104 protein-coding genes, 1 tRNA gene and 2 pseudogenes (2 of these 107 running past the window's edge) are annotated in these 115343 nt (G+C 51.6%); 65 read left to right on the top strand and 42 right to left on the bottom strand.

Annotated elements, in window-relative coordinates:
- The 12 genes from rseP to G544_RS0108700 all read left to right on the top strand — a co-directional run.
- Positions 1-217 carry the 3' portion of a sigma E protease regulator RseP gene (rseP, locus tag G544_RS0108755; RefSeq protein ID WP_027274251.1) on the top strand. The gene continues 1145 nt to the left of window position 1, outside the view, so the window shows 217 of its 1362 coding nt (coding positions 1146-1362); its start codon lies beyond the left edge, outside the window; the stop codon is at positions 215-217.
- Between the two features lie 31 nt (positions 218-248).
- Positions 249-2657: an outer membrane protein assembly factor BamA gene (bamA, locus tag G544_RS0108750; RefSeq protein ID WP_027274250.1), complete on the top strand. Its 2409-nt coding sequence runs from the start codon at positions 249-251 to the stop codon at positions 2655-2657.
- 66 nt (positions 2658-2723) lie between these two features.
- Positions 2724-3209, top strand: a complete 486-nt coding sequence (locus tag G544_RS0108745; RefSeq protein ID WP_027274249.1) for an OmpH family outer membrane protein — start codon at positions 2724-2726, stop codon at positions 3207-3209.
- A 3-nt stretch (positions 3210-3212) separates the two neighbouring features.
- A complete protein-coding gene (lpxD, locus tag G544_RS0108740; RefSeq protein WP_027274248.1) occupies positions 3213-4238 on the top strand; it encodes a UDP-3-O-(3-hydroxymyristoyl)glucosamine N-acyltransferase in 1026 nt (341 codons plus the stop codon).
- 165 nt (positions 4239-4403) lie between these two features.
- Positions 4404-4859, top strand: a complete 456-nt coding sequence (fabZ, locus tag G544_RS0108735) for a 3-hydroxyacyl-ACP dehydratase FabZ (RefSeq protein ID WP_027274247.1) — start codon at positions 4404-4406, stop codon at positions 4857-4859.
- A 4-nt stretch (positions 4860-4863) separates the two neighbouring features.
- Complete coding sequence (gene lpxA / locus G544_RS0108730) at positions 4864-5652, top strand: acyl-ACP--UDP-N-acetylglucosamine O-acyltransferase (protein ID WP_027274246.1); 789 nt, start codon at positions 4864-4866, stop codon at positions 5650-5652.
- A gap of 3 nt (positions 5653-5655) precedes the next feature.
- Complete coding sequence (gene lpxB, locus G544_RS0108725) at positions 5656-6810, top strand: lipid-A-disaccharide synthase (protein WP_027274245.1); 1155 nt, start codon at positions 5656-5658, stop codon at positions 6808-6810.
- 22 nt (positions 6811-6832) lie between these two features.
- Positions 6833-7432, top strand: a complete 600-nt coding sequence (rnhB, locus tag G544_RS0108720) for a ribonuclease HII (protein ID WP_036023716.1) — start codon at positions 6833-6835, stop codon at positions 7430-7432.
- Between the two features lie 57 nt (positions 7433-7489).
- A complete protein-coding gene (gene dnaE, locus G544_RS0108715) occupies positions 7490-10972 on the top strand; it encodes a DNA polymerase III subunit alpha (protein ID WP_027274243.1) in 3483 nt (1160 codons plus the stop codon).
- A 12-nt stretch (positions 10973-10984) separates the two neighbouring features.
- Positions 10985-11944 (top strand): acetyl-CoA carboxylase carboxyl transferase subunit alpha, encoded by a 960-nt coding sequence (accA, locus tag G544_RS0108710; RefSeq protein ID WP_027274242.1) that lies wholly within the window; start codon positions 10985-10987, stop codon positions 11942-11944.
- Between the two features lie 151 nt (positions 11945-12095).
- Positions 12096-12476: a hypothetical protein gene (locus G544_RS0108705; RefSeq protein ID WP_027274241.1), complete on the top strand. Its 381-nt coding sequence runs from the start codon at positions 12096-12098 to the stop codon at positions 12474-12476.
- Between the two features lie 281 nt (positions 12477-12757).
- On the top strand, positions 12758-13585 hold the full coding sequence (locus tag G544_RS0108700) for a DUF4198 domain-containing protein (RefSeq protein ID WP_027274240.1): 828 nt from the start codon (positions 12758-12760) through the stop codon (positions 13583-13585).
- A gap of 70 nt (positions 13586-13655) precedes the next feature.
- Here G544_RS0108700 and G544_RS0108695 read toward each other — a convergent pair whose 3' ends face one another.
- The 3 genes from G544_RS0108695 to symE all read right to left on the bottom strand — a co-directional run bounded on the left by G544_RS0108695 (position 13656) and on the right by symE (position 15574).
- The gene (locus G544_RS0108695) at positions 13656-14030 is read right to left on the bottom strand and encodes a hypothetical protein (protein ID WP_051155651.1); all 375 of its coding nucleotides are present in this window, start codon (positions 14028-14030) and stop codon (positions 13656-13658) included.
- A 74-nt stretch (positions 14031-14104) separates the two neighbouring features.
- Entirely contained in the window at positions 14105-14851 is a 747-nt protein-coding gene (locus G544_RS0108690) for an FCD domain-containing protein (RefSeq protein WP_027274238.1), read from the bottom strand.
- A 393-nt stretch (positions 14852-15244) separates the two neighbouring features.
- Positions 15245-15574, bottom strand: a complete 330-nt coding sequence (gene symE, locus G544_RS0108685) for an endoribonuclease SymE (protein WP_027274237.1) — start codon at positions 15572-15574, stop codon at positions 15245-15247.
- Between the two features lie 506 nt (positions 15575-16080).
- Here symE and G544_RS0108680 point away from each other — a divergent pair.
- The 5 genes from G544_RS0108680 (at position 16081) to cspE (ending at position 19977) form a co-directional block, all read left to right on the top strand.
- Entirely contained in the window at positions 16081-17007 is a 927-nt protein-coding gene (locus tag G544_RS0108680) for a hypothetical protein (RefSeq protein WP_027274236.1), read from the top strand.
- Between the two features lie 639 nt (positions 17008-17646).
- Positions 17647-17916: a hypothetical protein gene (locus tag G544_RS0108675; protein WP_027274235.1), complete on the top strand. Its 270-nt coding sequence runs from the start codon at positions 17647-17649 to the stop codon at positions 17914-17916.
- Positions 17917-17996: 80 nt separating this feature from the next.
- Positions 17997-18455: a hypothetical protein gene (locus G544_RS0108670; protein WP_027274234.1), complete on the top strand. Its 459-nt coding sequence runs from the start codon at positions 17997-17999 to the stop codon at positions 18453-18455.
- Complete coding sequence (locus tag G544_RS22150; RefSeq protein ID WP_147654612.1) at positions 18452-19321, top strand: hypothetical protein; 870 nt, start codon at positions 18452-18454, stop codon at positions 19319-19321. The genes G544_RS0108670 and G544_RS22150 overlap by 4 nt, the downstream gene beginning before the upstream one ends.
- 443 nt (positions 19322-19764) lie before the next feature.
- Positions 19765-19977: a transcription antiterminator/RNA stability regulator CspE gene (cspE, locus tag G544_RS0108665; protein ID WP_027274233.1), complete on the top strand. Its 213-nt coding sequence runs from the start codon at positions 19765-19767 to the stop codon at positions 19975-19977.
- A gap of 113 nt (positions 19978-20090) precedes the next feature.
- On the opposite strand, the gene G544_RS0108660 is transcribed toward cspE, so the two are convergent.
- On the bottom strand, positions 20091-20630 hold the full coding sequence (locus tag G544_RS0108660; RefSeq protein ID WP_027274232.1) for a DUF2058 domain-containing protein: 540 nt from the start codon (positions 20628-20630) through the stop codon (positions 20091-20093).
- A gap of 344 nt (positions 20631-20974) precedes the next feature.
- Between G544_RS0108660 and G544_RS0108655 the strand changes: the two genes are divergently transcribed.
- Positions 20975-21556, top strand: coding sequence for a histidine phosphatase family protein (locus G544_RS0108655; RefSeq protein WP_245614556.1), 582 nt, complete (start codon positions 20975-20977; stop codon positions 21554-21556).
- A 95-nt stretch (positions 21557-21651) separates the two neighbouring features.
- On the opposite strand, the gene G544_RS0108650 is transcribed toward G544_RS0108655, so the two are convergent.
- The 13 genes from G544_RS0108650 to G544_RS0108590 all read right to left on the bottom strand — a co-directional run bounded on the left by G544_RS0108650 (position 21652) and on the right by G544_RS0108590 (position 36481).
- Complete coding sequence (locus tag G544_RS0108650; RefSeq protein WP_027274230.1) at positions 21652-22080, bottom strand: hypothetical protein; 429 nt, start codon at positions 22078-22080, stop codon at positions 21652-21654.
- Between the two features lie 59 nt (positions 22081-22139).
- Positions 22140-23738, bottom strand: coding sequence for an ABC-F family ATPase (locus tag G544_RS0108645; protein ID WP_027274229.1), 1599 nt, complete (start codon positions 23736-23738; stop codon positions 22140-22142).
- Between the two features lie 215 nt (positions 23739-23953).
- Positions 23954-24592 (bottom strand): bifunctional 4-hydroxy-2-oxoglutarate aldolase/2-dehydro-3-deoxy-phosphogluconate aldolase, encoded by a 639-nt coding sequence (locus G544_RS0108640; RefSeq protein ID WP_027274228.1) that lies wholly within the window; start codon positions 24590-24592, stop codon positions 23954-23956.
- An 88-nt stretch (positions 24593-24680) separates the two neighbouring features.
- Positions 24681-26000 (bottom strand): gluconate:H+ symporter, encoded by a 1320-nt coding sequence (locus G544_RS0108635; RefSeq protein WP_027274227.1) that lies wholly within the window; start codon positions 25998-26000, stop codon positions 24681-24683.
- A 143-nt stretch (positions 26001-26143) separates the two neighbouring features.
- Positions 26144-26902 carry a glucose 1-dehydrogenase gene (locus G544_RS0108630; RefSeq protein ID WP_027274226.1) on the bottom strand — a complete coding sequence of 253 codons (759 nt, stop codon included), beginning with the start codon at positions 26900-26902 and terminating at the stop codon, positions 26144-26146.
- A gap of 82 nt (positions 26903-26984) precedes the next feature.
- A complete protein-coding gene (locus tag G544_RS0108625; RefSeq protein ID WP_027274225.1) occupies positions 26985-27986 on the bottom strand; it encodes a zinc-dependent alcohol dehydrogenase in 1002 nt (333 codons plus the stop codon).
- Between the two features lie 110 nt (positions 27987-28096).
- Entirely contained in the window at positions 28097-29050 is a 954-nt protein-coding gene (locus tag G544_RS0108620) for a phosphoglycerate dehydrogenase (protein WP_027274224.1), read from the bottom strand.
- Between the two features lie 16 nt (positions 29051-29066).
- Entirely contained in the window at positions 29067-30614 is a 1548-nt protein-coding gene (locus G544_RS0108615; RefSeq protein ID WP_027274223.1) for a gluconokinase, read from the bottom strand.
- A 350-nt stretch (positions 30615-30964) separates the two neighbouring features.
- Positions 30965-31735 (bottom strand): class I SAM-dependent methyltransferase, encoded by a 771-nt coding sequence (locus G544_RS0108610; RefSeq protein WP_027274222.1) that lies wholly within the window; start codon positions 31733-31735, stop codon positions 30965-30967.
- A 147-nt stretch (positions 31736-31882) separates the two neighbouring features.
- Positions 31883-32587 carry a LutC/YkgG family protein gene (locus G544_RS0108605; RefSeq protein ID WP_051155650.1) on the bottom strand — a complete coding sequence of 235 codons (705 nt, stop codon included), beginning with the start codon at positions 32585-32587 and terminating at the stop codon, positions 31883-31885.
- A 15-nt stretch (positions 32588-32602) separates the two neighbouring features.
- A complete protein-coding gene (locus tag G544_RS0108600; RefSeq protein WP_027274220.1) occupies positions 32603-34024 on the bottom strand; it encodes a LutB/LldF family L-lactate oxidation iron-sulfur protein in 1422 nt (473 codons plus the stop codon).
- 13 nt (positions 34025-34037) lie between these two features.
- Positions 34038-34757: a (Fe-S)-binding protein gene (locus G544_RS0108595; RefSeq protein WP_027274219.1), complete on the bottom strand. Its 720-nt coding sequence runs from the start codon at positions 34755-34757 to the stop codon at positions 34038-34040.
- 179 nt (positions 34758-34936) lie between these two features.
- Positions 34937-36481 (bottom strand): L-lactate permease, encoded by a 1545-nt coding sequence (locus G544_RS0108590; RefSeq protein WP_027274218.1) that lies wholly within the window; start codon positions 36479-36481, stop codon positions 34937-34939.
- Positions 36482-36660: 179 nt separating this feature from the next.
- On the opposite strand from G544_RS0108590, the gene G544_RS0108585 reads away from it, so the two are divergent.
- The 3 genes from G544_RS0108585 to G544_RS0108575 all read left to right on the top strand — a co-directional run bounded on the left by G544_RS0108585 (position 36661) and on the right by G544_RS0108575 (position 39149).
- On the top strand, positions 36661-37056 hold the full coding sequence (locus tag G544_RS0108585) for a VOC family protein (RefSeq protein ID WP_027274217.1): 396 nt from the start codon (positions 36661-36663) through the stop codon (positions 37054-37056).
- A 70-nt stretch (positions 37057-37126) separates the two neighbouring features.
- Positions 37127-38494 carry a tRNA lysidine(34) synthetase TilS gene (gene tilS / locus G544_RS0108580; RefSeq protein ID WP_036023623.1) on the top strand — a complete coding sequence of 456 codons (1368 nt, stop codon included), beginning with the start codon at positions 37127-37129 and terminating at the stop codon, positions 38492-38494.
- A gap of 334 nt (positions 38495-38828) precedes the next feature.
- A complete protein-coding gene (locus G544_RS0108575) occupies positions 38829-39149 on the top strand; it encodes a c-type cytochrome (RefSeq protein ID WP_027274215.1) in 321 nt (106 codons plus the stop codon).
- Positions 39150-39210: 61 nt separating this feature from the next.
- On the opposite strand, the gene rof is transcribed toward G544_RS0108575, so the two are convergent.
- Positions 39211-39477, bottom strand: coding sequence for a Rho-binding antiterminator (gene rof / locus G544_RS21690; RefSeq protein WP_071783339.1), 267 nt, complete (start codon positions 39475-39477; stop codon positions 39211-39213).
- Positions 39464-39664, bottom strand: coding sequence for a YaeP family protein (locus G544_RS0108565; protein ID WP_027274213.1), 201 nt, complete (start codon positions 39662-39664; stop codon positions 39464-39466). The genes rof and G544_RS0108565 overlap by 14 nt, the downstream gene beginning before the upstream one ends.
- 249 nt (positions 39665-39913) lie before the next feature.
- On the opposite strand from G544_RS0108565, the gene G544_RS0108560 reads away from it, so the two are divergent.
- Complete coding sequence (locus G544_RS0108560; RefSeq protein WP_027274212.1) at positions 39914-40450, top strand: YaeQ family protein; 537 nt, start codon at positions 39914-39916, stop codon at positions 40448-40450.
- 4 nt (positions 40451-40454) lie between these two features.
- On the opposite strand, the gene G544_RS0108555 is transcribed toward G544_RS0108560, so the two are convergent.
- Positions 40455-41243 carry a DUF6896 domain-containing protein gene (locus tag G544_RS0108555; RefSeq protein ID WP_027274211.1) on the bottom strand — a complete coding sequence of 263 codons (789 nt, stop codon included), beginning with the start codon at positions 41241-41243 and terminating at the stop codon, positions 40455-40457.
- 221 nt (positions 41244-41464) lie between these two features.
- Here G544_RS0108555 and G544_RS0108550 point away from each other — a divergent pair, with 221 nt between their 5' ends.
- The 8 genes from G544_RS0108550 to G544_RS0108515 all read left to right on the top strand — a co-directional run bounded on the left by G544_RS0108550 (position 41465) and on the right by G544_RS0108515 (position 50016).
- Entirely contained in the window at positions 41465-43099 is a 1635-nt protein-coding gene (locus tag G544_RS0108550; RefSeq protein WP_027274210.1) for an ABC1 kinase family protein, read from the top strand.
- 209 nt (positions 43100-43308) lie between these two features.
- Positions 43309-44088 carry a class I SAM-dependent methyltransferase gene (locus G544_RS0108545; RefSeq protein WP_027274209.1) on the top strand — a complete coding sequence of 260 codons (780 nt, stop codon included), beginning with the start codon at positions 43309-43311 and terminating at the stop codon, positions 44086-44088.
- Positions 44089-44133: 45 nt separating this feature from the next.
- Positions 44134-45699: a nickel ABC transporter substrate-binding protein gene (nikA, locus tag G544_RS0108540; protein WP_027274208.1), complete on the top strand. Its 1566-nt coding sequence runs from the start codon at positions 44134-44136 to the stop codon at positions 45697-45699.
- Between the two features lie 37 nt (positions 45700-45736).
- Positions 45737-46675, top strand: coding sequence for a nickel/cobalt ABC transporter permease (gene opp1B / locus G544_RS0108535; RefSeq protein ID WP_027274207.1), 939 nt, complete (start codon positions 45737-45739; stop codon positions 46673-46675).
- Positions 46672-47517, top strand: coding sequence for a nickel/cobalt ABC transporter permease (gene opp1C, locus G544_RS0108530; protein WP_027274206.1), 846 nt, complete (start codon positions 46672-46674; stop codon positions 47515-47517). Before opp1B ends, opp1C begins: the two co-directional genes overlap by 4 nt.
- A gap of 4 nt (positions 47518-47521) precedes the next feature.
- Positions 47522-48349: an ABC transporter ATP-binding protein gene (locus G544_RS0108525; RefSeq protein WP_027274205.1), complete on the top strand. Its 828-nt coding sequence runs from the start codon at positions 47522-47524 to the stop codon at positions 48347-48349.
- Complete coding sequence (locus G544_RS0108520) at positions 48339-49100, top strand: ABC transporter ATP-binding protein (RefSeq protein ID WP_027274204.1); 762 nt, start codon at positions 48339-48341, stop codon at positions 49098-49100. Before G544_RS0108525 ends, G544_RS0108520 begins: the two co-directional genes overlap by 11 nt.
- A gap of 586 nt (positions 49101-49686) precedes the next feature.
- Positions 49687-50016: a transposase-like zinc-binding domain-containing protein gene (locus tag G544_RS0108515; RefSeq protein WP_051155649.1), complete on the top strand. Its 330-nt coding sequence runs from the start codon at positions 49687-49689 to the stop codon at positions 50014-50016.
- A gap of 287 nt (positions 50017-50303) precedes the next feature.
- On the opposite strand, the gene G544_RS0108510 is transcribed toward G544_RS0108515, so the two are convergent.
- Both G544_RS0108510 and G544_RS0108505 read right to left on the bottom strand, forming a co-directional pair.
- Positions 50304-51278 carry a patatin-like phospholipase family protein gene (locus G544_RS0108510; RefSeq protein WP_027274202.1) on the bottom strand — a complete coding sequence of 325 codons (975 nt, stop codon included), beginning with the start codon at positions 51276-51278 and terminating at the stop codon, positions 50304-50306.
- Between the two features lie 217 nt (positions 51279-51495).
- On the bottom strand, positions 51496-52458 hold the full coding sequence (locus G544_RS0108505) for a patatin-like phospholipase family protein (RefSeq protein WP_027274201.1): 963 nt from the start codon (positions 52456-52458) through the stop codon (positions 51496-51498).
- Between the two features lie 657 nt (positions 52459-53115).
- Between G544_RS0108505 and dcuS the strand changes: the two genes are divergently transcribed.
- From dcuS to G544_RS0108390, 23 genes are all read left to right on the top strand, one after another.
- Positions 53116-54741 (top strand): DcuS/MalK family sensor histidine kinase, encoded by a 1626-nt coding sequence (dcuS, locus tag G544_RS0108495; protein WP_027274200.1) that lies wholly within the window; start codon positions 53116-53118, stop codon positions 54739-54741.
- Entirely contained in the window at positions 54734-55402 is a 669-nt protein-coding gene (locus tag G544_RS0108490) for a response regulator (RefSeq protein ID WP_027274199.1), read from the top strand. The genes dcuS and G544_RS0108490 overlap by 8 nt, the downstream gene beginning before the upstream one ends.
- 235 nt (positions 55403-55637) lie before the next feature.
- A complete protein-coding gene (locus G544_RS0108485) occupies positions 55638-56945 on the top strand; it encodes a 2-hydroxycarboxylate transporter family protein (protein ID WP_211218898.1) in 1308 nt (435 codons plus the stop codon).
- Positions 56946-56964: 19 nt separating this feature from the next.
- A complete protein-coding gene (citD, locus tag G544_RS0108480; RefSeq protein ID WP_027274197.1) occupies positions 56965-57264 on the top strand; it encodes a citrate lyase acyl carrier protein in 300 nt (99 codons plus the stop codon).
- A gap of 2 nt (positions 57265-57266) precedes the next feature.
- Complete coding sequence (locus G544_RS0108475) at positions 57267-58142, top strand: HpcH/HpaI aldolase/citrate lyase family protein (RefSeq protein ID WP_027274196.1); 876 nt, start codon at positions 57267-57269, stop codon at positions 58140-58142.
- Positions 58139-59683: a citrate lyase subunit alpha gene (citF, locus tag G544_RS0108470; protein ID WP_027274195.1), complete on the top strand. Its 1545-nt coding sequence runs from the start codon at positions 58139-58141 to the stop codon at positions 59681-59683. Before G544_RS0108475 ends, citF begins: the two co-directional genes overlap by 4 nt.
- Positions 59684-59912: 229 nt before the next feature.
- Positions 59913-60941 (top strand): [citrate (pro-3S)-lyase] ligase, encoded by a 1029-nt coding sequence (citC, locus tag G544_RS20250; RefSeq protein WP_036023618.1) that lies wholly within the window; start codon positions 59913-59915, stop codon positions 60939-60941.
- Between the two features lie 3 nt (positions 60942-60944).
- The gene (gene citX, locus G544_RS0108460; RefSeq protein WP_027274194.1) at positions 60945-61481 is read left to right on the top strand and encodes a citrate lyase holo-[acyl-carrier protein] synthase; all 537 of its coding nucleotides are present in this window, start codon (positions 60945-60947) and stop codon (positions 61479-61481) included.
- Complete coding sequence (gene citG / locus G544_RS0108455) at positions 61447-62376, top strand: triphosphoribosyl-dephospho-CoA synthase CitG (RefSeq protein WP_245614557.1); 930 nt, start codon at positions 61447-61449, stop codon at positions 62374-62376. Before citX ends, citG begins: the two co-directional genes overlap by 35 nt.
- A gap of 860 nt (positions 62377-63236) precedes the next feature.
- Positions 63237-64331, top strand: a complete 1095-nt coding sequence (locus tag G544_RS0108450; protein ID WP_027274192.1) for a NapC/NirT family cytochrome c — start codon at positions 63237-63239, stop codon at positions 64329-64331.
- Positions 64332-64358: 27 nt separating this feature from the next.
- On the top strand, positions 64359-66812 hold the full coding sequence (locus tag G544_RS0108445; RefSeq protein WP_027274191.1) for a trimethylamine-N-oxide reductase 2: 2454 nt from the start codon (positions 64359-64361) through the stop codon (positions 66810-66812).
- An 827-nt stretch (positions 66813-67639) separates the two neighbouring features.
- Positions 67640-70564 carry an autotransporter outer membrane beta-barrel domain-containing protein gene (locus G544_RS20245; RefSeq protein WP_051155648.1) on the top strand — a complete coding sequence of 975 codons (2925 nt, stop codon included), beginning with the start codon at positions 67640-67642 and terminating at the stop codon, positions 70562-70564.
- A 522-nt stretch (positions 70565-71086) separates the two neighbouring features.
- Positions 71087-71944: a Rossmann-like and DUF2520 domain-containing protein gene (locus G544_RS0108435; RefSeq protein ID WP_027274190.1), complete on the top strand. Its 858-nt coding sequence runs from the start codon at positions 71087-71089 to the stop codon at positions 71942-71944.
- Positions 71941-72783 carry a 3-methyl-2-oxobutanoate hydroxymethyltransferase gene (panB, locus tag G544_RS0108430; protein WP_027274189.1) on the top strand — a complete coding sequence of 281 codons (843 nt, stop codon included), beginning with the start codon at positions 71941-71943 and terminating at the stop codon, positions 72781-72783. Before G544_RS0108435 ends, panB begins: the two co-directional genes overlap by 4 nt.
- 69 nt (positions 72784-72852) lie before the next feature.
- Positions 72853-73242 (top strand): aspartate 1-decarboxylase, encoded by a 390-nt coding sequence (panD, locus tag G544_RS0108425; RefSeq protein WP_027274188.1) that lies wholly within the window; start codon positions 72853-72855, stop codon positions 73240-73242.
- Positions 73243-73507: 265 nt separating this feature from the next.
- Positions 73508-73903, top strand: a complete 396-nt coding sequence (locus G544_RS22145) for a DUF6960 family protein (protein ID WP_134388978.1) — start codon at positions 73508-73510, stop codon at positions 73901-73903.
- Between the two features lie 42 nt (positions 73904-73945).
- Complete coding sequence (locus tag G544_RS0108420) at positions 73946-74281, top strand: hypothetical protein (RefSeq protein WP_027274187.1); 336 nt, start codon at positions 73946-73948, stop codon at positions 74279-74281.
- 547 nt (positions 74282-74828) lie between these two features.
- Positions 74829-75107: a YrhB domain-containing protein gene (locus G544_RS0108415; protein ID WP_027274186.1), complete on the top strand. Its 279-nt coding sequence runs from the start codon at positions 74829-74831 to the stop codon at positions 75105-75107.
- Positions 75104-76138, top strand: coding sequence for a hypothetical protein (locus G544_RS0108410; RefSeq protein ID WP_245614558.1), 1035 nt, complete (start codon positions 75104-75106; stop codon positions 76136-76138). The genes G544_RS0108415 and G544_RS0108410 overlap by 4 nt, the downstream gene beginning before the upstream one ends.
- A 960-nt stretch (positions 76139-77098) precedes the next feature.
- Entirely contained in the window at positions 77099-77707 is a 609-nt protein-coding gene (locus tag G544_RS0108405; RefSeq protein ID WP_027274184.1) for a DUF1062 domain-containing protein, read from the top strand.
- Between the two features lie 357 nt (positions 77708-78064).
- The gene (locus G544_RS0108400) at positions 78065-78523 is read left to right on the top strand and encodes a hypothetical protein (protein ID WP_027274183.1); all 459 of its coding nucleotides are present in this window, start codon (positions 78065-78067) and stop codon (positions 78521-78523) included.
- Complete coding sequence (locus tag G544_RS0108395; RefSeq protein WP_027274182.1) at positions 78523-78744, top strand: helix-turn-helix domain-containing protein; 222 nt, start codon at positions 78523-78525, stop codon at positions 78742-78744. The genes G544_RS0108400 and G544_RS0108395 overlap by 1 nt, the downstream gene beginning before the upstream one ends.
- Before the next feature lie 146 nt (positions 78745-78890).
- Positions 78891-79484 (top strand): hypothetical protein, encoded by a 594-nt coding sequence (locus tag G544_RS0108390; RefSeq protein ID WP_147654611.1) that lies wholly within the window; start codon positions 78891-78893, stop codon positions 79482-79484.
- Positions 79485-79580: 96 nt separating this feature from the next.
- Here G544_RS0108390 and G544_RS21300 read toward each other — a convergent pair whose 3' ends face one another.
- The gene (locus G544_RS21300; RefSeq protein ID WP_051155647.1) at positions 79581-80153 is read right to left on the bottom strand and encodes a periplasmic heavy metal sensor; all 573 of its coding nucleotides are present in this window, start codon (positions 80151-80153) and stop codon (positions 79581-79583) included.
- Positions 80154-80268: 115 nt separating this feature from the next.
- Positions 80269-81168: a LysR family transcriptional regulator gene (locus G544_RS0108380; protein ID WP_027274180.1), complete on the bottom strand. Its 900-nt coding sequence runs from the start codon at positions 81166-81168 to the stop codon at positions 80269-80271.
- 1342 nt (positions 81169-82510) lie between these two features.
- On the opposite strand from G544_RS0108380, the gene G544_RS22705 reads away from it, so the two are divergent.
- Positions 82511-82681: an IS1/IS1595 family N-terminal zinc-binding domain-containing protein gene (locus tag G544_RS22705; RefSeq protein WP_420864707.1), complete on the top strand. Its 171-nt coding sequence runs from the start codon at positions 82511-82513 to the stop codon at positions 82679-82681.
- A 25-nt stretch (positions 82682-82706) separates the two neighbouring features.
- Here the strand turns inward: G544_RS22705 and G544_RS0108375 are convergent, their stop codons facing one another.
- Positions 82707-83516, bottom strand: coding sequence for a winged helix-turn-helix domain-containing protein (locus G544_RS0108375; RefSeq protein ID WP_027274179.1), 810 nt, complete (start codon positions 83514-83516; stop codon positions 82707-82709).
- Between the two features lie 744 nt (positions 83517-84260).
- Here G544_RS0108375 and G544_RS0108370 point away from each other — a divergent pair.
- Positions 84261-84713 (top strand): hypothetical protein, encoded by a 453-nt coding sequence (locus G544_RS0108370; protein ID WP_027274178.1) that lies wholly within the window; start codon positions 84261-84263, stop codon positions 84711-84713.
- A gap of 173 nt (positions 84714-84886) precedes the next feature.
- Positions 84887-85591: a DJ-1/PfpI family protein gene (locus G544_RS0108365; protein ID WP_211218897.1), complete on the top strand. Its 705-nt coding sequence runs from the start codon at positions 84887-84889 to the stop codon at positions 85589-85591.
- Between the two features lie 83 nt (positions 85592-85674).
- Here the strand turns inward: G544_RS0108365 and G544_RS0108360 are convergent, their stop codons facing one another.
- The 9 genes from G544_RS0108360 to G544_RS0108325 form a co-directional block, all read right to left on the bottom strand.
- The gene (locus tag G544_RS0108360) at positions 85675-86274 is read right to left on the bottom strand and encodes an START domain-containing protein (protein ID WP_036023613.1); all 600 of its coding nucleotides are present in this window, start codon (positions 86272-86274) and stop codon (positions 85675-85677) included.
- A gap of 254 nt (positions 86275-86528) precedes the next feature.
- Positions 86529-87356 carry a DUF4942 domain-containing protein gene (locus tag G544_RS0108355; RefSeq protein ID WP_027274175.1) on the bottom strand — a complete coding sequence of 276 codons (828 nt, stop codon included), beginning with the start codon at positions 87354-87356 and terminating at the stop codon, positions 86529-86531.
- Between the two features lie 130 nt (positions 87357-87486).
- On the bottom strand, positions 87487-87846 hold the full coding sequence (locus tag G544_RS20235) for a DUF5983 family protein (protein ID WP_051155645.1): 360 nt from the start codon (positions 87844-87846) through the stop codon (positions 87487-87489).
- Positions 87843-88205: a type IV toxin-antitoxin system YeeU family antitoxin gene (locus G544_RS21680; protein WP_071783334.1), complete on the bottom strand. Its 363-nt coding sequence runs from the start codon at positions 88203-88205 to the stop codon at positions 87843-87845. Before G544_RS21680 ends, G544_RS20235 begins: the two co-directional genes overlap by 4 nt.
- A 10-nt stretch (positions 88206-88215) precedes the next feature.
- A complete protein-coding gene (gene radC, locus G544_RS0108345; protein ID WP_036023610.1) occupies positions 88216-88668 on the bottom strand; it encodes a RadC family protein in 453 nt (150 codons plus the stop codon).
- 116 nt (positions 88669-88784) lie between these two features.
- Positions 88785-89603: a DUF932 domain-containing protein gene (locus tag G544_RS0108340; RefSeq protein WP_027274173.1), complete on the bottom strand. Its 819-nt coding sequence runs from the start codon at positions 89601-89603 to the stop codon at positions 88785-88787.
- Between the two features lie 100 nt (positions 89604-89703).
- Positions 89704-93243 carry an AIDA repeat-containing protein gene (locus G544_RS0108335; protein WP_051155644.1) on the bottom strand — a complete coding sequence of 1180 codons (3540 nt, stop codon included), beginning with the start codon at positions 93241-93243 and terminating at the stop codon, positions 89704-89706.
- 431 nt (positions 93244-93674) lie between these two features.
- Entirely contained in the window at positions 93675-94562 is an 888-nt protein-coding gene (locus tag G544_RS0108330) for a GTPase family protein (RefSeq protein ID WP_027274171.1), read from the bottom strand.
- 168 nt (positions 94563-94730) lie between these two features.
- Positions 94731-95846, bottom strand: a complete 1116-nt coding sequence (locus G544_RS0108325) for a hypothetical protein (protein WP_027274170.1) — start codon at positions 95844-95846, stop codon at positions 94731-94733.
- A gap of 512 nt (positions 95847-96358) precedes the next feature.
- On the opposite strand from G544_RS0108325, the gene G544_RS0108320 reads away from it, so the two are divergent.
- Positions 96359-96568 (top strand): helix-turn-helix transcriptional regulator, encoded by a 210-nt coding sequence (locus G544_RS0108320; protein ID WP_027274169.1) that lies wholly within the window; start codon positions 96359-96361, stop codon positions 96566-96568.
- A gap of 408 nt (positions 96569-96976) precedes the next feature.
- Entirely contained in the window at positions 96977-97609 is a 633-nt protein-coding gene (locus G544_RS21660; protein ID WP_027274168.1) for an inovirus Gp2 family protein, read from the top strand.
- Between the two features lie 165 nt (positions 97610-97774).
- Here G544_RS21660 and G544_RS0108310 read toward each other — a convergent pair whose 3' ends face one another.
- A complete protein-coding gene (locus G544_RS0108310) occupies positions 97775-99367 on the bottom strand; it encodes a phosphoethanolamine transferase (protein ID WP_081650761.1) in 1593 nt (530 codons plus the stop codon).
- A gap of 581 nt (positions 99368-99948) precedes the next feature.
- On the opposite strand from G544_RS0108310, the gene dndB reads away from it, so the two are divergent.
- The 5 genes from dndB to G544_RS0108285 all read left to right on the top strand — a co-directional run bounded on the left by dndB (position 99949) and on the right by G544_RS0108285 (position 107758).
- Positions 99949-101034 (top strand): DNA sulfur modification protein DndB, encoded by a 1086-nt coding sequence (dndB, locus tag G544_RS0108305; RefSeq protein WP_027274166.1) that lies wholly within the window; start codon positions 99949-99951, stop codon positions 101032-101034.
- Positions 101031-102665, top strand: a complete 1635-nt coding sequence (gene dndC, locus G544_RS0108300; RefSeq protein WP_027274165.1) for a DNA phosphorothioation system sulfurtransferase DndC — start codon at positions 101031-101033, stop codon at positions 102663-102665. The genes dndB and dndC overlap by 4 nt, the downstream gene beginning before the upstream one ends.
- Positions 102655-104664, top strand: a complete 2010-nt coding sequence (dndD, locus tag G544_RS0108295; protein ID WP_027274164.1) for a DNA sulfur modification protein DndD — start codon at positions 102655-102657, stop codon at positions 104662-104664. The genes dndC and dndD overlap by 11 nt, the downstream gene beginning before the upstream one ends.
- Positions 104664-105017 (top strand): DNA sulfur modification protein DndE, encoded by a 354-nt coding sequence (dndE, locus tag G544_RS0108290; RefSeq protein ID WP_027274163.1) that lies wholly within the window; start codon positions 104664-104666, stop codon positions 105015-105017. Before dndD ends, dndE begins: the two co-directional genes overlap by 1 nt.
- Positions 105018-105319: 302 nt before the next feature.
- The gene (locus G544_RS0108285) at positions 105320-107758 is read left to right on the top strand and encodes an SIR2 family protein (protein WP_027274162.1); all 2439 of its coding nucleotides are present in this window, start codon (positions 105320-105322) and stop codon (positions 107756-107758) included.
- 91 nt (positions 107759-107849) lie between these two features.
- On the opposite strand, the gene G544_RS0108280 is transcribed toward G544_RS0108285, so the two are convergent.
- From G544_RS0108280 to G544_RS0108265, 5 genes and pseudogenes are all read right to left on the bottom strand, one after another.
- Positions 107850-109643: a DUF262 domain-containing protein gene (locus G544_RS0108280; protein ID WP_027274161.1), complete on the bottom strand. Its 1794-nt coding sequence runs from the start codon at positions 109641-109643 to the stop codon at positions 107850-107852.
- 18 nt (positions 109644-109661) lie between these two features.
- A pseudogene (locus G544_RS22700) lies at positions 109662-109844 on the bottom strand (ATP-binding protein); the annotation flags it as partial.
- Positions 109830-110147: pseudogene (gene dptF / locus G544_RS0108275) on the bottom strand (DNA phosphorothioation-dependent restriction protein DptF); the annotation flags it as partial. The pseudogenes dptF and G544_RS22700, both read right to left, overlap by 15 nt.
- A gap of 247 nt (positions 110148-110394) precedes the next feature.
- Complete coding sequence (locus tag G544_RS0108270) at positions 110395-111651, bottom strand: tyrosine-type recombinase/integrase (protein ID WP_027274159.1); 1257 nt, start codon at positions 111649-111651, stop codon at positions 110395-110397.
- Between the two features lie 187 nt (positions 111652-111838).
- A tRNA-Leu gene (locus tag G544_RS0108265) sits at positions 111839-111923 on the bottom strand.
- A 174-nt stretch (positions 111924-112097) separates the two neighbouring features.
- On the opposite strand from G544_RS0108265, the gene G544_RS0108260 reads away from it, so the two are divergent.
- On the top strand, positions 112098-112673 hold the full coding sequence (locus tag G544_RS0108260; RefSeq protein WP_036023607.1) for a DJ-1/PfpI family protein: 576 nt from the start codon (positions 112098-112100) through the stop codon (positions 112671-112673).
- Between the two features lie 56 nt (positions 112674-112729).
- Here G544_RS0108260 and G544_RS0108255 read toward each other — a convergent pair whose 3' ends face one another.
- Together G544_RS0108255 and G544_RS0108250 are read right to left on the bottom strand one after the other, a co-directional pair.
- Positions 112730-113521 (bottom strand): DeoR/GlpR family DNA-binding transcription regulator, encoded by a 792-nt coding sequence (locus G544_RS0108255; RefSeq protein ID WP_027274157.1) that lies wholly within the window; start codon positions 113519-113521, stop codon positions 112730-112732.
- A 48-nt stretch (positions 113522-113569) separates the two neighbouring features.
- Complete coding sequence (locus tag G544_RS0108250; protein WP_027274156.1) at positions 113570-114466, bottom strand: sugar kinase; 897 nt, start codon at positions 114464-114466, stop codon at positions 113570-113572.
- A 189-nt stretch (positions 114467-114655) separates the two neighbouring features.
- Here G544_RS0108250 and yihU point away from each other — a divergent pair, with 189 nt between their 5' ends.
- Positions 114656-115343: the 5' portion of a sulfolactaldehyde 3-reductase gene (gene yihU / locus G544_RS0108245; RefSeq protein ID WP_027274155.1), read on the top strand. It continues 200 nt past the right edge of the window; the window shows 688 of its 888 coding nt (coding positions 1-688); the start codon lies at positions 114656-114658; the stop codon falls past the right edge of the window.

The following is a 115343-nucleotide window of genomic DNA, read 5'->3' as shown; positions in this document are numbered from 1 at the left end:
GTTTTTAGCGATAATTAGCGTAAACTTAGGCATAATTAACCTGTTCCCTCTGCCGGTGTTGGACGGTGGCCATTTGGCCTTTCTGGCGGTAGAAAAGGTAACGGGTAAACCGGTGTCTGAGCAAGTTCAGGACTATAGTTATCGGGTTGGGGCAATCTTATTGGTACTGTTGATGGGACTTGCGCTTTTCAATGACTTCTCGCGCTTTTACGGCTAGAGAATTTGGTTAGGATGAACAGATAATAACGATGGCGATGAAAAAGTTGCTTTTAGCCTCGCTGCTGTTTGGCAGCGCCACCGCATACGGTGCCGATTCGTTTGTCGTACAGGACATTCGTTTTGAAGGATTACAGCGCGTAGCCACGGGCGCTGCGCTGTTGAACATGCCCGTTCGCGTAGGCGACACGGTCAGCGATGCGGATATCGGTAATACCATCCGGGCGCTGTTTGCTTCCGGTAACTTCGAAGACGTCAGGGTGCTGCGAGACGGCAACGCGCTGATTGTTCAGGTTAAGGAACGCCCGACTATCGCCAGCGTGACTTTCTCCGGCAACAAGGCGGTGAAAGACGACGCGCTGAAGGAGAATCTGGAAGCCTCCGGCGTTCGCGTCGGTGAAGCGCTGGACAGAACCACCCTGAGCTCCATGGAGAAAGGGCTGGAAGACTTCTACTACAGCGTCGGTAAATACAACGCGTCGGTAAAGGCTATCGTCACGCCGCTGCCGCGCAACCGCGTCGACCTGAAGCTGGTGTTCTCCGAAGGTGAATCCGCCTCTATTCAACAGATCAATATCGTCGGCAACCACGCGTTTTCCAACGAAGAGCTGGTCAGCCGCTTCCAACTGCGCGATCAGGTGCCGTGGTGGAACGTGGTGGGCGATCGCAACTACCAGAAGCAAAAGCTGTCCGGCGACCTTGAAGCGCTTCGCAGCTTCTATCTGGATCGCGGCTATGCCCGCTTCAACATCGACTCTACCAACGTCAGCCTGACGCCGGACAAGAAAAGCATCTACATCACTATCAACATCACCGAAGGGCAGCAGTACAAGCTTTCCGGCGTTGAGGTGAGAGGCAACCTGGCCGGTCACGGCGCGGCGATTGAAGACCTCGCCAAGGTTGAGCCGGGCGAACTGTACAACGGCAGCAAGGTGACGCAGGTCGAAGACAGCATTAAAAAGCTGCTGGGCCGCTACGGCTACGCCTATCCGCGCGTGGCGACGCAGCCTGAAATCAACGACGCAGACCGCACCGTGAAGCTGCACATCAGCGTGGACGCCGGCAACCGCTTCTACGTGCGCCGCATTCGCTTTGAAGGCAACGACGTCAGTAAAGACTCCGTACTGCGCCGCGAAATGCGCCAGATGGAAGGGGCCTGGCTTGGCAACGATCTGGTTGAGCAGGGCAAAGAGCGCTTGAACCGCCTCGGCTACTTTGAAACCGTCGACGTAGAAACCGAACGCGTGCCGGGATCCCCTGACCAGGTTGACGTTGTTTATAAGGTGAAAGAGCGCAACACCGGTACCTTTAACTTCGGCGTTGGCTTCGGTACCGAAAGCGGCGTGAGCTTCCAGGTTGGCCTGCAGCAGGAAAACTGGATGGGTACGGGTAAGAGCGTCGGTATCAACGGTACCAAAAACGACTACCGGACCTACGTAGAACTGTCCGTTACCGAACCCTATTTCACCGTTGACGGCGTGAGCCTCGGCGGCAGAGTCTTCTTCGATCAGTTCAGCGCAGACGATGCGGACCTGTCCGACTATAGCAAGGACAGCTTCGGCGTAGGAACGACGCTGGGCTTCCCGATCAACGAAAACAACGCGCTGCGCTTCGGTCTGGACTTCGTCAGCAACGACCTGTCCGAAATGCAGCCGCAGCTCGCCATGTGGCGCTATCTTGAGTCGGTCGGAGAAAAACCGGCGCTGAACGAGAAGGCCGACTACAAGGCCTACGACTTCTTCCTGTCCGCAGGCTGGAACTACAACAGCCTGAACCGCGGCTACTTCCCGACGTCGGGTTCTCGCGCCGGCCTGAACGGCAAGGTGACGATCCCAGGATCTGACAACGAGTACTACAAGTTGACGTTTGACAGCGCCTCTTACTATCCGATCGACAGCAAAGACAAGTGGGTGATGTTAGGTCGCCTGCGCGCCGGCTACGGCGACGGTCTGGGCGGTAAAGAGATGCCGTTCTACGACAACTTCTATGCGGGTGGTTCCGGTACGGTGCGCGGCTTCCAGTCGAACAACATCGGTCCTAAGGCGGTTTATCTGAGAAACTGCTCGACGCCGAATACGCTGGCGGGATGTTCTTTAGACCACAGTGACGACGCCGTCGGCGGTAACGCCATGGGCGTTGCCAGCGTTGAGCTGATTTTCCCGACGCCGCTGGTTGACGACAAGTACGCTAACTCGCTGCGAACCTCGATTTTCTTCGACGCCGGTACGGTGTGGGATACTAACTGGAAGGATACGGCGGCCACCAAGGCTAACGGCGTTCCAGACTACAGCGACCCAAGCAATATACGTACTTCCGCCGGCGTGGCGCTTCAGTGGATGTCTCCGCTGGGGCCGCTGGTCTTCTCCTACGCGAATCCGTTGGATAAGTATGACGGCGATAAGTCAGAGCAGTTCCAGTTCAACATCGGCACTACGTGGTAATGATGCTGAGCCCGGTAGTAAACAATGGGTCTAGGCCCAAGGCAATTATGAGTTAAGGAGTTCAAATTGAAAAAGTGGTTATGTGCTGCAGGTCTAGGTTTAGCTATGGTTGCTTCTGGCGTTGCCCAGGCGGCCGATAAAGTCGCCGTCGTTGACGTCATGCAGGTTCTGCAAAAGATGCCTGAGCGTGAAGCCATCGCCAAGAAGCTTGAAGGCGAGTTTAAGTCCCGCGCTGCCGATCTGCAAAAAGAAGAGAAGACCGCGCAGGACAACGTGAAGAAGCTCCAGACTAAGGGCGCTTCCATGAAGGCCGCTGAGCGTACCAAGATTGAAAACGACATCAAGGCATTCCAACAGAAGGCTGCTGCCTTCACTCAGGACAGCCGTCGTCGCGAATCTGAAGAGATGAACAAGCTGGTCGCTAAAGTCCAGGCCGCAGTGAAGACCGTTGCCGATAAAGAAGGCTATGCCGTCGTCGTTAAATCTGACGCTGCTTTCTACAGCAATGCGGAAAACGATATCACTGAGAAAGTGCTTGCACAGGTAAAATAAGTGATGCAGTCCATTCGTTTAGCTGATTTAGCCGAACATTTGGGTGCACAACTGCACGGAGATGGCGATATCGTCATCTCCGGCGTTGCCTCAATGAGTTCTGCGAAAGAAGGGCAGATTACCTTTTTATCCAATTCGCGCTATCAGGAGCAGCTGTTAAACTGCCGCGCCAGCGCGGTGGTGGTGGCCGAAGAGAATCTACCGTTCTGTTCGCACCTGGCGGCGCTGGTCGTTAAAAATCCGTATCTGAGCTATGCCCGCATGGCCCAGCTGCTTGATACGACGCCAATGCCAGCCAAAGACATTGCGCCTTCTGCCGTCATCGACCCGAGCGCGAAGCTTGGCCAAAACGTTTCTATCGGCGCTAACGCGGTGATTGAATCGGGCGTAGAGCTTGGCGATAACGCTATTATCGGCGCAGGGTGTTTCATTGGTAAAAACGCGCGCCTGGGCGCAGGCACCCGCCTGTGGGCCAACGTGACGATTTACCATGAGGTTGTGATGGGCGAAAACTGCCTGGTCCAATCCGGCACGGTCATTGGCGCTGACGGCTTTGGTTATGCCAACGAGCGCGGCGAGTGGGTGAAAATCCCTCAGCTGGGTACGGTTCGCATTGGCGATCGCGTAGAGATCGGCGCCTGCACCACGATTGACCGCGGCGCGCTGGACGACACGCAGATTGGCAATGGCGTTATCATTGATAACCAGTGCCAGATTGCGCACAACGTCATTATTGGCGACAATACGGCGGTTGCCGGCGGCGTCATTATGGCCGGAAGCCTGAAAGTGGGTCGCTACTGTCAAATCGGCGGCGCCAGCGTTATCAACGGCCATATGGAAATCTGCGATAAGGCCGTCGTAACGGGAATGGGCATGGTGATGCGTCCTATCACCGAGCCGGGAATTTATTCTTCAGGCATTCCGCTTCAGACCAACAAGGAGTGGAGAAAGACCGCCGCTCTGGTGCTGAATATAAATGAGATGAGTAAACGGCTGAAGGCCGTTGAGCGTAAGGTTGATGGGAAATAGGCTGGTGCCGATATGCGTATAACGACCTAGCGCATCAAGGTATATGTAAAATAAACAATTATTGAGCCATCAATTTTATTTTTTTGTTTGCGGCCTGCCTATCGGATGAAAAGCAGGCCGCGTCGTTGATACTATCAGTTCAGTTTAGAAGACAGGAAGAGTATTTTGACTACTGACAATCACACTCTGGATATCGAAGAGATCCTGAGTTTATTACCCCACCGCTACCCGTTTTTGCTGGTCGACCGCGTATTGGATTTCGACAAGGGCAAGTTCCTGAAGGCGGTGAAGAACGTTTCTGTCAACGAGCCTTTTTTTCAGGGACATTTCCCGGGCAAGCCGATTTTCCCTGGCGTGTTGATTCTGGAAGCCATGGCGCAGGCCACCGGCATTCTGGCGTTTAAGAGCCTTGGCCGCCTGGAACCCGGTGAACTTTACTACTTCGCCGCCGTTGACAACGCCCGATTCAAGCGCCCGGTACAGCCGGGAGACCAGCTGATCCTTGAAGTTGAATTTATTAAAGAGCGTCGTGGCGTAGCGCGCTTCCGCGGTGTCGCCAAGGTTGACGGCGAAATCGCCTGCGAAGCCGACATGATGTGTGCACGACGCCGGGAGGCTTAATACCGTGATTGATAACACCGCCTTTATTCATCCTACTGCGATTGTTGAAGAGGGTGCCGTTATCGGCGCAGGCGCGCACATCGGCCCTTTCTGCTGGGTAGGCGCTGACGTTGAAATCGGGCCTGGAACCGTTCTCAAATCTCACGTCGTGGTGAACGGCGTGACGAAAATCGGCGCCGATAACCAAATCTACCAGTTTGCTTCCGTCGGCGAGGTGAACCAGGATCTGAAATACGCAGGCGAACCGACTCGCGTAGAGATTGGCGATCGCAACCGGATCCGCGAGAGCGTGACTATCCATCGGGGTACGGTTCAGGGCGGTGGCGTCACTCGCATTGGCAACGATAACCTGCTGATGATCAATGCGCACATCGCGCACGACTGTCAGATCGGTAACCGCTGTATTTTCGCCAACAACGCGACGCTGGCGGGCCACGTTGAAGTAGACGACTTTGCCATTATCGGCGGCATGACGGCGGTGCATCAGTTCTGCATCATCGGCGCCCACGTAATGGTTGGCGGCTGCTCCGGCGTTGCTCAGGACGTTCCTCCATATCTGATAGCCCAGGGCAACCACGCGACGCCTTTTGGCGTCAATATTGAAGGCCTTAAGCGCCGCGGCTTTGACAAGCCCGCGATACAGGCTATTCGTCAGGCGTACAAGCTGCTTTACCGCAGCGGAAAGACGCTGGATGAAGCCAAGCCTGAAATCGAAGCGCTGGCGAAGGAACAGCCCGCCGTGCAGCCGTTTGCGGACTTCTTTGAACGCTCAACCCGCGGCATCATTCGATAAACAATGTCGAATCGTCCTCTGACAATTGGCCTGGTCGCCGGGGAAACCTCCGGCGATATTCTTGGCGCCGGGCTTATCCGTGCGCTTAAAGAGCGGGTGCCCGACGCGCGCTTTGTCGGCGTCGCCGGGCCTTTGATGCAGGCCGAAGGCTGCGAAGCCTGGTTTGAAATGGAAGAGCTGGCGGTAATGGGCGTGGTGGAGGTGCTGGAGCGCCTGCCCAGGCTGCTGAAAATCCGTCAAACGCTGGTTCAGCGCTTTAGTGAACTGAAGCCGGACGTGTTCGTCGGCATCGACGCGCCGGATTTCAACATCACTCTCGAAGGCAAGCTAAAGCAAAGCGGCATTAAGACTATTCACTACGTCAGCCCCTCCGTTTGGGCGTGGCGTCAAAACCGCGTTTTCAAAATCGGTCGCTCGACCAACCTGGTGCTGGCGTTCCTTCCTTTTGAAAAGGCGTTCTACGATCGCTTTAACGTTCCCTGCCGCTTTATCGGTCACACCATGGCGGACGCCATGCCGCTGGATGCCGACGTAGAAGCTGCGCGCCAACGACTGGGCATTGCGTCCGACGTTCACTGCCTGGCGCTGCTGCCGGGCAGTCGACATGCGGAAGTGGAGATGCTGAGCGCGGACTTTTTGCAAACCGCTCGCCTGCTGCGCGAACGCTACCCCGACCTTGAAATTCTGGTGCCGCTGGTCAACGCCAAGCGTCGCCAACAGTTTGAACAGATTAAAGCCACTGTCGCCCCCGATCTGTCCGTGCGGCTGCTGGACGGTCAGGCGCGCGATGCGATGATAGCCAGCGACGCTGCCCTCTTGGCGTCGGGTACGGCGGCGCTTGAGTGCATGCTGGCCAAGTGCCCGATGGTGGTCGGCTACCGCATGAAGCCCTTTACCTTTTGGCTGGCCAAGCGCCTGATTAAGACGCCGTACGTTTCTCTGCCCAACCTGCTGGCCGGCCGCGAGCTGGTCAAGGAGCTGCTGCAGGAAGAATGTACGCCGCAAAAGCTTTATGACGCCCTGATGCCGCTTTTGGATAAACAAAACGAAAACGTCAAAGCGCTGAGGGAAACCTTCACCGAGCTGCACCAAAGCATCCGCTGCGATGCGGACGTTCAGGCCGCCGAGGCGGTGCTGGAATTAGCCGGCAGACAATAACAGGGACAGCGCAATGGCAAAGATGACTTTTCCGCCTTTTGTATACCCACAGGCTTCGCTGATTGCCGGCGTAGATGAAGTCGGGCGCGGCCCGCTGGTCGGTGCAGTGGTAACTGCCGCAGTTATTTTAGATCCTGCCAGGCCGATCGTCGGGCTGGCGGACTCAAAGGCGCTGAGCGAGAAAAGGCGGCTGGCGCTGTGCGAAGAAATTAAACAGAAGGCGCTGTGCTGGTGCCTGGGGCGCGCCGAGCCGGATGAGATCGACCGCCTGAACATTCTGCACGCCACGATGCTCGCCATGCAGCGGGCGGTAGCCGGGCTTACCGTGCAACCGGAGTGGGTTCTGATTGACGGCAACCGCTGCCCGACGCTCCCTATGAGGTCGCAGGCAGTGGTTAAGGGCGACAGCCGGGTTGCAGAAATCAGCGCCGCCTCTATCATAGCCAAAGTAGCGCGCGATGCCGAAATGGCCGATCTGGACGCCCTGTTTCCCCAATACGGCTTTGCCCAGCATAAGGGATACCCGACGGCGCTCCATCTGGAAAAGCTGGCGGAGCACGGCGCGACCGAACATCACCGTAAAAGCTTTGCGCCGGTTAAGCGTGCGCTCGGGCTGGCTTAGGCCGTCGGGCCTTTCTTCTTTTTGAATAACGAACGTCATTAGATAGCGGGTAGCAACATGGCCGAACCTCGTTTTGTTCATCTTCGAATCCACAGCGACTATTCCATGATAGATGGGCTCGCCAAGGTGGGCCCGTTGGTGAAAAAGGTTGCCGCGTTGAACATGCCGGCCATGGCTATCACCGACTTTACCAACCTGTGCGGACTGGTGAAGTTCTACGGCTCGGCGCACGGGGCGGGCATTAAGCCCATTATCGGCGCCGATTTTCGCATGCAGGGCGGGCTGACGGGAGACGAGCTGGCCGAGCTGACCGTACTGGCCTCCGATAACGTCGGCTATCAGAACCTGACGCTGCTGATCTCCCGCGCCTATCAGCGCGGCTACGTGCAGGGCGGGCCGGTTATCGACCGAGACTGGCTGATTGAGCACAAAGAGGGGCTTATCCTCCTGTCCGGCGCGCGGTTTGGCGACGTCGGCCAGTCCCTGATACGCGGCAACCAGCAGCTGGTTGACGAATGCGTCGCCTTCTACCGCGAACACTTTCCCGATCGCTACTACCTTGAGCTGGTGAGAACCGGCCGCGAGGACGAAGAGCTTTATCTGCACGCCGCCGTCGAGCTGGCGACCAAAGAGGGCCTGCCGGTCGTCGCGACCAACGACGTGAAGTTTATCGCTAAGTCTGACTTTGACGCGCACGAAATCCGCGTGGCGATCCACGACGGCTTTACGCTGGACGACCCGAAGCGGCCGAAAAAATACAGCGTCGAGCAGTATCTGCGCAGCGAAGAGGAAATGTGCGAGCTGTTCTCCGACATTCCTGAAGCGCTGATAAACAGCGTGGAAATCGCCAAGCGCTGCAACGTCACTATCCGCCTGGGTGAGTACTTTCTGCCGCAGTTCCCGACCGGCGAGATGACCACCGAAGACTTCCTGGTCAAGTGCGCCAAAGAGGGGCTGGAAAAGCGTCTGGAATTTTTATATCCCGATGAGGACGTGCGCGCCAAGCGGCGCGGCGAGTACGACGAACGCCTGGAGGTTGAGCTTAACGTTATCAACCAGATGGGGTTCCCCGGCTACTTCCTGATCGTGATGGAGTTTATCCAATGGTCCAAGGACAACGACGTGCCGGTTGGCCCGGGGCGAGGCTCCGGCGCGGGCTCGCTGGTGGCTTATTCTCTCGGCATTACCGACTTGGATCCGCTGGAATTTGACCTGCTGTTCGAACGCTTCCTGAACCCTGAGCGGGTATCGATGCCCGACTTCGACGTCGACTTCTGCATGGAGAAACGCGACCGGGTGATTGACCACGTTTCCGAAATGTACGGTCGGGACGCGGTTTCGCAAATTATTACCTTCGGCACCATGGCGGCGAAGGCGGTTATCCGCGACGTGGGCCGCGTGCTGGGCCACCCCTACGGCTTCGTCGATCGTATTTCCAAGCTGGTGCCGCCCGATCCGGGCATGACGCTGGAAAAGGCGTTCGCCGCCGAGCCGCAGCTGCCTGAGCTGTATGAGTCGGACGAAGAGGTGAAGGCGCTTATCGACATGGCGCGCCAGCTTGAAGGCGTCACGCGCAACGCCGGCAAGCACGCCGGGGGCGTGGTGATTTCGCCCACCAAGATAACCGACTTCGCGCCGCTGTACTGCGACCCCGAAGGGCAGTTCCCGGTCACCCAGTTTGACAAGAACGACGTCGAGTACGCCGGCCTGGTGAAGTTTGACTTCCTGGGGCTGCGCACGCTGACCATTATCGACTGGGCGTTAGAGATGATTAACGCCCGCCGCGCCAAGAGCGGGCTTGAGCCGATAGACATCTCGGCCATTCCGCTTGACGACCAGAAGAGCTTCGACGTCCTGCAGCGTTCGGAAACCACCGCGGTATTCCAGCTTGAATCCCGCGGCATGAAGGATCTGATTAAGCGCCTGAAGCCCGACTGCTTCGAAGACATGATCGCCCTCGTGGCCCTGTTCCGTCCGGGGCCGCTACAGTCGGGGATGGTGGACAACTTCATCGACCGTAAGCACGGGCGCGAAGAGATATCCTATCCGGACATCCAGTGGCAGCACGAGTCGCTCAAGCCGGTGCTGGAGCCGACCTACGGCATTATCCTGTATCAGGAACAGGTCATGCAGATTGCCCAGGTGCTGGCGGGCTACACCCTCGGTGGCGCGGACATGCTGCGCCGGGCGATGGGTAAGAAAAAGCCCGAGGAGATGGCCAAGCAGCGCTCGGTGTTTAAAGAGGGCTCGATTAAAAACGGCATCGACGGCGAGCTGTCGATGAAGATCTTCGACCTGGTGGAGAAGTTCGCCGGCTACGGCTTTAACAAGTCGCACTCCGCCGCCTATGCGCTGGTGTCTTATCAAACGCTGTGGCTTAAGACCCACTATCCGGCCGAGTTTATGGCGGCGGTGATGACCGCCGATATGGACAACACCGAAAAGGTGGTGGGCCTGGTGGACGAATGCCTACGTATGGGGCTCAAGGTGCTGCCGCCGGACATCAATAGCGGCCTGTACCATTTCCACGTCAACGACGACGGCGAAATCGTTTACGGCATCGGCGCCATCAAGGGCGTCGGCGAAGGGCCGATTGAGGCCATTATCGAGGCCCGCAACCAGGGCGGCTATTTTAAAGAGCTGTTCGACCTGTGCGCCCGTTCCGACATGAAGCGCCTGAACAAGCGGGTGCTTGAAAAGCTGATTATGGCCGGGGCCTTTGACCGGCTTGGCCCGCACCGCGCGGCGCTGATGCACTCGCTGACCGAAGCCATGAAGGCGGCGGATCAGCACGCCAAGGCCGAAGCGCTGGGGCAGGCCGACATGTTCGGCGTGCTGGCCGAAGAGCCTGAGCACGTTGAAAAAGCCTACGCTAACGTGCCGCCGTGGCCGGAGCAGGTGATCCTGGACGGCGAACGCGAGACGCTGGGGCTATACTTAACCGGCCACCCGATCACGCAGTATCTGAAGGAAATCGAACGCTATACCGGCGGCATTCGCCTGAAGGATATGCACCCCACCGAGCGGGGCAAAATGACCATGGCCGCCGGGCTGGTGGTTGCCGCCAGAGTGATGACCACCAAGCGAGGTAACAGAATTGGCATTTGTACGCTTGATGATCGTTCCGGTCGTCTTGAAGTCATGCTATTCTCTGAGGCACTTGAAAAATACCAGCAGCTGCTGGAGAAAGACCGCGTCCTGATTGCAACCGGACAGGTCAGCTTTGATGATTTTAGCGGCGGACTTAAAATGATGGTCCGCGAATTAATGGACATCAGTGAAGCGCGGGAAAAATACGCCCGCGGCCTTGCCATATCGTTAACGGACGGGCAAATTGATGACCAGCTGTTAAACCGTCTTCGCGAATCGTTGGAACCGCATCGATCGGGGACGATCCCAGTTCATCTGTATTACCAGAGAGAAGACGCAAGGGCGCGACTGCGCTTTGGCGCCGCGTGGCGAGTGACGCCGAGCGAACGCCTGCTTATCGACCTGCGGACTCTGCTTGGCAATGCCCAGGTTGAATTGGAATTTGATTAAAATAGGAATGCTATGAGCCTGAATTTTCTAGATTTTGAACAGCCGATTGCCGAGCTGGAAGCGAAAATTGATTCGCTAAAGTCAATCGGTCTTCAAGACGAGAAGCTGGATATTAACCTCGACGAGGAGGTTAAGCGCCTGCGCGAAAAGAGCCTTGAGCTGACCCAAAAGATTTTCTCTGAGCTGGGCGCCTGGCAGATTGCCCAGCTGGCGCGCCATCCGCGTCGTCCCTACACGCTGGACTACGTTTCGCACATCTTTACCGACTTCGACGAGCTGGCAGGGGATCGCGCCTACGCCGACGATAAGGCTATCGTCGGGGGCATCGCTCGCCTTGACGGCCGTCCGGTGATGGTGATTGGCCACCAGAAGGGCCGCGAAACCAAAGAAAAAATTCGCCGCAACTTCGGCATGCCCGCGCCGGAAGGCTACCGCAAGGCCCTGCGCCTGATGGAGATGGCCGAGCGCTTCAACCTGCCGATTATCACCTTTATCGACACGCCGGGCGCCTATCCGGGCGTTGGCGCGGAAGAGCGCGGCCAGTCTGAGGCGATTGCCCGCAACCTGCGCGAGATGTCTCGCCTGAGCGTACCGGTGGTTTGCACCGTGATCGGCGAAGGCGGCTCCGGCGGCGCGCTGGCTATCGGTGTTGGCGACAAGGTCAACATGCTGCAATACAGCACTTATTCCGTTATTTCTCCGGAAGGCTGCGCCTCCATTCTGTGGAAGAGCGCCGATAAGGCGCCGCTGGCGGCTGAAGCAATGGGCATCATCGCCCCGCGCTTAAAAGAGCTCGGCCTTATCGACACGGTTATCCCTGAACCACTGGGCGGCGCACACCGCAACCCGGAAGAGATGGCGGCGAACCTGAAGGCCCAGCTCCTCGCCGATCTGGACGATCTGGCTCCGCTGGATAAAGAGATGCTGATTGACCGCCGCTACCAGCGGCTGATGAACTACGGCTACTGCTGATAGCCGTTTTATTGAGTTTTAATAGCCGCCTTGGGTTTCCAGGCGGCTTTTTTATTGCAGGTATAACAGCGTGACGTATGGGCGTGGCTTTTGGATGCCCAACATGAATGCTTGCTCGTACAATGATGATGGAATTTAGCGGTGAACGGATATGAAGCATTACGCCAGACTTATTGCCCAGAATGAACATATAGAGGAAGAGGTGGTTTTATCTGTCGGTAATTACACCATTACCTGCTTTGTAAACTATGTGCCCTATCCGCTGGAGATAAATAAAATTTATCCCGTTGAGCTGAGCTTTACTTTCCTGCACGACTTCCACATAGAAGAAACGAAGAGAGAGAACTACGTTCTGGAAAGGGTTGGCGATAGCTTTGCGTACAACGTCAGAGGCATTCTGGTTTATGACACGGTGATCGTTGACGGCATCGCATTTCAGGATGAGATGTTTATTGATGACTACCTCTATCTGGATAAGCAGTTCATACAGTTTAAAGCGGATAGAATTGGCGTGGCGTTTTTGGAAGAATAAAGTATGGCATCATAGTAAGTTTACTAACAATATGATTTTACTAATTTAAATTCATATCCTTTCAGTTTGGCTACCCCGCTGATTGTTCACGCGCATCACATCTCACTAAAAATAGCCTTTTCAGATCCTCTTCCTATCGTCAGCGCATCGGCGTTTGTTGCATTATGATATGTTATATTATAACATAAATAAGTTGATAATAGTTATTATTAACATTGAATCCCAAGCGCCCGCGTGAAAGCGAGCGCTAACTTTTGGCATGGAAAAGGAGATACAAAACGATGAAACTGCGTTTGTTAACCGCGCTGTGCGCTACGGCGCTGCTGAGCGCACCGGCGCTGGCGCACGAGCTTTGGATTAACGTGGCCAACACGCTGGTCGGCCAGCCGATGGTGGTTGAGATGGGCTATGGCGATAACTTCCCCGAGCCGGAGGCGATTGCCGCCGATCGCCTGGCGATCTTCTCACCCGCCAGGCTGGTTAGCGCGGCGGGTGAGGTAAAGCTTGAGCAGAAGGGGGAGAACTACCGCTATGTGAGCACCAAGCCGGCAGTCGAAGGCAGCTACCTGGCGATCGCTACCTATAATCCCACCTACTGGGCGAAAAACAAGAACGGCTGGAAGCAGCAGTCGCGCAGAGAGATGACCGACGCCTCCTACTGCCAGCTGGCGTCGATGTACGGCAAAACGGTAGTCAACGTCGGCAATAAGGGCGACGCGGCGTTTATCAGCCAGCCGCAGGGCATTCCGCTGGAGATCGTGCCGCTGGCCGACCCGGCGACGTTGAAGGGCGGGCAGAGCCTGCCGGTCGAGCTGCGCTATCAGGGCAAGCCGCTGGCTAACCATAAAGTGAGCGCCAGCTACGCGGGCTACGAAGACCCCCATCACCACCACAAGCACGGCGACCACCGCCACCTGGAGGCCGCGTTTAGCGCCAAAACCGACGATAAGGGCAGGCTCTCCGTACCCGTTGACCGCGATGGCTACTGGGTGATTTTCGCCGACAAGGTAACGCCGATTGCCGATAAGAACGTGTGCGATGAAGAGAAGGTAAAAACTACGTTTACGTTTAACGTCGGGCAGGACGTAGGGCAGAAAGCAGGGAAATAAAAGGCGAAGCAGTGGCGTTTCGTTTTTTTAAGCGGCCGGAGGCGGCCGCTTTTTTCTTTAAGCCGCAGGGCTAGTGGGGCAGCTCTCCCCGCCGATAGGACGCCCAGAGAAACGCCGTCGGCCAGCTTTCCTCTTCCCCCAGCGCCAGGCTTTTGGCTATCAGCTCCACGTCATCCGATACCCTTGCGGCGGCGTCAGCGTCCTGAATGACACGATAGGCGCCTTTGAACGCCAGCTCTCTCAGCCTGTCGATAAGCCGGTTTACCTCTTCGGAAAAGGTTTCCTGGCTCAGGCGGTCAAACTCTGCCATCCAGCGTTCGTCGAAGTCGGCCTCGTCTCTGGCGTCGAGCGCGCTGTATAGGTCGATATGCTGGAGGAAGTCGAAGAAGGTTGGGGTGGTCAGCTGGGATTCGATTTCTGTGAGGGAGCGTATTGCCGTGTTCATATGAAGACCCTGTGCGGTATTGTTTATACGAAACGGAAAAATAGCGGCAGTCGCCTGCCGCCTTGGCATCTAACTCAAGACTTTCCCTTCGGCATCTCAAGCGGGATGGAGTCGAACAAGAACCTGTCAAAGGACGGCTGCTCGTGGCACTCCAACTGCTTGGTGACGCGCTCCTTGACGTTCTCCAGGTGCTGCCACATGCTCAGGCGCGCGGCGACCGGGTCTTTACGCTGGAGGGCGGCGACGATCTCTTCGTGCTCCGCGTAGCCTTTCCTGCTGTACTCCCCCTGATCGGACTCTTTGGCCAGCATCTGCCAGAGAGGATCTCGGTTGCGAACGTCCCATATGTAGCGGACTATCTCCGCCAGCATGGCGTTTTGCGTCGAGGCGGCGATGGCGCAGTGGAACTGGGCGTCGAGGGACTGGTCGGGCGGAGAGTCCAGCAGCTTTTTCTCCTGCTCGAGAATTTCATACAGCTTGGCCAGATCGCTTTTGACTATCTGGGTGGCGGCGAAGGCGGCGATGCTGGTTTCGATAAGCTGCCGGGCCTGCAGCAGCTCGAACGGGCCGGACTTACCGTCGAGAAAGGAGTTAATGACGGTCTCGTTTTTTAATACGTAAACGCCGGAGCTTTTTCTTATATCGATAAAGCCTTCGGCTTCCAATAAAATCATCGCCTCCCGAATAACGGCGCGGCCAACGCCAAAGGTTTCAGCCAGCGTTCTTTCCGTTGGCAATTTATCGCCGACTTTATAAACTCCGTCTGATAGCTGCTGTTTTATTGCTGTTGCAATTTCTTTATATAAACGTGTATCAGTCATGTGTTTTAATCCTTTCAGTTGCTTGATTATCAGCACATTCGGTTAGTACGTCAAGCAATGCCGCGGGCTGGCGGCGGTTGGCGCGGCGTGCGGTCATGGGGGACTGTTCGGGTAGGAGAGAGCTGATGTAAGGTTAAGGACGGTTTTTCATGAAAGTACGCTAAGCATAGAGGGCGGGTTTATATTTTTCTTTTTTCATTTTTGGCGCGCGTAAATTGACAGATATTATTATATTTCGCCTTTTTATTGAGTTGATTTTCAGTTTATTAAACGTTTCTAAAACGAGGGTGAATATTTTTAAATAGGCTGAATGGCATAAAGTGAGTTTTTAAGAATGCGGCTATTTCGATGGACTTGATTTGGCTCCGGCCGCGGGGCCGGAGCGCCGGTTGCTTAGGCTCTGCCGCCGTTTGCCACCGCGTCGATCAGCGCCTGCACCTGCCGCTGCTTGCTGGCGGAGAATTTACACACCCTTTTCAGCGACGTCATCAGCTCCGGCTCTGGCCGCTTGGCAGTGATGACGATACAGCCGTTCATCACCCGCACGTTCACCTTGGTGCCGGTATCAAAACCGGCGGCCGCCAGCCACTGGCCCTTTAGGCTAAGGGCGGGAATTAACTTATTACTTGAGTAATGGCTCACGTAACCCACCGTATAACGGTGAAAATTTTCCGGAGAGACTTCTGATTCGGGGATTTCTACAATACAATCTTTTTCAGCCATGATGACTACCTATGTTAGTTGTTGCGGTTAGCGTCGTGAGCGTGTTGCACCACGTTCACGGCGTGCATAAAAACCTCCCAAAAATATCCAGTTATAAGAGAAAAGTCCAAATGAAAGTGGATGTAAATTTGGAAAGGGGGAGTGTGAGGTGGGTTCCAGAATAATTTGAGATGTATATCTAAAGATGGTTTTTGAAATAAGACTGTCAACTAATATTTCTTGTCGTTCAACTCTGGGTTGGGTTATTTGATATTAGGAATAAAAATAATTGTTACGCAAAATCTATAACATGCAATAAAAGTAGTTCATTAATATAATTAAATGCTGTGTAGTCTATTGACTGTCTTTGGATTTTTTCATACTGTATAGAAAAGGTTCTGCGCAGACCTGTCAGCCTGTAGACAAATCCGCCAACGCGCTTTTTACCCATTTAGCTTTTCAGAGCATATCCTTTTAACCTTGCTCTGTGTTTACAGGCCGCAGAGTATTTGTAAAAGGAATATGCAATGCTCCCTCATCTCAGCGTTAATGATACCCGCTATGTTCCGCCAGTAGATCAGCTACGCCAGCAAGCTCGTTTCCTTAGAGATCATTGCAATGTTAAACTGAGCCATGCTTATGAAATGGTAGCGTATTTTTATCGGCTTTCTAGCTGGGTAGATCTGATTGGTTACGCCAATAGTAATACAGTCATGGAAAACCAGCGAAGCGTTGCCAAAATGCGAGAAGAACTCCAGATATACAGAAACAGTTTATCATGTACTGACCTGCTGCGGGTAGCCCAATTAGAGGCGAGCCAAGGAACCTTAACTGAAGCTGTTGAGAAAGACCGCATAAAAACACTAAACGATCTGGATATCGTCCAGTTTTATAATAGCTTGTATAATCAGGAGTATTGGAGTGAGCCAGTTCCAGTTTCCTTGTATGACGTACTTGATGCGACTGACCGATGCCTGGTGTTACTTGCCAAACGGACAGCATTGAGAGGGAGAGTTAAAAAAGTAAATCCCCACATTAGCTTTCCTTGGTTTGGGGTCAAAATGTATGGATATCTGTATGTTAATGGAAGCACGTTGAACTACGAATGCCGAGAGCTGGACAGCTTTCTCTGGCCTTCAGAAAAGCAATACAAAAAAGTATTTAGCAGGCCTTGGTTTGTTGCCTATGTCAGTGGCTTTATTCGTACTCAACTTCGCTCGCTTTGTATTTCCGGTTTTTCAGGAAAGGCGTCTTTTGCGAGAGTAAATGATATCGATTTGGTTTTAGGGCAAACGATACAACCATACCTTGATGGGGATGAATATTTAAATGACGATGAAGTAATAAGAACCTCAATAAATAAAATTGTTGAAAAGTTGCTCAGCATGGGAGGTGTTAGGGATACAAAAAAAGAAAATATAACCTTCACTTTCGGTAATGGTGAGGTGTATTGATGGAACTTCCATTTTTGGACCAGCTTAGTGGATTGTCACCTTCGGCAGTCTCATTTATTATATTTGCAGGTGTAATATGTACTTTGGCTAAACAAGGCTGCTTTCCCTCTCTATCGCAGCGCCAGTTTTTTTGTCTGATAATGATATTTTCAGGAATTATCAGTTTTAAAGCTTTGTTTGGATAAACGGTAATATGAGAAATAGGTAAATGCTAAGGTACAGTACTTGACGCTCTTACGCGCTATTTACATTTATTAGAGAAGGATTACTGGAAAAAATTATCTACTAGTACGTTGAGCTAACAGCAGAATGCGAAGGTTTTGTCTATGAACTGGCCAAGAATCTCAAAATCTCAACAAGTCTGATCGCCAACAGGAGATCATTATCGTTGAAGCTGTACGTTTCTCTGAAATGGCTCAGCAATTCAGATGTGATAAACCAACCTAAATCTGCAAGCGATATCCGTAGGCGCTATTTAAAAAAGACTCTCACTACATTATTAAGGTTGGTGTATGGGAGATCGACGAGGGGAAAGTAAGGCGACAAATGGGTCCGTAGATCACTGTTAAATATTACAGGAAGTAATTAGAGGATTTTTGTTCTAAAATTCATTTCATCATAAAGAATGGCGCGGATAAAATGAGAAATACTATTGAAGTGCTGAGTGAGGTAAGTTTTAAGTCAGTACTTTCTCAATCATGTGAAGGAATTACGGCCTTAACGCTATTGTGTCTGATTGATTGGCCTGATAGGGTGCAGAGGCAGTGCTTTGTGAAAATTTTTTCAGATGACTGTGCGATTGGTGTTTTCAATGAAATTTTGGGATATTTGCTCTCTAAAGCAGAAGATCTTCCGGTTGCACCAAAGGCAGGTGTGTTGATTCTCCCTGATGCGCTTAATCTCAACTAAGCATCCCTGTTGCTCCAGTGGCATTTGTAACTAGCAAAATTGATGGGAGGTCGCCTAGTAGTGTTCATAGTGTAGGTGACATGATTCAGTTTGAGAGTTTATACAACATTCTAAATGATTGGGATAAGTTGCATCATGCAATCGCTTTTGATGAGTGGGTTGCCAATCAGGATCGTAATCTTGGGAACGTGATAATCGGGATAAACAATTCAGTCACTCTGATTGATCATAGCAGTCTCCCCGTTCATTTGACTTGGACACCAGAAATGCTGGACATTGCATTGGAACCGAGAAACATTTTAAGTGATGTCTTCCGGGAAATACCAACCCTTCAACAAAAGATGGGGATTTTGGAAGGGGCTTCTCACCAACAATTAAGTCTTAACTTAATAAAAGAAGAGCTTATGCATTGGGCGAATAAAATGTTAAATAATGAACAAATAGAAAAATTAACTACATTCTTAGAATGTCGAGCTGAATTCTCACATGACAGGTTAAGTAAGAAATATGGAGTATTAGCGTTGGCAGGTGTCGCATGATTGACTTTTCGTCATTAATAAACGAGCACTCCAACAAACCTATAGTAAGTGGAGAGTGGTTTACTATTCAATGGACACCTGATCTTGCGACAGGGGAGAGGCTAAATATAGGTGTTGTATTTAAGAATTCTACAGGTGGCTCTTTTGTTCAAGTTTTAGATTACTTTGATAGGATACAATGCCTGTATTCTCAATCTGCGATATTTCATCTACGACTAGCTTGTGAGGTAGCAAAAGAAGTCGCATTGTCTGAACAGTATGAGGAGATTACCTCATTGGGTGGAGTAACATTCGTATCTAATGGATATGCACAAGGAGAGTCCGTTGATGATGTAGTCTCTTCACTTTTTACTAATGTTGTTACACTATCAATAAAGCGAACTAAGCAAAAAGAAAGGGTATATTATCCAATAAGTAGAGAACGGTTATATAACATAATGGATAGTCGCCTTAAGTTATCGCTTGATTATCATGAATATTTTGGGATGGTTGAACCAACACCTTTAAAGAAAGTTAATTTAGGTAACCAGGTTCAGTCTTTATTTCTTCCATATAAGGCAGGCAATGCAATAGGAACTATAGCATCAGCGGCTTATTCGGATGAAAATGTAGCTAAATGCCATCTCTATGACGCTCAGCGGGATGTGTCTTTAGCTTTGTCTAATTTTTCAGAATATAATTCTGGTGGGATTTTTATTTTATCACCAAGTAATGAGTTAAAATCAGAAAAAAGAGATCAGGTTGATTTGGAAATTGATAAATTTTGTTGGTATTTAAAGACTCAGAGTGTATTTACAGTAGTTGATAGTGAACCGGATAGTTTGGCTGACAATGCCGCTCATTGGTATCGTCGATTAGCTGCATAACAAACTCATTTAGTTTATGGTCGCCTGATAAACAACCAAATGAGCAATGGCGAGATGGCTGTTAATTGGCTGAGCTTCACGGTTATTTTTTAATTAAATTACCGTCTGTGAATGCAGTCAAAGCCAATGGGACTGTGCTTTTTTATTTTCTTCCACAGTCACCCTTACCTGAAAACCAACAGCCATACAGCCATCCAGACATTTAAGCGCTTAAAATAAAAAACATAAGTGTTGCATAATGAATTTCTCTATGTCTTAATAGCTCTCGGTTTGGAAGTCAGACCTTATGAAAGCAGTTTTAGTAAAGCAGTCCTCAGTTCAAGTGTTATCTGTAGATACCCTTCTTCGTGAGCCTCCTCCTAAGTGCCCAAGTAAGTCACTCTTTAAGTACAGGCCACCATCGCCGCTCTTAGTGGCTCATCAAATTAATTAAGGAAGTATCTATGTCTAACAAAATGACTGGTTTAGTAAAATGGTTTAACTCTGATAAAGGTTTTGGCTTTATCACTCCGGACAACGGCAGCAAGGATGTATTCGTACATTTCTCTGCTATCCAGAGCGACAACTACAAAACTCTAGATGAAGGTCAGAAGGTTTCCTTCACCATTGAAAATGGCGCTAAAGGCCCTGCGGCTGGAAACGTCGTCGGCCTGTAAGCCGCGCTAACTATCAGTGATGCTTACGGCACTAATGAAGGCAATAGCCTGAGCCGCTAAGCTCCGTTGATAAGAAAAAACCCGCCATGTGCGGGTTTTTTACTATGTTCATTTCACCACATCAAATCATCCGGCACCTTAAAATCAGCATACGGGTCGTCCTCGTCCTGCTCTTCCTGACTCAGTGCGCTGTTTAACACAATAAAGCTCGCATCCCGCTGGGCAATCTTATCGGCGACGCTGGCGGGGATAATCGCGTATTCACTCTCACCGTTGCTATCAACCGCTAAACGAGCAATGGCGAGACGACCGCTAATCAGCTGAGCCTGAGTCAGCTTATCCACGGTGATTTTTTTAATTAAGTTACCGTCCGTGAAGTTAAAGCCAATATCACCTCTTGAAACGTCGATGCGGTTCATTTCAATCAGCTGCTTCACCTGCGCCTTGTATTCTTTAGATAACGCAGCCTGCTTTTGCTGCTCGCTTAGCTGCTTATCACGCTCAAGCTGGGCCTTTTTATTCTCTTCCACGGCTTCCCTTGCCTCACGTGCCTGAACGCGTGATTTTTTCGCCGTTCTCTGGACTTTGGCCATCTTCTTGCTGCTTACTAATCCCGCTTTTAGCATCTGCTCTTGTAGGGTGAGTTTTGTCATCTTCGTTTCTGAGTCTGTTGGATAATGGGTGGGATTATACCCTAAATAATCGGCGTTGCAGGACCCCGATCGCGACGTGATTTGAGCTTAGGGAGCGTTATCAAAGGCCGACATGACCCGATCTAGGGATTAATTCTGCACTCAGTTATATTAGAACAGCGTTATTCCATTGGGTAGGATAACGTCGACTATGGACAATCATAACCATTCAGATAATCCAACCCCGCCTTATTTATGATTTATCTGTTAAAGTACGTAATGCTATACGATATGAATTATTATGGAAGGCCTTGGCATTCCTAATATATCTAGTTTCTGACGCTTAGGGATCAAATTAACAAGGAATGGACAAACTGGAAAAGATAAATATGGAAATTATTCTGATGCGTCACGGAAAACCCTCCTTCACTGGTGCTCCGAAAGTGTCTTCCCGTGAAATGGTTGATTGGACTACACAATATGATCTCTCTGATACAGGGAGTGACATGCCGCCTGAGTCAAGCCGCGTACTGGCGCGTAAAGCGCAGGTGGTTATTAGCAGCCCTCTACTCAGAGCGCTTTCATCCCTGAAGACGCTGGGCTGCGAGCCGGCACTCATTGATGAAGTATTCCGAGAAGCGGACCTGCCGCTACACCTTATACCTGGAGTACGGTTATCCCCCTTTTACTGGGCCGGTATTTTTCGTCTTATGTGGCTTTGCGGCATGCCCTGTAAGGTAGAATCTTTAGGAATGGCGAAAATGCGCGCGGCTCGGGCCGCTGGCATACTTGTCAATCTCGCCAGGGAATATAACGGTCCCGTATTGCTGATGGGCCACGGTATTATGAATCGACTTATCGCAAGGGAGCTAATGTTGCTTGGCTGGAAAGAGCATTGCCGCCCTGGAAAAGGATACTGGAATGCAGGCACTTACCAATTCCCGTAAGGGAAGGGGATAACTGTATTACCCCCCTTACTTATTACAGTCTGAAATGTTAGACGCGACAGTTTCTGACCTCTCGAATGACTACAAGCACAAATCTATCCACTAATCGCCCCAGCTTCGGCAATTAACTTTTCCAAAACCCCTTCCAATTCCTCTGACTGAGAAAACCCCACACAGTCATAAATCACCAAATTCACCCTAGCCAAATCTCCCTCACTCTGCTTGGCCTTATAAAAACTACCGGTCTTATCCTTTATAAACGCATTCAAAGCGTTGTCTTGCTCGGCGTTAAAAGCATACCCCAACTCAATATCAATAGACCCCTGCGTACCGTCTTTTAACGGCAGCTTGCCAAAGTCCACGCCCATGCTTTTATAGTTCTCGGTAATACAGCGCGCCAGCGAATAGGTTTTATATTCCGTTAGCAGTTCTTGGGCCGTGAGCGCCTTAGGCTCATTGGCCAACGCGCCGCCCGCCCATGCGCAAAACAGCAGGCTCAGCAGTAGAAGGGTTTTATTTCTCATCACACCAATTTCCTTATCAGCAAAAAAATGGCCCCATCAAGGGGCCGCTCGGTTACAGGCTAGTCGTTAATCCCCTGACTGCGCAGGTAGTCTTCATAGTTGCCGGTAAAGTCGATGACCTTCTGTGGCGTGATTTCGATAATGCGGGTTGCCAGCGAGCTCACGAACTCCCGGTCGTGGGAGACGAAAATCAGCGTGCCTTTGTACAGGTCCAGCGCCATGTTCAGCGACTCGATGGACTCCATGTCCAGGTGGTTGGTCGGTTCGTCCATCACCAGAATGTTTGGCTTGGTCATCATCAGCTTGCCGAACAGCATGCGGCCCTTTTCGCCGCCGGAGAGCACGGTCACCGACTTCTTGATGTCGTCCTGCGAGAACAGCAGGCGGCCGAGGATGCTGCGCACCGACTGCTCGTCGTCGCTCGGCTGCATCCACAGGCTCATCCAGTCAAACACCGTCATATCGATTTCAAAGTCGGTGGCGTGGTCCTGCGCGTAGTAGCCGAGGCTAGCGTTTTCAGACCACTTGAGCCGACCGGTATCTGGCGCAAGCTCGCCCATCAGGGTTTTCAGCAGCGTGGTTTTACCCACGCCGTTGGTGCCCAGCACCGCGACCTTTTCGCCGACTTCCAGCATCAGGTTCAGGTTTTTAAACAGCGGCGGGTTGCCGTCGTAGCCCTTGGACAGGTTCTCTACTTCCAAGGCGTTACGGAACAGCTTCTTGTCCTGCTCAAAGCGGATAAACGGGTTCTGGCGGCTGGAGGCCTTGACCTCCGCCAGCTCGATTTTTTCTATCTGACGGGCGCGGGACGTAGCCTGGCGCGACTTGGAGGCGTTGGCGCTAAAGCGGCTGACGAACGACTGCAGCTCGCTTATCTGCGCCTTCTTCTTGGCGTTGTCCGCCAGCAGGCGCTCGCGGGCCTGGGTCGACGCGGTCATATAGTCGTCGTAGTTGCCCGGATAAACGCGCAGCTCGCCGTAGTCCAGATCCGCCATGTGGGTACACACCATGTTCAGGAAGTGGCGGTCGTGCGAGATGATGATCATAGTGCTGTTGCGATCGTTCAGCGTCTGCTCGAGCCAGCGGATGGTGTCGATGTCCAGGTTGTTGGTCGGTTCGTCGAGCAGCAGGATGTCCGGATCGGCGAACAGCGCCTGCGCCAGCAGCACCCGCAGCTTCCAGCCGGGAGCGACTTCGCTCATCGGGCCGTAGTGCTGCTCAACGGGGATGCCGACGCCCAACAGCAGCTCACCGGCGCGGGACTCGGCGCTGTAGCCGTCCATCTCGCCGTACTGAACCTCAAGGTCGGCCACCTTCATGCCATCTTCTTCGCTCATGTCCGGCAGCGCGTAGATGCGGTCGCGCTCGGCCTTCACCGCCCACAGCTCCTCGTGGCCCATGATCACCGTGTCGAGAACGCTGTACTGTTCAAAGGCGAACTGGTCCTGCTTCAGCTTGCCCAGGCGCTCGTTCGGATCGAGGAACACGTTGCCAGCGGTAGGCGCAAGGTCGCCGCCGAGGATCTTCATAAAGGTGGACTTGCCGCTGCCGTTTGCGCCGATAAGGCCGTAGCGGTTGCCGCCGCCAAATTTGACGGAAATGTTTTCAAACAGCGGCTTGGAGCCGAACTGCATCGTGACGTTATTACTGATTAACAAGGCGAATACTCATTTGGTTAAAAAAAACGTGAAGTTGCGCATATTATGCCACAGTTTAGCGCAGTTTAGGTATTGCCGCGTTGGGGGATGCCCGCGTGAGGCGAGGGGAAGATAAGGGGATAAAACGTCAACGCGGCGGGCTTTCTCGCTTCCCGCCGCGCTGAACGCGTAGGCTATTGAACTTCTCGGGCTATGACTCGCTGATGCTATAGGTCTTAGCGTGCGCCTTCAACGGCCTCTTTCGCCATCTTGGTGATGGCGTCAAAGTCGCCCTGGGCAATGACGTCCGTCGGCACGAACCAGGAGCCGCCGACGCAGAGCACGTTTTTAAGGCTCAGATAGTCGCGATAGTTTTTAAGGCTGATGCCGCCGGTCGGGCAGAACTTGGCGTCCGGCATCGGGCCTGCAAAGGCTTTAAGCGCCGCCACGCCGCCGTTGATTTCCGCCGGGAAGAACTTAAAGCACTTAAGCCCGGCTTCGGCGCCGGTCATCAGCTCGCCGATGGTCGCGACGCCGGGGATCACCGGAACCGTGCCCTCAACCGCCGCTTTTAGCAGCCCGGGCGTCAGCCCCGGCGTGATGATAAATTCCACGCCCAGTTCGGCCACCTTTTTATACTGCTCGACGGTCGTTACCGTACCCGCTCCCACGACGGCCTCAGGCACTTCCGCCATGATTTTCCTGATGGCGTCGAGAGCGCAGGCGGTGCGCAGCGTGACTTCCAGCGTCTTAACGCCGCCGGCCACCAGCGCCTTGGCGAGCGGCACGGCGTCCTTGATGTCGTTAATAACGATAACCGGCACGACCGGGCCGAGCGTCAGGATCTGTTCTGCGGTTTTTTTCCAGCTTTTCATAGTTCCACCTCTTTGATGCTAATGAATAATTCGGTTTTTATCCGGGCCGCAGAAGCGGCGGCCCGGAGATGCCCGTATTAAAGACGCGTTAAAGAAACGCGTTGATGGCCAGGCAGCCGATCAGGCCGCACACGGAGATAATGGTTTCCAGCACTGACCAGGACTTCAGCGTTTCGACCACCGTCAGGTTGAAGTACTCCTTGATCATCCAGAAGCCGGGGTCGTTAACGTGCGAGAAGAACACGCTGCCGGAGCCCACCGCCAGCACCATCAGTTCGGGGCTGACGCCGGTCGCCTGAATCAGCGGATAGACGATGCCGCCGGTGGTCAGCGCGGTTACCGTCGCGGAGCCCAGCGCCAGACGGAGGATCACCGCGATGATCCACGCCAGCAGGATCGGCGAGAAGGAGAATGCGTGCATTTGGCTGGCGATGTAGTCCTTCACGCCGCTGTCGATAAGCACCTGCTTGAACGCGCCGCCCGCGCCGATAATCAGCAGCATCATGGCGATAAGCTTGGCGGAAGACTCAATGCTGGAGGTGATTTCGGCCACGGTCTTGCCGCGCTTGTAGCCAAAGGTGTAAAGCGCGACGATGGCGGCAATCAGCGTGGCGATAACCGGGTCGCCGAAGAACTCGGCGTAGGGCAGCACGGCGTGGCCCTTGGCCAGTGACATTTCCAGAACGGCGCGCAGCGCCATCAGGATAACCGGTATCAGCGCGGTAAAGACGCTGACGCCAAAGCCCGGCATTTCGTCTTCGCTGAACTCACGGTTGGCGAAGCCCATGTGGATTTCCGGGTTCATTCTGCGAATGTAGGGCATGCGCGCAAACAGAATGCCCGAGATGATAATGGCCGGAACGGCGATGATCACGCCGTAAATCAGCGTCCTGCCCATGTCGGCGTTAAAGATATTGGCGATCGCCGTCGGGCCAGGGTGGGGCGGCAGGAAGCAGTGGGTGACGGAGATGGCGGCCGCCATCGGGATGCCGACGTACAGCAGCGAAATCCGCAGCCTCAAGGCCAGCGTGATCACCAGCGGCATCAGCAGAATAATGCCGACTTCAAAGAACAGGGCAAAGCCGACGATAAAGCCGGTCGCCGCGACCGCTATCTGAATGTTCTTCTCGCCGAATTTATCGACCAGCGTCATGGCGATGCGCTGCGCGCCGCCGCTGTCGCCCAGAAGCTTGCCCAGCATGGCGCCGAAGCCCATGATAAGCGCCAGATTGCTTAACGTACCGCCTACGCCGTGCTTGATGGAGTCCAGCACGCCAAGAACGGACATTCCCTGAATCAGGCCGACGAACAGGGCGACTAAAATCAGCGCGACGAAGCAGTGAACCTTCAGCCGCAGCATTAAAAACAGTAGTAGAGCGACGCCTAAGGCAACGTATAAGAGGGGCATAACCTTCTCCCTGAGTAATATTTTAATTAGTGAATGTCTGCATATTGGCTAATGCGTTGCATTCTTTTTATTTCCGCGGTTTTCGAGCCGCCGACGGGCGGCGGCCGAAACCTGTCGGGTAGAGTACGTAGGACAAAGATGGGTTAGCGGCCCATCCAACCGCCGTCCACGACGATAGCGTGGCCGCTGATATAGTCGGAGGCCTTCGAGGCCAGGAACACCGCGGCGCCGCCGAGATCTTCCGGATTCCCCCAGCGGCCGGCCGGAATGCGCTCCATAATCTGACGATTGCGGACTTCGTCGTTCATCAGCGCGGTGTTCATTTCTGTCGCGATATAGCCCGGCGCGATGCAGTTAACGTTCACGCCCTTGGACGCCCATTCGTTGGACAGCGACTTGGAGAAGCCCATCACGGCCGACTTGGCCGCCGTATAGGCCGGAATAGTGAACCCGCCCTGGAAGGCTAGCAGCGAGGCAATGTTGATGATTTTACCGTAGCCGTTTTCGATCATGTGGCGACCGAAGGCCTGACACATAAAGAAGACCGCGTTCAGGTTGATGTCCAGCACCAGATCCCAATCCGCCTTCGGGAAATCGGCGGAAGGATGGCGGCGCTGGATGCCGGCGTTGTTGACCAGAATATCGATCTTTTTGTATTTCCCCAGAATGGCGCTAACCAGCTGGTCGTATTTATCGAATTCGGCCAGGTTGAAAATAAAGGTTTCACAGCTAACGCCGTAGGCCATAATGTCTTTTTCCGTCTGCTCGTTGCGATCGACGTCGACAATAATAATGTTAGCCCCGGCGTTTGCCAGGCTTTCGGCAAAGGATTTTCCCAATCCGCGCGATCCGCCCGTCACGATGGCGTTTTTCCCCGACAGGTCGAAAACGTTGTTTTTCATCTAAAGGTCCTCTTGTTTCATTCTTTGTTATTAACGCTGGTTGTTAGCGCCTGTTATTAACGGCAACCGTTAACGCTCTTGATTAAGAAAACTGGTACATCACCTTGATGACGTTGCCGCCGTTCAGGCAGATGTCGAACCCTTCCTTGGCCTTTTCCGGCGGGTAGACGGTGATTAAGCGCTCGTAAGGGAAGCCCGCCTGGATCAGCTTGATGGCGGTTTCAAAGTCGCGCTTGACGTAAACGCGGGTGCCGACGATGGTCAGCTCTTTGAACTCGATGTCCAGCAGCGCCACTTCCGCCGGCTTTTTGTAGGAGCCGACGATTTCGATGGTGCCCTGAACCCTGACCAGCTTGGTCAGCACCGCAGCGACGGTTGGATGGGCGGCGCAGTCGAACACCACGTCGGCGCCGGTGCCGCCGGTCAGCTCAAGCACTTTGTCCACCACGCCGGTCTCCGCCGGGTTGATGGCGATAAAGCCGGCCTCTTTGGCAAGGCCCAGGCGGAACGGATTGGTTTCGACTACGATCACCTGCTTGGCGCCGCAGGTAGCGGCGACGCTGGCGACGCAAAAGCCGATAGTGCCCGCGCCAAAGACCACGACACTGTCGCCCGCCTGCATCTTGGCGCGGCTGACGGCGTGAACGCCCACCGCCAGCGGCTCAACGAAGGCGCCGATGGTCATCGGCATGTTGTCAGGCAGGACGTGAACCACGTCGGCGGGCACCTTGACGTACTCGGCCATGCCGCCGTCGGTATCGATGCCGTAAAGCTTAAGGGTGGCGCAAACGTGGCTGTTGCCGCTTTCGCAGGCGTAGCAGCGGCCGCAGGAGATCAGCGGGCGAACGGTGACCTTCGTGCCCTTGGGAAAGTGGCCGTTGCCTTCCTCAATCACGCCGGAAAACTCGTGGCCGGGCACCAAAGGCGCCTTAGCGCGGGGGTGAGCGCCGACGTAGATATTCAGGTCAGAGCCGCAGATGCCCGCGTAGTGAACCTTGATTAATACTTCGTGCGCTTTTATTTCCGGCACCGGGACGTTGTCCAGCGATACGTTATTGCTGCCGTGGTAGACAATGGCTTTCATAGGATCTCCTTGTTATTTTTCAGTCTGCTAATGCCGCCTTTAGGGTGTAGAAAGCCCGACTGCGCATTAATTGGCAGCCCGTATTTATTTAAAAGACGACGTATTTTTACTTAATTAACCTGATATAAATTCTCTTTTCCCGACAGCGCGCGAACGATTTCTTCCGCCGCCATTATTAACGTTTTATCGGCGGCTTCTTTGGTAAACGCGCCGGTGTGGGGCGTCATGATGACGTTGTCGAGCTTGAAAAAGCGCTCGTCTAAAAAGGGCTCCGAGATAAAGGCGTCCAGACCGGCTCCGCCGAGATAGCCATTTTTTAATGCGTCGTAAAGCGCATCGTCATGAATAAGTTCGCCGCGTGCGGTATTAATAATAAATGCGCCCTGTTTCATTTTGGCGATGCTGTCGCGGTTAATCATGCGATAGGTGTCTTTATTTGCCGGCAGGTGTAGCGAAATAAAGTCGGCCTCGCGGTAAATGTCGTCCAGCGACATCGTGTATTCCACGCCGTGGTTTTCAATCAGCTCGGTAGACGGATACAGGTCGTAGGCCAGAACGCGCATGCCGAAGGAGCGGCAGCGCACCGCCAGGCTGCGGCCGATAGCGCCAGTGCCCAGGATGCCGATGGTTTTGCCATAAAGCTCAATGCCGGAAACGCGCTGCCAGGATTTTTCCCTGACGCTTTTGTCCATCAGGTGAATGCGTCTCGACAGGCCGGTGATAAAAGAGAACGCCAGCTCGCAGACCGACAGGCTGTTGGCGCCTGGAGTAATGGTGACCCGAACGTTGTTTTCTTTCGCCGTGCTTAAGTCGACCTTGTCATAGCCGACGCCGTTTCTGGCGATAATCTTTAGCGTGGGCGACGCCGCGGCGATAACGTCGGCGTTGATCTCATCAAGCCCTGCCAGCATGGCGCTGACGCCCTTTACCATCGGCACCAGCTCGGCGGCCTTCATCGGTTTTTGCGGCGTCACCATCTTGAGCTCGTGCCCGGCGTCGGTCAGTATTTTCTGCGCCTGATGACAGGTAGAAAACGCGCGTGAGGTGGTCAGTACAACGGCCATAGTTGAAAAAGCTCCTTTACATTGAATGGTATTTTTCGCGCTGGAAGTCGGCGATGTCTTTAAATTGTTCTTGCAGATTCCAGTAGGTCTTCAGGTAGATGCCGTAAAGCCGGTCGTAGGCGTGCTTGTGGCTTCCGTTCGGCGTATAGGTTTTCCGGATGCCTATTAGATCGCTGGCCTTGTCGATGCTCGAAAGCTCGCCCAGCGCGTAAAGCCCCATAATGGCCGCGCCGTAGGCGGCCCCTTCGTCGACGTCCGGCACGTGGATTTCGCGCCCGATGACGTCGGCCAGGATTTGTAGCCAGACCGGCGAATGGGTAAAGCTGCCGCTGACGCGGATCTCTTCCACCTTGCCGGTTAGCTCCTCGAGCGATTCCAGCACGCTGCGCATGCGGTAGCAGATGCCCTCCAGCGTGGCGCGGATAATGTGGCGCTTGTCGTGGTTGAGCGTCAGGCCGAGCATGGTGCCGCGCGCGTTGGCATTCCAGTAGGGCGCGCGCTCGCCGGTGAAAAAGGGCAGCACGATAAGGCCGTCCGACCCGGCGGACACCTTTTCCGCGTAGGACGTCAGCAGGGCGTAGGGGTTAAGCCCCAGCTTGTCGGCCACGCGCTGTTCGGTTTCGGCGAATTTGTCTCTGGCCCAGCGGAAGGAGACGCCGCCGTTGTTGATGGCGCCGCCGAGCATCCAGCGGTCGTCGGTGACGTTATAGCACCAGGTGCGGCGCTTGGCGTCGGTGCGCGGCTCCTTGGACGCCATGCGGATAGCGCCGCTGGTGCCGATGGTGATGTTGATCTGGCCGGGGCGGATAGCGCCGACGCCGATGTTGGCCATCATGCCGTCACCCGCGCCGATCACTACCGGCACCGGGTGGGGCAGCCCGAGGCGGGCGGCGGCGGCGTCCGTCAGGTTCTCATAGTGGGTGGTGGAAACCACCTTCACCATCCGCTCTTCGCCGATGCCGAGCAGCGCTAAGATCTCTTTGTCCCACTCCAGGGTTTGAATGTTGTAGCAGCCGCTGCCGCTCGCAATAGAGCGGTCAACGACGCGAACGCCGGTCAGGTGGTGGAACACGAAGTCCTTGATGGTGCCGAATCGGGCGGATCTGGCGAACGTGTCGGGGTGGGTTTTCTTCAGCCAGTAAATCTTCAGCAGAGAGTACATCGGGTGAATGGGGCAGCCGGTCCGGTGGTAGAGGCGCTCGACGTCGATCTGCGATTTAACCTCGTCCAGATAGATCTGGCTGCGGGAGTCGCCCCAGGTCATCAGCCTGGTCAGCGGCGTTCCCTCTTCCGCCAGAGCGAGAAAGCTGTGAAGCACCGAGCTGATGGCCAGCCCGCGAACGTTTTTGGCGTCATCGCCAAGCTGGGCGACGGTTCTTTTAATCACGGCGACGGTGGACAGTAGGATGGAGTTTGCGTCCTGCTCGGCGACGCCGGTCTGATCGGTGAACAGCGGATACTCTTCGGTCGCGATGGCGTGAGCGGTTGACTGTCCGGATTGGTAGGCCACCGATCGCACTCCGGTAGTGCCAATGTCGATGCCTATAATAATATCTCTACCCATGTTGTATGGACTCTTTATGTTATAAACGTAAATTGCCTTACCAAAAATTTGAATTGATACTACCAAATAAGCGTTACAAAACTGTGTTTTGAGTCACATAATGAACCTTGTAAAATTATATCGTTATATATCAATTGGTTGAAAACAGGATTTATGGTTTCAGCGGGTTTGACTAAGTTGAGATAAATTAACGGGAGAAGTTAATTTTTGAGTTAATTGGTAGGGACAATGTTGATAATTGCCCCGTGGAGAGACGAAGCCGAGGGAGAGCAGAAGAGGATTCAGACGGAGGAGGATAGCGGATGAACGCCCCGCCATAGGCCTGCGGCGGGGCGACGTTTGATAAAAGCCTAAGCCTTGCGCCCGACGAACATGGCGATGTCGGTAGTAAACGTGCCGTCGTCGGCAATGGCGAAGTGGCGCTTCACGTCGGCGGAGGCCTCCTGCTGGTAGGCGCGGATGGCCTCGACGTAGACCTGCGGCGTTCTCATCCGCTCGGTCCAGCTCTTGAACTCCAGCGTCAGGCGGTCGGTGGTTATCTCTTCCAGCACCAGGCCCGCGTCGTTGATAAAGCGGCTCCATTCGCCGAGGCCGTAGTCCCTGACGTGGGAGCGATCGCGCAGCGCTTCGACGGTTTGCAGGTAGATGTCCAGCACCGGGTGGCCGGGGGAGACGACGTCCATAAACACTACGCGGCCACCGGGTTTGAGTACGCGGTGAATGTCGCACAGCGCCAGCCCGACGTTCTGCCAGTGGTGGGCTGAGTAGCGGCTAATGACTGCGTCAAAGCTTGCCGCCTCAAACGGCAGCGACTCGGCGATGCCGCTCTGGGTCTGCACGTTTGACAGGCCTCTGTCCGCCGCGCCCTTTTGCACCGCGTTGAGCATGTCCTGACTGAGATCGTAGGCGGTGACGCTCTGAGCGAAGGGCGCCGCGGCAAAGCTGGCGTGGCCCGCGCCGCAGCCGACGTCGAGCACGCGTCCGTACTGCCCCTGCTGCATAAGGCGAGAAAGCTTCTGTAAGTCGGCTCCTTGAGCGTGAACGGCGCTGGTCAAATAGGCGCCGGCCTGTTCGCCGAACTGGCGTTCGACCAGCCGGTGATGATCGCGTTTGTCGGACATGGGAAAAGCTCCATTGGGTTGAGTGGTGATAAAGGCGTGAAAAATCAGTATGGGATAAATCGAACGGGTCAGGTAGGACTTTTTGTTACGGGAAGAAAAAACGGCGCTCAGGTTGCCCCACGCGCCGCCGTTATCTTCTTGGCAAAATCAGCAGTCTTCCAGCACCACGTAGGCCGCGTGGACCGGGCCGTGAACGCCGAACACCTTGATAAGCTCAATGTCGGCGGTGGAGCTGGGGCCGCCGATCAGATTGATGCAGGAGGGCATGCGTTCGCCCGCCAGCGCCATTTTGTGCAGCCGCTGGGCCATCTGCGCCACGCGGGGCAGGATGCTGCTCTTGCGCAGCACGAAAACCGAGGTTTCCGGCAGCAGGCTGACGGAGCGGCCGCGCTCAGGCGCGGAGAACAGCACCACGCCGCCGGACTCGGTCAGCCCCGCTTCGGCGTAAACGATGCCGATCTTGGCCTTTTCCGCCATGTGAATATTCTCAGCGCCGTTGGCCGGATCCCACTCGTAGGCCTGATAGCTCTCTTTGAGCGCGTCGGTAATGCCGAGCTCTTTTAAGCGCGCGTCGCCGCTAACGACCACCGGCGTGCCGCCGTACTCGTCGCACAGGGCGATCAGGTCACCGATGAGCCCGTCGGGGCGGCTCAGTACGCACTTCACCTTCTGGGTGCTGGCGAACTCCATAAAGGCCTGGCACAGTTCGTCCTGACTTTTGTCCGTCAGGCGGGTTTGCGCGTAGTCGTTGACCGGCGCGGCGTCTGCCTGAGGTTCCCGGCGCACGTCGCGGCCAAGCTGACGGGCTATTTCACTAAGAAACGATGAGCGGTTTTGTTCATTCATGAGCATAGTATTTATTCCCCGTTACCTGTTCTTCTGGGCCTGATGACGTTTGAACCAGCTGCGGAAGCCTTCGCCGTCCGGCGCCGGCAGGTCGCGAGCCTCAGTCCAGTCGTTGAGGACGTTGACGCTAAACGGTATTTTGCCGTCCTTGATCATCCAGTTCGCCATTTTGGCGCCCATCGTCATGCCGACCTTCCACAGGGCGGGGTGAGCGTTGGCGTAGTTGAACAGGCGCGTGAAGCGCTGTTCGCCCTTCGGCGTCAGGCCGGTTTCGGCCATCACGCGGCGGTGCTTGACGATAAGCTGCGCCAGCGGAATTTTCACCGGGCAAACCTGGTTACAGGCGTTGCACAGCGAGCAGGCATAGGGCAGATCGTGGAAGTCTTCATAGCCGCCCAGCAGCGGGGAAATCACCGCGCCGATAGGGCCAGGATAGATGGAGCCGTAGCCGTGGCCGCCGATTTGACGATAGGCCGGGCAGGTGTTCAGGCAGGCGCCGCAGCGGATGCAGCGCAGCACGTCTTTGAACTCAGAGCCTAAGATCTTGGAGCGGCCGTTGTCGACAATCACCAGATGGAACTCTTCCGGGCCGTCGACGTGGTTTTCTTCCCGTGGGCCGGTCAGCCAGGTGTTGTAGCTGGTCAGGCGGGTGCCCACCGCGCTGCGGCACAGCAGGGTAATCAGCACGTCCACTTCTTCGAAGGTCGGTGCGATGCGCTCCATGCCCATCACCGCGATGTGGGTCTTCGGCAGAGTGGTCGCCATGCGCAGGTTGCCCTCGTTGGTGACCAGGCACAGGCTGCCGGTTTCCGCGACGGCGAAGTTACAGCCGCTGATGCCGATGTCGGCTTCGAGGAAGTCCTTGCGGATGCGTTCGCGGATGAACAGGGTCATCGCTTCCGGCGTTTCCGGGCCGTCGTAGCCCAGCTTCTCGTTCAGCACCTTGCGGATTTGATAGCGATCCTTGTGGATGGCCGGCACCACGATGTGCGACGGCGGATCGTTATCGACCTGAAGGATGTATTCGCCGAGGTCGGTTTCGACCACTTCGATGCCTTCGGCCTGCAGGACGTGGTTGAGGCCGATTTCTTCGGTCACCATCGACTTGGACTTCACCACCTTTTTGGCCTGCTTTTCGCGAGCCACGTTGCGGATGTAGTCGGTGGCTTCTTCTTTGGTGCGGGCAAAGTAAACGTGGCCGCCGTTCTGGGTAACCTTCTCGGACAGCTGATACAGGTAGGCGTCCAGGTTTTCGAGCACGTGGTTGCGAATTTGCTCGGCGCGGTCGCGCCATTCGTCCCAGTGGCCCAGTTCGTTCACCATGATCTGGCGGTTAGCGCCGATGCGCTCTTGAGCCATCGCGACCGCGTTGCGCATGATGGAGTCTTCCATCTCTGCCTTGATGCGAGGCTTGAATTCGACGTTGCTGGTTTTCATCGACATTGTCTCGGTCCCCTTAGCGGCTCATTAATACTTCAGCGATGTGCATGACTTTTACCGGACGCTTCTCTCGCGTCAGGCGGCCGCTGATGTTGATTAGGCAGCTGGTGTCGGCGCCGATAACGAAGTCGGGCTCAACGTCCATGATGTGCTCAACCTTTTCTTTTACCATCTCGCCGGAGATTTCCGACATCTTGACGGAGAAGGTGCCGCCGAAGCCGCAGCAGGTTTCCTGATTGACGATGGGCAGAAGCTCCAGGCCTTCAACGTTGTTCAAAAGCGTAATCGGTTCGTCTTTGACGCCGAGCTTGCGAAACAGGCTGCAGGAAGGGTGATATACCGCACGGCCCTGCAGGCGAGCGCCGACGTTGACCACGCCCAGCTTGTGGACGATAAAGCTGGTCAAGTCCTGCATGCGGTCCGCTACCGCCTGCGCTCTGGCGGCCCACTCCGGCTCGTCGGCCAGATAGGTCGGGTAGCTTTTAATCGCGTAGGTGCAGGAGCCTGCCGGTGAAACGATCGGATAGTCGTTGATTTCCATCGCGGCGATAAGCGACTTCATGGCCGGCTTGGCGTCGTTGACGTAGCCGCTGTTGAGCGCCGGTTGGCCGCAGCAGCCCTGGCGTTCAGGGAAAAAGACCTCACAGCCCAGCTGTTCGAGCAGCAAAACGCTGTCGCGGGCCATATTGGCCTTAATGGTGTCACCTATACAGGTAACGTAGAAATTGACTTTCATAAAGCATTGCTCCACAGGCAAAGAATAATCAGCGATTAACGATTGTATTTAATAGAAAATAAACAAAGGGCTGGTTATCCGCGTTCTTTTCGTTGGTCTGAACCGGCCCCGGAAGGGGGCCGGCTAGTTATCAGGCGCTAAATACTACCATTGGTCTAACGTGTTGTATGTGATTTGTATTACAAATGGAATAAATAAAATATCGCGCCAATCTTGATGCCAAGAATAATAATATAAATTGCGCAATACTTGAGCGCGCCGGACATAATGGCGCTGCCCTGGCCGTCCATCTTGGTGGCCGAAACGGCGATGGCGATACTCTGTGGAGAGATCATCTTGCCGCCGGTCGCACCGGAGGTGTTGGCCGCGGCCAGCATCACAGGATCGACGTTCAGCTGCGCAGCGGCGCTGGTTTGCAGCTTGCCGAACAGGATGTTGGAGTTGGTGTCGCTGCCGGTAACGAAGGTGCCCAGCGCGCCAATGACCGGAGCAATGAACAGATAGCCGTTGCCGGTGACGCTGACCAGCGTGTTGGCGATGGCGCCAATCATGCCGCTGGTGTCCATCACGGTTGCCATCGCGACGATGGCGGCGATAGCGATAACCGAGTTTTTAAGCTGAATTACGGTCGCGCGCAGAATCGACAGCATGGTGCCAATGCCGGCGCCCTGGATTGCGCCGCCGATAAAGGTGGCGATAATGATCAATACGCCCGGCGTGCTTAACCATTCAATCTTAAGCTTCAGCACGTTGGTGTCGCTGAGCGCAAAGGGGAACACGCTGGAAATCTGCCCAACGGCGTTTTTCACCCCAGGGAACAGCGGCGAGCACAGCAGGATGAAGATAAAGATCAGCAGATAGATGGCGCTGGCGCGAAACAGCTGAACGCCGGTGTATTTGACGACTTCCCGCTGCTCGCCTTGAGTTTGCTCGCTCTTCGGCGTTTTATGGCGCTTGGCGAGGAAAACGGTCACCAGCAGGCTCACCAGGCTACCGGCGAAAGCGGGCAGCTCTGCGCCCAGATAGGTGGCGACGATGTACTGAGGAATAAGGGTGCTGACGCCGCACATCAGGGTGATGAAGAACACCCCTTTAATAGAGCGGATGCCGCCGCCGCCGATGGCGACAATCACGAACGGCAGCAGGATGTTGAACAGCGCTAGCTGCATAACGATGGTGCTGCCCAGTTCAAGCACCGGCAGGCCGGTCTGCTCGGCCAGGATGGACACCGGAATGCCCACCGCGCCGAACGCCGTCGGCACGGAGTTGGCGACCAGCGAGGCGACGGCGGCCTTTAGCGGGTTGAAGCCCAGCGCCGCCAGAATGCCGATAGGGATAGCAACGGCGGTGCCGTAGCCCGCGGCGGCCTCAAGAAACCCGCCGAAGCACCAGGTGATAAGCAGGATCTGAATGCGCTTGTCGTCGCTGATGTTGGCCAGCACGTTTTTAATGACTTCCATGCTGCCGGTTTTCAGCATCAGGTTATAGCTGTAAATGGCGGCCAGGATCACAATGACAATCGGCCACAGCCCTTTGGATGCGCCGTAAAGGGTCGCCATGGATAGGCTTTGCACCGGCGTACTCCAGAATATGCCGGCGATGGCGAGCGTGATGGCAAGAGAAATGAGAACCGCATAGTGAATGGGGGTTTTTAATTTTAATATCATCACAATCATTGCGATGAGTGGAATGATTCCCAGAAAAAAGGAAAGATACTCGGACATATTTCAACCTTTATAGTATTGGTATTAACGTATTCTGGCGCCGGATTCTAGTTGTTATTATTTTGTAATTCAGTGAGCTGAATCGTGTTACCAGCAAAAATACCGATAAATGATTATTGTGTGATGATTTTCAATATATTGATTTAAAAGGTAATAAATTTTCTTGTTCGGGGTTTTTGATGATAAAAGTGGAAAAAATGCACCATATAGCAGTGATTTGTCGGGACTACGAGCAAAGCAAACGATTTTATTGTCATACATTAGGCTTTGAGCTGCTGTTTGAGTGCTATCGACAGGAGAGGGACTCGTGGAAAGCCGACCTTGCCCTGGGCGGCGTTTACACTATTGAACTGTTTTCTTTTCCCTCGCCGCCGCCGCGCGTAACTTCGCCAGAAGCCTGCGGATTAAGGCATTTAGCGTTTAGCGTCAAGGACATCGACGAGGCGATAGCAACGCTTGTGGAAGAGGGCGTCGAGTGCGAAGCGGTGCGAATCGATCCCTATACCGGTCGGCGTTTTACCTTTTTTCGCGATCCGGACCAATTGCCGATAGAACTTTATGAAAGCGACAGTTAGCCGGATGCGGGTATAATCCCTTCAGAGAAATAGGGTAAATGTCAGGTAAAAATTTTGTGTGAGTCCTGTGATGGCGCGTAACGATACTGCAAACACTGAGAACGTATTAAAACAATTGGCGCACGCATTAGCGAGTGACGCCAGGCTGCTGGTGGCCTTTAGCGGCGGCGTCGATTCTACGGTGCTGCTGCACGGGCTGGCGGCGCTTAAGGCTTCGCTACGCCCGGACTTTAGCCTTAGAGCAGTGTACGTTCACCACGGCCTGAGCCAAAACGCCGACGCGTGGGCCGATCACTGCCGGACTCAGTGCGAGCGCTGGAACGTGCCGCTGGAGGTGGTGCGCGTCAGCGTAGATGGCGCAGGCGCAGGCGCCGGCATTGAGGCGGCGGCGCGCGATGCCCGCTACCGTGCGTTTGCCGAGCGCCTTGCAGAAGGGGAAACGCTGGTCACCGCGCAGCATCTGGACGACCAGTGCGAAACCTTTCTGTTAGCGCTAAAGCGCGGCAGCGGCCCGGCGGGGCTTTCGGCCATGCCGGAAAGAATGCCTTTCGGCAAAGGAACGCAGGCGCGTCCGCTGCTTAACGTCTCTCGTCGCGACATCGAGGGCTACGCGGCGGAAAACGCCCTGACGTGGGTAGATGACGAAAGCAATCAGGACGCGCGCTACGACCGCAATTTCCTGCGGCTCAACGTGCTGCCGCAGATAGACGCGCGCTGGCCCCACTTTACGCGAGCCGTCGCCCGCAGCGCCGAGCTGTGCGCCGAGCAGGAAAGCCTGCTCGACGAGCTGTTAGCACCGACGCTTACCCGGCTGTGCGACGCCGACGGCGCGCTGGACGTCGACGGGCTGCGCACCGTTTCCGCTGCCCAGCGCCGCGCTCTGCTCCGCCGCTGGTTTAGCCTTTGCGGGGCGCAGATGCCTTCCCGCGAGCAGCTCGAGACGCTATGGCTTGAAGTGGCGCAAAGCCAGGAGGACGCCCAGCCACAGCTTACGCTTTCAACCCATCAGGTCCGCCGCTATCGTCAGAGGCTGTACCTGCTGCCGCCGATGAACGACGTCTCGAACGCCGTGCTTGAATGGGACGGAAAGTCACGGCTGCGTCTTCCCGACGGGCTTGGCTCCCTGCTTCCTGCGAAAGAAGGCCTGGCCTTGAGAATGCCCCGCGCCGACGAGCGGCTAACCGTTCGCTTTTGTGCGCCGGGCGGCATGAATCTGGAAATCGTCGGACGCCCGCACTCCCGCCCGCTCAAAAAGCTGTGGCAGGAATTCGGCGTCCCCCCCTGGCTGCGCCAGCGCACGCCGCTGCTGTTTTATAACGACACCCCGATCGCCGCTGTCGGCGTTTTCACCACCCGAGACGGCGAAGCAAAGCAGGGCGATGCGGTTTGGCATGTTCAATACGATAACGATTTGCGCAGGGTGTCCGCGCCAGATTGATGACAAACACTAAAAGTAAATTTGGAACAACTTGCGGAATCAAACGGAGGGAGAGTCTTCCGTTGGGGTCGACTTGGCGTGAGCCAACGACAAATCAGCGTAAGCTGATTTGAACAGCGCTTGCGCTGGCCCGTTAGGGTGAAGCCGAAGGCTTCATAACGGCCCCTAGGAAGGCTATGCCCGACGCACTCCCAAGGCTAATAAAAGCGCTCTTCCGACCGAGCACAGTGATTATATGGGCACTTTGTACTTTCGGTCGGAATATCCACTGAAGCCGATTTAACAGGTTTGGCATTATTTACTGAAATCAATAACACTCACTGGAGCCCCATCAATGAAAAAATCCCTAACCCTACTTTGCAGCGCTCTCCTGATTAACTTCTCCGTCCACGCCGCCGGAGACGCCGAAGCCGGTAAAAACAAGTCGGCCAAGTGCGTTGCCTGCCACGGAATGAACGGCAAGATAACCATACCGACGTACCCTAATCTGGCCGGTCAAAACCAGATCTATCTGGAGCACTCCATGCAGGCTTACAAGAAGGGCGAGCGCACCGGCGGCTTGGCCAACGTGATGGCCGCTTACGTTCAGGCGCTTTCAGATCAGGACATCGCCGACCTTGCGGCCTATTATGCGGGCATGGGGGAGAAAGAGTAGCAGGGAATTGGAAAGAGGGTGGAAGATGCGCGGGCAGATTGCCTGCCCGCGGTGGCGTGAGTTAATCCGCCAGGCTGATTTCGATTTTGCCAAGGGTGGGGTGGCTAAAATAGGCTATGTTGTCGAGCCTCAGCTCGCGCTGCTCTCCATTGGCCTCAACAATCAGGTACTCCACTTTCTTTTTCAGCTGCAGGTCGCAGGCCTTAGCCTCCAGTTTCTCACCGCCTCTGAGCTTGATTTCAAGAACCAGATGGTGCTGACAGGCGAGCTCTAAATTATCATAGTCATCACAATTTATGGGTTGGTACTCTTTTTCAGTCATCACCATAATCACTCACCAGTAAATTGGCGGCAGCGTATGCCGCACTTTCCCTTACGTCAGACGGCAGTGCAGCGTTGGCCGCAATGTCGTCTAATGTTTTTAGCACACAACTTCGCGCATCGGCAACGTATCCGAGTTCGCCGCTGGCGATTTGCGCATACTTCCGTCGAACGGGTTCACTGTACTTCTGCATTGATACCTCCTTTGCCGTGAACCGCCTTTACGCAAAAACTCTGCTCAACCGGCGTCAAAAAGGCCCCACGCCGTCGAGAGTGCGTTGACTATAGCATAGCCGTTATTTTTTATATCAGCTACTTGCCGCCGTTTGGGAAAAAAAGTTTCTTTAGCTGATTATGGCGCATTGAAGATATATCAAATGGCTGTGTTTATCCGCAGGATTGGTTACACTGCACGTCGTTTTTCTTTACGGGACACAGCCAACATGGCTCTGAAAGCAACAATTTATAAAGCCATGCTGAACGTGGCGGATATGGACCGCCAGGTTTATCTCGATACCACGCTGACGCTGGCGCAGCACCCGTCGGAAACGGAGCAGCGTATGATGCTGCGCCTGCTGGCGTGGATCTGTCATGCCAACGAGCGCCTGACGTTTACCAAAGGCCTCTGTGCGGACGACGAGCCGGAGCTGTGGCTGCAAAACGACGTGGGAGATCCCATTGTTTGGATAGAACTGGGGCTGCCGGACGAAAAGCGCCTGCGCAAGGCCAGCCGCCGCGCCGAGAGCGTGATTCTGTACGCCTACGGCGAGCGCGCCGCCAGAGTCTGGTGGCAGCAGAACCAGCAAAAGCTGGCGGAATACGAAAACCTGTCGGTCTTTTTCCTTGATGACGCCCGGCTGGCACAGCTCGTTGCCCTGTGCGAACGCACGATGACCCTACAGGCGACCATTCAGGATGGGACGATTTGGCTTTCCTCCGGCGAGGCTCATTTGGAGCTGGCGTTTGAGGTCTGGAAGTAAGCTATTAGCTTTTAGGCAAACGTTTTAAAAGACCGGCAAAGCCAAAACGCCGCTTTGGTTTGGCTTTATTACTCGTCTGAAAAGACTCGACGTCAATTTTCTCACGGCCCGCAACGGCGATGCCGAAGTGATTTGGCATCGCGGCCTCTATCCTTTCAAACTTGCCGAGCGCCAGCATCTTCTGATTGACCCGTACGCCGTCGCGATAGTCTTCGTAGAGCTCAACGGGGAGTGGGCGATACGCTTTTGTCGACTTGATAAACCGGGTGAAGAAATAGGGATCCAGGTCGCCGAACTCAAGGCCGAAAACGAGCGGGACTTCTATACATTGCCCTGTTTTTGGGTTGTCAAAAGCGCAGTGATATCCGTGAAAAAAGTATCTCCACTCCCCCATGACGCCTTTGTGCTTACGTCCTGCCTTGAATGGATTGAAGGTTAATAGCGGGTAGTTTTCCTCAATGCGAACATTTAGCTGCTGAGCGAGCGCAAAAATCAACTCCGTCGCCAGGTTTCTGTAGTCTCTGGCGCAGGCTTCAAAGAAGTCCTGATGGCGTTCAACTTCCTGTTCCGTTATTAGCTTGGCGACGTTTATTTCCGGCTCAATCATGTGAACGCCTACCCAAAAACCGTCGAGGTCGTTTTTCAGCGCTTGGCCCACGGTTTCTCTTTGCTCTTTAACGGTGTCCTCAAATACCAGCCGCAGCGTTTTTTCTCTGGGGATCTTTTTTATCGCTTCTGCCGTGGGAATGTCGGCTATTGCGCTAATCCTTAGCGTTTCGGTGGTTCTTGCCATATCAGGCATATCCTTTCATCATTTTTGCCGACGGCTATTTTTGCACAGGCACAGGCCAGAGACGAAAGAAAAACCAAGAACTTTGACGTTTAGAGACGCGCGCCCGAAAATAGCTCACTTTCCGTTGACCCCTAACGGCGAAACGTTTATCTAGTTAACCGTTACGTTTTTTCTCTGTCGGTTCGCCATCGGCCGAGGCTTACCGAAAAGGATGCGATATGCTGCTAAAGACCGTCTACGTTACCGCGCGGGACCGCGTGCGTCTGAAATCCATAGGGCAAGTGCTGTTTAACTACGGCCTGCAGGATCTTATTCGCATTCTCGGCCTCAATACGCTGTTTGGCCGCCGCCCCGTCAGCGACACCGTACCGGAGAACCAGCCGCAGCGGCTGCGTCAGGCGCTGGAGGCGCTGGGGCCGACGTTCGTCAAGCTCGGGCAGATCCTCGCGACGCGCGCCGACCTGTTCGACGAGAGCTGGACCAGCGAGCTTGAAAAGCTGCATAGCAACGTGACCGTCGTTCCCTGGGAGCAAATATGCCACCGCATCAGCGACGCCCTCGGCGCGCAGCCGGAAGAGGTGTTTGCCGAGTTTGACCGCACGCCGCTGGCGTCGGCATCGATGGCGCAGGTCTATCGCGCTCGCCTGCACAGCGGCGAAGAGGTGGTGGTAAAAGTGCTGAAGCCGGGGCTTAAAGAGACGATTGACGCCGACCTTCGGCTGCTGGCCTGGCTGGCCGAGGTGATTGAGCAGCAAAGCCCCGATCTGGCTCGTTTCCATCCACGCCAGCTGGTTAGACAGCTGGCGGCGGCCATGCACAACGAACTTGATTTGACGCAGGAAGCGAAAAACACCCAGCGCTTTGGCGAAAACTTCCGCGACCGCCCGGACATCGTCATCCCTCGCCTGTGGCCGGAGTATTCGACCGAACACCTGATCGTGCAAAGCTACATTCCGGGAACGCCGCCGCAAAGCCAGCGTCAGCTCGCCGAGGCGGGGTTTGACGGGCCGACGCTGGCCCGCAAGGGCGCGCTGGCCTTTATGCAGATGGTGTTTCTCGACCGGCTTTACCACGCCGACCCTCACGCGGGCAACCTGATGGCGGTGGGGGACAACCAGGTCGCCTTTATCGACTTCGGCATGGCGGGGCAGATTTCCGAGCGGCGCTGCAATCAGCTGTTGCTGATGATGCAGGCGCTGGCGGAGCGGGAGTCCGAAGGGCTGGTCAATACGCTCATTCGCTGGAGCGAAGACGCAGGGCCGGACAGCGCGACGCTTGAACTTGCGGTGCAGGACTTCTATCAGCGCGTCGGCCCCGGTGAACTCCCGCTAGGGCACGCGCTGATGACAATCCTTGCGGTCGCGCGCGAATATCAGCTCAGCCTGCCATCGGATCTGGTGCTGCTGTTTAAGGCGCTGATCACCGCCGACGGCGTTTTGCGCCGCATCGACCCAAATATCGACATCATCGGCACCCTGACGCCATTTTTGCAGGAGGCGATGCTCAAACACTACGGCGCGGGGGCGTCGGGCCGCAGGCTCAAGCGTCTGGGCATCGAGATGGTCGAGCTTTGTGAAGAGCTGCCGCAGACCCTAAGCCTGGTGCTTCGCCGGCTTCAGCACGGCAAGCTGCATGCCGATCTGGAGGTGAAAAACTTAAACGATCTGGGCCGCTCTTTAGAGCGCAGCGCCATGACGCTGGCAGTGGCTATCGTAACGGCGGCGTTTGCGCTCGGCCTTGCGCCCTGGCTTTTGGCGACCAACTTCACGCTGTTTGGCATACCGCTGTTCCCGCTGCTGTGCCTGGGGGCGGTAGGGGCCGGCATCTTCCTGCTGACGCTGAGGCTTCGGCCGTAGCCGCGTCTGTGGAGGCTGTAACAAAATTTGTCTCAGAGGCGCTTGAGACGCTCGTTTTATGACCTTTCGCAAAAAAGTATGAACTTCTTTATTAAATTGCATACTTTTGGTTGAGCGCGGCGGGTGGGGTGCTATACCATTTGCCCACGCTTCTCAACCGCGCCGGTGAGAAGCACTTGAGTCGATAACCCGCAAAACAGGTGCCCGCCGTGACGCTACAACTTGATGAAGTCTTTTCTAAAACGCTGCTGGACGACGTAAAACGCTATTGGAATACGCGCGCCGACGGCTATAGCCAGGTTAACGAAGCCGAGCTTAAGGGGAGCAAGCGCGCCCTGTGGCAAAGCGCTATTTTAAGAAACGCACCGGACTGCGCGTGCCTAAACGTGCTGGACGTAGGAACCGGCCCCGGCTTTTTTGCCGTGACGCTGGCAATGGCGGGGCATCGGGTAACGGCGGTCGACGTGACGCCAGGCATGCTGGAGAAGGCAAAGGCCAACGCCCGCGAGCACGACGTTGACGTTAACTTCGTGACGTCCGACGTCCACCGTCTGCCGTTTGCCGACGACACCTTCGACCTCCTCGTGACCCGCAACGTTACCTGGAACCTCAAATACCCCAAGTTAGCCTATCAGGAGTGGCGTCGCGTGCTGAAGCCGGGCGGCCGCCTGATTAACTTCGACGCCAACTGGTATCTACACCTGTTTGACGAGCGCTATCGCCGGGGATACCTGCAGGATCGCCAAAATGCGCAGGCTTCCAACATCGACGATCACTACGCCAACACCGACACGGTCGCAATGGAAAATATCGCCCGCGAGCTGCCGTTAAGCCGCGAGATGCGCCCAGGATGGGACAGCGAAGCGCTGTTGGACTGCGGTTTCCACCGGCTGCTGGTCGACACCCGCATAGCCGAAGGGCTGTGGGATGAAGAGGAAAAGATTAACTACGCGTCGACGCCGATGTTTATGATCGTGGCTGAAAAGTAGGCGCTTTGAGTTTGGCTGAACGCTAAGAGGAGAATAACGATGAAAATACGTCCGCTTAACGTCGTCACGGCGCTGTTTTTACTGCTGGCCTGTGCCTTCGGCGCGCAGGCCGCACCGGACGCTAACCGGCTGGTTTACGCCAGCACCAAAGACATTCGCGACATTAACCCGCACCTGTACTCCGGCGAGATGGCCGCGCAAAACATGGTGTTCGAGCCTCTGGTGGTGAATACCGAAAGCGGCGTGAAGCCGTTTTTGGCCGAGAGCTGGGAGATTTCCCCCGACGGCAAAACCTACACCTTTACCCTGCGCAAGGACGTGACGTTTAGCGACGGCGAGCCCTTCAACGCGCAGGCGGTGAAGCTGAACATCGACGCCGTGCTGGACAACTATCAGCGCCACGCCTGGCTGGAGCTGGTGCAGCAGATTGAAAAGGTCAGCGTGCTCGACCCCTATCGCGTCGAGATAAAGCTAAAAAATCCCTACTACCCGACGCTGGTGGAGCTGGGGTTAACCCGGCCATTCCGCTTCATTTCGCCAAAGTCGTTTATCGACGGTAAAACCAAAAGCGGCGTGAAAAGCTATGCCGGAACCGGCCCCTGGGTGCTGGCGGAGCACAAGGTCAATCAGTACGCGCTGTTTACCGCCAACCCCAACTACTGGGGCGCTAAGCCTAAGCTTTCCGCCGTGCTGTGGAAGGTCATCCCCGACCGTCAGTCTATGCTGATGGCGCTGCAAAAAGGCGACGTTCAGCTGATTTTCGGTGCGGACGGCGACATGTTGGATATGGACAGCTTTGAAGCTCTGCAGGCATCCGGCCAGTATAAGACCCTGATGAGTCCGCCCGTCGCCTCCAGAGCGCTGGTGCTCAACAGCAGCCGCCCTATCACCGGGGATAAGGCCGTGCGCCGCGCGTTGCAGTACGCGGTGGACAAGCAGGCGATCGCCTCCGGCATTATGGACGATACGGAAAGCGTGGCGGATACCCTGATGTCGCGCGGCGTACCCTACTGCAACATCGACCTGCCGACCTACCGTTTTGACTTGGAAAAAGCCAACGCGCTGTTGGATCAGGCCGGCTGGCGACTGCCCGCCGGGAAAACGGTGCGTGAAAAAGCGGGCAAGCCGCTGGAACTGATGCTTTCTTACAACCGAAACAACGCCGCCGAACGGGAGATTGCCGAGCTGATTCAGGACGACTTTAAAAAGATAGGCGTGAAGCTCGACATTCTGGGGGAAGAAAAGCAGGCGTTTTTAGACCGGCAGAAGTCCGGCGACTTCGATTTACAGTACTCCCTGTCGTGGGGAACGCCCTACGACCCGGCGTCGTTCGTTTCGTCGTTTCGCATTCCCGCCCACGCCGACTATCAGGGACAAAAGGGGCTGGCCAACAAGCCGCAGATTGACGATGCTATCGGCCGACTGCTGCTGACGCCGAACGAGCAGGAAAGGCAGTCGCTTTATGCCTGGCTGTTTACCACGTTGGCGGATGAAGGCGTCTATATTCCGTTGACCTACTCCAGAACCAAGGCGATTTTCTCGCCTAAGATTAAGGGCGTGACCTTCAACCCTTCACAGTATGAAATTCCGTTTGAAAAAATGCACTTTTAGCGGGCGATAAGAGCGAGCGGAGAGGCACGGCGATCCGATGCGATTCTATCTGATAAGGCGGCTTGTCATGACGGTTCCACTGGCCGTCATGATTTCGTTTTTAGCCTTCGTGTTAATGAGCCTTGCGCCGTCAGATCCGGCGGAAGTGGCGCTGCGGGTTAATGCGGTGGTGCCGACCGACCAGGCCATCGCACTTATGCGCCACGAGCTCGGGTTGGATAAACCCTTCCTGCTGCGCTATTTGAGCTGGCTGTGGAACGCGCTGCACCTGGATTTTGGCACTTCGTTCGTCACCCGAACGCCGGTGCTGCGCGAGTTTCTCAATGCGCTCCCGGCAACGCTGTGGCTGGCTGGCGTCGCTCTGCTGATGATCGTGACGCTGTCGCTGGCTTTGGGCGTCGGCTGCGCGCTGGCCGAAGGTTCCTGGTTGGATAAGGCCGTGCGCAGCCTGGTATTTTTGGCGGTGGCCGTGCCTAACTATTGGATAGGGTTGCTGCTTATCTGGTGGCTGTCGGTAAAAATGGACTGGTTTCCCGTTGGCGGCATGTCGGAAGCGAAGTCGGTCGTTCTACCCGCGCTCACCCTGACGCTGGGCTATATCGGCACCTACTTTCGCCTGATCCGCGGCGGCATGGTGGGCAACCTGCATCAGAACTATGCGCTTTACGCCAGAGCGCGGGGGCTTTCTCCTCGCGTTATCGTGTTTAAGCACGTGCTGGTCAATTCGCTGCATTCGTCGCTGACGGCTATCGGTATGAGTATTCCCAAGCTGATTGCCGGAACGGTGGTGATTGAGAACGTCTTTGCCTGGCCGGGAATAGGGCGGCTGTGCGTCACAGCCATTTTTAACCGCGATTACCCCGTTATTCAGGCCTACGTGCTGCTTATGGCGGCGCTGTTCCTGCTGTTCAACTTTCTGGTCGACGTGCTGCAAATCAAGCTGGACCCAAGGCTTTTGGGGAGAAGGGGACGATGACTCACCTTTTCTGGCGCAAGCTTAAAAACGATCGTTTGGCGATGCTGTGCCTGCTGCTGCTGGCTCTTATCGTTGTCGTCGGCGTTTTAGCCCCCGCGCTGGCGCCGCACGATCCGACGCTGACCTCTATTCGCAATAAGTATCAGGCCATGAGCCTGACGTATCCGCTGGGAACCGATAATTTGGGCCGCTGCCTGTTTTCTCGCCTGCTGTTCGGCATTCGCACCACCGTGTTTTACTCGCTGCTCGCCATGGCGTTCACTATTTTTCTCGGCGGCGCGCTCGGCCTGACCGCCGGTTATTTTCAGGGGCGGGTAGACGGCGTTCTGATGCGTGCCTGCGACGTCGTGCTGTCGTTTCCCGGCGAAGTGATGATTTTTGCGCTGGTGGGCGTGATGGGACCGGGGATGAACAACGTCCTGCTTGCCGTCGTGCTGGTGAAGTGGGCGTGGTACGCGCGCACGATCCGCGGCGTAGTGCTTCAGCACGGTCATAAAAACTACGTGAGCTTCGCACGGGTTATTGCCGCTCCTGCGGGCCACGTGATGCGCAGGCACCTGCTGCCGGTCGCCGCAGCAGACGTCGCCATACTCGCCTCGTCGGACATCGGCAGCGTGGTGCTGCTGCTTTCGGCGCTTTCGTTTCTCGGCCTTGGCGCTCAGCCGCCGCTGCCGGAGTGGGGAAACATGCTGAGCGAGGCGAAGGGCGTGATGTTAACGCACCCCGAACAGATGCTGCCGGCGGGCTTGGCCATTGCGATAACGGTCGCGGCGTTTAACGTCGTCGGCGACTTCCTGCGCGACGTCTTCGATCCGGTCTATCACATCAGGAATGAGGAGTAGCGGTATGGGGACGGAACCTTTGCTTCACGTTGCGTCGCTGTCCGTGACGGAGAGCCAAAGCGGGCGTCGTTTGGTGAACGACGTCGGGCTGACGCTTGCTGCCCACGGCTGTACGGCCATCGTCGGCGAAAGCGGCAGCGGAAAGACGCTGCTGTGTAAAAGCCTGCTCGGCCTGCTGCCGCCCGGGCTGCGCGCCGAGGGAGAGGTAACCTTTAACGGGCGCAGCCTGCTTTTGCTGAGAGAATCCGAGTGGAGAGACCTGCGGGGAAGCGAAATCGGCCTTATCGTACAGGACGCCGCGAGCGCCTTCGATCCGCTGTATACGGTGGGAAATCAGTTTGAAGAAACGCTCTCACAGCGGGGCATCAAGAACGGCGGCGTGAGGCTTGCCCTAATGAGGGAAATGCTCGGCAAGCTTCAGCTTCGCGATCCCGACGCCGTCTTGAAAAAGTACCCGCATCAGCTTTCCGGCGGCATGCTGCAGCGGGTCATGATTGCGCTGACGCTGGCGTGCGAACCCAGGCTTATCGTTGCCGACGAGCCGACAACCTCCCTTGACGGCATTACCCAGTACGACGTTATCCAGCAGTTCATTCGCCTGCGAACTGAAAGCAGGTCCGCCATGATTTTTGTTTCCCACGATCTGGCGCTGGTGCGCGAGCTGGCCCAGCGCGTCGTGGTGATGAAGGAGGGGCGCGTCGTCGAGCAAGGGGAAACGGCGCGGCTGTTTGCGTCGCCGTCTCACGACTATACCCGAAGCCTGATAGAAACGCGTCGACGCCTAAGCCGACCGCTTAACCGACTGTTGGGGAGAGTGGCCGATGCTTCTTAAGGTAGACGGCGTTGAAAAGTCCTATCCGCGCGAGGGCAATCGCCTCTTTTCGCGCCAAAGGCGCAGCGTTATTCGCAGCGTCTCCTTCACGATAGAAGAAGGGGAGTGCGTCGGGTTGATTGGCGAAAGCGGCGGGGGGAAAAGTACGCTGGCCAGGCTTATCTGTGGGCTGGAAGCGCCGGACAGCGGCCAAATCCTGCTGGACGAGCGCCCCGTGTTGTTTGATAAATACCGAAAAAATCGAATCAGCGCCGTTTTTCAGGACTATGCCTCTTCCATTAACCCGGTGATGACGGTTTTTCAGGCGCTGTCGGAACCGCTTTTGCTTCAGGAGCGTAGCGGCAAAGGGGCGCTAGCGCAGCGGGTAAGCGAACTGCTGTCGCTGGTGGGGCTGCCGGACTCGCTTTGCGAGCGCTACGTTCATCAGCTTTCCGGCGGTCAGGCGCAGCGGGTGTGCATCGGTCGTGCAATCGCGAACAATCCCAGGCTGCTGGTTTTAGACGAGGCGATAAGTTCGTTGGACGTCTCTTCTCAAGTGCAAATTTTGGACCTGTTGGCCGAGCTAAGGTCCAGATTTAACCTCTCCTACCTTTTTATCACCCACGACGTTCAGGCCGTTGCCTATCTGTGTAATCGAGCGCTGTTTTTTCGCGAAGGGGAGATCGTCGAGCGGTGCGACGTTGACGAAATAGCGTCGGTAAGTCATCCGTATGCCAGAAGGCTCATTGGCTCAGTGATGGCTTTTCCTTAGGCAAAGCGTACCGTTCTTACCCATATATTTGCCGTTTGCAATTTACTTCTTTGCTATTCTCGATTTTTTATATCTTAACCTACGGTTTTTATTATTTTTTCAACTTATTACACCCTGAATTATTTGTAATCTTTTGTTATCTTAATTTTGTTTATAATCTCTTCGTTTTGTTACTTTATTTTTATGCCTAAATTACATTTTTAATGTTTTTATACGCCATGTTTATATATTTTATTGATTTGTTTAAAAATTATGTTTTTGTTGTGTGATTGCGTTGTTTTTAATATACTTTAAAAATACACATTTGATTTTTTCATGTTTCGGTTGTTTTATAAACAACACGTTAATGCATTTGTTTTTTAAAGTTAAGTTTATTGAAGATGCTCTTTTTCATCAGAGATCGGGTTCCCTATGGGAAAGGTGATGTGAAGTGATTGATGGCGATATTTTTTTATTGCCCACTTTTTCGTTTAATGGATGCAAATTAGGAAATCAGTACCGTTAGGTATTTGATTAAATAATGCATTATAGGGAAGTATGCCGTTCGCCGCTGGCGTTAGATATACGTTGAACTGGGAGAAGGACTATGTCAGAAGGCTCGACCTCGTTTTTTGATAAACGAAAAATTCGCCAAATGAGGCAGCCGGAATGCCCATTTTGCAATACCAATCAGGCTGTTAGAAAGCACGGGCTGGGGAATTCCGGCCTGCAGCGTTATCTATGTAAAGACTGTCGCCGCACTTTTCAGCATCGCTACTACTATCATGCAAACTATCCGGATATTAGCGAGCAGATAGATACGCTGATAGGCGAGAGGTGGAGCGTGAGAAAAATAAGCTATCACCTTAAAGTCAGTGAAGAGACGGTCTATCGTCGTATAAGGTTACAATTAAACAATGGGGCTAACGATAAATAGTCATTCTTTATTTTATGTTTAAAAAACGTTCTTGGTTTGATTTTATACGGCATTAATTTTCCGCTAAAGATTCTATTAAGAATAGTTTTTATTTGTGACTGTTATATTGTTATTGGAATTACCGTTATACCCTCAATGATAATACCTTGAGATATAAGGCAATGCGTTTATTTTTATGAGCGCAATATGTTCCAATTTTCTTACGGTAAATAAGCTGAATGCATCGTAAAAATCCGACCGGGTTAAAGAGCCCGGCCGGATGCGTCTACGCTATTTTATTGATATAGTTACCGTTTATCATGCTCGCGGTCGTACCATTCAAAATAGGCCAATGCGCCCTCACGCCCGGATTCTTCCAGCATTTTTTTCACATCGTCCTTCATGTTGTAGTACATGGTGCTGACCCCCTTACAGTCAATGTGCACCGTCCGCGCCCAGTCGTCGCCGTTGAGGTGAATGCTGCTTTGGAAGGCGTTGTAGCAGTTTAACAGCGCAATCAGGTAGTCAAGCACGCTGTCGACCTTACGCTTTCCTGGGGTGGGCAGCGTGTTAATTGTTCCTTCGCTTAGGCGAAAGCCCAGCGTTTCGCTATTCACACGTTGGCCAGGGCGGTTGGTGTAAGGCTTCGCCGCCAGATCGAAATCGAACATCCGGATAGGATAGTTGCACAGCATGCCGCCGTCGACGCAGAGATCGCCATCCAGATTAGGCTTCGCGATAAGGATAAACGGAATGGACAGCGAGATCCGCGCCGCGTCGGCTACGCGCATGGCTGGCGTCGTCTCATGGGAATAGATCTCAGTTTGCCGCGTTGACGGATTGGCGCCGGTCAGGTACACATCGCGATACTTCCTGTTTTTTGCCTTACCCGCTCCGCTCTGTACCGCATCGTGAAGCTCTTTAAAGGTCAGATCCTTATGGAAGCCGGCTTCAACGATGAGATTTTCTATCCACTTAAGGAAAGTATCCCCTTTTGCCAGACCGTATTGGCTAAACAGGCGCGAAAACAGGTCGAGTTCTCCGGCAGACGAGCCGATGTCGAGGAAGCTCATAAAGTCGATTTCATACAGGATTTTGTTCAGCTGCGTGTTGGTGTAGCCCAGGCCAACCAGAGTGGATGCAATAGCGCCGGCAGAGGAGCCGCCCACCTTCTCTATGTTGTCCATGATGCCTTTTTGGGTCAGTACGTCGACGGCGCCAACGTAGCAGATGCCCTTCATACCGCCGCCTTCAAATACCAAATTTTTAAATGGGTAAGTCATGGTGTTCTCCTAAGTAATTTGCTGATTAATATCGCTTTCCTGAAAGAAAGACGACAAACGCCAGCGTCCTTTGATTAAGGCGCTGGAAAGTTGAAAGACCAAAAGCCCCGAACGATCAGGGTGTTGATGAGCGGTGACGCTCTGCCTCTGGGGAGAGGCGAAAAACGTGGCCTCGATGCGGCCAATAATGAAATGAAGCTTGAAGCGCCGTCAGCGCTTAGGCGTTGCGAAACCAGTCCAGATAGGTCTGCACTCCTTTACGGCCGGAGGCGATCAGCGCCTCTTTCTGTTCGGTGGTGATATCGAACTGCAGAGTTTCAATGCCCAAAGAGTCAACGTGCGCGGTTCGCGCCCAGTCGTCGCCTTCCAGATGGACGTTGTCCTGAAAGCTGAGGTAGCTGTTTACAATGGCCGCCGCATAGTCAAACAGGTTGTTGATGGGCTGCTTTTTAATCTCAGGCTCGTAATAGATATCTCCCGGACTTAGGCGGATCCCCAGCGTCGCTTTGTTAGTGCTTGTCTCTATGTAACGTTCATAGGGTTCAAGCGTCAGATCGTAATCAAAGACGCGTACCGGGTAGTTGCACAGCACGCCGCCGTCGACGCAGAGATCGCCATCACCGTTAGGTTTGGCGACGAAGGCTAGGGGGTACGACATAGAGATGCGCACCGCGTCGATAATGCGCATATCCGGCGTCGTTTCATGGGAATAGATTTCCGATACGCCGGTGTTCAGGTTGGTTCCCGTCAGATAAATGCGGCGGCAGTGCCTGTCGAGATGGTCATAATGGCCATGAGTGATAATGTCATCCAATATTCCAAACGTCAGGTCCTTCTTAAAGCCGATTTCCCAAAAGCGATCCTCTAACCAGCGGCAGAAGGCGTCGCCTTTCGCCAGGCCGTATTGGCTGAACAGGCGCTGAAAGAGGTTAGGCTGTTCGGTCAGCGAACCCAGATCGAAAAAGTCCATGAAGTCCATTTCGGTCAGGATGGTTTTTAACCGTGCGTTCTTATAGCCCAGGCCGACCAGAACGGCGGCGATGGCGCCGACCGACGAGCCGGCCACGTTTTTGACGTTGTCCAGAATTCCCTCTTCTTCCAGTACCTCAAGCGCGCCAACGTAGGCGATGCCCTTTACGCCGCCGCCTTCAAACACCAGATTTTCAAATGGATATTTCATATGTTTCTCCCTTTTTAATGTTTTTGATTAATAACGTTTTGCTGATGGTCGAGCGCTACATTTCCGCTTCCCTCAGCCAGGAAGCGAAAAAATAAAGGCCAAAAAAAAAGCCCTGCGGTTGCAGGGCGTTAAGCGATAGCAGAGCAATTCATTTAATTCGTGGTCGCAAAGCTTGCCTTGGTGGCGGGTCGTTGCGGACGCAATAATTCGACGTTATGGATGTCACTATATTCAATAATCAGATTGCGTCAACTTAAAGTTGTGAAATTATTTTCTTTTGGTTGTTATTTTTGTCGTGAAGAAGGATTTTGCGTCAGGTTTAAGGCCTAAGGAAGCTAATGTTATTTTATTAATTGTTTGATTTTATGTGTTTTATATTTATTGAGGATAAGGGGGAGGATAACGATAAAAAAATTGTCGATGATGCTAATTAATGCTAGTTCATGATAAAAACGGCGCTTAACGACGAGCTAAAGTCAACAATGAGTGGTTTAACAACCTAAGTGGGTTTTTGGCGGATGCGCAGGTACGCTATCTCTCAATATTTAGTGAAAAGAAGTTGTGCGTTCACTTCACAGATTGTTTTTCCATTTACTGATACCGTTGTCTCTCTCGATACGGTGTGGGTATCGTTTTGCGGACAATAACGAGAGCCAGATGAAGCCATTCAGTTTTTTTAAACGCCTGCCCCTGCGGGTGCAAATTATTATTTTGGTCGTTGCGGTGCTTGCATTGCCGCTGGTGGCGGCGAACGTTCAGATTTCGAAAGACATTGACGATCGTCTGCACGATCAGGCGGGCGACAAGGCGGAAATGGTGGCGGACGCTATTGCCTCATCGCCGCTGGTGGCGGAGGGGCTGGCCCGTCTGACTCCCGAGGCCCGGCAGGAAATTCAGGACTATTCGCAGTCGATTCAGAAGGTGACCGGCGTTGAGTTTATCGTCGTTATCGATATGAAGGCTATCCGCGTCTCTCACCCCGATACCGCTAAAATAGGCAAGCCGATGGTGGGCGGCGATGAAGGGCGCGTGCTCAACGGCGAGAGCTATATCTCCTCCGCCAAAGGATCGTTGGGGCTTTCCCAGCGGGCCTTCAAGCCTATCTTTGACCATCAGGGGCGCCAGGTGGGCGCGGTGGTGGTAGGCATTATGTCCTACAGCATCGATCAGGCGGTAGAACGGGTGAATCAGCCCATTATGTCGGCGCTGACGCTGGCGCTGCTTATCGGCATCGTGCTGGCGGTGGTGCTGTCCAACAGCATCAAGAAAATCCTGTTCGGTCTGGAACCGCTGGAAATCGCTCGCCAGCTGGGCGAGCGCAACGCGGTGCTGGCGTCGGTGCGGGAGGGCATTATCGCCATCGATCGCGACGCCCGCCTGGCGGTGGTAAATAATGAAGCCAGGCGAATTTTAGGCATGGCGGGCATTGTGCAAAACCTGATTGGCGAGAAGGTGGACGAATGCATCCCGCATACTCGCCTGTCGGACGTACTGAATTCCGGCGAGCCGGAGTACGATCGCGAGCAGGATCTCAACGGCATCACCATTCTGACCAACCGCGTGCCGCTGTACGTCAACGGCGAAGTGGTGGGGGCGATTGCGACGTTCCGCGATATGTCGGAAGTCAGCAAGCTGGCGGAAGAGCTGACCGGCGTTAACCGCTACGTTGAGGCGCTGCGCTCCTCCGCCCACGAGTTCCTCAACAAGCTGCATGTGATCAACGGCCTGGCGCGCAGCGACAATCGGCTGGCGCTGGTAGAGTACCTGTCCGACATCATCAACGAGAATCAGGGCGAGCAGGCGTTTATTAACGATGCGGTCCGCGATCCCATCCTGTCGGCCTTCCTGACCGGCAAGTTCAGCCGCGCTAAAGAGATGGGCGTAGACCTGCTGCTGGATATTGACGATGTCCTGCCGGAAATTCAGCGAGCAGGCGTCAGCCACGCGCTGGTGACGCTGTTAGGAAACCTGTTGGATAACGCCTTCGATGCCGTGCAGGCCTCGGAGACAAAAGAGGTCAACCTTCATTTGGCGCAGCGGGGCGACGAATGGAATATTGAAGTGAGTGACAGCGGGCCGGGCATGGCCGCCGAGCAGATCCCCCGGCTTTTTCAGCGCGGCTTTTCCACCAAGGGCGAAAATAGGGGGATTGGGCTGTTTTTAGCCAGCGCCGCGCTGGACAAGCTTAACGGCACGATGGACGTTTCCAGCCGGGAAGGGTGCGGCATGACGTTCTTTATCCGCATCCCGGCACAGGTGATTAACGGAGGTAGCGATGATTAACGTACTGGTGGTAGAAGACGATCCGATGGTGGCGGAGCTGAACAAAGGCTACCTGAAGATGATTGACGGCTTTGAGCTGGCGGGCGTTATCAACAGCGGCGCCGACGCGCTGGCGTTTATGGAACACCACCGCGTTTCGCTGCTGCTGTTGGACGTATTTATGCCGGGGCTGGACGGCCTTAGCCTGCTAAAGGAAGTGAGAACGCGCTATCCCAGCGTGGACGTCATCATGGTGACCGCCGCTCGGGGCGGCGACGACATACAGACGGCTCTGCGCTTGGGCGCCATTGACTATATCGTTAAGCCCTTCGTCTTTGAGCGCTTTCAGTCTGCGTTGGTAAACTACCGCGAACGGGTCAAGCTGCTGGCCGACGAAGCAGAGCTTAGCCAAGCGGCGATAGACGGGCGGATCTTCGCCAAGGAGATCCGGAGCCACAAGGCGCCGAAGGGCATCGAGCAGGAGACTCTGTCACGCATTAAGACTATCGTCAGCGGGCAGCCCAAGCCGTTTGACGTTCAGGAGCTGGTGCCCGTGGTTAAGCTGTCGCGCATATCGCTAAAGAAGTATCTCGACTATATGGTTGAGATAGGGGAGCTTTACAGCGAACTCGCCTATCGAGGACAGGGGAGGCCTGTGACGCTTTATCGTCGGATTCGCTAGCGTTCTTAAGCCGTGTGATCGGCGTAACGTTGTTGCGCCGATTTTGTTTTTATTACGTGATAGCGATCGCGCCTTTTGCGGCTTACTTGCCGCTAATTTGCGAAGTGTATCACATATTTGATTTTTAAAATCAACCGGTTACATAAGTTTCATAATGCTTAGATAAGTTTCAGATGAGAGACGGCTATGCGGCCTTCGCACCAGAATGGCTCCGACTAAACAAAGGAGTCTGACTATGCAAAGCGACGTTCAAATTAACGCCGGAACCGAAAAACCCAAGTTCTGGCAAATAAAAATAGGGCCACTGCCGCTTCCTCTGTATCTTATCCTCGCTGCCATCGTACTGGCGGCGTCCGTGTTTGGAAAACTGCCTGCCGACATGCTGGGCGGCATCGCCGTGATGATGGTTATCGGCATGCTGCTGGGCGATATCGGTATGCGGGTGCCCATCCTTAAGGACATCGGCGGACCGGCCATTCTGTCTATCTTCATTCCGTCCATTCTGGTGTTTTATAACTTCTTGAACCCCGCCGCCGTGGCGGCCATCAAGTCGTTTACCAAGACTTCAAACTTCCTCTATTTCTACATCGCCTGTCTGGTTTCGGGCAGTATCCTCGGTATGGTGCGCGCCGTGCTGGTGCAGGGTTTCCTGCGCATGTTCGTTCCGCTGGTCGTGGGTACGATCGCCAGCTGCATCGCCGGCGTGGCCGTCGGTTCACTGACCGGCCTTGGCGCTTACCACTCGTTCTTCTTCGTGGTCATTCCTATTCTGTCCGGCGGCATCGGCGAGGGCATTCTGCCGCTGTCGGTGGCCTACTCGGAAATCCTAAGCCAGTCGCCGGACAAGTTCATCGGCATGCTGGTGCCTGCGGCGATGCTGGGCAACCTGTTCGCCATTATGTCTGCGGGATACCTGCGCCATCTGGGCGTGAAGAAGCCGCACCTGACCGGCAACGGGACGCTGGTTCGCTCCGGCGACATCGATCTTAGCGCCAAAAATGAAAACCAGCCGATCGACTTCGGCCTGATGGGCGCGGGCCTGATTATCGCCTGCTGCTTCTACCTGTTCGGCATGCTGGCCAACCATTTCATTCCTATCCCTGCGCCGATCATCATGATCCTGTCCGCCGCGCTGGTGAAGACGCTGGGCATTATGCCTCGTCAAATGGAGCTGGGCGCTTATCAGCTTTATCGTTTCGTCGCGCAGAACCTGACCTGGGCCCTGCTGGTCGGCGTCGGCGTGCTGTATACCCCGTGGAACGAAGTGGTGGCCGCTATTACTCCGGCCTACATCGCCACCGTTGCCGCTACGGTATTAGCAATGATCGCCAGCGGCTTCTTCATCGGTCGTTTCCTTAACATGTATCCGATTGAAGCGGCGATGGTGACCGGCTGTCACAGCGGCCTGGGCGGAACCGGCGACGTCGCCATCCTGTCTGCGGGCAACCGCATGGAGCTGATGCCTTTCGCTCAAATCGCAACCCGACTGGGCGGCGCCTGCGTTGTCGTACTGGCCGCTATCCTGATGCGCGTTATCAGCTAACCGAACGGGAGATTTCACCATGACAATCAAGAAAGGGCATGCGGGAACGCTGGAGTCCAACGACATCATGATTTCCGTTGAAGAAAAAGCGCCGGGCTTTGGCGTCCAGATTGAACTGACCAGCATCGTTGAGGCCCAGTTTGGCAACGCTATTCGCCGCACGCTGGCGGAAGAGGCGGTAAAGGCAGGCTTCGCCGATATCTATATTAAAGCGGTAGACAAAGGCGCGCTGGACTGCACGGTCCGCGCCCGCATGGAAACCGCCATTGAGCGCGCCGCAGGCGTAGCTGCGTTACATATGCAACAGGGGGAACGCTGATTATGGATCTGCTCAGAACGCTTCTTTTCTTACCGGGCAACAATCCGGGCATGCTGCAAAACGGCGGCGTTTTCGGCGCTGACGCGGTGATCCTCGATCTGGAAGACGCCGTATCGCCGCAGGAAAAGGACGCGGCCCGCCGGCTGGTCAGCCACGCGCTGCGTAAGGTGAACTACGGCAGCAGCCGTAAAACGGTGCGCATCAACCCGCTGGACTGCGGCGGAGACCGCGACATCGCCGCTATCGTTCCCTGTGAACCCGACGCGCTGGTGCTGCCGAAAATAGACAACGTCGACATGCTGCGAGACGTCGTGGCGCTGATTGAGCGCGCCGAGCGGCCGGGGCAGAAGCCGGTGAGGATTATTCCCCTGTTGGAAACTCCGCTGAGCGTCATTTATGCCTACGACATCGCTACCGCTGACTCGCGCGTGTGGGCTATCTCCTTCGGCGCGGAGGACTACACCGCCGCGCTGGGGGCGGTGCGCTCTCGCACCGGCGAAGAGATCCTGTCGGCGAGAACCACCATCGTTAACGCAGCGGCCGCGGCCGGCATCGACTCTATCGACACGCCGTTTACCGACGCACAGGACGAAAGCGGCCTTGAGCAGGACTCCCTCTTTGCCCGGCGGCTGGGCTTCAAGGGCAAGCTTGCTATCAACCCGCGCCAGATAGACGGCATTCACCAGGCCTTCAGCCCAACGAGTGCGGATATCCACTGGGCGCGGCGGGTGGTCGACGCGCTGGAACAGGCCAAGAAGCAGGGCGCCGGAGTTATCGCCCTTGACGGCAAAATGATCGATGCGCCGATCGTACTGCGCGCCGAGCGCACGCTGGCGCTTGCGGCCTATCTCAATCTTTCGCTGGAGGAAACGGTATGAAGAACCTGGTCAATCGCGAGCTGCCCGAGGCTATCGCGGCCATCGGCACGCTTGCGCCCTACGCCGGGGCGTTCGCTCAAACGCCTGCGATGCAGCGCTACGCGCCGAAGGTCAAGCGCCAGCTTCCCGGAAGCCGCAAGCTTCGAGACGGCCTTGAAGCGGTGTTTGACGAGCTGCCCATTACCGACGGCATGACGCTGTCGTTTCATCACCACTTTCGCAACGGCGATAGCCTGGTCAATCAGGTGCTGGAAATTGCCGCCCGACGCGGGCTCAAGGGGCTTCGGATAGCGCTGAGCTCGGTCTTCCCGGTGCACGCGCCGATGGTGGAGCACTTTAGAAACGGTACGGTAGTCTATCTTGATACCGACTACATGTCCGGCCCGGTGGCGACGGCGGTATCGCAGGGCGTTCTGGCCAACCCGGTGATGCTAAGAAGCCACGGCGGGCGCGCCCGCGCCATCGAGTGCGGCGATCTGCGCGTTGACGTGGCGTTTATTGCCGCGCCGACGGCGGACGAATACGGCAACCTCAACGGCACCGAAGGGCCAACCGCCTGCGGCTCGCTGGGCTACGCTTTCCCCGACGCCGAGTACGCCGATCGCGTAGTGGCGGTCACCGACACGCTGGTGCCCTATCCGCTGAAGGCGATTTCCATTCCTCAGACTCGGGTAGACTACGTGGTGACGCTGCCATCGGTTGGCGATCCGAAGGGCATTGTTTCCGGCACTACGCAGGTGACGAAAGATCCGGTACAGCTAAAAATCGCCTCGTTGGCGGCCAAGGTGATTGAAGCCTCAGGGCTGTTGAAAAACGGCTTCTCGTTCCAGACCGGCGCGGGCGGCGCGTCGCTGGCGGTGGCGCACTACCTGCGTAAAATCATGCGGGAAAGGTCCATCGTCGGCAGCTTCGCACTGGGCGGCATTACCGGCTATTTGGTGTCAATGCTGGAAGAGGGGCTATTTGAGCGGCTTATCGACGTGCAGGGCTTCGATCTGGAGGCGGTGCGCTCTTTAAAAGAGAACCCGAACCACTTGGAAGTGAGCGCCGGCATGTACGCCAGCCCGTTTAACTCCGGCTGCGTGGTCAACCAGCTGGACTGCGTAGTGCTGGGCGCGACCGAGATGGATACCCGCTTTAACGTCAACGTGGTCACCGGCTCCAACGGCTACATCATGGGCGGCTCCGGCGGCCACAGCGACGCTGCGGCGGGCGCCAAGCTCACCATCGTCACGGCCAACCTGATCCGCGGCCGACTGCCGATCCTGCGCGATGAAATCGTCACCATCACCACGCCGGGCGAAACGGTCGACGTGCTGGTCACCGAGTACGGCATCGCCGTCAACCCCCTTAGGCAGGATTTGATCGAACGCCTGAGCGGGCGAGGGTTACCGCTGAAAACCATCGAAGAGATGAAGCGCCTGGCCGAGGACATCGCAGGCGTCCCTGAACCCATCGCCCTGACCGACGACGTGGTCGCGGTAGTTGAATACCGCGACGGCACGATTATCGACGTGGTGTATAAGCCAGCAACCAAGTAAAGGGTCTGGATAAGTTTTAAAGACCTACGGAGTCAAACGGCGGGAGAGGCCTCCGTTGGGGTCGACTTGGCGTAAGCCAACGAAGTGCCCGTAGGAGGGCTAGGCCCGCCGCACTCCCAAAGCTAATACCAGCGCCCTTCCGACCGTACACAATGGTTATATAGGCACATTGTATTTACGGTCGGAATATCCACCAATGCCGATTTAGAATAGATCCCCCGGAGGCCCCATGAGCGACCAATACCATTTCAATCCTCTCTCCCAGCCGTCGCCCATAGCCCTCAAAGAACTCGAACTACTGCTCAACGCCAATGGCCTACGGCTGGAAGCCGGACTCTCTCAGTTTATTGAAGCGCGCTTCCAAGGCAAACTCGTGGGCTGCGCCGGGCTTGACGGCAACGTCATCAAGTGCGTGGCGATCGACCAATGCCATCGCGGCGGGGCGCTCAGCCTTCGGCTCTTAACCGAGGCGATGAACCTGGCCTATCGCCAGGGCGTCGATCGCCTGTTTCTCTACACCAAGCCCGACAACGCGCCGCTGTTCGAAGGCGCAGGGTTTACGACGCTGGCCACCGTCCCCGAACGAGTCACGCTGATGGAAAGCGATCCCTGCGGGCTTGCAAACTACTGCGACGAACTGGCCAAACTTCGCCGACCGGGTAAAATCATCGGCAGCATCGTGATGAACGCGAATCCCTTTACGCTGGGGCACCTCTATCTGGTGTCGCGCGCGCTGGAACGCTGCGACTGGCTGCATCTGTTTGTGGTAAAGCAGGACGCCTCGCGCTTTGCCTACGCCGATCGCCTCAGGCTTATCCGCGCCGGCATTCAAGGGCTTGAGCGGATAACCCTCCACCCCGGCTCCGATTACACCATTTCCAAAGCCACCTTTCCCTCCTATTTTCTTAAAGAGCAGGGGCTGGTGGACGAGTGCGCCACCGCGCTGGACCTGCTGCTGTTTCGCCAGTCGATAGCGCCCGCGTTGGGCATCAACGTGCGGTTTGTCGGCACTGAACCTTTTGATCCCGTAACGGCCAAATACAACCGTGATATGGAATACTGGCTTTCTCAGGTAGAATCATTCTCGCCCGACGTTCGGGTAGTGGAACTGCCGCGCGTAGAGGTTGACGGTGCGCCGGTGTCCGCTTCGAGGGTAAGAAAACTGCTGGACGAAGGCAATATGGACGCCGTGGCGCGACTGGTGCCGCAGGCGACGTTTGACTTCTTGCTTAATCAACAGGTTAATCAACGAGGCTAAGTAATGACGGAACGAAAGGTAACTCTGGAAGACGTGTTGGACTGCCGCGAGAAGCGGGCCGAGAGACAAAAGGAGACGCTGTCGCGCTTTGGCGCGCCCGTGGTTTCAATAACGCTGGTTTGGCCCGGTGAAGTGAAAGATACCGAGGCGTCTCGCTACGCAATGGAGCAGGCGACGCGGTCACTGGACGACGTCCTTGACGCGCTGAGCATATCTCCCAACCTGCGGCGGTGTGATTTTCTCGTCACCGGAGCGGAGGCCATCTATAGCGTGAATATGGATGCTACGGCGCTTAAGCGGTTGTGCGTCGGGCTTGAAGAGGCGCATCCGCTCGGAAGGCTGTGGGATATCGACGTTATCGGCGCCGATGGTCGGCCCATCTCGCGTACTGAGGTCGGCCTTTCTCCGCGCAGCTGCCTGGTGTGTGATGAGCCAGCCCACGTCTGCGCGCGCTCCCGCGCCCACGACGTCAGCGAACTGTTAAGCGCCATTCACCGGAGCATTGATGAATTCAAGCAGTCTCTCGAAGCTGAAGAGTGATGTTTCCGAGGAGGCCAGCGCTCCCTTAAGCGACAAAATGCTGGCCCTCTGGGGAGAGGCGCTCGGGCGTCTCTCCTACCGCGCGATGATGGAAGAAGTTCTACTCACGCCCAAGCCCGGGCTGGTTGACAGGCAAAATAGCGGCTCGCATCGCGATATGGATAGCCGTTCGTTCGCGCGCAGCGCCCGAGCGGTGGCCGACGGCCTGCCCGAGTTCGTTTATCTGGGTTATGCGCAGGGGAACGTTCCCGCAGCGCAGGCGCTTCCTTCCTTAAGGGCGCCCGGCATGGCCTGCGAAAGGGCGATGTATCGCGCGACCGGCGGAGTGAACACTCACAAGGGGGCGGTATTCGCCTTCGGCCTTTTGTGCGCGGCGGCGGGCAGGCTGCTCGCTCGCGGCGTACCGATAGAGGCGCAAGCGCTTTGCCAAGAAGTAGCGGACGTTTGTCGAGGCATGGTGATGCGAGAGCTGGCGTCGGTAAAAGAGGCCAGAACGGCCGGGGAGCGCTTCTATCTGAGCTACGGCTTCACCGGCGCGCGGGGAGAGGCCGAATCGGGCTTTGCCACTGCGCTGGACTACGGACTTCCTGCCTATCGTGAAAGCCTGCGTCAAGGATGGAGCAGCGAACGTTCGTTGCATCAGGCGCTGCTGACGCTCATGGCGCACAACGACGACACCAACCTGGTATCGCGCGGCGGCGTTGAAGGGCTGCGCTTTGCCAGAAACGAAGCGAGGGCGCTGCTAAACGACGGCGGCATGGCGCACCCGCAGGCGAAAGCGCGGCTTGCCGCGCTGGACGACGCCTTCATTGCTAAAAACCTGAGCCCCGGCGGCAGCGCGGACCTGCTGGCGGTCACCTGGTTTTTGGCGCATCTTCCCAAATCGGTTAGTTAGTCGTTACTACTCAGTCACCACCGTCATCTGCTGTCTGGCGTTCTGTATGAATTAGAACGTTTCCGACCGTTTTGCCTTTTTAGTCTGTGGGGGACGATTAGGACGCAGACGGAAATATCCCTCTTCACAACGTCCGTTACGATTTCAATGACGATATTCTGCCGACCGGTACGAAGTATTTTTTTGAGGTTGTGAGGACGCATTTTTTATTTTTAGGTTTTTTTTCATTATTGATATATATCATTTTATAGATTTCTGCTTGTCGGTTCGTACACGCTTTGGAAATAAAAGTCGATGACAACCTACGCTTTTGCTTGTTCGCCGTTGGTTGACCGGTTGGGTAGTCATTGAGGCGTTGTTTCTGCCAGTTTTATGGGTTAAGGTGCTAGCTATTTATATTTTTATGTGATTTTAAATCGTGATGATTTATTTTATCAGGATTGGTTTTGTCTTTTTTGATTAAATTATTGAGACCTAAGTATAAAAATAGAACCCAAGAGGTAGTTGATTAATTGATTGAATTTATTGTATTTTATTTTAATTGACGATCGGGTTTATTAAAAAATATGAAAATACAATAAATAACGTTAATTATGACAGGCGCTGAAATAAAAGATAAGATACCCCTATAGGAGTATCGTGATCTTATATTTAAATGAAGCGGTGAACTTTAATGGTGATTATTGTTACGCCGCTAACTGTAATTAAGGAAACTAGCCGTTTGGATAATTCATTATGTGTTTTTTTATATAACGATATCCGGGTAATTTCCTAAAGCTGGCTGTGTATTTATATATATAACGAGGCGCTAAGCCTTATTAGAAAAGCGTTGATTATTAACATAGAAGGTTATTTTTACTATGGCTATCAGGAAGTCTAAGCTCTTTTGGGGCATTGTTCTGGGAATTGTGATTGGTGCGTTTGGATTTGGCGGCAGTTCTTATATGCTGCACAAAACGTCAGAAACCAGCTTCTGCCTCTCCTGCCACACCATGCAGGCGCCGTACGAGGAGTATCAGGGCTCCGTCCACTTCAAGAATCAGAAAGGCATTCGCGCGGAGTGTTCCGACTGTCATATTCCTCAAGAGCCTCTCGACTTCTTCATCGCCAAGATGAAGGCCAGCAAAGACGTCTACCACCAGTTCATCAGTAAAAAAATCGACACGCCGGAGCTTTATGAAGAGCATCGTCTGGCGATGGCCCAGACCGTTTGGGACCAGCTAAAGGCGAACGACTCCGCCACCTGCCGCTCCTGCCACACCTTTGACGCCATGGATCTCGCTTCGCAAAGTCAGGACGCGCAGAAGATGCATAACCTCGGCATTAAAGAGAAGCAGACCTGCATCGACTGCCATAAGGGCGTCGCCCACTTCCCGCCGGAAATCAAAATGGACGACAAGGCGCTGGACGAAGTGATGAGCGCCGCCAAGCAGACCGCTGCCGACGCTAAAGTGGTCTATCCGGCGACGCCCGTCAAAATGGGCGACCTGGCGACCGTGTATCCGGCTACCGCGCTGAAGGTGACGAAGGCTGAGGGTGCGACGCGCGAAGTCGAGCTGACGGGCTCTCAAATGAAGGGCGCAGAGCAGGTTATCTATCTGGAAAAAGGCCAGCGCCTGATCCTCGCAAGCTTAAGCGAAGCAGGGCAGGCGGCGCTGAAGGTGCAGGGCGACTACGTTAAGGACGACTACGACAACGAGTGGCGCCCGGTCAGCCTGGCGGGGACGATTACCGAGCCGGTATTGGCCGACAGAAAGGCGCTGTGGGGCTATGCGGAAAACCTGGATACCGTTTACTGCTCCGGCTGCCACGCCAAGATTTCATCCAAACACTATACCGTCAACGCCTGGCCTGCCGTAGCCAAAGGCATGGGGGACAGGACGGACATTACGCCACAGAATTTGGACATTTTGACCCGATACTTCCAGTACAACGCGAAGGACATGAAGCAGTAATTTTTAATAATAAAAAGAGGACGACCTATGAACGTAACACGTCGAGGTTTTATTAAAGGTGCAGGAGTCACGGCTGGGGCTATGGCGATATCCTCAGCAATTCCACTTCCCGCATGGGCCGAAGCCCCTGCGGGGACCGTACTGACCGCAGGCCGCTGGGGCGCGATGTACGTTGAGGTGAAGGACGGAAAAGTGGTTTCTTCCAAAGGCGCGTTGGCCAAGACCGTGCCGAACAGCCTGCAAACCACCGCCGCCGATCAGCTTTATACCAAAGCGCGCGTGAAGTATCCGATGGTGCGCAAGGGCTTCCTGGCGAACCCAACCGCGCCGGACGGCAAGCGCGGCAGCGACGAGTTTGTCCGCGTCTCTTGGGATGAAGCCTATAAGCTCATTCACGAACAGCACATGCGCATCCGTAAGGCGTATGGCCCCTCTTCCGTATTCGCCGGTTCCTACGGCTGGCGCTCCAGCGGCGTGCTTCACAAGGCGCAAACGCTGCTTCAGCGCTATATGAGCCTGGCTGGCGGCTATTCAGGCCACATGGGCGACTACTCCACGGGCGCGGCGCAGGTCATCATGCCGCACGTGGTGGGTTCCGTTGAGGTTTATGAGCAGCAGACCACCTACCCGATGATTATGGATCACTCTCAGGTTGTAGTGCTGTGGGGCGCAAACCCGCTCAACACGCTGAAAATTGCGTGGACCAGCACCGACGAGCAGGGCATTGAGTTCTTTAATCAGCTCAAGAGTTCCGGTAAGAAGGTGATCGCCATCGATCCGATGCGTTCGGAAACCGTTGAGTTCTTCGGCGACAACGCGCAGTGGATCGCGCCGAACATGGGGACCGACGTAGCGATGATGCTAGGCATTGCCCACACGCTGGTCACCAAGTCGATGCACGACAAGGCGTTTCTGGATAAGTACACCACCGGTTACGACAAGTTCGAAGAGTACCTGTTAGGCAAAACCGATAAGACGCCGAAGACGGCGGCCTGGGCGGCTGAGATCTGCGGCGTGCCGGCCGAGCAGCTCGAACTGTTGGCGGATATTTTTAGCAAGAACCGCACCATGATCATGGCCGGCTGGGGCATTCAGCGCCAGCAGTACGGCGAGCAGAAGCACTGGATGCTGGTGACGCTGGCGGCGATGCTTGGCCAGATTGGTACGGAAGGCGGCGGCTTCGGCTTCTCCTACCACTACTCCAACGGCGGCAACCCGACCCGCGTCGGCGGCGTTCTGCCGGCGATTTCGTCCTCCGTTTCCGGGCTCTCTTCCGCCGGTAACGACTGGGCGGCTTCTGAAGCGGTCGCCAGCTTCCCGCTGGCGCGCATCGTCGAAGCGTTGGAAAAGCCGGGTTCTAAAATTCAGCACAACGGCCATGAAATCACCTTCCCCGACATCAAGATGATTTGGTGGGCCGGCGGTGCGAACTTTACCCACCATCAGGACACCAACCGCCTGATCAAGGCCTGGCAAAAGCCGGAGATGATCGTCATTTCCGAATGCTACTGGACGGCGGCGGCCAAGCATGCGGACATCGTGCTGCCCATCACTACCTCGTTTGAGCGTAACGACCTGACCATGACCGGCGACTACAGCAATCAGCACCTGGTGCCGATGAAGCAGGTCGTTCCTCCAATGTATGAATCGCGCAACGACTTTGACGTGTTTGCCGACATGTCCGAACTGCTTAAGCCGGGCGGCCGTAAGGTGTATACCGAAGGCAAAGAGGAGATGGACTGGCTGAAAGAGTTCTATGACGCGGCGCAGAAAGGCGCGCGCGCGCAGCGCGTGGCGATGCCGATGTTCAATCAGTTCTGGCAGGAAAACAAGCTGATTGAAATGCGTAAGAGCGACAAGAACGATAAATTCGTGCGCTACGCCGAGTTCCGAGCCGATCCGGTAATGAACCCGCTGGGCACGCCGAGCGGCAAGATTGAAATCTACTCCAAGACCATCGAAGGCTTCGGCTATAAGGACTGCCCTGCGCATCCGACTTGGCTTGAGCCTAAAGAGTGGAAAGGATCGGCGAAGGAAGGGCAACTGCAGCTGCTGACCGCGCACGCGGCTCACCGTCTGCACAGCCAGCTTAACTACGCCAAGCTGCGTGAGCTATACGCCGTGGCCGATCGTGAGCCGATTACGATCCACCCGGAAGACGCCAAGGCGCGCGGTATCGCTAACGGCGACCTGGTGCGCGCGTATAACGAGCGCGGCCAGGTGCTGGTGGGCGCAGTAGTTACCGACGGCATCAAGCAGGGCGTCGTCTGCATTCACGAAGGCGGATGGCCGGATCTGGACCCGGCGACCGGGATTTGTAAGAACGGCGGCGCAAACGTGCTGACCGACGATATCCCGTCCTCTCAGCTGGCCAACGGCTGCTCTGGCAACACCGCGCTGGTTTCTATCGAGAAGTATACCGGCCCGGCGCTGCCGCTGACGGCCTTCGATCCTCCTAAAGGGGAACCGGCCGCAGCCTGATCCTGTTCTATAAGACATTGAATAAGGCCCCTGATTTCAGGGGCCTTTTTTTGTCCGTGCGTAAAGGTTTTATTTTGTTTAAAACAATAATTGTACGGATAGCTGATAAATAACCTATCGGTTTTATTTTCATTAAAATCCAAAGCGTTTATTTGTTGTATTTTTGTTGATCTAATGGGTTTTATTTATTTCCTTATTTATATTAAATAAGTTGTTTTGTTGAAATGATTTAGTTTATCGAAGATTGATGTCCGTGATTATTTGGCGGCTTTGATTATTAATTATTTCTTTAAACCTCCTTTCTTGAGCTATTTTCATTTTAGTTTATTGACCTAAATGTTTGCGTCATTTGGTTAACAATAGGAGTTTTATTCTGAATAATTCGTTTTTATCCAGAATAAATTTGATACTCAAATCTTTTTTTATCTTCTTTTTTCATTGATTTTTAAGTTTTAACTAATTGATTTTTATAAATAATATTAAATCACCTCCAATAGATTATTTTTCATTAACGTGTGTTGTTTCTTTAGTGATTGTGACAAGTGTATGAATTAAATAGTTAAGTTTTTTGACCGATCGAACATGTTGTTTTTGATAGATAAACTCTATTGTTTTTTACCAGTTGATCGATTGCGTCGATCGTGTAATTATTATCTCACAACACGCTTTTGGCTTTTTATGGATTTTCATAAGCGTTGTTATATAACTATCTAATTTCTCTGTTTGTGTTGCTTTTGGCCCTAAGGAGTGGGCGAAATATGAGAAATCATCTGCTGTCTAATGGAAGTGATATTAATGGAAGGTCAAGCAGGCTACGTTTGACCCTAATGACAACATTTGTTTTATCTGTACTTTATTCTTCCCAAAGTTTTGCAATAGATCGCGGCACCGTTTACGTGGGGGAAACGGTCGGCGATGGATACAGCGTGACGACAACCGGTTCGCCCGTTCCAACCTTCGCGGGCCACCACTTTGGCATTTATGTGAATAGCAACAACCCCGCCTCTGTAACGACGGTAGGTAATAACTTTACGGTTAAAACCTCTGGCGACGAAGCGGACGGCATTCGAACCAATCCGTCAAATAATACGGCCGCCGGCACAATCAGGGTTGGCGACAATCTGTCGATTACTACCGGTGGGCTGTCGTCTGACGCGGTCAATATGAACGGCGGCACCATTCTTTATATCGGCAATAACGCTACGTTGGTCACGGAATTTGCTGGCACCATCCCCTTCCTGAAAGAAGGCGCTCATGGCCTGAGAACCAACCTAACTAGTCAGATCCACGTCGGCGACGGGCTCAGCGTTGAGACTATGGGGCTGCGGTCATACGGTATCTATACGTCGGGCACCGACTCTCAGGTAACCATCGGCAACGGCAGCACGATCAAAACTCACGGCAACAACGCCAACGCGGCCCACGTATCGGGAACCCGGGCGACTCTGGATGTGAAAGACGGATTTGCGTGGGAGACCTCTGGCGACACGGCGTACGGCATCAACTTCTCGGCGATGAACGGTTCCGTCACGTTAGGCAGCAACGGCACGATTGATACCGCAGGTTCAGGCGCCTACGGCGTTTCTATCACTTCCAGCGCGGGCGTTATCGCGTTAGGGAATTCCAATACCATCACCACCGGCGGCGATACCGCTCACGGCATCTATGCTCGCTCTCGCGATGCATCGGTCACGTTTGGCGATGCAACCGCCGTTGTGACGGGCGGCGACGGCGCTCACGGCATTTTCGTTACGGGAACGCAGAGCAGCTCGCTGACCTACAGTACGGACATTGTCATCGGCAACGGCAGCAGCGTTAAGACAACGGGCGCCGCTTCTTACGGCGTTCACGTTTTTGCGCCGGAAAGCAGCGTCACTATGGGCGAAAATGCGGTCGTTGAAACCGAAGGCGACGGCTCTCACGCGCTGTATGCCCACGGAGCGGCCAATGCGACCAATAACGCCATCGTCGTTGATAAAAACGCGACGATAAAAACGCTTGGCGAAGGCGCTCATGCAGCGTACGTCGATTGGGCATCCAGCGCTATTGAGTTTAAAGACGGTGCAAACGTTACCGCTCAGGGCGTTGACAGCTATGCGCTGTACGCGTCCGAAGGGCAGATTACCTCTACCGTTCCCGGAAAATTCACCGTTCTCGGCAACATGCTGTCGGAAAACGGCGGGGTGATTAACCTCAGTATGACCGACGGCTCGTCGTTTACCGGCACCACCGCGTTGGGCGTTACGCCGGGAACGCTCGATCTGAACATCGACGGCGCGCAAAGCGTTTGGAACATGACGGGCGACTCGGTGATTTCCAGCCTGACGCTCGGCGGTGCGACGCTTTCGTACGAGTCACCCGCAGCAGGAGGAACGTTTACGCCTAAAACGCTCACCGTTATGGGGGACTACACGAGCAATAACGGCGTGCTGGTGCTCAATACCGTGCTGGGCGCGGACGATTCGTTAACCGACAAGCTTATCGTGACCGGCGACGTAGCGGCGGGAACCACCAAGGTGTCCATCGTGAACGTCGGCGGAACGGGCGACCAGACGATTGAAGGCATTGAGATCGTCGAAGTCGGCGGGCAGTCTATCGGTAACTTCGTCAAGCAGTCGCGCATCGTGGCCGGCGCTTATGACTACGACGTGGTGAAGGGCGCGTCGAACGAGAACTGGTATCTGACTAGCAAGATCCCGCTCGTTGAGCCAGAACCTGAACCGGATCCCGATCCAGAACCGGAAGGTCCTACGCCTGGCGGAGAGAACCAGTACCGTCCGGAATTCGGCAGCTATCTGGCCAACAACTACGCGGCCAATACGATGTTCCTGACGCGCCTGCACGATCGGCTGGGTGAAACGCAGTATACCGACGTTTTGACCGGCGAGCAGAAGGTCACCAGCATGTGGATGCGCAACGTCGGCGGGCATACGCGCTTTAGGGACAGCAGCAGCCAGCTCAAAACCAAGAGCAACCGCTACGTGCTTCAGCTGGGCGGCGATCTGGCGCAGTGGAGCACCGACGGCCTTGACCGCTGGCACCTTGGCGCGATGGCGGGCTACGGCAACAACCGCAGCAAGACCGTCTCCAGCGTGACTTCCCACTACTCTCGCGGGCAGGTGACTGGCTACAGCGCGGGGCTTTACGGCACCTGGTATGCCAACGAAGCGGACAAGACCGGCGCCTATCTGGATTCCTGGGTGCTCTATAACTGGTTCGACAACAAGGTGATGGGCGAAGACCGGGCGACCGAGAAGTATAAGTCTCGCGGCGTCACGGCGTCGGTTGAAGGCGGCTACAGCTTTAAGGTTGGCGAACAGGGGGTTAACAGCTACTGGATCCAGCCGAAGGCGCAGGTCGTCTGGATGGACGTGCGCGCTAAAGACCACTATGAGCAGCGCGACGCGGCCGGCGGGCGAACCAAGGTCAGCGATGACACCAACGGCAACCTGCTGACGCGCCTTGGCGTTCGTACCTACATGAAGGGCCACAGCGCACAGGACGAAGGCAAGGACCGCGAGTTCCAGCCGTTTGTTGAGGCCAACTGGATCCACAACACCCAGAACCACAGCGTGAAGATGGCGGGCGTGAAGGACGAAATGCGCGGCGCTAAAAATATCGGCGAAGTGAAGGTCGGCGTGGAAGGGCAGTGGAACAAGCGCTTGAACCTGTGGGGCAACGTGGCCCAGCAGGTGGGGGATGCCGGGTACAGCGATACTTCTGCGATGTTAGGTGTGAAGTACGCGTTCTGATCCACGTTGTTTGGTATGTTAATGAGGCGGCGCTCTTTTGAGCGCCGTTGAATTATTCGCAAATCATCTTAATCAGCTTCAGAGGATACTCCGGCCGAAAATACGGTCTGCTTATATCACCATTGTGCTCGGCCGGTAGGGCGCCTGTATTAGCTTTGGGAGTGCGTCGGGCCTAGCCTTCCTACGGGCCGTTATGGAGCCCTTCGGGCTCCACCCTTTCAGGGCCAGCGCAAGCGCTGTTCAAACCGGTTTCACCGGTTTGTCGTTGGCTTACGCCAAGTCGACCCCAACGGAAACCCCTCCCGCCGATTAACATTGTTATCGACTCAATTCCAAATAAGTGGCTTTGTCATCAACCTACAGCGGCGCTTCATGTGAGCGCCGTTTTTATATCGTTTACCTCAGCAATATAAAGATGTTATAGATGTGTTGTTTTATTCCGCTCATTTTGCCTATCGAGCCGAATAAGCTAACGGTATCTTCCATATCGTCACGTTGATTTATTATTTTGGACTACACGCTTTGAATATTGGATTCATCGGTGCAGGAAAGGTCGGCTTCTCTCTGGGCAAGTACTTTGCCTCAAGGGGAAAGCCTGTCGCTGGTTACTACAGCCGTTCGTTTGAGGACGCTCAAGAAGCTGCGCGGTTTACACAAAGCGAAAGCTTTCATTCGCTGCCTGAGCTTATCGCCGCGTGCGATACGCTGTTTATTACCGTGCCGGACGGCGAGATCGGGGCGGTTTGGCGAGAGGTCGCGCAGCATTCGCTGCAAGACAAGATCGTTTGCCACTGCAGCGGCGCGCTGCCGTCTGAGGTCTTCGACGGCGCTCGGCAGCTTGGCGCTTACGGCTATTCGCTGCATCCTCTGTTGGCCATTAGCGATAAAACGCATTCCGCGCAGGCGCTGGCGACGGCCTGCTTCACTCTTGAAGGGAACGAGGCGCGTTTAGGCGAGATGACGCGGCTGGTGGAGTCTTTGGGCAACCGCGTCGCGGTCATCGATGCAGCGAATAAGGCGCGCTACCACGCCGCCTGCGTCACGGTCAGCAATCTGGTTATCGCGTTGGCGAAAGTCGGCAGCGACCTTTTTTCCCAGTGCGGCTTTGACGAGGCGTTTTCAACCAAAGCATGGAACGCGCTGTTTTTGGGCAATGCGGAAAACGTCTGCCGCGTCGGCGTGAAGGACGCGCTCACCGGCCCGCTAGAAAGGGGGGACGATGCCACCATTCGCCAGCACCTTGAGGCGCTCGGCGACGGCGAGCTGCGCGAGATTTACCTGCTGCTGTCGAAGCAGCTGTTGGACGTCGCGCGCGAGAAGCATCCGCAGCGAGACTATTCTCACACTGCGTCACACATTGAGGCTGAACTGAAGAAATGAAGAACACGGTTATCACTCTGCAGCGGCAGAAAGAGAAAAAAGAAAAAATCACCATGCTGACCGCCTATGACTACTCGATGGCGAAGCTGATGGACGCCGCGGGCGTTAACGCGCTGCTGGTCGGCGACTCGCTGGGCATGGTGATGTTGGGCTACGAGGACACGCTGTCGGTGACGATGGAGGACATGATCCACCACAGCCGGGCTGTCGCACGGGGCGCGAAAAGCGCGCTGGTGGTGACCGACATGCCCTTTATGTCCTATCAGGTCAGCGTGGAAGAGGCGGTCGCCAATGCGGGCCGCCTGGTGAAAGAGGGAAGGGCGCAGGCCGTGAAGCTTGAGGGCGGCGAAGAGGTTTGTCCGCAGATTACTGCCATTACCCGCGCGTCGATCCCGGTGATGGCGCATCTGGGGCTGACGCCGCAGTCCGTCAACGCCTTCGGCGGCTTTAAAGCCCAGGGGCGCAGCGAGCTGGCGGCCAGAAAGATCATCCGCTCCGCTCTGGCGGTCGAAAAGGCGGGCGCGTTCGCGCTGACGCTCGAATGCGTGCCTGAACCGCTGGCGGCGCTGATTTCGTCCCTGTTGACCATCCCGACGATCGGCATCGGCGCCGGTGCGCGCTGCGACGGTCAGGTGCTGGTCTGTCAGGACATGATGGGCCTTTACGACGGCGTCGCGCCCAAGTTCGCCAAACGGTTTGGCGAGGTCCGGCAGAGCGTGGACAGCGGCATCACCCAGTATATCGACGAGGTGCGGCGCGGCGTATTCCCCGGGCCTGAGCATACCTTTGAAATAGACGATGCGGTGATGGAAAGCTTAACCGAAGAGTTTGGCGCCTAGCTTACTTCCGCGATTGATTACCGGCCTTTGGGGCCTCGTTATTTTCTTACTAAAGAGCCATAGACAGCCATGGAATTAACGTTACTGAAAAGCAAAATCCACCGCGCCACGGTGGTCCAGGCCGAGCTGGACTACGTCGGTAGCATCACCGTTGACCAAGACCTGCTGGACGCCGCGGGCATCCTCGAATACGAGAAGGTGCAGATCGTCAATATCAACAACGGCAGCCGGTTTGAGACCTACACCATTTCCGGCGAAAAGGGCAGCGGCATGATTTGCCTCAACGGCGCCGCGGCCCGCCACGTGCAGGTCGGCGATAAGGTGATTATCATGTGCTATGCGCAGTTTACCCCCGAAGAGGCGAAGGCCCATCGACCGACGGTGCTGTTTGTTGATGACGCGAATGCGGTGCAGAGGGTGTCGAGGTATGAGAAGCATGGGCGGTTGGAGGATATGTAGGGGGGGCGCTTCTTTTTTAAATGGATATGGTGTTGAAAATCCCGGCTGCTGAGAAGTGGCCGGGATTGTTTTATGGGCATATCTGCCGCCTTGGCTAGGTAGAACTCTGTTGCCCATCGTCATCGTGGTACTTTGTGTCATTTGGAGCGCTTTATGGTAAGTTCTTTATGATGTTAGTATACATTCTGAATGCTATGAACGAGCGAAAAGGTCTTTAACAGCACCTCAAGAGGTTGTTAATGAATTACCGAAGGATCGCGGCTGTATGGTAACTAATTTAGATTTGCAAGGACGTTGGGGATTATATCCTTGGTTTGATGGAAATGATGTTGATTTTATCTGTCCGGACGACGTAGAGCGAGCAAGAAAGCTAGTGTTGTATGGAAAAGTCTTCTATTGTGAAAAACAATGTGGGGATTTTATTGTACTAATTTATGGTGACTGTTCTCTTAAAGTTAATCCTTGTTTATTTAAGCCAGTTAGAGATATTCGTTTTTCTATTGGAGATAAAATAAGCGTATCTCCTTTACTAAGTAGTAAAGAGGGGGTTATATTAAACATAGAATGGCATCATAAAAGAGATGAACCTATCTATTATTTATCATTTAATGGAAATAAATCATCTAAGCGCTATTTCGAAAATGAACTTAGTCTGCTCTAAGAGTAAATACCCCTGTCAGTCTAGCGGGATTAGAGGAATCATATGAAATATCTATCCGTTCCCGTAAGCCTAGACGCTATGAATCGCCTTGAATATGATAAATGTGTTGGTGGAGATCTTGTAGAAGTCCTTCTTGATGATAGTGACTATATAGAGTTATGGGAGAGTGATGTTCTCAACTTACTCAATGATAAATTAGATAAAAATATTGATAACTATGAAGATGAAAGGCTGGTTGGCTCGAATACCCTTCATCAAGCGAGAAGGATCGTTAATGAAAGAATTCTGGCTAACCCATCCAAGCAAGTTTTGGATAAGTTAATATCCCAAATTGATCTTGCTATTAGGTTTAATACGGGAGTTTTCTTTTATTTCTAACAAAACGAAGTTCAGTAATTTGTTACTGTCGTGACAGCTGTGGTTGCTCTAGTTTTTAGACTGGCCCCCTGAATAACCAGACACTTTCCCCCTCTTAAAATAAGAGGTAGGCTTAAAACTATGTTTAAGACTAGTCACGGAAATAGGATGGTTAAGGTGTTAACCAGAACTGGGAAGACTCATCTGGAGCTATAGGGATAAATTCAATGCACAATAGTGACTCTTTATGCATCTGCCGAGTATGCGGTGCCGCACAGTTAGAACCTCCTTGGGGAGACGACGGTGATTCTCCAAACTATGACATATGTGACTGCTGTGGCGCAGAATTTGGATATGAAGATGCCTCTTTAGATACATTGAAAGTGTACCGAGCTAAATGGTTGGGGAACGGCGCTAATTGGAATCATAAAAAATCACAACCGGATGATTGGTCATTAGAAGCGCAGCTATCTCGCATACCTCAAGAATACCGATAAAACGAAGGCTTTAGCTCAGCGTTCGCTAAATCGAGGTAGATTTTGGTCATCCATATATTAAGGACAATCTGATGATTACTTTTGATGATGCCGTAAAGAAAGCAAATGACTACTTGAGCGATGGGGATATACCCGTGGTGATCACTCTGATAGGGCGTTTTTCAGAAGGGTGGTGCTTTTGTTTTCAATCCAGGAAATATCTTGAAACGGGAGATAATAGTGCGTTACTTGCGGGAAATACGCCATTTATAATAGATAAGAATAGTGGTGAAATTCATACATTAGGAACAGCCTACCCTCTTGAGGCATATCTGCAGATGTATGAGGAAGAGAAGGAGGAATTAAGTTGAGAGCCGAACATTCTATGTTGTCACAGAAGGATAATGGGCAAGAAGTCGTTGTGGCTGCTATAAAGCAATTTTTGAATGCGCTCAATTCGAACAGTAATGAGGCGGTTGATGTATCTATGTTAGTTGCTGCAACTTCGGCGCTAGCGTTAACGAATTTGGATGACTGGGAGCGTTTGATTCGTTGGGAACTAACCACTGTGTCACGCGTTTCCAAGCAACTGCATTGGTCACTTTGGAGTAAGCCTAATCCCTATTTTCCTTGGATAGATTTATGTAGCGGTGATGGCTTCAAGCGTGAAAATGCATTAAAAGTTTTATCAGGAGCTGCGCCAAATAGCTTTTTCTTTGCTTTAGCCGTCCGTCGACTTAATGATTGGGTTCCTGAAATAAGAAAAGCAGCATGCGATGTATTACCATTGATAGCAAAGGCTTCGGATCCGGAAATTATCGTCGATGTACTATTTATAACGCTTCCCCATTGGGATTCTTGGGGCCGAATGGGGAATGTAGAAAAACAAGTATTGATGCAGATTCTATCATTAGAAAAAGTGAGGGAATCTTTTAAACAACGACTGATATCAGCGACGTCAGGGCCGATGTCTTCTATATTGTCTCAAGTTGGCCGCACTGAGGTACTAGATCATTATCTGTCCGATATCGCAGAATTAGCGGTTCAACCATCCTTGCGAGCAAAAGCGTATCGTTGCCAATTTGAAGGTCGATTTGTTTGGAGTGAAGGGAAAAAATGGGAATGGACAGATAAAAGTTATTGTAAGGGGCGATTCGTGACTCTATTGGGGGAACGTTTGATTTGTGTTTCAAGGCCGTTTATCCACAGCTTAAAAATGGCGATGGTTGACCGTTCACCAATTGTACGTCGTGTGGCAGGGGAAATGCTTATCAGGGAGTTGGAGAATATTGGGGAACAATCGATTATTTTTGCAAGAATGCTAGCATCAGATCCCTCGCCTTCTGTGGCCGAACGAGGAAGATTTGCACTGAAAGCTATTGGCGTAGGTTTGGAACGATAGGGAAAATGCTAAAACTTGGTGATTAAATTTATTCTTTGTTGATAATGGTAAGTCGACACTTATTAATATTCATTTTGAAATTTCTGGCTGGTTTCTAGATAAATTTTCATCCGGGTTTATCTGTTTAATATTGCTATTGTTCCAACGACAATGAGACATACAATAGCTGTTATTATTCCCATTCCTTGTTCATTTTCACGTTTATTTTCCTCTTTAATTTTAGGTTTGGACTCGCGTGTACGTAAAATGAAAATTAACAGGACTAAAAGTGGAATACAGATAATAAAACCGTAGAAGTAGAGTTCTATAAGACCAAAAGGAGGCATTAGGCATAGTCCATTATTTTATATATTGAGGTTGATATTATTATCAACACAGTAAAATGTCTCGATAAAATTTATTTTTTTTGATGTAGGCTTGATTAATTAATTGAAAAATATAGTTATTTAATTTGATTGTCAGCTTTTATACATAGAATGTATCAATCACTTTGAGGGGAAGGGACATACGAACATCGCTTATTCGATGTTATACTCTGCGAGTCATACACACACTTCAAACAAACCCCATTGCTACAAAAGAAGACGTAATATATCGTCACGCTACGTCTGAGATATTGGGCGGCGGGATTAGCCTCCTGAAAATCTTAATGATACTTAATTATAGCAACCGGAGGCTACCTCCATGACGACAGTTCAAATCCACAGAATGTATGCACAGCGCTCAGCTTTTCAGATCAATAGATCCTGCCGTAACCATCATGAATATTGATTGAACTCATTTACCCGATAATTGCTGTTTTGATAGGCTCGACTTATCTCTTTGAGCATCGATAGGATTGTAACGTTGGAAATCTTTTTTTAACCCACCGAAAAATATCTCATAAATATTTTTCATACATAAACATTCATGGTCCGTTCAGTACGGATCCGGTTTTGTATGGGTTAAAAAAGGTACGTTATGAAAGTTACATGGACTGTCACGCCCGTGGGGTATCAGCGCATTACGAAACGCTGCCCTTCATGCAACATTAAACGGGACTTCACGCCTTCAGGGGCATTTCGGATTAACTCTCAAAAGAAAATGTTGGACGTGTGGAGCATTTATAAATGCATCCACTGCGATTACACTTGGAATATCTCTCTGTTCTCACGCCTGCACGTCAGCAAAATTGATCACCAGCTTTATCACCGGTTGATGGTGAACGATGCTGCTACGGTTCAATATTTTGCCTGTAATATCGCGACGCTAAAGCGAAACAACGCAGAGCTATCGGGTCGGCCTGATTTTTGCGTTCAGGAGCGGTGGTCTGTCAGTATCTCTCCCCGTAGTCGGGTTAGGGTTAGTGTCAGAATTTCCCCTCCTTTTCAGGTCAGCCTGCTGTCGATTTTGCAGAAGCAGCTCATGCTGAGTACAGGTGAAATTAAGAGACGAATTGAGTCAGGGGAAATAAGTGGCGTCACAATGAAAATGCTTAAATCTCGCAAGCTGAAGGCGGCGGAATATAAGTTTCAGCTATCCGTAGAAATGCTCTACGCGCAACGAAGGATTGTTCTAACGCGTTGTTAAAAGGAAGACGCTCACCTTGAGGCCAACTGTGCCGGTATGACAATGGGCCAACAGAAGGCAAGACTCAAGGTGAGCTTCAGGTGAATAACTATCACCTGTGACATAAGATAAAGGCAGTGATAATACTTAGGGAGAAATATGAATGAAAATACGGTTCTAACGCTCCCCTTCAGCTTACTATGATGAACGAGCCATCTTATGGTCATATTTTGCGAGCCATCTCCACACTTCAAACAAATCCCATTGCCATGAAATAAGGCGCACGATATCGTCACGCTACGCCCGCAAAATCAGGCGTCGGGATTAGCCTCCTGCAAATCTTAGTGATACTCAATTATCGCAACCGGAGGCTGCACCATGACTACAGTTCAACCCCACCCATTACTCACCATCCCCCTCACCGCCAACGCGGACTTCACCACCCTGGCTGACCACTGCGAGCAGTTCGTCGAAGCCCTAACCGAAAGCGACGACCTCGCGCTGCGGCTGGCGCTCGGTGGGAGATTGATCTCCTGTCTCTCTCAACTACGGGCGACGCTGAACGATCCCATCCCTGAACATCTGGTCGAACGCTTTATTGTCGATAAGCCGCCCGTGAATCCGCCTCGCTTTGAGCCCGATTCAGAACAGCTGTGCGGCTACTGCCTGACGCTGGCGCAGCTGCTAACCGGCAGGGCGCTGCCGTCATGGGCAGAACAACCCATGAGCGATCTGCTGTTCGGGCTGGTGGGCTATTTTGCCGCCGATCTCAAGGCTCCCCGCTGGCTGCGGGTGCATACGGCCGACGGCCTGCTGTTTACCTGCGAGGGCTTATGATGAGCCAACAGGACTGGCACGCCGCCGACGTTATCGCCGGGCTAAAAAAGCGCGGCACCTCGCTTGCCGCCGTCTCACGCGACGCGGGGCTGGCATCTTCCACGCTTGCCAATGCGCTTATGCGCCGCTGGCCCAAGGGTGAACGGCTGATAGCCCAGGCATTGGGCGTCTCGCCTGAAGTGATTTGGCCTTCCCGTTACCCTAAGCCGGACGTGCGCTAACGTTTATTTCCCGCATCGCCATCGGCGGCGGTGCGGGATACAATCAGGGGTAGGGTATAGATGCGTTATTTCAACGCAGCTTTTAGCCAATCAGGAAGGTTGGTCCGCATCAGGAGGTGACCACAATGCCCATGTCGTGTGAAAAAATGCAAACGCTTAAAGAGATTATTGAGGGAAAGAGCGATATTTGGTGGCACCAATGGTGGCGCGATAATGCCGCTGCCTTAGAGAAAGAATTGGGACGGACGGATTACCTAAAGCTCAAGTACGGCCGTTTGACGGCTGCCGCCGAGTATTTAACGAAAAATAACGTTAGCTTCGAATGGTCGCAAAAAGGCCGGCTTGCGGAAACCTACTCGCTGCTTGGCGATAACCTATTAGATGAAAATGGGAAATTAGACTTTAACAAGCTTGATAAACACTGGGGTGGCGCAATAAGCCTGTTTCACGACGGGCAAGTTGATAAGTCTATGGCGCTGTTTGAAGACAGGCTGTACCAAATAGTCAAATCCCAAGACGTCATGGCGTTCGAAGAAATAGCGACGGAAGATATACTTTTTCGGCTTGGGGAAACTGATTTTGCATTGGCATGTCTGCGAACCATCGTAAATCTTAAATCAAATGAAAGGTTCAAGGATATATTGCTTGATTTTAATGAATATTATGACGATCTGGTCTTTGCCAATATAGAGTGGGCCGAAGCGGAATATGAAAAGCATATCTCCTCTGGCCGCACATAAGGCTTGCGCATAAGCCGCCGTTTAGAAAAATGGAAAAGCCGCAACAAATTAGTAAGCTGCGGCTTTTTACTATCATCTACACACAGCGGCCAACCATCAACGACAGCAGCCCTTCTTACCCATATCGCCGTGCATGCCCATTCCCATGCCGCCCATGCCCATTCCACCCGGCATACCGTGCTCCATCATAGGAATACCGGCCTTAGCCAGCAGGATGTCCATATTAACGCGCTGCTGTTCGATCTCGGCGCGAACGGCGCTGATTTCCTTACTTACCGCCAGCAGCTTCTGCTCGTCCAGCGGGACGGCGGTCAGCGCGGCTTTGTATTCGTAGCCCTTGGAGGTGAGCTTTTGGCGCAGCGGCGCGGTGGCGGTGCGGAAGTCGTCGTGGGCCTTTTTCAGCAGCGCCTGCTGTTCCGGCGTCAGGTTCGCCATCATACCCTGGTGACCGCCCATCATGCCCTTGCCGCCGCACATCATTCCGCCCTGTTGGCCGTGCATACCGTGGCCGCCCGGCATCGGCTGGGCGTCTGAAGACGGCGCAGGCGCTTCGGTCTGGGCCGGCTGTCCGAGCCCCATGGCGGCGTGGTCGTGCGGCGCGGCGGTTACGCCGAACCCAATCGCGGTGAGGGAAAGCAGGGCCGCAATGGCCGTTTTCTTGAGTTTCATTGAAATTCCTTCTCGTTGAGGTGGGAGATATTGATGTGGAAATACTATACCGAGGGTTTATGCCGCGGGCTACTTTCTTTAGATAAAAGCGAAGCTTGCTTTGCGTTGGGAATGACTATTTCTCTCTTATTAAGTCCAGTATGTCGGACATAACAGATTCTTTACCTCTTTTCTTATGCATATAGGCATAGAAATAGAGATCTTTCTTTTTGATAAAGTCGCAGTGGACCTCTTTTAGCGGAAAGCTTTTTGTAATGAGAGGAGCAAAGAACTTGGGGAAAAACATGAGCAGGTCGTTATCAATAATATTCAGGATAAGATTAATAAACGATTCGCTTTTTATCCAAGGCGGGGTGATTCTGGCGTCCAGCACGTCTTCCATTCCCGAGATCAGGTTTGCATTCTCCTGAAAGGCTCTGCTGACATAGCTTTCCTTAGAAAACTGCTCCAGTGAGATCGTGTCATTTATTCGTGGATGGTCGACACGGCAGATTAACGTCAGATCAAACTTGAACAGCGGCGTGCTGACAATGTTCCTGTCCGCAGGCATCGAGGTGCCTATGTCGATGTCAATTTCCTGAGTGCGCAGCGAGTTTATTCGTTCATCCAGGCTGCTTGAGTATTTGGCAAACTCAAAAATGCATTTATCCGGAACGATGTGGTTTTTCATCGCATGATGAGTTAACCAATATTCCACAATTGAGTTGGTTCTTATTTTTATCAGAGGGCAGTTGAATAATGGCGCAACGGTGCCGGGCTGCGTGACAATTTTCTCATGAATCGACTTGTTTATCGGGTTGAAAACCTCATACAGATTCATCGCCAGAGTCGTCGGCTTGACGCCGTCTCTTGACCTGATAAACAGCGGGTCGTTGTAGTGCTTTCTTAACTTCGATACGGCGTAGCTGACCGCCGCAGGCGCGGTATCCAACACTTCTGAAGCCTTGACCATGCTGCGGGTGTCTACAATAGCGACTAAGTATTTGATTAAATTATAGTCAAAGCTCTCATTCATAGGTGGCTCGCGGTAGTCCGGATGCGTTTGACGTAAGTATATAAGGATAGCAGAGGGCGGTTCATCCAAATTTTAGAGGAACACTCTCTTTTTGATTCGATTGAGTCGGAGTAGAAAGTCATCTTCAATAGTCGGGATCGTTTTCATCGTTGAAGATAATAATCCAGCAGGCGACGCTGAGAATAAAATGCAGTTTCGAGATTTCATTGGGAATATGTAGACGCGATTAATTGCATTCTTGATTGCGTGCTGGATGTGTAGAAAGATATATAAAAGGGTAAATCATGGCAGTAAATCCTTGCTGTTATTTTTGTGGAGATCGGCGCTTTGTGCGTAAACATGGGCAATCCAAAGCGCACATCGAACGCTTTTTTTGCACTTCGTGTAAAAAGACCTTCCAGTCTCGTTATATTTATTCCGGTAGTGAATGTAAGGTGACTGGGAATGGCTATAACCATGCGGTGAGCCTCATTAAGTGGCCGGTGAAGCCGCCCGTAGGCGAGCCTAAAACATCGCCGCACCTTTCTCCCGAATCAGCTGAATAATCTTTTCGGTGATGGGGGAAGGCTGGCTATCCTTGAGCCGGGTCAGAATAAAATGGCGGGAATTGGTTGAGCTTTCCCTCGGGGGGCTTTAAGCTGCCGCTCTAGGCGGCTATTTTCTTATTTAGGATGAATGGAAAACGTTTCTGTTTAATCCATTTTTTATCGCGGTTGAACCTACCGTATATCTGCCAACGTTTTCCTCTATTTACAAATGCGTAATGCGACATAAGCATGATAGTCGGCACTGTGTTATTTATATGGCTCATATGTCGTTTTTTATATTATAAAATGGCGGTGCTGCTTATTTAGAGTATTGGTCCTTATTCTATTTGATATCTGATATTCATACCCATTCGACTATTATTATTTTTTAGGTCTGTTGCATCTAATGGGGCAATGTGTTGAATTTTTATTAATGACGTGTAGGGCGTAAGCCATAGCAGGCTATGATTTGTTGACTTATTGAGTTGAGGGGGAGCAGTCATAGCATATATAGTTTTATTTCTAGTTATCGTGCTTGAATCAGATGGCCTAGGATATCTGATTTTTGTTTTTATTTATTATTTATTGCATTGATTTAATTGTTGTTTTTATTGTTTTTTATAAATCGCTAATGTAATTGTATGCTAATTCATTAAAGTAGTATCTAAGAAGTGTGTTTTTTGAGAGGGTTCTATGGTTTTATATTTAAAGTTAACTAATAATATCGGGAGAGGTATAAATGTTATTCTTCCTTAATGCCATAGCCTATTTCAAGCCACATATCATGTTTTTACTTTTTAATTGGGTGGATAAGTATGAATGCTATCATTGAGAAAAGGCCCCATTGTCCATATTGTACAAGCCGGAATGTCCGTAAGCACGGCTATAGTAGAGCGAAACTAAGACGTTATAGATGTTTAACTTGTGGTATAACTTTCCAAGGTGAATATATATATCCTGGGTGTAAATTCAAAAGTTATAGCTAAAGTGAATTAGAGTGTTGACATCGGTTCATCCCTTTGCTTTTTCGATAATATAAGTTGTTGAGTCACACTCTATTTTGTTTTTGGCGTTACATGAGAAAATAGAGATTCTTGGCGCTGTGGAAAAATATGAAATATAATATTCGCTATTACCTTTGCAAGAATAATGGTTTTCTATAGCGAAGTCATAAGCAAAGGCATTATCTTTATTATTTTTGTTAAAGTAGAAGCAGGGGGGATATTCTTTTACGTTGCTAAATCCGCCTATTAGCGGTTTGTTTTTATGAGTGGACTCATAAGAGTGGTAAAGCGGATAGGCTATCAGTAAAGCAGCTATAGAGAAGAGGGCTGCTCTTTTCTTAAAAGAAAATTGGGCCTTTTTTATAGCTAATTCATTGCTGCCTTTGGTTTTATCGAGTACGGTTAATTCTTCTTTGTCAAAGGCTTCTGCGTTAGGGTTTTCTTCTTTTTCCTCCCCTATTAGCTCTGAGTTTATGGCTGTTTTTGTTTCAATATCTATATATTGAGGGATACGGATCCCTTTTTGCCTTATGGTAACAATTAGCTCTTTATTATACCCCAGGCCTTTAAGGCTCTTTCTCAGATTAACAAAACATTGATAATAGGTTGCATTTGTTATTGTTTTTAGTGCATCTTCACCCCAGCCTACAATCATTAATTCAGATTGTAATACGATTTGGCCATGTTTTTCTAATAGCAGCTCCAGGCAACGGGCGCTGTTGTTATGGATGTGTGTTTTTTTTGTTGTCTTAATAGAGCGCAGTAGCCTGTCGTGTGGTGTGAAAATTATTTCCTTATCAATAATGAATTCTTTCATATGTTTACCTTATGGCAGTTTTTTATTTATTGAATACTATCACTATGCTTTTATAAATAGAATGATTTATTTTAATAATTGGTGGTAAATAAGCATGGAAAAGCCGGCAGGGTAAAATCACCTATTATGTGAGATGATTGCTATAGTTGCTTGTGTTTTATTTGCTTCTATTCCTAATTATTGGTTATAGAAAGTAAATTGGTTAATTGGCAATGACGTTAGCTTTTGATTTGTAATTTATATATATGATTTTATTGTTGTTTTTGTTTGTTTTAAAAATAATTTATCGATAGCGATGCTATTTTGTTAACATGAAAATAATTAAAGTTTTGAAAAAAATTTCATCCAATTACCTATGATGATATATAAATATTTTGTTACGAATAGAATCATTTTAAGGCGGTAATGGTGTTTGAGTAACATTGTGGCTGCATTACTATCAATTTGTGGTTTTTATTTGTGATTTCCTCTTTAAGGTTGAATTGTTTTTTTTTGAAACTATATCCTTTTGATGTTTGTTCATTTTTGATGGGGGAGGGTGTAGTAAACGTGCTTATTATTTAAATAAAAATAGATTTCTTAGTGGTATGCGTGTGAAAGCTACTTCTTTTAAAACGAGTTATTTCTTCCATGGATGATGTGCAGTCTCATTTTTCACTTTCATACGGCTACCTGTTAGGGATCTTTAGTTCCATAGGACCTTAACGATAGTATATTTGGTGGTCACTTACTGTGATTTTAAAAATGAAAAAAATTATTATCCAATTGTTAATAACTGTATCTCTATTTTTTACCGTAAGTTCTTACGGTGCTGAAAGCATTAGCTGCCTCTCTCGACATACGCTTGTTCATGGGAACTTTAAAATTTCTGCTTATTATCGTTTTATTTTTCATGATGATAATGAAGGCGTTCTTACGATCAACGGTGAGTCCAGTGATAATGGAGCGAAGAGCGTTATCAGTAGGCAGATAAGTTTTGATTATATCGCGCATAATAATGAGTATCGTTTGACTAACCGCCGCGTTTATCGGCTTCCTCTCGATAATGCTTCTGATGAAGTGCTAATTAATCATTTTCCGCGTTTTTTTCTTAAGCAAAACGAATCATTGAACTTCAATATCAAGAAAAACAGCAGTGATAGCTACATAATTAGCTTTGTTGCAACGCCTTTGTTTTATTGTTATGTCGAAAAATGAGTGTTATAAGAAAACGTTATCCTAATGGATAAGCCTAGAGGCCTGTCGCGATTGTACATAATGTGATTTTGAGCATAGGCAAGAATTGGTTAATGACGAGAGGTAAACCTGAAGGCACATAAGTGAAGATAACTCTCTTCCGCTAGGGAATAAAAATAGGCGACGGAGGTTTTATGAAAAAAGGTTTTTTGTCCGTAGTGCTGTTTACGTTGGCTTGGACGTTCAACGGTGTCGCGATGGGAGGCGAACATATGTACTCAGAAGTCGGCAAGCCGGAAAGCCAAAAGCTGAGGCATGTGAACGTCCTGCTGTATGACGGCTTTGAAATACTCGATGCATTTGGCCCGGCCGAAGCGCTAAGCCGCTCAGACTATTACGACATTGGATACTATTCAATGAATGGCGGCGTAATCATGGGTAATGGTAATACTTCCGTTCTCACCGAGCCGGTTTCTGCCATTAAGCATCATGAAATCTTACTTTTACCAGGAGGGACCGGCGCCAGGGCGCTTGTTAACGATCCTGCTTTTATCGGGCTGGTAAAAACGCTGGCCGAATCCTCCCAATATGTACTCACCGTGTGCACGGGTTCAATGCTGCTTGGTAAAACCGGGCTGCTTGACGGGCGCAAAGCAACGACGAATAAATTGGCGTACGCGAACGTGATTAAAACCAACGAAAAGGTGCTTTGGCAGAAGAACGCCAGATGGGTTATTGATGGCAAATACTATACGTCGTCGGGCGTTTCCGCCGGAACGGATATGTCGATAGGATTTATCGCTGACGTACACGGGCTTAAAGCTGCAGAAGAAGCCGCGTATAAAATAGAGTATGAGTGGAACAGGGACAGCAGCAGGGACCCGTTTAGGGTGGAATAGCCCGATAAGGGTATTAATGGAATAGCCCTTAGCCCTGAATTATCTAAGGCGTCGCCATAGGCGCTTTATCGGAGCGGTACTGGCTATTCCATTGCTTCCGCGTGCTGCCTGAAGGCTTTTAGCGTCTTAAACGGTCCATCGACAACAAATTTGTTGGCGAGCCAGGCAGGGACATCGCCGCCGGGTTCCGCCGCGACCTGATAAATGACCTTAGTAGTTTGGGCGTCAACGGGAATAAATTTCCAGAAGCCGTCGAGCTTGGTGATGCGAATATGGTCTTTAACGGCGGGCACATTTTGCGGCAGCGCGGACATCGTAATAGTAATTGTGCCGTTTTTACCTTGCTCAGCGTGGCTGTGGATGGAAAGGTCCCGATCGGATACCGGCCACGTTGCTTTAATCTGCGAGTATCCCCAATAGTCGTAGCCTTCCTGCTTAATCAACCGCGCCTGCTTACAGCCGTACATTAATCGACACGAAAGGGACATGTCCGCCAGCATGTTGGCAATGGCCTGCGGCTGGGCCTTGATGGTCGTTTCTGCGCGATAGGCCTTGAACGAAGAACCCTTAGGGGTAGATAAAAATACCTGAATACCCTCTTTATCGACTTCAAGCTGCCAGCTCTCTGCGTGGCAGGCTGAGCTGATAAACAGCAGCAGAAACGCGATAGTACGGTATCTCATGGTTATTCCTTTCGCAGCGTATTCCTTATTGCCGTGAGTATACCTAAGTTGAATGAAAAAGCTTGGAACGCGGATTTTAGACACAAAAAAAGACGTCAATCGACGTCTCTTGCTGTATCCACTTCCATAGATATGGTGCTGAGGCCGGACTCGAATTTTTATTTAATTAATTGATAAATATATAAAATTAATTCCATGCTTGGAAATGTACCAACTAATATACCAACACTAAATTTTCTAACACTACGTAGAGACTAAGCAAGCATCTCCGGATAGTATTTTGCCACGATATCATTCATCTTATCCACCAAATCCAGCCGCTTGAACGTCAGGTGTCCTGAACCCTTCTGAAAATAGCGGGTGTGAAAAAATTCATCCTCATAGACCTGCTGCTTGCGATTATTGCTGATGAAGTTCATCAGCTTTATGGCGATGTCGTTGCGGTTGTCCGGTATCGTTTTGCCGTCCAGCAGGTAGAACATTCTCTCCAGGTCGGCGAGCTGGTCTCGGCGCCAGCCCCAGTTTAGGCTGTAGCCCCAGCGGTCATGGGTTACTATCCCGTTGAGGATAATTTTCTTGCCGAAACGGCAGGGATTGTTGGTTTTATAGTCCCAGGACAGTCTTTTGAAAACGTTGATAATCCCGCGTTCAAACACTTCCGCTTTTTGCAGGTGTAGCTGTTCAAAGGTGGCGAGGATATTCTCTTCGCTGATGACGGGCAATTCGCCTTCATCCAGACTTTTATGCCATTGGCTGCGGGCTTCGGCGTCCATCAGCGTCAACATGCCAGACTGTTGCATAAGGCTGCGCCAGAGGTTGCGGTCCATGGCGTGGGTGATGGCTTTCATCGCGTCTTTTGGTGCTGCTAATAGTCGGCAGTCGTAGCGGTGGCCCTGGTTCATCGCCCAGTCGCTTGCCGGGCCGCCGCCGATATCTGTCGTCAGGCGAGAGATAGCGTCGAGCTGGTGGATAAGCTGCTCTATCTGCGCAAGCGCGGCGTTGCGCCCGGTGACGATGCGTTCGAGGTTGGTGGAACAAATCAGTTCGCTATGGTCGGTTAATACGTCAGCTTCGGTTTGCATGATGGTTAGTTCCTATAAAAGCAAACGCGCCTGTCGGAGTCGGCAGGCGCATTATGCGGTGAGTTGTGAAGATGAAAAGCTTGAGAGAGTGGATCGGGAAGACGCCTCGCAATAAATCACGCGGCGGCGTTCACCATTCAAACAGTGGGAATCCGGGCAGTACTTCGCCCAACGCATCCAGATGGATTTGTGTAATGCCGTAGCGCCGCTGCAACGCGGCTATCAGGCGGCGGGCCGGTTTTGACAGCCCGAGCTGCTTGAGTTTCAGCCGGGAATGCGTCCAGGCGCTCAGGCGTATCAGGTAACCGGTGCCGGTGTAGTGGATCCATTCGCTGGTGCCGTACTCTTCTCGGCTATGCGAGGCGTGCCATAGGCAGTGGTTGTCCTGGTCGGTAATGTGTGCGGTGCTGCACTGGACGCCGGAATAATGGGCGAGAGTGGGCAAAACGGTACCGTCCTTTGGGACGTCTTTGGCTGGGCAAGGGTTCATAGTGGCGTTGACTCCGTTATTGTGTGTTCGTCCGGTAGCGGTGTGGGATAGACGGCTATATACACGTAGCCACAGCTGCCGAGGGTGTCGGCTTCGCAGGTCAGGCCGTCGTGGTGAATAGTGACGCAACGTGAGCTGCGAGGCGTTAGTTCGCCGGTACTCAGCAGGCGCTCCAGTCGTTCGATAAATATTGGAAAGACGCGTTCCAGACGCCGTAGCGTCGCATCATCAAATGTGCCATGTAGGCTGGCGCGGTCCGCTAGAAAGTGCAGCCGGTGGCCTTCCTGTACCAATCGTGCGCCAAAGCGTGGTGTGACGGGGTTATCTAGTCCCCATTGAGGAGTATCGGAAAAAGACATGCGCTCTCCCTTACAGCCAGCCGCGTTCGGCAAACGAGACGCTTTCGCCGTGGCCGATGACCAGGTGGTCCAGTATGCGAGTGCCGACCAGATCGAGGGCCGATGCGATCCGTTCGGTAATCGTTCGGTCAGCGGCGCTGGGTTCGGCGTAGCCCGACGGGTGATTGTGGGCCAGGATCACCGCTGCCGCGTTGTGTTCCATTGCGCGTTTGACGATTTCCCTTGGATAGACGACGGATTCTGCAATGGTGCCCAGTGAGGTGGCTTCGCTGGCAATAAGTTGGTGCTGGTTGTTCAGATAGAGAGCCATAAAGATTTCTCGTTCCTGGTGTTCAAGATGGAGGCGAATAAAGCCTTTGGCCTGTTCCGTGGTGGTGATAACGCTTGATGAACGCTGAATACGCTTTTCCAGCAGCTGTAGCGCCATGGTGATAATGCGATCTTCGCGAGACTTGTTTTTCATGGTGATGGGATTTCCTGTTATAAGGCCTGCAAAAAAATGGGCCCGGCATAAAAGCCGAGCCTGTCGATAGAGAGATGAGTGAGGGATAACGCTTTAGAAGCAGTAAGGCGATAGGCTTAGTGAACCAGCTGCAGCATGTTTTCAGCCATTGCCCAGAGCGCCCGGTTGAGCTTGACGTCGCCGTCGATGCTTTTCACCGGTCGGGTTCGGGAAGCTCTGCCTTTCTCGTTGCGTCCGTACAGGCCGCCTTTAATCATGTTCTCCTGAATACGCTGATAGGTCGTCCAGAGGTCGTTGCTCTTGTCTTCCAGGCGGCGTGGGGCAAGCAGCTGTTCTTCGGTGACCGGTTGGTACTCTTCGCCATAGCGGTAGGTGAGCGCCGTTTTGGCGAATACGCGCCGTGCGGGCGTGGGGAGTATCAGAGACTGCATGGCGTCGCGCTTTTCTTCCATCCTGTCGAACGTCTCCAGCACTTCGTACGCGCCTTCAATCACGCGGCCAACGACGTCGCCTTTGTGTGGTACGCGGACTTCGCCGAAGGTATCGCCGCAAACCAAGCCGTTTTGGCAGATGGCGCGAAAGAACCCCGGCAGCATTTGGTAGCTGCTGGAGCCGTCGTGGCTGTTGAGCAAAATAATCTCAGGCACCTGGTGGCCGAGGATTTGGTCTTCGCGGCGCAGGCGCAGCATGTGCTTGGTGTGTTCGCGCTTGTCGACGTTGCGAACGCGGGTTTGGCAGGCGAAGAATGGTTGAAAGCCCTCTTCGCGCAGCCTGTCGAGCAGGGTGACGGTGGGGATGCAGGTATAGTGCTGGCTCCTTGAGTGGTGTTTTTCGTCGGAGAAGACGCTGGGAACGTGCTGCGCCAACTCGTCGTTGGTGAGTGGGCGGTCGCGGCGAATGAGGTTTACGTGGCCAAAGCGGCTGGCGAGTTTCATGGGTGATTCCTTATTGGCTGATATAAATGAAAAAGCCTCTGCGTTCGTTGGGGCGCAGAGGCGGGAGGGGAAGAAAACACGCCTAGGGGGCGCGGGGTTATCAGAAGGCGATTTTAAGCGTGGCCTGGCCGTTGTAGCCGTCGGCGCTGTTACCGCCGACGCTGCGGGTGTAGCCGCCCTGAACGCCGATGGTCACGTTATGGCGGATCTGCGCTTCTATGCCGGTCTGCAGGTCAAGCGAAGTACCGTTCTGGGACGGGGTGAAGGTGACGTTGCTGCCCGCCGTAGCGGTACCCATACTCAGATCGCCGTCGGAACTGAAGGTACGAATAACAGAGGGACGTACCCACCAGTTAATCGGCAGTTCGCTTAGGCTGCGCTTCACGTCGTTGCCGGATGAGGTGCCTCGAGTGAACGCGATTTCGGAGCGGTTGCCGAAGCGAATACCTGCGCGGATATGCTGGGCGCTGCCGTCGCTAAACTTCACGTAGCCGCCGCTGTCGTGGCCGTCATCCAGTGAGACGTTCTGGTAGATGTACTGTAGCTGGGATTCCAGCACCAGGCGCTCGGTGACGTTAAGCGGCAGGCCGGTTTCCAGTGAGCCGAGCCAGCCCCAACCGTCGGTATTGAAGCTGTTGTTGTCGGAGTCGGTATTCAGGTTGTGTCGGGAACCTTGTGCGACGATGTCCAGCCAGAGGCCGTTAGCATTGGCGGCGGTCAGGTAGCTACCGACGCTGTAAACGTTATCACGTACGGTTCCGGCGTTGGCGTGGCTGTCGTTTTTTATGTCGCTGGAGGAGAGGCCCGCTGCGGCATAAATTCCGGCGATGAGCGTGACCGTATCCCCCTGGTAGTGGAACAGGTCGCTGCCCAACTGTACGAAGCCGTAGCTGCCGCTGCTTTCCGGGGCGTCGCCGTGGGCGATACCGTCGGAGTTTTCATAGCCGAGGTGTCCGCCCTGGATGCGCATCCAGAGGGTATTGTCATGGCCGCCGTTAACGTGGCGTTGGTCGTAGCTGCCCGCCAGCGCGTGGTCGTAGTCCATGGATTGAGCGAACAGCGAGCTATACAGTGAGACTTCATCGCGATAGCCTGCGACGCTGCTGAGATACCAGCTCTCATCGGCGGAGCCGTGATGCAGGGCATAATTGTAGGCGCCCGCCTGAAGCGGGCGACCCAACGAGAAAGCATCGTCGGTGGTGGTGGCGCCGTTGATGGCGTTCACCACCTGAATACCCTCACCGGTGGTTGCCAGCCCCAAGCCGCTGTCGCCGTTATTGGTGAAGTTCAGTGTTGTATGTCCGGTGGCCTGCCCACCGTCGATGACCAGGGTGTCGGTGGGGAACGTGGGGTCGTCCAGGCGGATGGACATGTTGATAGTGCCGCCGTCGCCGTTCAGGTTGCTGACGGTCAGGGTATCAAACTGACCTGGGGCGGACGTGAAGTTGAGGGTGCCTCTCAGGACGGTGGTGCCGGTGAGTCTGCTGTTGTTCCGGACGTTCAGGGTACCGCCGTTGTTGACGGTGGTATCGGACGCTTCTCCTCCCTGTTGGACGGTGAATTGGCTACCGGCGTTCAGGACAAGATTGCTGGCGGTGCCGCTGGCGGCATCAATCGCGAATGCGCCGTTTTCGTTTGTGCCGTTGATGGTTGAACCGGTGTTGGCAATCAATATGCCACCCGCGTTCATCGTTACGTTTTGCGCTTCGCCGCCGGAGGCCACTGCCAGCGTGCCGCCGTTGTCAACGGTGGTGTTGTCCGCAGTGCCGTCGGTCAATACGTCCAGGCGTCCGCCGTTTTCAAGCAGAACGTTGGTTGCATGACCGGTGGCGGAGTCAACGCTGAAATTGCCCAGACGGTTGGTACCGGATACGTCAGCGGCGGTGCTGGTTATCAGGGCACTGCCTGCGTTCATGGTGACGTTGGTTGCCGATGTGCCTTCTCCGACGTCAAGCGTGCTGCCGTTGTTGACGGTAACGTCAGTCGCCGTACCAGTCAGAGCCTCTTCCCCACGGTCGAAATAGTTATCCTGAAGGCGAAGTTCCAGCCGTCCGCCGTAATTCACAATAGAATTTTTTGCTGCGCCGCCTTCAGCAACGAGTTGGACGCCTCCGTTGTTGATGGTGGTATTTTCTGCCAGACTGCCAGTATTAAGAACGACCTGGTAGGCAATGTCCTGCAATCGAACATCGGAGGTTACCACGCCGATAGTGGTGTCGATTGCACTACCGCTAATAACGCCCTGTGCTCCCCGTTCATTAATAATCGTTCCGGTGGCTGTTCCGCCGAGGTTGACTTCCTGGTAACCGTCCGCGTTGATTGTGGTATCAATCGCCGAGCCGCCATAGAGGAACTGCCAGCCGCCCGCATTCAGGATGGTACCTGTTGCTACTCCATTACCGCCAACACTTTGCTCAGAAATCACGTAACGGTGGCCGTCACTGCAATCAAACCCGCAGTCCGGGTCTTCACTTTCGTCGTTGCTTACCCGACCGCTGACGATAGTATTGGTCGCGATACCTCCTACAAACTGTTGACCGTCCGCGCCTGAAATGATGGTTCGGTCAGCCGTTCCGCCTTCATTGACGTATTGTTCCCCACCATCAGAAATCGTAGTATCGAACGCTTGCGTTCCCTCGCTGACCAGCATTGTCCCTCCGGCATTAATGGTGACATTCTTTGCCGTGGTAGACAGTGCATTCTCATTCAGTGCATCGCCTTCATCGAAGATAAATTCGGTGTTTTGTTGATGCAACTCCAGGCGCCCGCCCTGATTGACCACTGAGTTGATGATGGTCGCGCCGTCGGAAACAAATTGGAAGCCGCCGTTGTTGATAGTAGTGTTTTCAGCCGTGCTGATAACCGTAGTGCCGTCATCAGTAATAACGTTACCGGCCACTATCTGATAGGCCGTATCCGTTGGCGTACTATCGGGCGAAGCTGTCCCTACAATGGTTCTTGTTGCGTAACCGCCATTGATCACGCCCTGCGCGCCGCCTGCATTGATGGTGGTGTCGGTGGCAATGCCTTGCTCAAGGACTTCCTGGTAGCCATCGGCATTGATAATTGTGGTTGATGCGACGCCACGCTCCTCTATAAATTGGTGGCCGCCCGCATTCAGAATCGTACCCTGAGCCGTTGCGCCGATGGGAACAGAACCTTGCGTTGTGGCATCATCATTGAGTTCTTGTACAGCGTCGATATAGCGATGTCCCTCACCGCAATCGCGTTTAAACATGCAACGTCCATTATCGCTAGCCATTCCTGTAACAGTGGTGTCAATGGCCTGACCGCCTCCATCAATTGATTGGTATCCATCACCGGTGATGGTGGTATTTTCGGCGCGCCCTCCGGTTTTCACGGACTGTTCTCCGTCACCCAGGATGGTGGTATTGATAACCTGTCCGTATACGGTTTGCGAATCACCGGCGTTAATCGTCGCGCCGTTGACGACTTCGCCATTGGGTATTTCGGTGTCTGCTGCCAGAGCGGTTGGTCCGACGGTCATTCCTGCAACGGCCAGTGAAAGGATTAAGCCCGCCTTTTTTCCGTTGGCCTTCGCCAGTTCGGAAACGGCAATGAATATACCCAGAGCGCTATTCCATACCAGCCGATAGTTGGTATTAATGGTTCGTTTCATCGTGAATTAACCTTATTGTTGTTGGAAGAATAAAAAACCGAATTCGTACGTGGTGAATTCGGCGTTGGAAGAGATGGGGACGGGATATCAATGCGGTAAGCGCGTTGCGCGCTAGGCGGTGCAGAAATGTCATCCTGTCTCCGTGGTTCCTGACGATAAGAAAGAAAAAACATGCGGCCAGAAAAATTCATAACAAAACCAGTGAGATGCTATTTCCTGACGGTTTGCTTGAACGATAGAAATCCCTTCACCTATCTTATTGATTTAAAGTGAATATATGAGTTTTCGTGATTCTATGGACGTAGGTAAAAGAGCGCCAATTGATTTAACAGATCAATTTTTTAAAACTGATCGGTATCGACGATCGAATATCATCAACATATTGATCCGTAGATAAATATGAGTTCTCTGTATTCCTGTTGGTGAAAAAACTAATCGAAAAAGAATGACCACACGCTGCGAGCAACGTGGGCTACGGTATGTGTGACGGCGTGCAGCGCCTGGCGGGCGATTTGCGGCAGTGGGGCGTTATCAATAATGCGGTCCAGCGTATCGACGGCGGCATCGCCGAAGCTGCAGAGTGCGGTTTCTCGAATGGGTGAGGAGTGGTATGACGGGTGTACGTGGGGCAGCAATGGGCTGCGTGCCTGCTTTGGGAGGCGGTTTATCATCCGCTCTACGATGTGGGCCAAGTGGTAACATCCCTTCACCGATACTGGGATGATGTCGCCTTCTGCTATCGCGAGCTGGTTGGCGACTGCCTGGCATTTACGTTCGATATTGCTTTGCTGTTCAGCCGAGGGGGTTGCAGAACGCCAATTCCATTGTTCGGAAGGTTCCACTTTATCCACCTGGTTGAGGATCCATATCACCGGCGGCAAGGTGCCGTTAAAATTGGCGAATACGGTCTGATAGAACTGTTCTTCAATGGAGAAGGCACGATCGTCGGCTTTTAATACCCATAGCACCATATCGAGCTGCGGCAGCAATTCACGATAGAGCTCGCGATATTCCTCGTCTCGACGCTGGTTTTCGCCTACGCCTGGTAAATCAATCAGCGTCAGATAATGTTGGCCGAAGCGTAGCCGGACACGCTGAGGCGTTCGCGTGCAGGCTTCTACGGCGTTGACGGCACAAACTTCGCTGCGAAATAGGGCATTACAGAGCGAGGACTTTCCTAAACCCGTCTTCCCCATGATGCCAATGACGGGTTCGTAGGTAATAAGCAGGCTGAGCTCTTTGAGTAGCGTACGGCGTAATGCTTGGGGATAGCGGCGTAGGTGGCGGCGGATAATCTGGTAGCCGGTGGGGGTTTTCATTGGTAGCTCCTTGAATAGAGAACAGGCCATCCGGGGGGATGGCCTGTTGGGTGGGGGTGTTCAAGGAAGTAATATATAAATGTAAAAAATTTAAAAATGCTTACGGGGAGATATTGAGTCATTGGCTGAGTGCGCAAAAGTGACAAGATATCCAAAACTAAAAGGCCATCAACTGATAGTGTGCATAAAGGGGATCTTGTTTATTTTCTTCGCAATTCTTAGCAAATACTCTTTATGTTCAGTGGGGGTGTTCTTTATTTTATTATAAATGGATTGATTTTTAGTTTTAGCTGATGATTCTTCAGTTTCATTTTGTTCTTCACTACGTCTTTTTGCTCTTATCAAACTGGCAGGTAGAGAAAACGGTTCACGGCTATCATAAAACTGACCTTTTGTGTTTGGGAAAGGATTCAATATATCGTTTACAAAAAGATCGGCTGTCTTTTCTATACCTCTTCCTGCATGATTTTTCGCTATATAAGTGTTTCCCTGTCTGTCAGTTAATTCGCTATAAAGCGAAAGTAAAAAATTAAAATCAAAGCTATAAATACCTACCCTACAATTTCTATTCGCGGGAATAAAGGAACACCATTCCAGAACAATTTTCTTGATAAAATCATTATTAATGACGCCATCTTGTATAAAAAATAATACATGTACGTATGGTGTGAATGTCTCATCAATCATACTTATCCTTGTATACCCAGCGATTCTTTTATACATAATGCGATGTTTGATTTTATTGATCATTAAATTAAATGCCTGATTGATTACTGTAAGATTATCTATTATATATTCAAGCTCTCCATTGGTATCCTCATTGATATAAAAACTAACAGGAATTAATGTAATTCTTCCTTTAACTTCTTTTTTGATATCTGAATATTTTTCTAATAACTTATTAAACATACTCTCCTTGTGATCTAATGAATCCTTTAATGATTTTCTATATTCAGTGTCTACCTTACTGCCTAGGGTTATTCCTTCATCTGAATCAGTAATGCGATTTGTTTTATGCCTTGGTATTTTATTCTTTTCACTCTCTAGTACATCGATTAATAAATTGTGAGCTTTTCCCTGTATATCGTACCCAATACTAGGGTAGTTTGAGCTATTTTCATTAAGGGATGTTTCCTTGGTCTTTTTTATATTATTAAAAGTGATAAAGCTATAAATGTTAGAAAGATCTTTATACCTTATTTCCGCTGATGGGTATGAATTATCCTTTTCCCTTAGCTTCATGAAGTTAACTTCAAAAAAATCATTCATGCCATTTTTTCTCATTTTTCATCATCCTATATGTATAAAATACCTATATAATCATACTCTTAATAAGTATGAAATACTACTCTAAAAATAATAATAAAAAGAGCTATTTTCAAGATAAAAAGAGCATGCAAATCAATCATAATTGATTGATAAATCAATATTTATTTCAACTATTAATAATATATTTTTAATTTTATTGATTTACAAACTAAATCATGAACTTTATGTATGAAGTTTCAAATCACCACTGACTGGTTCTGTACCATTAAGTAGTAGCCATTAAAGATATACTTGACTGGAGAAATTGGCTTGTAGGCAGATTAACTGTCATCTCGGCACTTTGTATATGCGGTAGTCCTGATGAAAATCCAATGAATGGAAGAACTAGTACCAACTAAAGTAACAAATAGCCATTAGCGAGGAAATAGAAGTTCGTATCAAAATTTACACATCGACCTCATTGTCTGAGGGAAGCTGCATCCATTACCGCAATTCCTTCTCCATTCACTTTTACGGAGAACAAGATGATGAATACTGAATACAGTCTACTGAACGACCAGTTAGTCGATATGGCATTTATTACTCAGCTAACGAATACAAGCGACAAATGGTTTTACAAATTAATTCAACTCGGGAAGTTTCCGAAGCCCATCAAGTTGGGCCGTAGTTCACGCTGGTTGCGGAGTGAAGTCGAATCCTGGTTGCAGGAAAGAATTCTAGCATCCAGAGGAGAATAGGCGAAATATATTTTCTTTTGCACCTGACTAACTTGAGAGTGGTCTTATTTCTTGCTTTATTATAGCGGTTATCGTTGTAATGGGATTTTAATCTACCTGCTTAAAGATGGATAGTGTCGGTAGTAATATTATTCAGTAAACAATATTCCTTTAGATATATATTGTTATTTACTAGGAAATATATTCCACAAAGAGTATGCCTATACCCACGAGTATACTCATTGATATTTACCCTCATATCCCTATTACCCTATACACCTCTTGATAAAATAGATTGACCATTTGGATATATCTCAACCTTATCCTGAAAACTCAATAGTCAAATTATCAACAGTAATCTTATCAGAGTACGGCAGAGCTTCTTCTGAGGCACTGCTGTATTCGATATATACAACCGGAAGCAATATTATGTTGAACCAAACTTATTCCAATGAACAGAATACATCATTTAATCCCTTATACCTGAGGAGATTATCTGACGTACTTGACTTTGCTTTTGATGACCACCCACGGACATTAGCAGTGAGGGTTGATTTACGTTTATCACCTGACTGGGTACAGGAAGATTCTATTTGCTGTACTCCTAATTTATCAAAAGACCTACTGACCCGATTTATATGCTCTCTGAAAGCCAAAATCAGACATTATCGAAAACAACTTCTGAAAGCAGGTAAAAGAGCGCATCGCTGTACGCTACGTTATTTTTGGGTTAGGGAAATCAATACGGAGACTTACCCGCATTACCATGTGGTGCTCTTCCTGAATAAAGATCTCTTTCGTGGATTAGGAGATGCGCATGGTCCACAAAGCCTTTGGGAGATGATTCAAGCCGCGTGGCTGAGCGCTTTGAACCTGAGGGAATACGATGAATACCGTTCATTGGTCCATTTCCCTGAGCGTGGAGTTTATGCACTGGACAGAAACCATTCCGAATTTCCTGAGCAACTGAAGACGCTGGTCTTTCGGATTAGCTATCTCGCGAAGGAATATTCCAAGGTTTACTCTGCTGAAGAACGGTCAATGGGGTGTAGTTTGAAGTGATGCTACGTACACTCGGGGTTGGCCTTTTGGCTACCGATGACGCATCTATCTTTGATATATGATATTTGGGTTCCCACTACTGCTGAGTGGGAACCATTTTTTTGAATACAATAGAAATTCTCTGATGCAGGAATAACACCTATGGTAGTTAAGGGGCTAAATAATTTATCTCCCAGTGTGCGTCTTCCTTAAGGTCAAATAATCCAACACGTCGTAACTGCCATCCATCACCCGAGCATCTCCCTTATGGCGTTCAATAACATCGCCAATAGTTTTCGGCTGTTCGGGCTTGGTGGCTCCCATCCAGGCGCTAATCAGAATATCGTTGTAGGTTGTTGAGTAAATGTCTTTGGCCGTCGCCGTGTCAACGTCGTCGCCCAATGTCGGGCTGAACCAGATAAACATGGGGACGTGGTAAGCTTGCTGGCTGGGCTTAATTCCTCCGTGGAAGTAAACAGCGCTTGTTGACGGATCCCGTTCTAGGCCGTGGTCGGAAAAGTACATCACCGATGAACGGGTGTCTTTTAGTAGCTCAAAAACCTGTCCCAGTAGACTGTCGGTATAGTGGATGGAGTTATCGTAGCAAACGTCTTTGTCGCCATGCGGTTGGAAAGCGGCTTTATTGGTAGGGTAGGCGCTGCAGACAGGTGCATGGCTGCCTCTCAGATGAAGGACTATCAGCTTCTTTTGGCTGGGATTTCCCTGCAATGCTTCTTCTAGATGGGGGAGCAGCAGTTCGTCATACCCTCTGACGTAAACGCTGTCTTTAGCTCGCATAGCTATGCTGGTTACTGCCGTTCCTCGCTGCCGGAAGGCAGATTGAGCGCTTAGCCAGGTGGTGTGGAAACCGGCCTGATTAGCCATGTTGATGATGTTATCGGGATAGTGATGGATATCATGGTGCTGTATTTCGTCCGCCGTTAGCGCCAGAGGGACTGCTAACGCAGTATGCGGCGCACCACCTATCGCTTGGGTAAACAGCTTGATGCGCGCTTTTTGTGCTTCTAATTGCGGCGTTGTTGGCTTGCCATAACCATAAATCGACATGTTATCGACTCGGGCCGATTCGCCGACGATCACTACGTAGTTCTCAATTCCGGTATCGGTAACGGTGAGCTGATAATGAGGTACCGTTTTGGCGATGAACTTCAATGTCTGGAATTCCTTCATTGCTAACGCGAAGTAATTCAGATTGAAAAACGGGGTGTAGGTTGAGAATCGAGAGGCGACAATGTATGAGTTAATGGTTTCTTTGCCTTCCACGTATTTACTGGCGAACCGATAGGAAAAAAACAGGCTGATGGACAAAAGAATGAACAGCAGAGTGCCAGTTACCTTCTTGGCGGGTAATGTACCGTCATATTTTCTCGCTGAGGCTAAAAACAGTAAAAAAAGCAGGATGAAGGCAAAAAAATAAGAGAGGTAGACGCCCAGCATCTGGACGATTTCATCGGGATTACTCTGCAGTACGCTAACGGCGAACCCGTCGTTAAATTTTGTACCAAAGGTACACCATGCATAGAGGCTTATGCTGATATCTGCCGCAGTTAGTACCATCAACGGAATAGCTAACAAGTAACGGCAGACGGTGGAAGAAATGCGCTTCAGGATGAGGACGATAAAGATAAATGAGAGCACTCGGTGAACCATGTGTTGTCCAGATGAGACCACGATGTTGGTCACGCCAAAAACAATGATGCTGGCAAATACCAGATAGTTTTTTTGCAAAATTTTAGTGAAGAGGTTTAACGCTGTCATTCAAATATCCATGTTCCATCATGATAAAAAATAAAGACAATAAGAGGCCGTATGCCCTGATGGTTTCAGAGCATTGTTTCTTTTTGGTCGGGCTAATATTTGCGGAGGAAGACGGGTATCGCCTTCGGCAGAGAAGTTCTCTGGCCTGTTGGAAAACACTACCAGAGCGTTTTGAGGAAGTCAGATCGTTATAACCGATCGAATAATATGTATTGATCGCTTAAGACGATCGATTGGTTTATTTTTGTCACAAGTTGGGCATAAGACAAATGAAGTTTAATAGCGTCGTTACAACTCTTTCCTGAAGATGGATAGCGGTGAAATTGGCTGATAAATGTACTAAACGTAACTGGATGATTACGACGTAAAAGTGTTATTAACTGATTGTATAATATTGGTTTTAAACTTAAGGCATACATGCTGACTTCTGAGGCATTATTCTTTTACGTATACTCTTTTATTACCTTACATGGCTGAGTAATCAGGAAGGCAAATATTCATGACTACGTGAAAAACACTATAAAAGCAGAACAAAATTACGTAAAATATAACGTAAATTTTCTTTAAAACGGGCTACTGCTATGGCCAACGTTGATTCAGACTATTGTTATTCCTTTCCTGCGATACGGGGCATACAAGCGGGGCGTCCATTCTACATAGCGACATGCCCAATGCGCATTATCCCCAAGATCTTTAGCTTTGATGAAAATGAAGTGCCCCCAGAGCTACGTGCTCAGCGTACACTGAACAAAGCGCGTATTCCTGAAATGGTTCGCTATCTTTTGGAAAATCCAAACGATTATGTGTTTTCGGCGCTGACGGCTTCGATTGCCATCAATGTGCAATTTGATGAGTTTCCCGGTTCGAGTAACCTCGGTATGCTGCGCGTACCGATGGAAGCACAGATTCTTATCAATGATGGCCAACATCGGCGTAAAGCGATTGAGGATGCGTTGGAAGAGCGCCCAGAACTGGGGCAGGATAATATTCCGGTACTGTTTTTTGTTGATGAAGGGCTAAAACGTAGCCAACAGATGTTTGCTGATCTGAATAAATACGCCATTCGCCCTAGCCCGTCGCTGTCGTCGTTGTACGATCACCGTGATGCCAGTTCAAGCTTGGCTCGCTATCTGGCGATGTCCGTGGAGCCGTTTGTTGGGCTGACCGAACTAGAGAAATCCAATATTAGCATGCTATCCAACAAATTATTTACGCTAAGTAGTATCAAGCAAGCTACGCGCGCTTTGCTGGGTAAGGACCCTAAAGAAGGGGATTTTGAAGAAAGTTCGCAAATCGCGACGTACTATTGGCAAGCAATTTTTCGTGTTATGCCTGATTGGCAGCTTGCGGCTAAAAAAGAAGTCTCTCCCGCGCAACTGCGGCAGGAATACGTTCACGCACATGGTATCGGCCTACAGGCGCTTGGACTGCTTGGAAATACATTGCTGACGAACTACCCAGACCAGTGGTCGCAAAAGATCGCTGAACTAAAAACGTTTAACTGGCGAAAAAACAATCCTGAGCTGATCAAGCGGGCTATGCAGCACGGTAAGTTGAGTAAAACCAGTACTGCAATCCAATTAACTTGTAATGCTTTGAAGCAAGCGTTGTCTATTCCACTCACTCCTGAAGAGCAGGAGCTTGAAGCACAGATGGTTGTCTCATGAGTAAGCTAACCCAGGCCTACGATCTGGCCGAGTATGAAGATTTTATTAACCAGGAGCAGTTTGCCGGGCGTCCTTTGGCAGATTATGTTGCTGAAGTTCAGCGGATTTACTGCGCGGACAAACGTCCGTGGGTCATCGGCTATAGCGGAGGTAAGGATTCTTCCGCCGTGATCACGCTGGTCTATCTTGCTCTGCTCGGGCTACCGCCTGAAATGCGCAGCAAGGACGTTTTTGTCGTATCGTCCGATACGCTGGTGGAAACGCCGGTGGTAGTAGATCTGATTAAAAAGACCATGCTGCAAATTGAGGCTGGCGCAAAGCGTAATGGTCTACCGATTTCTCAACACGCCGTCATGCCAAAAGTGCATGAAACCTTCTGGGTTAATTTATTGGGAAAAGGCTACCCGGCGCCGACGCGCAGTTTCCGTTGGTGCACTGAGCGGATGAAGATCAATCCAGTTAGCGACTTTATTAAAGATAAAGTTAGTCAGTTTGATGAAGTGATAGTCGTTTTAGGGTCACGCAGCAGTGAAAGCGCATCTAGGGCGCAGGTAATTGCGAAGCATAAAATCGACGGTTCTCGCCTTGCCCGGCACACGACGTTGGCAAATGCCTTTATCTATACGCCAATTGATACTTGGGATGTGGAAGACGTTTGGAAGCTGCTGCGCGGCGCGTTTCGCTACGCACCTGACGATATTGATGAATGGGAAAGCCCGTGGGGGGGGAATAACCGTCCTCTTTGGACGCTCTATATGGACTCTTCGGCGCAGGGTGAATGCCCACTCGTCATCGACGACAGTACTCCTTCCTGCGGCAATTCACGCTTTGGGTGTTGGACCTGTACTGTAGTTACCAAGGATAAGGCCATGGAGAGCCTTATTCAGAATGGTGAAGACTGGATGCTGCCTCTATTGAACTATCGCGATATGTTGGCGTTCACTACCGATCCCGCGAATAAAGATACGTTTCGTAGCTATAAGCGCCGCACCGGTAAAGTCAGCTATCAGTACGCCAAGGAAGGAGAAGAGGTTAGCGCAGAACGTAAACACGTTCCCGGCCCGTACTGGCTGAAATATCGGCAACAGTGGCTTAAAACATTATTGGAAACTGAACGCGACTTAAACGCGCAGGGCCACTCTATTACCTTAATTACCCCCCCAGAGTTACACGCTATCCGTCAGGAGTGGCTGACCGACCCTAATGAGCCGGACTGGAATGATTCATTACCGGGAATATATCGGGAAGTGTATCAAAAGGACCTGGATTGGGTGGTGGACGATCAGTCGCGTTTCGATGCTAGTGACGCAGAGTTGTTGGCGCAGATCGCACAAGAATTTGACGTTGAGCCAGAGATGGTGATGAAGCTGATTGAACTGGAAATCTCAATGGAAGGCCTAAGCCGCCGCCAGGGTATTTTTGAGAAAGTTAGTACTATTTTGAAACAGGACTGGGGAAGTCTGGAGGAGATTCAGCAGCAGCAGGCAATGTTACAGAAGCGTAATGAGCGGGATATTCACCAAAAAGAAATAGAAAAATTGGAAGGTGAGCTCCAGGTTTTACAACGCAGAATCAATAGTGCCAGCGAATTAGCGATGCCAGTCCACGAGGAAAATGAACGTGTTAATTAAACAACTGGTGCTGAATAACTTTCGAGTATTTAGCGGTACACACACTATCGATTTGGCGCCCAGAAGGCGTAAGCATGATGATAATCCCCGTCCGATTATCCTGTTTGGCGGTTTAAACGGCGCAGGGAAAACGACGATTTTATCGGCTATTCGACTGGCGCTATACGGTCGATTGGCCTTCGGCGCTACGCTTCAGCAGAAGGAATACCTTGCTCAGCGTGATGCGTTAATCCACAACGGTACGGATATGACCGGGCATCCGGAAAGGGCGTCGGTAGGGTTGACGTTCACCTACAACAAAGGTGGTCAGGAATCTGAATTTACCGTTACGCGCAGCTGGACAAGAGCGGGGAAAGATACGCTTTTGCTTCAGCAGGACGGGCAGGCCCTGAGTGAAATGAATGACGAGCAATGCCAGGGATTTCTGAACGAGCTGATCCCGCACGGCATTGCCGATTTATTTTTTTTCGATGGCGAGAAAATTGCCGAATTGGCTGAGGATGAGTCAGGTACTATCCTGCGTACCGCCGTGCGGCGCCTACTGGGATTGGATCTGATTGATAAGTTGCGTAATGACCTATTAATTTTCATTAAGCGTGAACAGCCTAAGCAAATGGAAGGCGTAAAGGGGCAACAACTCATAGAGCTGGAGGCGCAAATTAAAGCGTTGTCTGGTAAAACGGAAGAGCTTTTGGAACAAGCCGATTTTACTAAGTCTCGAATAGATTTTTTGTCTAAAGATATAGCTCTCTATGAAGAACAGCTGAATGCGCAAGGTGGGGCTTTTGCCCGAACAAAAGCGCAGGAAAAAGAGAAAGTTGAGATCTTGCTGAAAGATAAAGAACGCTTGGAAAAAGCGCTACGTCAAGAATGCGATGGCTCATTACCCTATGCATTGGCTCCCGTAACGTTGTCTCGTCTGTTAAAGCAGATTGCCGATGAAACGCAGATTAAGCAGGCCGCGAGCTTTGAGAAAGAGCTGAATCAGTTTTTATTGCAGCTTAAAAATGATATTGCATTGCGTTCCGTCAGTGAAAGCAGTACCAGAAAAATCGCAATGGAAGCCATTGAGGACAACCTGAAAGAGTTCATCGCAGCTAAGCCCAAAGGTGATTTACTGTTCGATATTTCTGAACGTGAAGCCGGGATGTTGCAGCGTTCTATTGAGGTAGATAGCAAGGCGGCATGGCAGCGATTTGAACTTTACCGAACCCAGCTTGCCGATGTTGAACAACAGATGGAACAGGCTGCCGCGAATATCGCTCGCGCTCCAGAAGATGTACAGGTGGCTGATATTTTTAAGAAGCTACGTGAGCTCGATCAGGAACGTGCAACACTTTGCCAGAAATACAGTTCGCTGCTGGAAGAGGCTAAACGTACCAAGCAGCAGCAGCTGGACTGCGTTCGTCAAGTACAAAAAGCGCATGATAGCGACCGCCAGCAGCATAGCTTTAATAGTGCACTAAAGAACGCGCAGGAGACCGTTTATTTACTTGACCGCTATAGCGAAGTATTGACGCTGGCGCGGGTAAAAACGCTGTCCACTAATTTTGAGGCGGCCTATCGTAAGCTGGCCCGCAAGGAAGATTTACAGCTGAAGGCCCACATCAACCCGAAAACGTTTGACGTTGAGCTGATTGATGAAAAGGGTAGAGTGATCAACCGTAAGCTGCTCTCCGCTGGCGAAAAGCAAATTTACGCGATTGCTATCCTTGAGGCGTTGGCAAAAACGTCTGGCCGTGATTTGCCGATCATTATTGATACTCCATTAGGGCGTTTGGATTCCTTGCATCGGGATAAGCTGATTAATCACTATTTCCCGTATGCCAGCCATCAGGTAGTCATATTGTCTACCGATACAGAGGTGGATGAACGCTATTTTGTCGACCAGCTGCGCGACGATATTTCTCATGCTTATGAAATCGTCTTTAATGCGCATACTAAATCATCGGTACTTAAACCCGGCTATTTCTGGGAATTAACCAAGGAGGCTATCTGATGCTCCCGAATCGTATGCAGCTCGATCGTCAGACCGAAGAGCAGCTTAAAAAATTGAAGGGATATACCGGAATAACGCCTAACGTGGCAGCTCGGCTGGCGTTTTTCCGTTCTGTTGAGAGCGAGTTTCGGTATTTCTCCGAGTCTAATAATAAGAAGCTGGATGGTATGCTGGTGATGGATAAGATCACTTGGCTGGGGGAGACTCTACAAGCTACGGAACTGGTTTTAAAGATGCTTTATCCGCAGTTGGAGCAGAAGGAATTGGTTAAGGCGTGGGCGGTGCACGTTGAGGATGGGGTAGCTGCGTTGAGGAATTATCGGAATTTGAAGGATTTCACGCTGGGACTGTGAGTCAGAAAGTGTTGTATTAGACGCATTAGCTCAAATTTTAGCTGGCATTTTTGTGGAGCAGGGCCATAATTATCCGACAGGCAGCTTGTGCTAGAAGTGGAAATTGCTTAGATCTTGCCGTATTAATTAATGAAGATCTGGTAACATTTATCAGAATTCTTAACCAAAACAACTATAATTTTAACTGGTACTTCAGGTTTAGTTTTTGGCAGGTTATAGCCAGTGTTCAGATGTTTCTCACATAGTCTGAGCACTAGCATTTGCTCTTTTTCATGAACTAAAAAGATACAATGGAAAGTAAAATGACGACAGAAATTAAGAGTGATTGGGGCTTTACAATTCGTATTTTTGAGGAGCAAGAAACTCAACAATTTCTCCGAGCTATTCTCAATCAGAATACTTGTATTCCGTTTCTCGGAGCCGGTTTTACTCGAGGTGAGAGAGCTAGAAACAAGAAAGTTCCAGGAGGGGCTGATTGGATGGAATTAATGCGGCGGCAAATAAAAGATTCTCCTGCTGCAGATAAGCCTTCAGATGATGAACTTAATGGGTTTAGTTTTCAGGAACTTTCAGATATTTATTTCAGGGAAAAAATAGTATCTTTAGATTCAATTAAATCAGATGTGAATGACTGTTTTACTCGGGTTGATATTACAGATGAGTCAAAACTAAATTTTTTATCAGTAGATTGGCCATATATTTACACTCTAAATATCGATGATGGTATTGAGAGGGCTATTGATGGTGTAAAAGTATTACCATATAGAGAATTCTCTAGATATAATGAACGGCGATATGTTTATAAGCTTCATGGTGACGCTGAAGATGTAATGACTGCGGCAAGTCATGAAGATTTAAGAGTGATATTTGGTAAAGCTGATTATATTAACAGTCTAGATAAGAATAGGCATTTAATTAGTAGTTTGGTTAATGATTTTTGTGAAAAAAACATAATTTTTGTTGGGTGCAGTCTTAGTGATGAGTTGGATATTGCATATGCATTAGCAAGCCCGCAATTCACAGATGAAAATATCCAAACAGCCCGTATTTTTATTACATCAGAAATCCCTAATAGTTATTCTGATAGAAAGAAGTTGAAATCATATGGCATAACGGATGTAATTATCGCTGATTATTCTAATTTCTATGATTTTGTTACATCAATTGCACAGAGTAAAGAGCAGAACTTACCGGCAATTGAAGCCTTTCAGTACATTGATAAAACGGAGCCGTTCTCTGGAAAAAAATTCACTTCATATTTATTACAAAGTGGATGGAATCATGCAAATAACCCTGGTCCAGTGTCAGTTCGTCGAATAGTAGAAAAGGATATACTTGATAAAGTCAATGATCCACTTGTTATAATTTGGGGGAGGAGGTTTTCTGGAAAATCAACTATTCTGTATAGAATTATCGATAAAGTAAGAACGCGCAAACGGTTTATTGTTCATTCTAAAAATTCAATGAGTATTAGGGCTTTTAATGATATTTTCAAAGTTAAAGATGCATTCATCGCTATTGATTCAGGTGCAATTCAATATAATCAGTTGAAAAGTATATCTCGAAAGCTTGATCTTTTAAGAGAAAATAATACAACTATTATTTTGGCTATATCCAAAGCCGATCTGAATGCTTTTGGTAGTAACTTTGAGGAGGAGGCTATACAGATTCAGCCAAAATTTTTCAGAGATGAAGTTCAAGATATCAATAGGCTGCTAGATACTCAAGGTTTACAGCGGTGGCATAATAGAGACAGTATATTAGATAATATCTTTAGATTAGGCGAGTCACCAATCGTAAAAAAAATCCTTAATAGCCAATCCAGATTGGAAGAGCGAATCCGTAATATCTGTACAGGCGAACATGGAAAAGGAGATGTTGTTGAACCTAATAAGTTGGAATTTTCACTACTATTCTATCTTGTCACTAGAGAAAGAATTTTCTCTTTAGTACATCGATCACTTATTCGTAATTATGGACTAGGGTATCTAGTCGATACCCATATTGATAATTTTTCTAGGAGATGGGCACCATTTATTGAATGCGAGAAGACTGATGCTGTTAGTTTTAGAGCAGAGAATTCGTCTCAAGTTACAGTTTGTAATTCTTATGCTTGGGTACAACTTGCGGTGAGGCTCTTTTCCGAAAAACTAGGAGTACAGAAAACAGCCTCATTTATTGCGGACTTATATCAATCTGTATCTCCGATAGACCAGGGAGCATACAAAATTATTATGTTTGACAATCTTAATGCCATATACAGTCCCAAAATACAGAGTAATCGAGATTGGTGTAAGAAAATGATTACAACAGTATATGAAGAGCTTGTTACATATTGTGCTCAAGATCCCGATTATTGGCTGCAGAGAGCAAAAGGTATTTATTACCTTTCTGAGAGGGAAGATGAACTTCGTATTGCAATTGAATATTGTAAAAAAAGTATAGTTGAAAGAGCAGTCAAGACTGGTATTAATTCAAAGCTCACTAAAGCTAATTTATTAGGGAAGCTTTGTATGGTTACAGATTATTCTCGTGATGACGATATTTCAGATGCCATTTATGCCTATGCTGATGCAATTCAAAATCGAGATTCCAATAGTGTTTATATTGATAGACTTTTGAAAAAGAATCGTGAAGGTTTTGGCTATATGCAAAAAGTCTGTGAACAAGCAAGTAAGAGAATTTCCTTGCTTCCAAAGAAAGAAGATATCAATCTGATTCAACATTATATAGATAATTAATAGTACTTTGAATCTCTAAGTTGTATTATCGTGTTCGGAATTGTACATACATTGCGCCCATAATTAAGTGGGCGCTATTTATTAATTGATTTTAATGGAATGAAAAAACTTTTATCGCGTATTCAATATATTTTTCCGTTAATTCTTTGATGTCATTTTCAGTCCAATCATCTTTATTAGATATCCATTTATGAATACCTATGCCTGTATTTAAAAAACTATCTTTTTTATCTTTGAAGTCTTTGTTGCTGTTTTGGCTGTTTTTATTTGGATCTAATATTACTATATTCCCTATAGTATTTTTTAGCTTTTCTATCTCTGGCTTCTTATTGCCTTCAGATATAGAATGTGGGTATATATGCTCCAGTGTCATATTGTTAAAGTCATAACTAACTGATTTATCTTCTTTTTTCAATCTATTCTTACTAGAACCTTGATTGGGCAGTTCTAACCATATCCAATTTTCTTGAATAGTAATAAGCAAGCATTTTATTGGCTTATTATCGCCTTTTCTTTGATATAATAGTCCTCTTATCCCACTAGAAAAACGCATATTATCATGATCTTTTTCTGAAATTACTCGATTAAATGCGTTGTGTAGGCTATCAACAGTGTATCTATCTCTATTGTTATATATATCTTTTGCTAGAGATGGATACAATGATGAAAACAGTGATGCGTGAAGCTCGCTGATCATCTTACATCTAATAAAGAATTTGCATACCTCATTAGTTATATTCTTAAATTCATCTTCAGAAGAATAACTAGCAGCCAATAAAAGTGGCATTGCATGTGTGTGTTTTAACTTATTAATTAGAAGATCTAATTTCCCCCGATACCAATTGACATCTTTGCTTGTACTATCAAATGGCCATGCACCATCTGATATATACTCCAGTTTCTCTACACTGCTTCTCAAAAAGCTGATATTCTCTTCGAGCTTATCTAAGTGCAATGTTTCTTTTAAAAATGAATTTTTATATTCATCAAGGACTGATGAAGCTGTAATATTATTACCTGTCACCATGGTGATAATCCATCTTAAATAATTTGTTACTTTTTTAGATGGATATTTTAAAATAAAGTCCCAATCATCAGATATTTTCCTAATGCGAGAGTTATCATTTCCACATATCCCTATTGTATATGCTTTTAATAGTTCTCCCTCAGTAAGATTAATTCCGCGATCATTCAATACAGTAAATAATTTATATGCTTCATCTATACTGTTTGTTACAATATGTATTACTAAAAATGATTCATCAAAAAGCTTTACTATTTCATCCACTACTTCTAAACATTCTGCAATATTTTTTTGAGAAAATAGCTCATCTATAAAAAAGCTATTAAAATGCTTTTTTGCTTTCATCATTAAATGATGAGAATTTCTCTGAGGTTCTAAGGGGCGTTGTTCAATCAATGATTGATAGAAATCATCATCAGCATGACCAATTCGGACTCTAATGCATTTTTTTATTTCCCGATGTTCTCTTTCATCAAAATAAAAATATTTATAGATATCCTTGAGGATCATATCCTTATATTCTGAATCTTTTTCATCCTTACACTTAAGTTCACTCGTTATTTTTCTTATTTCAGAAAAAAATAAAACTATAGTAGAAAGGCGTTGTTGCCCATCAACCAGAAGATTTTCAATCCTGCGATTACTACCTAGAACTTTTTCTTGGGCGCAAACAACACCACCAAAAAAGTGTTCAAAATTCTTTCCTTGTCTTTTTTTTGATAATGCATCTTTTATATCATTACAAAACTGCTCAATTTGTTCATCCTCCCAAGAATAGTCCCGTTGATAAGGTGGTGTATAGAAAACATTATTGTTTTTAAATAGTTCACCGAATGACATATATTCAGGTTTTACATTCATTTATCATTCCTATAGCTATCATGACAATTCCAAAAACGCCTTATCCTGCATCCTCTTAACCCGTCTATCCCCATCCCCATCCACATACAGGTCAAAATGCTTGTCCAACCGCTGAGTCTGCCCCATTAACGATTCCTGCTCGCCTTTACCATCAATATTAAATACCGTCTTTATATCTGCATTCTTGATTTCCGATAGCCTGAGAGTAAAGTTATACGTGGCATCCAGATGGAAATTAAATCGTTGCTGATAACGTGGGGCCGACTTACAACGGGTTAAAATCTCGGATTTACCATCCCCGCTGCTGCCGCAAAGAAAAATGATTTCGCCAGGCTCTGCGATATCAAGGTAGCGCTGCAATTCTGTCTCAATATCTTGTTTAACGAAGAGCTGCTCTTTTAGCTCATCGAAAACATCCCTTTGGCGGTTCGTTATCGTAGTGACAGAAAACGAGGATGACTTCGCAAGTACACCTAACGCCTGACGTAACGTGATTGCGCTCATAGCTCCATGCTCTTTGGGGGAGGGAATCGAACTATTCTATACAAGCTACCTTATGATATCTATAGGTATTTTTACTAGTAAACTGTCATAATAATTTTATCTATAGGTGGACGAGAAGAGTTTCTGGTATTGATAGTATTCATTAGTAATTTATTTCAAAAAAAAGACATTTAGAAGTCTTTATATCTAAATGTCCTTTATTTACTCTAATTATATATAACAAGAGCTATATGAAAAATGGTGAAAATTACTTCCCCCGAACCTTCGCAAAATCAAACGGACTAATCCCCCTCTCCCGATTCGCATCCAGAAAATCCGCCCACCACTGCATCATAGCCCTACGTTCGTTCAGGTGTTCCGCTTTATGAATGTACGCCGCTCGGACATGATTACGCTCCTGATGGCTCATTTGGCGTTCAACGGCGTCCCTAGACCATAGCCCGGATTCAATCAGTGAACTGCAGGCCATGGTACGAAAACCGTGCCCGCAAACTTCCATTTTTGTATCGTAGCCCATAACCTGTAGAGCTTTGTTCACTGTATTCTCACTAAGAGGCTTACTAGGGTCGTGATCGCCGATGAAGATCAGTTCACGGTTGCCGCTGAGTCGATGAATCTGCCTTAGAATATCCAATGCCTGACGGCTAAGGGGAACCAGGTGCGGTGTTTTCATTTTTGAGCCGCGCTGGGAGTGTTTGACGCCGGGAAGCTCTTCTCGCTCACCCGGAATCGTCCATAAATCTCGTTCAAAGTCAATTTCTGACCAACGGGCGAAGCGTAACTCGCTGGAACGGATAAAAAGTAGCAGAGACAGTTTGATCGCATAAGTGGTTAAACCTCTCCCTTTATAGCTATCCAGACGCGCTAGTAGCTCAGGAATACGCTCAAAGGGAAGGGCGGGGCGGTGGATCTTTTTGCCGGTTGCGATAGCGCCAGTTAAGTCTTGTGCGGGGTTATAATCGATAATGCCGTTTTGCACTGCGTAGCGCATAATTGCAGTAACCCTTTGCTGTAGACGGGTAGCAACTTCTAGTCGGCCAGACTCTTCAACTTGCTTGATCGGCAAAAGCAGATCGCGGGTTTTAAAGGTGGAGATATCTTTTTTACCAATCTCAGGAAAGATATCCAGTTCTAGACTGCGTAGAATGCGGGCGGCATGGGATTCAGACCACTTTCTGTTCGAGCTATGCCATGCGCGAGCGACATCTTCAAATGAGTGGGCGTTGGCCTGCTCGACTTTTACCTCTTTTTTCTTTTCGCTAGGGTCAATGCCGTTGGCAAGAAGCTTTCTGGCTTCGTCTCGCCGCTGTCTGGCGTCCGCAAGGCTGATTTCTGGATAAACGCCAAGGGCTAGCGTCTTTTGTTTCCCTGCGAAACGATATTGTAGTCGCCAGTATTTAGAGCCGTTTGGGGGAACAAGCAAATGCATGCCGTCACTGTCAGTTAGTTTGTAAGCCTTGTTTTGCGGTTTGGCTGATTTGACTTTGATATCCGTAAGCGCCATTTTTGTACCTCCTCTGTTGGTACAAGCATATATCGAACCGACTGTACCATCACTTATACCAACAAGCAGATGTTGATGTAGGTCGAGTTCAGTATACCTCAGTTGAATGAAAAAGCCCGGAAAGCCCTACAGAACGCGGATTTCAGATACAAAAAAAGACGTCGGTTGACGTCTATTGATGTATCCATGGTGCCTGAGGCCGGACTCGAACCGGCACACCCGAAGGCGGTTGATTTTGAATCAACTGCGTCTACCGATTTCGCCACTCAGGCATGGGAGGGATACGGAAAACCTCGGCATTATACCTTCACTTGGAGGCGACGCAAGGGCTATTCCGCAAAAAAACGCTTAACTGATATGAAAATAACCACTGGGGCAGCGGCAGAATTTTTATCGCCGTGTACTATTAGTTAGGCAGTAAATCAATTCATCTAAAAGGAGTCGCAATGACAACGCCAAAACGTATTTTAATGCTGGTCGGCGACTACGCCGAAGACTATGAAACCATGGTGCCGTTCCAGACGCTGCTGACGGTGGGGCATCAGGTTGACGCGGTGTGCCCCGGCAAGGCCAAGGGTGACTATATTCAGACGGCTATCCACGACTTTGACGGCGCACAGACCTACAGCGAAAAGCCGGGCCACCGTTTTACGCTGAATGCTGACTTTTCCACCGTCAAGGCACAGGACTACGATGCGCTGGTGATCCCCGGCGGTCGCGCCCCTGAATACCTTCGCCTTAATCAAGAGGTTATCGATATCGTGAAGGCGTTCGACAAAGCGGGTAAGCCGATCGCCGCCGTGTGCCACGGGCCTCAGCTGCTGGCCGCTGCCGGTATTCTGAAAGGGCGTACCTGTAGCGCTTACCCGGCCTGTGCGCCGGAAGTTCGCCTAAGCGGCGGTGAATATGCCGACATCGGCATCGATCAGGCGCACGTTGACGGCAACCTGGTGACTGCGCCCGCCTGGCCTGCGCATCCTCAGTGGATGGCGAAGTTTTTAGCCCTGCTGAATTCCAAATAAGCCCAAACGAATCGCCGGTCGCCTCTTTTGGGGAGGGACCGGCGGTTACGGCAGGCTTACTCTTCTTTTTCCGCCTGAACGATGTGGATCTCGACCTGATGCTGTTTCAGCCGGGATGTGAGCTGCGTTGGCGGCATTTCATCGGTAAACAGCGCCCTTGCCTGGCTGACGTTGCCGATTTCCACTGCCGCTGAGGCGTGATATTTGGTATGGTCCGCCGCCAGCAGCAGGCTGCGGGAGTGGGCGATCATCGCCTTAACGACCGCCGCTTCGTTGACGTCAAACTCCAGAATGCTGCCGTCGCTCTCCAGCGCACCCATGCTGGTGATGAGATAGTCGGCGCGAAAGCCCTCGACGAAGGCGACGGCGCTCGGGCCGATGATCCCCCCGTTGTGGCGACGAATGGTGCCGCCGGGCACCATCACTTCGAACTCCGTATGCTTATAGAGAAGATGGGCGACGCGCAGGCTGTTGGTGATAATGCGCAGATCTTTGCGACCCTCCAACGCCCTGGCGACCTGCTCAACGGTGGTGCCGATAGTGATAAACAGCGTGCTGCCGTCTTCGATATAGTCAGCTATTGCCTGCGCGATGGCGATTTTCTCCTGGGTGTAGGAGATTTCCCGCTGTTCGAAGGCGGTGTTGATCACGCTGGAGGCTCGCCCGGCCCCTCCGTGGTGGCGGGAGATAAAGCCCATTTCGCTCAGCTTTCGAATATCGCGGCGTACGGTTTGGGTCGATACGTCCAGAATTTGCGCAAGATCGTCAATATTCATGTAGCCGCGCTCGGCGATGAGTGAAATCAGGCGGTCGTGCCTGGGATTTCCCGTCAGCTCCGTCAATGTCACGTTAGCTCTCCCATTAATTGACATCACATAAGACTGTATTTGTCCATTTTATACTGAATGTGACAAAAAATCGTCTGTTTGTGAGCGCGTTGGAATACCTTCCCTCCCTCCGGGGCGCGTACACTTCAGCGCGGCAACCGCGTTGGCGAAGCGAACGGCATCGCTGATTTCCTGTTTCTCTGCCAGCGCGTAGGCCAGCGCGCCGTGGAAAACGTCCCCGGCGCCGGTGGTGTCGATCGCCTGAACGGTAAACCCGGCTTTATGATTCAGTCGACCTTTATTTATCCACGCGCAGCCCTTTGAGCCCTGCGTTACGTAGGCGATGCCCGGCGTCGCGTCGGCGGCAAGCTTGAGGCCTGTCAGCGCATCGCTTTCTCCCGTCATTTTCTTAAGGCCCGGCTCGGAGAACACGGCGTGGTCCGCCAGCGCGACCAGAGAACGTATGTCCTGCGGCGTCAGGTCTGCATCCAAAAGCGTCGGAACGCCGACTTCTCGGGCGCGTTTTAGGGCGCATTCCGCGCCTTCATGCCAGCGGACGTCGGCCAACACCATGTCGTACTGTGAAAAATCAATGTCGCTCATCCAGGCGGCATCGCTTAGCAGTTCGGGGCTGGGGTGGTTGATGATGATCCGCTCTCCCTGGCGGTCAACCAGAATGGCGGACTGGGATGAGCGGGCGTTGGAGTACACGCGGGTTAGAGACACGCTAACGCCTTCCTGCTCCAGGTCTGCCAGCAGGGTTTTCCCCGCGGCGTCATCGCCCAGTCGGCCGATAAAGTCAACGCTGGCGCCCAGCCTGGCCGCGGCTACCGCTGCCGTGGCGGCGGGGCCTCCGCCGATCTCCTTATAGTCGTGGGCAACGTATTTGCCGCCGCCGTCCGGCAGTGAGTCTACGTAATAGAGGCGATCCTGAACCGCGATGCCAACGCAGGCGATCTTCAGCATGGTAAGACTCCTTTTTTCATTTTTGTCGTCATTGTCAGATGTTGATCTCATTGTGTCCATTTTAATTCATTTAAATGCCAAAAGAGTGATTGGTGTCACTTTAATTACTAAAAACTACAAATATCATCAATTCAATTCCGGTAAATGACAAAAAATGACATTTTCAGTCAAGAGTGATAGGAGGGGGAAATGGCGGATATAGCCTTTATAGGGCTGGGACAGATGGGGTCTCCGATGGCGACCAATCTGATTAAGAAAGGACACCGGCTGACGGTATATGACATAAATGCTCAGGCAGTGGCTACGCTTGGCGAATTGGGAGTCGCAGCGGCAGCCAGCCCCGCGGAGGCCGCCAAAGGCGCGGAGTTCGTGATTACCATGCTGCCGAACGGCGATCTGGTTCAGGACGTTCTGTTTGGCGAGCGGGGAGTGACGCAAACGCTCAGACGAGATGCGCTGGTCATCGACATGTCGACTATCCACCCGCTGCACAGCGATCGCCTTTGCCAGCGCATGAGCGAAGCCGGGTTTAGCTATATGGACGCACCGGTAGGGCGCACGTCGGATCACGCCATCGCCGGCACGCTGTTGATTCTGGCGGGGGGAACGGCGGAGCAGGTCGCGCGGGCGACGCCAATTCTGATGTGCATGGGGTCCGAGCTGGTCAACTGCGAAGGGCCGGGCATGGGGATCCGCGTCAAGCTGATTAACAACTACATGAGTATTGCGCTCAACGCGCTGTCGGCCGAAGCGGCGGTAATGTGCGAAGCGCTGGGACTGCCGCTTGAGGTGGCCGTCAAGGTGATGTCCAACACGCCGGCCGGTAAGGGGCACTTTACCACCAGCTGGCCGAACAAGGTGCTCAAGGGCGATCTGA

Source organism: Leminorella grimontii ATCC 33999 = DSM 5078, from assembly GCF_000439085.1.
Lineage (GTDB): Bacteria > Pseudomonadota > Gammaproteobacteria > Enterobacterales > Enterobacteriaceae > Leminorella > Leminorella grimontii.
This window is presented reverse-complemented; position numbering and strand designations above follow the sequence as displayed.

Excerpts from the sequence above, each read along its gene's own strand:
- G544_RS0108325 (WP_027274170.1), bottom strand. The coding sequence starts at position 95,846 with ATGAGAAAAAATGGCATGAATGATTTTTTTGAAGTTAACTTCATGAAG.
- G544_RS0108360 (WP_036023613.1), bottom strand. The coding sequence starts at position 86,274 with ATGAGATACCGTACTATCGCGTTTCTGCTGCTGTTTATCAGCTCAGCC.
- G544_RS0108270 (WP_027274159.1), bottom strand. The coding sequence starts at position 111,651 with ATGGCGCTTACGGATATCAAAGTCAAATCAGCCAAACCGCAAAACAAG.
- G544_RS0108675 (WP_027274235.1), top strand. The coding sequence starts at position 17,647 with ATGAGAAATACTATTGAAGTGCTGAGTGAGGTAAGTTTTAAGTCAGTA.
- G544_RS0108400 (WP_027274183.1), top strand. The coding sequence starts at position 78,065 with ATGACTACAGTTCAACCCCACCCATTACTCACCATCCCCCTCACCGCC.
- G544_RS0108320 (WP_027274169.1), top strand. The coding sequence starts at position 96,359 with ATGAATACTGAATACAGTCTACTGAACGACCAGTTAGTCGATATGGCA.
- G544_RS0108380 (WP_027274180.1), bottom strand. The coding sequence starts at position 81,168 with ATGAATGAGAGCTTTGACTATAATTTAATCAAATACTTAGTCGCTATT.
- panD (WP_027274188.1), top strand. The coding sequence starts at position 72,853 with ATGGAATTAACGTTACTGAAAAGCAAAATCCACCGCGCCACGGTGGTC.
- G544_RS0108420 (WP_027274187.1), top strand. The coding sequence starts at position 73,946 with ATGAAATATCTATCCGTTCCCGTAAGCCTAGACGCTATGAATCGCCTT.
- dndC (WP_027274165.1), top strand. The coding sequence starts at position 101,031 with ATGAGTAAGCTAACCCAGGCCTACGATCTGGCCGAGTATGAAGATTTT.
- G544_RS0108365 (WP_211218897.1), top strand. The coding sequence starts at position 84,887 with ATGAAAAAAGGTTTTTTGTCCGTAGTGCTGTTTACGTTGGCTTGGACG.
- cspE (WP_027274233.1), top strand. The coding sequence starts at position 19,765 with ATGTCTAACAAAATGACTGGTTTAGTAAAATGGTTTAACTCTGATAAA.
- G544_RS0108620 (WP_027274224.1), bottom strand. The coding sequence starts at position 29,050 with ATGGCCGTTGTACTGACCACCTCACGCGCGTTTTCTACCTGTCATCAG.
- dcuS (WP_027274200.1), top strand. The coding sequence starts at position 53,116 with ATGAAGCCATTCAGTTTTTTTAAACGCCTGCCCCTGCGGGTGCAAATT.
- G544_RS0108515 (WP_051155649.1), top strand. The coding sequence starts at position 49,687 with ATGTCAGAAGGCTCGACCTCGTTTTTTGATAAACGAAAAATTCGCCAA.
- G544_RS0108680 (WP_027274236.1), top strand. The coding sequence starts at position 16,081 with ATGCTCCCTCATCTCAGCGTTAATGATACCCGCTATGTTCCGCCAGTA.
- G544_RS0108610 (WP_027274222.1), bottom strand. The coding sequence starts at position 31,735 with ATGTCCGACAAACGCGATCATCACCGGCTGGTCGAACGCCAGTTCGGC.
- G544_RS20245 (WP_051155648.1), top strand. The coding sequence starts at position 67,640 with ATGACAACATTTGTTTTATCTGTACTTTATTCTTCCCAAAGTTTTGCA.
- citF (WP_027274195.1), top strand. The coding sequence starts at position 58,139 with ATGAAGAACCTGGTCAATCGCGAGCTGCCCGAGGCTATCGCGGCCATC.
- G544_RS0108640 (WP_027274228.1), bottom strand. The coding sequence starts at position 24,592 with ATGAAAAGCTGGAAAAAAACCGCAGAACAGATCCTGACGCTCGGCCCG.
- G544_RS0108690 (WP_027274238.1), bottom strand. The coding sequence starts at position 14,851 with ATGACTGATACACGTTTATATAAAGAAATTGCAACAGCAATAAAACAG.
- G544_RS0108330 (WP_027274171.1), bottom strand. The coding sequence starts at position 94,562 with ATGAAAACCCCCACCGGCTACCAGATTATCCGCCGCCACCTACGCCGC.
- G544_RS0108525 (WP_027274205.1), top strand. The coding sequence starts at position 47,522 with ATGGGGACGGAACCTTTGCTTCACGTTGCGTCGCTGTCCGTGACGGAG.
- lpxB (WP_027274245.1), top strand. The coding sequence starts at position 5,656 with ATGTCGAATCGTCCTCTGACAATTGGCCTGGTCGCCGGGGAAACCTCC.
- G544_RS0108485 (WP_211218898.1), top strand. The coding sequence starts at position 55,638 with ATGCAAAGCGACGTTCAAATTAACGCCGGAACCGAAAAACCCAAGTTC.
- tilS (WP_036023623.1), top strand. The coding sequence starts at position 37,127 with ATGGCGCGTAACGATACTGCAAACACTGAGAACGTATTAAAACAATTG.
- G544_RS0108310 (WP_081650761.1), bottom strand. The coding sequence starts at position 99,367 with ATGACAGCGTTAAACCTCTTCACTAAAATTTTGCAAAAAAACTATCTG.
- rof (WP_071783339.1), bottom strand. The coding sequence starts at position 39,477 with ATGGTGATGACTGAAAAAGAGTACCAACCCATAAATTGTGATGACTAT.
- G544_RS22150 (WP_147654612.1), top strand. The coding sequence starts at position 18,452 with ATGATTGACTTTTCGTCATTAATAAACGAGCACTCCAACAAACCTATA.
- lpxD (WP_027274248.1), top strand. The coding sequence starts at position 3,213 with ATGCAGTCCATTCGTTTAGCTGATTTAGCCGAACATTTGGGTGCACAA.
- G544_RS0108575 (WP_027274215.1), top strand. The coding sequence starts at position 38,829 with ATGAAAAAATCCCTAACCCTACTTTGCAGCGCTCTCCTGATTAACTTC.
- citG (WP_245614557.1), top strand. The coding sequence starts at position 61,447 with ATGAATTCAAGCAGTCTCTCGAAGCTGAAGAGTGATGTTTCCGAGGAG.
- G544_RS0108565 (WP_027274213.1), bottom strand. The coding sequence starts at position 39,664 with ATGCAGAAGTACAGTGAACCCGTTCGACGGAAGTATGCGCAAATCGCC.
- citC (WP_036023618.1), top strand. The coding sequence starts at position 59,913 with ATGAGCGACCAATACCATTTCAATCCTCTCTCCCAGCCGTCGCCCATA.
- G544_RS0108390 (WP_147654611.1), top strand. The coding sequence starts at position 78,891 with ATGCAAACGCTTAAAGAGATTATTGAGGGAAAGAGCGATATTTGGTGG.
- G544_RS0108250 (WP_027274156.1), bottom strand. The coding sequence starts at position 114,466 with ATGCTGAAGATCGCCTGCGTTGGCATCGCGGTTCAGGATCGCCTCTAT.
- G544_RS0108355 (WP_027274175.1), bottom strand. The coding sequence starts at position 87,356 with ATGCAAACCGAAGCTGACGTATTAACCGACCATAGCGAACTGATTTGT.
- G544_RS0108615 (WP_027274223.1), bottom strand. The coding sequence starts at position 30,614 with ATGGGTAGAGATATTATTATAGGCATCGACATTGGCACTACCGGAGTG.
- G544_RS0108395 (WP_027274182.1), top strand. The coding sequence starts at position 78,523 with ATGAGCCAACAGGACTGGCACGCCGCCGACGTTATCGCCGGGCTAAAA.
- G544_RS0108605 (WP_051155650.1), bottom strand. The coding sequence starts at position 32,587 with ATGCTCATGAATGAACAAAACCGCTCATCGTTTCTTAGTGAAATAGCC.
- opp1C (WP_027274206.1), top strand. The coding sequence starts at position 46,672 with ATGACTCACCTTTTCTGGCGCAAGCTTAAAAACGATCGTTTGGCGATG.
- G544_RS0108280 (WP_027274161.1), bottom strand. The coding sequence starts at position 109,643 with ATGAATGTAAAACCTGAATATATGTCATTCGGTGAACTATTTAAAAAC.
- G544_RS0108285 (WP_027274162.1), top strand. The coding sequence starts at position 105,320 with ATGACGACAGAAATTAAGAGTGATTGGGGCTTTACAATTCGTATTTTT.
- G544_RS0108660 (WP_027274232.1), bottom strand. The coding sequence starts at position 20,630 with ATGACAAAACTCACCCTACAAGAGCAGATGCTAAAAGCGGGATTAGTA.
- G544_RS0108700 (WP_027274240.1), top strand. The coding sequence starts at position 12,758 with ATGAAACTGCGTTTGTTAACCGCGCTGTGCGCTACGGCGCTGCTGAGC.
- G544_RS0108590 (WP_027274218.1), bottom strand. The coding sequence starts at position 36,481 with ATGTCCGAGTATCTTTCCTTTTTTCTGGGAATCATTCCACTCATCGCA.
- G544_RS0108520 (WP_027274204.1), top strand. The coding sequence starts at position 48,339 with ATGCTTCTTAAGGTAGACGGCGTTGAAAAGTCCTATCCGCGCGAGGGC.
- G544_RS0108490 (WP_027274199.1), top strand. The coding sequence starts at position 54,734 with ATGATTAACGTACTGGTGGTAGAAGACGATCCGATGGTGGCGGAGCTG.
- G544_RS21660 (WP_027274168.1), top strand. The coding sequence starts at position 96,977 with ATGTTGAACCAAACTTATTCCAATGAACAGAATACATCATTTAATCCC.
- G544_RS22705 (WP_420864707.1), top strand. The coding sequence starts at position 82,511 with ATGAATGCTATCATTGAGAAAAGGCCCCATTGTCCATATTGTACAAGC.
- dnaE (WP_027274243.1), top strand. The coding sequence starts at position 7,490 with ATGGCCGAACCTCGTTTTGTTCATCTTCGAATCCACAGCGACTATTCC.
- G544_RS0108635 (WP_027274227.1), bottom strand. The coding sequence starts at position 26,000 with ATGCCCCTCTTATACGTTGCCTTAGGCGTCGCTCTACTACTGTTTTTA.
- G544_RS0108415 (WP_027274186.1), top strand. The coding sequence starts at position 74,829 with ATGATTACTTTTGATGATGCCGTAAAGAAAGCAAATGACTACTTGAGC.
- panB (WP_027274189.1), top strand. The coding sequence starts at position 71,941 with ATGAAGAACACGGTTATCACTCTGCAGCGGCAGAAAGAGAAAAAAGAA.
- G544_RS0108510 (WP_027274202.1), bottom strand. The coding sequence starts at position 51,278 with ATGACTTACCCATTTAAAAATTTGGTATTTGAAGGCGGCGGTATGAAG.
- radC (WP_036023610.1), bottom strand. The coding sequence starts at position 88,668 with ATGAAAAACAAGTCTCGCGAAGATCGCATTATCACCATGGCGCTACAG.
- G544_RS0108585 (WP_027274217.1), top strand. The coding sequence starts at position 36,661 with ATGATAAAAGTGGAAAAAATGCACCATATAGCAGTGATTTGTCGGGAC.
- dndE (WP_027274163.1), top strand. The coding sequence starts at position 104,664 with ATGCTCCCGAATCGTATGCAGCTCGATCGTCAGACCGAAGAGCAGCTT.
- opp1B (WP_027274207.1), top strand. The coding sequence starts at position 45,737 with ATGCGATTCTATCTGATAAGGCGGCTTGTCATGACGGTTCCACTGGCC.
- G544_RS0108600 (WP_027274220.1), bottom strand. The coding sequence starts at position 34,024 with ATGTCGATGAAAACCAGCAACGTCGAATTCAAGCCTCGCATCAAGGCA.
- G544_RS20235 (WP_051155645.1), bottom strand. The coding sequence starts at position 87,846 with ATGAACCCTTGCCCAGCCAAAGACGTCCCAAAGGACGGTACCGTTTTG.
- G544_RS0108670 (WP_027274234.1), top strand. The coding sequence starts at position 17,997 with ATGATTCAGTTTGAGAGTTTATACAACATTCTAAATGATTGGGATAAG.
- G544_RS0108370 (WP_027274178.1), top strand. The coding sequence starts at position 84,261 with ATGAAAAAAATTATTATCCAATTGTTAATAACTGTATCTCTATTTTTT.
- dndB (WP_027274166.1), top strand. The coding sequence starts at position 99,949 with ATGGCCAACGTTGATTCAGACTATTGTTATTCCTTTCCTGCGATACGG.
- citD (WP_027274197.1), top strand. The coding sequence starts at position 56,965 with ATGACAATCAAGAAAGGGCATGCGGGAACGCTGGAGTCCAACGACATC.
- G544_RS0108445 (WP_027274191.1), top strand. The coding sequence starts at position 64,359 with ATGAACGTAACACGTCGAGGTTTTATTAAAGGTGCAGGAGTCACGGCT.
- G544_RS0108655 (WP_245614556.1), top strand. The coding sequence starts at position 20,975 with ATGGACAAACTGGAAAAGATAAATATGGAAATTATTCTGATGCGTCAC.
- symE (WP_027274237.1), bottom strand. The coding sequence starts at position 15,574 with ATGGCTGAAAAAGATTGTATTGTAGAAATCCCCGAATCAGAAGTCTCT.
- G544_RS0108475 (WP_027274196.1), top strand. The coding sequence starts at position 57,267 with ATGGATCTGCTCAGAACGCTTCTTTTCTTACCGGGCAACAATCCGGGC.
- G544_RS0108695 (WP_051155651.1), bottom strand. The coding sequence starts at position 14,030 with ATGAACACGGCAATACGCTCCCTCACAGAAATCGAATCCCAGCTGACC.
- rnhB (WP_036023716.1), top strand. The coding sequence starts at position 6,833 with ATGACTTTTCCGCCTTTTGTATACCCACAGGCTTCGCTGATTGCCGGC.
- G544_RS0108260 (WP_036023607.1), top strand. The coding sequence starts at position 112,098 with ATGACAACGCCAAAACGTATTTTAATGCTGGTCGGCGACTACGCCGAA.
- G544_RS0108405 (WP_027274184.1), top strand. The coding sequence starts at position 77,099 with ATGAAAGTTACATGGACTGTCACGCCCGTGGGGTATCAGCGCATTACG.
- G544_RS0108630 (WP_027274226.1), bottom strand. The coding sequence starts at position 26,902 with ATGAAAAACAACGTTTTCGACCTGTCGGGGAAAAACGCCATCGTGACG.
- G544_RS0108705 (WP_027274241.1), top strand. The coding sequence starts at position 12,096 with ATGAAGCATTACGCCAGACTTATTGCCCAGAATGAACATATAGAGGAA.
- G544_RS0108335 (WP_051155644.1), bottom strand. The coding sequence starts at position 93,243 with ATGAAACGAACCATTAATACCAACTATCGGCTGGTATGGAATAGCGCT.
- accA (WP_027274242.1), top strand. The coding sequence starts at position 10,985 with ATGAGCCTGAATTTTCTAGATTTTGAACAGCCGATTGCCGAGCTGGAA.
- G544_RS0108560 (WP_027274212.1), top strand. The coding sequence starts at position 39,914 with ATGGCTCTGAAAGCAACAATTTATAAAGCCATGCTGAACGTGGCGGAT.
- G544_RS21300 (WP_051155647.1), bottom strand. The coding sequence starts at position 80,153 with ATGAAACTCAAGAAAACGGCCATTGCGGCCCTGCTTTCCCTCACCGCG.
- G544_RS0108505 (WP_027274201.1), bottom strand. The coding sequence starts at position 52,458 with ATGAAATATCCATTTGAAAATCTGGTGTTTGAAGGCGGCGGCGTAAAG.
- citX (WP_027274194.1), top strand. The coding sequence starts at position 60,945 with ATGACGGAACGAAAGGTAACTCTGGAAGACGTGTTGGACTGCCGCGAG.
- G544_RS0108375 (WP_027274179.1), bottom strand. The coding sequence starts at position 83,516 with ATGAAAGAATTCATTATTGATAAGGAAATAATTTTCACACCACACGAC.
- G544_RS0108340 (WP_027274173.1), bottom strand. The coding sequence starts at position 89,603 with ATGAAACTCGCCAGCCGCTTTGGCCACGTAAACCTCATTCGCCGCGAC.
- G544_RS0108555 (WP_027274211.1), bottom strand. The coding sequence starts at position 41,243 with ATGGCAAGAACCACCGAAACGCTAAGGATTAGCGCAATAGCCGACATT.
- G544_RS0108595 (WP_027274219.1), bottom strand. The coding sequence starts at position 34,757 with ATGAAAGTCAATTTCTACGTTACCTGTATAGGTGACACCATTAAGGCC.
- G544_RS22145 (WP_134388978.1), top strand. The coding sequence starts at position 73,508 with ATGGTAACTAATTTAGATTTGCAAGGACGTTGGGGATTATATCCTTGG.
- G544_RS21680 (WP_071783334.1), bottom strand. The coding sequence starts at position 88,205 with ATGTCTTTTTCCGATACTCCTCAATGGGGACTAGATAACCCCGTCACA.
- G544_RS0108650 (WP_027274230.1), bottom strand. The coding sequence starts at position 22,080 with ATGAGAAATAAAACCCTTCTACTGCTGAGCCTGCTGTTTTGCGCATGG.
- bamA (WP_027274250.1), top strand. The coding sequence starts at position 249 with ATGGCGATGAAAAAGTTGCTTTTAGCCTCGCTGCTGTTTGGCAGCGCC.
- G544_RS0108450 (WP_027274192.1), top strand. The coding sequence starts at position 63,237 with ATGGCTATCAGGAAGTCTAAGCTCTTTTGGGGCATTGTTCTGGGAATT.
- G544_RS0108625 (WP_027274225.1), bottom strand. The coding sequence starts at position 27,986 with ATGAAAGCCATTGTCTACCACGGCAGCAATAACGTATCGCTGGACAAC.